Raw genomic sequence first — 103,383 nt, 5'->3', positions numbered from 1 at the left:
TGCCATCAGCAGCCCGAATGCGACCCAGCCCAGGCTTCGGAAAGGCACGCCCAGGGCTGGCGGCAAGCGTCCAAGCGCACCCCGGTAGTCCTCCGCCACGCACGCCATATCGGCAGGAATCGGCACACGCTGTAACGCCGGCTCGCGCACCGTTCCTCGGCAGGCCGGGGCGACCCCGAACGGCGGGCTATCGACCGTTTCGCTGATCTTCGGCATTGCCTGGTTTCACGATCGCGTCCTCTGGGAGATCGGCTCCCACGAACGGAAGGGGACGTGTCATGACATCGACCGTAACAGCGGAGCTGGTGCCAGCCTGGGCGGATGTCCGGCGGTTGGCGGTCGCCGGGTTCCTGGCCCGCTACCGGGAACCGACGCTGACCGCTTACCGGCTGGACATGCGGGTCTTCGTGAGCTGGTGCGACGAAGTCGGCCTCGAGCCGCTTCAGGCGGGCCGCCCGCACGTGGAGCTGTACCTGCGCCACCTGGAAACCCAAGGCTACGCGGCAGCCACGATCGCCCGGCGCTTCGGCACGGTGGCCAGCTTCTACCGGTATGCGGTCATCGACGGGCACCTGCCGGCCAACCCGGCCGACGCGGTCACCCGACCGAAGGTGACCTGGGAGGGCCAGCGGCGCACCGTGCTGCACCCGCTGGAGTTCGCCGCCGTGCTGTCCGCCTCCCGGACGGCCGGCCCGGTCGAGCACGCCCTGGTCGCGCTACTCGGGATGCTCGGCCTGCGGGTGTCCGAAGCCTGCGCCGCCGACATTTCCGACATCCGGTACGAGGCCGGCTACGAGATCCTGCACGTGCTCGGGAAAGGCGCCAAGCCGGCCGACATCCCGCTACCGATCTCAGTGCTGCGCGCGGTGCACGCCGCAGTCGCCGGTCGCAGCCACGGACCGATCCTCACCTCTCGCTCCGGGCGGCGGATGGACCGAGCCGCCGCCACCCGGGCGCTGCAGCGGGTCGCGAAGGCAGCCGGCGTGCACCGACCGATCAGCCCGCACGGGCTACGCCGCACCTTCTGCACCACCGGCCTGGTCGCCGGCGTCGCGCTGCGCGACATGCAGTACGCGATGCGCCACGCCGACCCCCGCACCACGCTTCGCTACGACATGGCCAAGGCCAACCTCGACCGGCACGCCAGCCACGCCGTCGCCGCCTACCTCGCCGGGATGAGCACCGGCTGACCCGCGCAGACCGACGCCGGTGACCGGATGCTGCTGCCCGGTCACCGGCGCTCAGAGCCGCAGGTCCGTTCGGGTCTTTCGGACACGTCGACGGAGGCCAACGGTTCGTCGATGCGAACGGAGCCGTCACTACCGAGCGCAGCTCAGTCGTACTCTTCTGGCCGCAGAGCGGATACTGGGAACCGGGGCCGTCGCCGTCCAGAAGCGCCGATCCTGTCGACTGTCAATGGAGTGGCTGGGGCCCGGGGTTGGACCGTCGGCTGCCCCTGCCGTGAGAGGCTGCGTCGGTGCTCACGGTTGGAGACGCGCTGGCTGCCGGCAGTCGGGCCCTCGGTCTGCGTCTTACCTCTGCGGAGGAGTTGAAGGGCAGCGACCGCACCCTCGTGGTGCGAGCGACGGCCCCTGAACGCACCGTGGTTGTCAAGCTCCACCGTGACCCAACGGCCGAGTCGGCTGTGCGGGAGCCCGCAGGTCTCGAAGTGGCCGACGGACAGGGGACGCCGCGGCTGCTCGCAGTCACCGACCCGGCGGGTGTCGTGCTCGAGGATGTTGGATCCGGGGGTGATCTCGCGGAGCTGCTGTTGGGCACGGACTCGGCCGCCGCCGCTGCGGGCCTGCGACAATGGGCGGCCGCGCTGGGTACCCTCCATGCCCGAACCGCAGCTTGCGGAGTGCGGCTGCAGGACGCGCTGGACCGCAGCGCGGCGCGCTTGAACGTGCCGGCGCCGCCGGCCGCCGGCATGCCGGCGATGCTGGCCCGAGCCACCGAGGCTCTTGCAGCTGACCTCTCGCTGGTCGGAGTGAGCCCGTCGGGAACAGGCGCTGGCCGAGTTGCGCGGCCTCGATGACCTGCTGGGCGGCCCCACGCAGGCATGGGCATTGACGCCGGCCGATGCGTGCCCTGACAACAACCGACTCACGACCAACGGTTTGGTGCTGCTGGACCTCGAGGGTGCGCAGCTGCGGCATGTGGCCTGGGACGCCGCGTACCTGCTCGTCCCGTGGCCCTCGTGCTGGTGCAGCTGGCGTCCCTCACAGGACGCCGCTTACGCCGCCCTCGAGTCCTGGCGCGCCGCAATCGCCCTGCCGTACGTCCACGACCAGGCCTTCGACCGCGACCTCCGCACCGTGTCCCTGGGCTGGGCGATGACGTCTGCCGGATGGTTCGTGCGGCGCGCTGTGCTGGACGACCACCCGCACCCGGCGACACCCACCCGCAAGGCCATTGTGCAGCACCGCCTGGCTGCGATCGTCGGGCAGTCACACCCGCAGTTGCCGGCGCTGACCGCCCTCGCGGAGGAGCTGCTGCAGGCGACGTACAACGCCTGGGGCGAGGTGCTGCTGGAACTGGCCCCGGCATTTCGCTGACCGGCTCGCGCTACCCGCCCGCTCGGCGGTGCCGGTTGACGCTCTGCCGTGCCGACCAGGTGCCGTCCAGAAGCGCCGCTACGCGATGCTCGGAACGCACTCATCTAATGCCGCTGAGCGGGTCGATGAGAGAAACGCCGCGGGAGGCGCAGCGAGTGACCGGTAGGGGCCGCTTATGGCCGCCGCGTTGACGATTACTGGACGCCGGCCAGCCGCCATCAGTGTCCCTGTGTGAGCGTGAAACGAACGGGCGCGTCGGTGACCCCGGAGGCTCTGAGGCGAGGCTTGCGAAATCCGGCCGATTGCTGGCCGTGCCCGACACTGCGGCCATCCTTCGGCTGGCAAACCTCCTAGTCAGGGGCTCGTGCGGCGATTCCGGCACCTAACAGGAGGACGCTCGGACCCGCGCCGAAATCGAAACCCGCCAAGGCTGGACGTCAATGAGGCTCACCTCGCCCTCGCGGCGCCGTGGTTGCTGCTCGGACTGTTCTCGCTGCGCCCCCACGCGGTCGCCGCTCAGCGTGCTGGAAGCGCACTTCGGCTTGGGTCGGGCTGCCCGCCGTCACCGCTCCCTACGGTGAGATTGACGACGATCTCGAGAACACGGGTTGCCGTCGCGAGGAGCGCTGCCGCGAGCTGGTCAGGCCGAAGTGCGGCGTACGGTCCCTGTCCGAACCGGCCGCAGGCTCGTCAACTGTCTCAATAAGAGTGAGTCAGGCGCCGAGGTCTAGCCGCAAGGGCCGAAGCCGCTAGGTACAGCACTTGCTCTTCCGCCATGGATGTGCCCGGAACTACGATCGGCGAGTGACGCCAAGGTTGTGTCTTGCGCAGAACCCGGACGCGGACGCCCTGCTGTCGAAGGACCCGCTTGCCCTGCTGGTGGGCATGCTGCTCGATCAGCAGGTGCCGATGGAATGGGCCTTCGCGTCCCCGCAGCAGCTCGTCGAGCGGTTGGGCCGCGACCTCGACGCGTCCGAGCTGGCGGATCACGACCCGGACAAGCTGGCCGAGCTGTTCGCCACGCCGCCGGCGTTGCATCGGTACCCGGCCGCGATGGCCGGACGGGTGCAGGCCCTCGGCCGCCACCTGGTCGAGACCTATAACGGTCACGCCGCGCAGGTGTGGTCCGGAGCGGCGACCGGGGACGAGCTGCGCCGCCGCCTCGAGGGGCTGCCCGGCTTCGGACCGGCCAAGGCGCAGATCTTCCTCGCCCTGCTCGGCAAGCAGTTGCGCGTCCGGCCGCCCGGTTGGCGGGAGGCTGCCGGAAGCTACGGCGCGGACGGCGTCTACCGCTCGGTCGCGGACGTCACCGACGCGGACTCGCTGTCCCGGGTACGTGCCTACAAGCAGCAGATGAAGGCGGCCAAGCGGACCGCTACCTGAGCGGGAGCGCTCACGACGACTCCGGGAGCCCCCGGCCCGCCGGCCGGGCCCGGGCGACGTCGATCTGGACCCAGCCGGCTCGGATCGCTGATCACATCTTCGAGCATGGAGCGGATCTGCCGGCTGCGTTCGAGCTCGCCGGTGAGACCCATGGTGTTCGCCTCGGCAGGTCGGGGCAGACCCCTGAGCCCCTGGCGGGCAGGATGTCCGGTCGTGACCCCTGAAGCCGGGCTGGCGATCGCGGGCGCCGGACTGGCGGCCGGCACGATCAACACGATCGTCGGGTCGGGCTCGCTGGTCACCTTCCCTACCCTGCTGGCCCTCGGCTACCCTCCGGTCCTGGCGAACGTCTCGAACACGATCGGTCTGTTCCCCGGTTCGGTGTCCGGCGCGGTGGGGTACCGCCGTGAGCTCGCCGGGCAGCGGACCCGGATCCTCTGGCTCTGCGTCGCCGGCGGCCTCGGTGGTCTCAGCGGCGGGTTCCTGCTGCTGGCCCTGCCCGGCTCGGTGTTCCGCGGCGTCGTGCCGTTCCTCATCCTGCTGGCCTGCGGGTTGATCGCCGCGCAGCCCCGGCTCACTCGCCTCGTTGCCGATCGGCGGGGCGACCACCGCAACCGCGTCGTTGTGGGGACCAGCGTGTTCCTCACCGGCGTCTACGGCGGCTACTTCGGGGCGGCGCAGGGCGTGATCCTCATCGCACTGCTCGCGATCTTCGTCCATGACGACCTTCAACGACTCAATGCCGCGAAGAATGTCGTCGCCGCGGTGGTCAACGGCGTGGCGGCGATGCTGTTCGCGTCGGCCACTCACGTCGCCTGGGGCGCGGCGGGGGTGCTGGCGCTCGGCGCGATCGCCGGCGGTCAGCTCGGCGCGATGCTCGGCCGCCGGTTGCCGGCCGGTGCCCTTCGGGCTGCCATCGTCATCGTGGGCGTGGCCGTCGCGGGGGGGCTGCTCGCCGGTGGTTTGTGACCGGTCTCAGTCGAGGTAGTCGCGCAGCTTCTGCGATCGGGACGGGTGTCGCAGCTTGGAGAGCGTCTTGGCCTCGATCTGGCGGATCCGCTCCCGGGTCAGCCCGAACTCCTTCCCGATCTCGTCGAGGGTGCGCGGCTGGCCGTCGGTAAGTCCGAAGCGCAGTGCCACGACGGCGGCCTCGCGGGCCGGCAGCGTGCCGAGAACCTCCTGGAGCTGCTCCTGGAGCAGCCCGAAGGAGACCACCTCCGAGGCGACCGGCGCATCGGCGTCCTCGATGAAGTCGCCGAGCTGGGAGTCACCTTCGTCACCCACCTGGAGCTCGAGGCTTACCGGGTCACGCGCGTATCCCTGGATCTCCAGCACCTTGTCCGGGGTCATGTCGAGCTCGGCGGCGAGCTCGTCCGGGGTCGGCTCCCGACCGAGGTCCTGGAGCATCTGGCGCTGGATCCGGGTCAGCTTGTTGATCTGTTCGACCATGTGCACGGGGATCCGGATCGTGCGAGCCTGGTCGGCCATGGCCCGCGTGATCGCCTGGCGGATCCACCAGGTGGCGTAGGTGGAGAACTTGTAGCCCTTGGTGTAGTCGAACTTCTCCACGGCGCGGATCAGGCCGAGGTTGCCTTCCTGGATCAGGTCGAGGAAAGCCATCCCGCGGCCCGTGTACCGCTTGGCGACCGAGACGACGAGGCGCAAGTTCGCTTCCAGTAGATGATCCTTGGCCCGCTGGCCGTCAGCGGTGAGCCACTCGAGGTCCCGGTACATCGTCTTCGAGGGCTTGCGACCTTTGCCGGCGGCGGCCTGTCGCAGCTTTTCCGCGGCAAACAGCCCGGCCTCGATCCGCTTGGCGAGCTCGACTTCCTGCTCGGCGTTGAGCAGGGCTACCTTGCCGATCTCCTTGAGGTATGCGCGGACCAGGTCGGTGGATATGCCCGCGTCGGCCTCGGCGAAGGCCTCCGGGGCCTCCTCCTCGTCCTCTTCCTCGTCGACCAGCTCGTTTTCGCTGGGCTCTTCGGCTTCGACCGCGGGCTCAGCTCCGGGTACGACCGCGAGGGCACCGCGGTCACGGTTGCTGCGCTTGGTCCCGGCCGGCTGGCTCTCCGCCGGCGTGGCCTTGTCCACGGCGGTCTCCTCTGCCGGGGTAGCGGGGGCGGGGGTCACGGACAACCTTTCCTCGAGGTGTTCATTCTGGCTGCATTATTTCCCGGGCCGGGTCCGGGGCCACCCGGCGGATGCCGGCGGGAGCGCGGTGCGGTTCTCGGTTGATGCAACGACGGTAGCCGACCCGATGTTCCATCCGTTCATTCGTGCCCTGTTTACCGCAGACGACCCGGCTTGTCGCCCCGCGATCCGCGCAGGATTGCGCTCAGCCACCTGAAATTCGACGTCGGGGACCGTCTTCCTGTGTCCCATCGGCCGGGGATCGTCGCCGGTCCGGTGGTTCGGCGGGGCCGGTCAGTCGCCGACGGCGGCGTATTTGAGCGTCAGATACTCCTCGATGCCCTCTGCGCCGCCCTCCCGACCGATCCCCGAGTGCTTGATCCCGCCGAACGGCGCCGCCGGGTTGGAGAGCAACCCGCGGTTGAGGCCGACCATGCCGGTCTGCAGCCGGTCCACCGCCCGCAAGCCGCGGGAAAGGTCCCTGGTGAAGGCGTAGGAGACCAGGCCGAACTCGGTGTCGTTGGCGAGGGCGATGCCCTCGGCCTCGGTGTCGAAACCGTAGATCGGCGCCACCGGACCGAAGATCTCGGTGCGGAACATGTCGGCTTGGGTCGGGACCCCGACCAGGACCGTCGGCGGGTAGAACCAGCCCGGCCCGCTCGGGACCGCGCCGCCGGTGAGGATCTTCGCTCCCCGTGCCACCGCGTCCTCGACCAGTGCGGTGACCTTGGTGCGGGCCTTCTCCTCCACCAGCGGACCGACGTCGGATCCGGGGGCAGTCCCCGGGCCCAGTCGCAGCCGGCCCATCCGGTCGGCCAGCCCATGGGCGAAGGTGTCGACGAGGGGCCGTGCGACGAGGAACCGGTTGGCCGCGACGCACGACTGGCCGATGTTCCGCATCTTGGCAATCACCGCCTGCTCGACCGCATGATCGACGTCCGCGTCCTCGAAAACGACGAACGGTGCGTTGCCGCCAAGCTCCATCGAGGTCCGCAGCAGGTTGCCGGCGGCGCGCCGGAGCAGGTCACGTCCCACTTCGGTCGACCCGGTGAAGGAGAGCTTGCGGAGCCGGGGATCGTCGAGCAGCGGTCCGGTCACCGCCGCTGCCGAGGTCGTCGGGACGACGTTTAACACGCCGGGCGGCAGTCCAGCGTCCTCGAGGAGTTGCGCCACCGCGAGCATGGTGAGCGGGGTCAGCGCGGCGGGCTTCATGATCATGGTGCAGCCGGCGGCGATCGCTGGGGCGATCTTGCGGGTTCCCATCGCGGCCGGGAAGTTCCACGGGGTGATCAGCAGGCACGATCCGACCGGCCCCCGGGTGGTGAGGATCCGGTAGCCGCCCGCGGGTTCCCGGCCGTACCTGCCGGCGACGCGCACCGCCTCCTCGGCGAACCAGCGGAAGAATTCGGCGGCGTAGCTGATCTCTCCTTCGGACTCGGTGATCGACTTGCCCATCTCCAGCGTCATCAGCCGCCCGAGATCGGCGGTGCGGTCGACCATCAGCTGATACGCGCGGCGCAGGATCTCGCCACGCTCGCGCGGAGCGGTGGCAGCCCACGATTCGGCTGCGGCGCACGCCGCGTCCAGCGCGGCGCGACCATCCTCGGGGGCGGCATCGGCAACCTCGCACAGCGTGCGACCGGTCGCCGGGTCCTCGACCGGGAAGCTCGCCGCCGCCTCCCGCCACCGGCCAGCGATGTAGAGCCCCTTGGGGGTCGCGTCGAGCAACCGGCGTTCGCCGCCGTGGATATCCACGGCCCTTACGCTACCCAGGTAGCTCCGGGACGGTCCCTCGTCGGTTACGGTTTCCGGGACGTCGCGGACGTCGGGGAGGAAGGCCTTGGACGGCGATCCGGTCGAGATCGATCTGCTGATCATCGGTGCCGGGCCGGCTGGGCTGTTCGCCGCCTACTACGCCGGGTTCCGCTCCTTCTCGGTCGGGCTGATGGACTCGCTGGCCGAACCGGGTGGCCAGGTCACGGCGCTGTACCCGGAAAAGATGATCTTTGACGTGGCCGGCTTTCCGGCGGTCAAGGGGCAGGTTCTCGTGGACGCCCTTGTCGAGCAGGCCGCGCAGTGGAATCCGACCTACCTGCTCGGCCACCGGGCGGAAGAGCTGGCGGTGGGGCCGGATCGGGTCGTTGTCACGACCCACCGGGGAACGGCCGTCGCCGCCAAGGCGGTGCTCATCACCGGAGGGATCGGCACCTTCACCCCCCGGCCGCTGCCGGATGGGGACGGCTTCGAGGGGCGCGGGCTGCGCTACTTCGTCCCCAAGCTCGACGAGCTGGCCGGCCTCGACGTGCTCATCGTCGGCGGCGGCGATTCCGCCTTCGACTGGGCGCAGAGCCTCGAGCCGCTGGCCCGCTCGGTGACCCTGATCCATCGCCGGGACAAGTTCCGGGCCCACGAGAGCACGGTCGCGAAGGTGCTCGCGTCCCGCTGCACCGTGCTTACCAACCACGAGGTCGCGCGGATCCACGGGACCGACTCGATCACCGCGGTGGAGATCCTGAGCAATCTGACCGACGAGCACCGGACGCTCGACGTGCAGTCGGTCGTCGCTGCGCTCGGCTTCACCGCGGACCTGGGGCCGATGACCCGCTGGGGGCTGAACCAGGAGAAGCGCCACATCGTGGTCGACACGGCGATGCGGACCAACTTGCCTCGGGTGTTCGCGGCCGGGGACATCGCGGTCTACCCCGGCAAGGTCAAGCTGATCGCGGTCGGTTTCGGCGAGGCCGCCACCGCGGTGAACAACGCCGCGCCGGACATCGACCCGTCGCTGCACGTCTTCCCCGGCCACTCCTCGGACGTGGGATGAGTAGACCACCGAGGGGAGCAGGGAGTTGACCATGCAGTTCGAGCACGTGTTCACGCTGCCCGTACCGGTGGAAGCCGCACGCCGCGCGCTGCTCGACGCCGATGTGGCCGGGCGGTGCGTCCCCGGGGCGACCGTGGATTCCGTGGCCGCCGACACTGTCAGGGGCAAGTTCCGGGTCAAGGTCGGCCCGGTGCAGGTCACCTACCGGGGAGAGGCACGCTACGCCGAGGTCGACCCGGAAGGGCAGCGCATCCTCGTCGAAGCCACTGGCAAGGAGACCCGCGGCGGCGGGGTGGCGTCGGCCACGGTCCGGCTGACCCTGAATCCGGAGGCCTCCGGCACTCGGGTCGAAGTGCTGACCGACCTCGCGGTGACCGGCCGGTCGGAGCAGTTCGGTCAGGGGGTGTTCGACAAGGTCGGGCGCAGGCTGGTCGGCCAGTTCGCACAGGAGCTGTCCGCGCGGTTGACCGGCGCTCCGGCCGGGCCGTCGCAGCCTCCGGCGGCACAGGGACCGCCGGCCCCGGCCCCGGCCCCGGCCCCGGCCCCGGCCCCGGCCCCGGCCCCGGCCCCACCGATCCAGGACTTCGGGCCGCTGGCCGAACGCGACGCCGGCCCCGCGCTCACCGCGCGGCTGGCTCCGGTCGGCGTCGCCCTGCTCGCCCTGCTCCTCCTGCTCCGCCGGCGCCGCCGCCGCCGGTGACCTACGCCGACCGGGCGGACGCCGGCCACGCCCTCGCGGCCGCGCTGCACGGCTACGCCGGCCGAGACGACGTCGTAGTCCTCGGGCTGCCCCGGGGCGGCGTCCCGGTGGCGGCCGTCGTGGCCGAAGTGCTCGGCGCCCGGCTCGACGCCTTCGTCGTCCGCAAGGTCGGCCACCCGGATCAGCCCGAACTGGCGCTCGGCGCCGTCGCCAGCGCGGGGGTGATCGTCGTCAACGAGCGGGTGGTCCGGGCTGCCGGGCTCAGCCCCGCCGACGTCGACCGGCTGGTCGCGGCGGCTCAGATCGAGCTCGCCGCCCAGGAGCAGGCCTACCGCGGGGACCGCCCACCGCTGGATCTTGCCCGCCAGGTCGCAATCCTGGTGGACGACGGCGTGGCCACCGGCGCGTCGATGCGCGCGGCCGCAGTGGCGGCCCGCCGGCTGCGGCCCGCGCGGCTGGTCGCCGCCTTCCCGGTCGCTCCCGCCGGGGCAGCAGTCGATCTCGCCAGATTCGTGGACGAGGTGGTTTGCCCCCTGACGCCCGCGGACTTCCATAGCGTCGGCAGCTACTACCTCGACTTCCACCCGACGCCGGAAAGTTCTCTCCCGGCGATGCTCGCTGCGGCCCGGCGTGTTCCCCCGGGGTCCGGCTCCGGCTGGCCTAACCTCGAAGGATGAGCAGCTTGGCCGTCGATGCCCCGGCCGACCCGCTGCTGTCTCTCGCGGCGGTGCGTGTCGAGCGAGGCGATGCGACGCTGCTGCGAGACGTCGACTGGACGGTCCGGGCCGGCCAACGCTGGGTTGTTCTGGGCCCGAACGGGGCTGGCAAGACCACGCTGCTCGAGGTAGCTGCGGCTGCGACCTCGGCCACCAGCGGCCGGGTCAGCCTGTTCGGCGAGGCGGTCGCCGACGCGGATCTGGACCTGCTGCTGCCCAAGGTCGGCTGGTGCAGCCCAGCCTTGGGCAGCCGGCTGCCGGGCGCGGAGCTCGTGGTCGACACGGTGATGTCCGCGGCCTACGCCGGGGTGGCCCGGGGCGACGAGCCTTACGACGCCGTCGACGACGGCAGGGCTCGCGCGCTGCTCGCCCTCCTCGGCTGCCGGGGTTTCGCCGAGCGGCGGTACGGCAGCCTGTCCGCGGGCGAGCAGCAACGGGTGCAGATCGCCAGGGCGCTGATGCCCGACCCGGAACTTATGTTGCTGGACGAGCCGGCCGCGGGGCTCGATCTGGCGGGTCGCGAGGCCCTGCTGCGATGGCTCACCCGGCTCGCCCTCGATCCAGCGGCGCCGGCCCTGGTGCTGGTCACCCACCACGTCGAGGACATCCCAGTCGGGATGAGCCATGCGTTGCTGCTTCGGGCGGGTTCGGTGGTTGCCGCCGGGCCGATCGAGCACGTGCTCACGGGCCCGGCGCTGTCCGCCTGCTTCGGGCTACCCCTCGACGTCGAGCACAGCGCGGGCCGGTACGCCGCGCGCGCCTCGCTGGCGCCAGTCGGCGGGTCGGAGGCCTTGCGGTAGGTGCCAGTCGGTCAGTTGGCGGACGGTGCCTCGGTCAGGGCCCCGGTCTCGTCCTGGAGCGTGAGCGCGACCTCGCGGAGCCGGTCGGCGAACCGCCGACCGTGGTGGGCACAGAACAGGAGCTCGCCACCGCCCGGGAGCACGGCCCGCACGTAGGCGCGGGCTCCGCACCGGTCACAGCGATCGGCCGGGCTGAGGGCCGTCGGGTCGGGGTGCAAGGTCGAGGGTGTCATCACAACTATCCAACACCCTCCGAGGGCTCGAAGTTCCGCAGGCGCCCCGCGTGTCGGGTGCGTTGCCTCACACTGACGGCATTCCCCGTTGCCCGGGGGTCATTCCTCCTCGCCCGGCTCATTCACCCGGAGGGCCCGCATCGGACCCTCACCGATACGCTCGGCATCCAGTACCCCTACCTGTAGGCGCCGCCGCCCCGGTGGTCGCCGCGTCGCGACGAAGGGACGGCTAGCTGTCGATGGCAACGCAGACGCTTCCCGGCCGGCGGGCCGCGATCGACGCCCGCACCCTGCGCCGGGACCGCTGGTGGGGGGCGCCGCTCGTGACCGTCGTGGTACTCGGCGCATTCGTCGGGTACTCGACCTACGCGGCCTTCGCGGGCCGGGACTACTTCTACAACGACCACGGGCGGGGCGCCCCGCTGCTCTCGCCGTTCTACTCGCCGTGCCTGTCCTCGCGCAGCTGCACGGCCAGCGGCGGCCTGCATTGGTTCGCGTTCCCGTGGTCGCCGGCGCTGCTAATCCTGCTGTTCCCGCTCGGCTTCCGGCTGACCTGCTACTACTACCGCAAGGCCTACTATCGGTCGTTCTGGCAGTCGCCACCGGCCTGCGCGGTGGCGGAGCCGCATGCGCGGTACACCGGTGAGCGCCGATTCCCGCTGATCCTGCAGAACAGCCACCGGTATTGGTTCTACATCGCCCTGCTCTTCGCCGGAATCTTGACCTGGGATGCGGTCGACGCGTTCCACGGGCCGGGGGGTTGGGGCTACCTGAGCGTCGGCACCCTGGTCCTCGTCGTCAACGCGATCTGCATCTGGGTCTACACGCTGAGCTGTCATTCCTGCCGACACATCCTCGGTGGTCGGCTCAACCATTTTTCCCGCCACCCATTGCGCTACCGGTACTGGATGCTCGCCTCGAGGCTCAATGCCCGCCACATGCAGTTCGCCTGGCTCAGCCTGGTCTGGGTTGCGGTCTCCGACCTGTATATCCGGCTGCTCGCCAGTGGGCTGCTCTCGCACGACCCGAGGCTGTTCTGATGTCCGACCACGAGAGCCACGACTACGACGTCGTGGTCGTCGGAGCTGGTGGGTCGGGCCTGCGGGCGGCGATCGCGGCGCACGAGGCGGGTGCCCGCACCGCGGTCGTCTGCAAGTCTCTGCTCGGCAAGGCGCATACGGTCATGGCCGAAGGCGGGATCGCCGCAGCCATGGGCAACGTCTGGTCGGAGGACAACTGGCAGGTCCACTTCCGGGACACCATGCGCGGCGGCAAGATGCTCAACAACTGGCGGATGGCCCAGCTGCACGCTCAGGAGGCGCCGGCCCGGGTCTGGGAGCTGGAGGAGTGGGGGGCGCTGTTCGACCGGACCCCGGAAGGCCTGATCAGCCAGCGCGACTTCGGCGGCCATCGCTACGCCCGGCTCGCCCACGTCGGTGACCGCACCGGTCTCGAAATGATCCGCACCCTACAGAACCGCGTGCTCGCACTCGGGATCGACGTATTCATGGAGTGCACGGTCACCCAGCTGCTCAAAGACGGCGACCGGATCTCGGGCGCCTTCGGTTACTGGCGGGAGAGCGGTCGGTTCATCGTCTTCCGGGCCCCGGCCGTCATCTTGGCTACCGGCGGGATCGGGAAGTCCTTCCAGATCACCTCGAACTCCTGGGAGTACACCGGCGACGGTCACTCGCTCGCCCTCTGGGCGGGGGGTTCGCTGATCAACATGGAGTTCGTGCAGTTCCATCCCACCGGGATGGTCTGGCCACCGTCGGTGAAGGGAATCCTGATCACCGAGTCCGTCCGCGGTGAGGGCGGCGTCCTGCGCAACTCCGAAGGCCAGCGCTTCATGTTCGACTACATCCCGGAGTTCTTCAAAGAGGAGACCGCGGACAACGAGGCCGAGGCGGACCGTTGGTACGCCGACCACATCAACAATCGCCGCCCGCCGGAGCTCCTGCCTCGGGACGAGGTCGCCCGCGCCATCAACTCCGAGATCAAGGCCGGCCGGGGATCGCCGCACGGCGGCGTGTTCCTCGATATCGCCACCCGGCGCAGCGCCCCGGACATCCTGCGCCGGCTGCCGTCGATGTACCACCAGTTCAAAGAGCTCGCCGACGTCGACATCACGAAGGAGCCGATGGAGGTCGGGCCGACCTGCCACTACGTAATGGGCGGCGTAGAGGTCGACGCCGATACCCAGGCCGCGATCGTGCCCGGCCTCTTCGCGGTGGGCGAGGTCTCCGGCGGCATGCATGGCTCGAACCGGCTCGGCGGCAACTCACTGAGCGACCTGCTCGTGTTCGGCCGGCGGTCCGGGGAACATGCCGCGGAATACGCGCGGGAGCTGCCCGACCGGCCGAGGGTGTCCGAAGACGTCGTGGACGAGGCCGCCGTCGACGCCGTGGCGCCGTTCTCCCAGACCGGCGGTGAGAACCCCTACTCAGTCCACAAGGACCTTCAGCAGACGATGCAGGCCCTCGTCGGCATCGTCCGCCGCGGCGACGAGCTCGAGCAGGCCCTCGAGGAGATCCAGCGGCTCAAGGAGCGCGCCCGGCAGGTCTGTGTCGAGGGTCACCGCCAGTACAACCCGGGCTGGCATCTGGCGCTGGACCTCCGCTCGATGCTCACCGTGTCCGAGTGCATCGCGCGGGCGGCACTCGAGCGGCAGGAGAGCCGCGGTGGCCACACCCGCGATGACCACCCGCGGACCGACCCCGACTGGGGAAAGATCAACCTGGTGGTCACCGCTGCCAACGGCACGGTCCAGCTGAGCCGGCAGCCGCTGCCGACGATGCCTGCCGAGCTGCGGGAACTGTTCGAGGAGAACGCCTGATGGCCGCCTACGACCTGTCCCTGCGGGTCTGGCGCGGCGACGGTGCCGGTGGCGACTTCGTGGATTTCACCGTCCCGGTCGAGGAGGGCGAGGTCGTTCTCGATGCGATCCACCGGTTGCAGGCCACCCAGGCCGGCGACCTCGCGGTCCGGTGGAACTGCAAGGCGGGCAAGTGCGGATCCTGCAGCGCCGAGGTCAACGGGATCCCGCGCCTCATGTGCATGACCCGGCTCAACACGTTCGCGGCGGGGGAGACGCTGACCATCACCCCGTTGCGCACCTTCCCGATCATCCGGGACCTCGTCACGGACGTGTCGTTCAACTACGAGATGGCTCGCCGGGTGCCGGCCTTCGCACCGCGACCGCGGGATGCGGACGGGAACTACCGGATGGCGCAGGTCGACGTCGAGCGCGGCCAGGAGTTCCATAAGTGCATCGAATGTTTCCTGTGCCAGGACACGTGCCACGTCATCCGGGACCACGAGGAGAACAAACCGGCGTTCGCCGGGCCACGGATGTTCATCAAATACGCCGAACTCGAGATGCACCCCCTGGACACGAGCGACCGGCGCGCTCTATTGCAGGACCAGATGGGCCTCGGGATGTGCAACATCACGAAATGCTGCACCGAGGTCTGCCCCGAACACATCAAGATCACTGACAACGCGATCATCCCGCTGAAGGAGCGCGTGGTCGACCGCAAGTACGACCCGCTGGTGTTCCTCGGTACCAAGATCTCCCGGCGGGACCGGCGCGCTCCGGTCACGGCAGCCGGTGGTGACGGCCCCAGCCCGATCAAACGGCCGGGGGGCACGCCGGCCGGGCCGGTTGCGCCGCCACCCGAGCCCGATCACCCGCTGCCCGAGCCGGATCACCCGCTGCCCGTTCCGGCTCCAGGTCCGGTCCAGGCGGTCGAGCTGCCGGAGCCGGCCGCGACGACCCCGCCGGCTGGGCCGTTCACCCGCTGGCTGCGCTGGGGGGCGTTACCCGCCGTCGGACTGGGTATGGTTACGGCGCTCGTCATGCGCCGACGCCACCGCAACGGCTGACCCCGGTGGTCGGGCCGGACCCTGCGGACCTGCTCGAGCTGGCGGGCAACGTCGCTCGCGCCGCCGGTGCGCTGCTCCGCGACCGGCCGGTCGATCTGGCGGTCGGAACGAAGTCATCACCAACCGATGTCGTGACCGTGATGGATACGGCGGCCGAGCGGCTCATCCTGGACCGGATCCGGGCCGACCGGCCGGACGACGCCGTGCTCGCGGAGGAGAGCGGTGCCGCCGCGGGGGACAGCCCGGTGCGCTGGCTGGTCGACCCGCTGGACGGGACCGTGAACTATCTCTACCGGATCCCGCAATATGCGGTTTCGATCGCCGCGGAAATCGATGGGCGGGTGGTGGCCGGCGTCGTCTACGCCCCCGAGTCGGACGAGCTGTTCGCGGCATGCCTCGGCGGCGGGGCCAGCTGTAACGGCCGGCCGCTGCGCTGCTCGGCACAGGACGACCTGGCCCAGGCCCTGGTCGCGACCGGCTTCGGCTACGCATCGGCCCGCCGGGCGCGGCAGGCCGCCGTGCTCGGCGTGGTCCTTCCCAAGGTCCGCGACATCCGCCGGTTCGGTGCCGCCGCGCTCGACCTGGTCGCGGTCGGCGCCGGCCGGGTCGACGCCTTCTACGAGCGCGGCCTGCGGCCCTGGGATCTGGCCGCCGGGGGGCTGATCGCCACCGAGGCCGGCGCCGTGGTCGGCGGGCTTGCCGGCGAGTCGGCCGGCGAGGATCTCGTCATCGCCGCCCCGCCGGCGCTGTTCGACGAACTCGCCCGGTTGCTGGCCCCGCTCGGCGCCGACCGGGACGACTAACCCGGAGGGCGGCGGCGACCGTAGCGCAACTCGTCGACCCGCTGCACGGCCCGCGGCAGCCAGGCCGGCCGGTCGAAGGCCAGCAGCTCCGCCGGCAGCTTGAACCGCTGTACGGCGGTGGCCTTGGGTCGGGTGAACTCGCGTAACCCGTCGGCGCCGTGGATCCGACCGAAGCCGGAGTCCCCAACCCCGCCGAACGGCAAGGACGGCAACCCGGCGAACGCCTGCATCGAGTTGACGCTGACCATGCCGGTCTGGAGCCGACGGGCGATGTCGACGCCGCGTCGCTTGGCGAAGACCGCCGCCCCGAGACCGAACGGCGAGGCGTTGGCCCGAGCCACCGCCTCGTCCGCGTCCTGCACCTTGATGATCGGGAGCACCGGGCCGAAGGTCTCCTCCTGCATGAGCCGGGCGTCCTCCGGTACGTCGACCAGGACGATCGGTTCCACGTAGGGCGCATGGATGGACTCCAGGCCGCCCACGACGGTCCGGGCCCCGCGGTCCAGAGCGTCCCGGACGTGCGCCTCGATCAGCTCGACCTGCTTCGGCATCGTGATCGGTCCGAGCGCCGCGTCCGACCCGGCCCCGGCGCGCAGCGGGCCGGCGAGCTCACGGACCTTGTCCACGAGCGAGTCGTAGACCGCCGCCGTCGCGTAGACCCGCTCGATGCCGATGCAGGTCTGGCCCGCATTCGCGCAGCCCCCCCAAAGCGCGGCCCGCGCCGCCGCGGCCACGTCGGCGTCGTCGTCCACGATCATGGCATCGTTGCCGCCTAGCTCCAGTAGCACCGGGGTGAGCGTCTCGGCGCAGGTGGCCATGATCTTGCGACCCGTGGGGGCCGATCCGGTGAAAGCGATCTTGTTGACGCCGGACCGGCACAAGGCCGCCCCCGTCTCGCCGAAGCCGGTCACCACCTGGAACACGGGGCGTTGGTCGACGACGTCGGCGAAGGCGTCAGCCAGCCAGCGGCCCACCGCCGGGGTGTATTCGCTTGGCTTGAACACGACGGTGTTGCCGGCGGCGAGCGCGTAGGCGATCGATCCCATCGGCGTGAACAGCGGGTAGTTCCACGGCCCGATGACGCCCACCACGCCGAGCGGCTGGTATTCGAGCCGGGCGGAGATGTTGGCCAGCATGAGCGACCCCCCCGGCCGCTGCCGCCCGAGCACCTTGCCCGCATGCCGCGCCGCCCAGCCGATGTGCTCCAGGGCGAGGGTGTGCTCGATCCACGCATCGACGATCGGCTTGCCGTTCTCCCGATGGATCAGGTCGAGCAGCTCGTCCCGGCCACGGAGCAGGACACCTTGGAAGGTGCGCAGCCGGCGGCGCCGGCCCGCGAAGCCGAGCTCCCGCCACCAGCCAGCGGCTTCCCGGGCCCGGACGACGGCGGCGGCCACCTGCTCGGGTCCGTCGACCGGGAGGGTTGCGACGACCTCGCCGGTTGCGGGGGACAGCGAGTTGAAGGTGGCGGAATCGGCGCGGGCCTCGGCGGTGACGGACATGGCGCTCCTCGGACGGCTGGTGCGTGCCGGTACAGGGTCGCACGTCCGCGCGGGGGCTCCTCTGGTCAGCGGGTGGGTGCCACCGGGGGCGCAGCGATTCCGAGCCGAGCCAGGTTCTGCCGGGCCGGATGCACCGCGCCGGCCGGCCCAGCGGCGAAGGCCTCGAGCAGCCGGGTGGTCACCGCGGTGACCACCCGCTGGGCGGCCGGATCGCCATGGCCCTTCTCGCAGAGGAAGACGGCGATGGCGCAGACCCAGGAGCTCGTTCCGGAGTCGAAGACCCCCGCGCCGCTCGGCGTCGTGTAGTACGCCGCGTCGGCGAACGGTCGCCCGCTGCCGCAGGTGAGCGGGGAGTGGAAAAGCACCTCGATCGGCTGCGGGGTCGGTACCGACGGGTCGACGGCGTCGTATTCCGAGCCGACGAGGCGGTGCAGGTGCTCACCGGGGGTGACGATGCCGGCGAGCAACCAGCTGCCCGGGTCGGCGACCACCATGTCCGCGTCGACCGGGTTGCACTGGTAGTAGGTGCCGGTGAGCACGCTCTCCGGGCGCGGGTCGGGCGGGCTGCGCCAGGCCGGGCCGGTGGCGCCCGCCGGGTCGCTGGTGTGCAGCGGGTCGTCGAGGAAGCTCTTGTAGTCGATCTCCAGCCGGTCCGGTACGGCCCCGGCGGGGGCGAACCGGATGTGACGGTAGACGGCGTTGGCGCCGAGGAAGGCCAGGTTCACGCCGCGGTCCCGGGCCCGGGTCAGCGCGTCGCGCATCGCCTGCGAGTAGTACTCGTCGTGGCCCATGGAGATCACCGCCCGGGCGCCGTCGAGCAAACCGGGGTCGTCGTCGAGTTCGACGTCCGTCGCGTAGGCCACCGGCAGGCGCAGGCTCTCGGCCAGGATCACCGCCGGGAGCTCGTTGCCGACGAAGTCGGCTGCGCCTTCCCCGTAGGCGTACGGCCGGTCGAACGACACCACCCGGGCCCGGTCGGCGAACCCGTTCGGTCCCCGGTAGAGGCTGTAGCCACCCCAACTGTTGTAAGCCTGCCAGGTCGTCACCGCCGCGAGCAGAACGATCCGGCCGGCCGTGCTCGGACTGCGCAGGGTGAGCGGGACGAATCGCTGGTCGCCGTTCGCGGCGTCCAGCCGAAACAGGTAGTCCCCGGCCGGCCAGCCGGTGGTCGCGACGGTGACCGACACCCGCCAACGGGCGACGGCGGTGAAGGTGCCGCCGGTGAGGTCCGCGCCGGCCTGGCGTCGCCCGGGCTCCGTCGGGCTGGTCCAGACACGGGCCGCCCACGCCCCCGCGTAGAAGCCCATCCGGAACGCCTCGATCCGGTAGCTCGTCGCCGTCGTCGAGATGTAGAGGCGCACCGGGGTGCCCGGGAGCACGCTCACCCGGTCGGTGAACCCCTCGATGGCGTCCTGCGGCCCGGCGGTGTGCACCGACCAGTCCCCGGTCGGCATCAGCGGCACCGATGGGGGACTGGTGGCGGCCGGTGAGCTGGGCGCGGGGTCCGGGCTCGGCGGCGTCGGGGGGGGCGCGGTACCCGAACAGCCGACCGCGAGGGCGAGCAGGGCCGCAGCGGCCAGGCGTCGGGGCATTCCGACCAGTATCGCCGACCGGGTCGGCGGGGCGGTCAGCCGAGCAGGGCGGTCGCGATCGCAGCCCGGTGCCGCTGCCCGGGACCCTCGTAGGCCTGGATCCACTGCGCCCGCTTGTAGAAGCGGTGCAACGGGTGCTCCCAGGTGAACCCGACCCCACCGTGCACCTGGATCGCATTCTCACAGGCCGCCACTGCCGCCGCCGCCGCGTCGGAGGCTGCCGCGGCCACGGCGAGCGGCGCCTGGTCGTCGCCCTCCGCCACGCACCAGGCGGCCCAGTAGGCGAGCGAACGGGCGAGCTGGACCTGTACGAACATGTCGGCGATCTTGTGCGAGACGGCCTGGTAGGTACCGATGACCCGGCCGAACTGCTCGCGGGTCTTGGCGTGTTCGGTCGCGAAGTCCAGGGCCCGCTGGCCGACACCGACGGCCTCGCAAGCGAGCGCGGCCAGGGCGTTGAGGCGCAGCAGGGGGAGGCTCGTGGCCTCCGGCAGTGGCCGGGCCGGGGTGGCGTCGAGGACGAGCTCACCGAGCCTTCGGGTCCGGTCGATGGTCTCCCGGGCCGTGACCGCGCCGGGGGCCTCGACGTGGAAGAGGCCGACCCCCTGCGGCCCGCGGGCGACGACGAGCACGTCGGTGACCGAGGTGAGGTCGGGGACGAGGATCTTGTGGCCGGTGAGCCGGCCGGCGGCATCCGCGGTGGTGGCCACCCGGTCGGCGTCTGCCAGCGAGGCCGGGCCGCCCGGCTCCGCAACCGCCACGGTGGCCGAGCGTTCGCCGCGGGCGACCGCGGCGGCGAGGTCCTCGGGGAGCGCCGGGCCGGCCAGGCCGATGGTGGAGAAGAACGGACCCGGATACAGGGCGGCGCCGGTCTCCTCGAACAGGACGGCGTGCTCCAGGACGCCGAGATCGGGCTCCAGCCAGCCGAGGTTCGCGAGGGCCTGCCAGGAGGCCGGATCCCACCCGTCCGGCGAGTCGGCGAGCTCGATCACCCGCTCGGGGGTGTAGCGGTCGGCGAGGTAGGCGCGAGCGGCCGCGCGGAGCATCTCTTGCTCGTCGGAGAAGGCGAAGTCCATCGGTGCGGTCCTTGGGGTTGGGGGGTCAGCGGCTGCGCGGGAGGCCGACGACGCGCTCGGCGATGATGTTGCGGAGGATCTCGGAGGTGCCGGCCTCGATCGTGTTCCCCCGGCTGCGCAGCTGATGGTAGGTCCAGTAGCCGTCGAGGACGGCCCCGTCGCCGGTCAGCTGGCCGGTCAACCCGTTGATCGACTGGGCGAGCTTGGTGAGCCGCTGGTTGGTCTCGCTCATGTGCAGCTTGGAGATCGAGCCTTCCGGGCCCGGCACGCCGGTCTTGAGCAGTGCGGTCAGCGAGCGGTAGTTCGTGTAGCGCAGGGCCTGTAGGTCGACCCAATGCTGCGCGATCTGGTCCCGGACCAGCGGGTCGTCGGCCGCCGTCCGCCCGTCCGGACCGGGTTCGCGGGCGAGCCGGACCAGGCGGTTGACCTGTCGCTCGAGCTGACCGGTCAGCGCGAAGCCGAGGGTGCCCCGTTCGTGGAGCAGGGTCGTCATCGCGACGTTCCACCCCTCGCCCGGAGCGCCGAGCATCGAGTCCCGCGGAACCCGAACGTCGGTGAAGAAGATCTCGTTGAACTCGGGGTCCCCGGTTATCTGCCGCAGCGGCCGGACCTCCACGCCGGGACTGCTCATGTCAACGAGCAGGTAGGACAGCCCGCGGTGGCGCGGCGCCTCGGGGTCGGTGCGGACGACGAGGATGCACCAGTCGGCCAGATGGGCGTAGCTCGACCAAACCTTCTGCCCGGTCACCACCCATTCGTCACCGTCGAGGACGGCCCGGGTCTTGGCGCCGGCGAGGTCCGATCCGCTGCCCGGCTCGGAGAAGCCCTGGCACCAGACCTCCTCGGCGGACAGCAGCTTGGGCAGGAACCGGCGTTTCTGCTCGTCGCTACCCCAGGCGATGATCGTCGGACCTGCCATGCCGAGGCCGATCACCCCGAGGTGACCGGGCGAGTCGATCCGGGCGCTCTCCTCGAGGTAGATGCCCTCGTAGATCGGCGGCAGCCCGCGGCCCCCGTATTCGGCCGGCCAGGTGATCCCGACGTATCCGGCCTCGTAGAGCCGCCGGCTCCAGTCCCGGGCGAATTCGACGTCCCAGCGGCCGACGTGTGGCGGCCGGCTCGACCAGTCGGCCGGCAGGGCCGCGGTCAGCCAGTCGCGGAGCTCCTTGCGGAACGCCGCCTCCTCGGTGGTGTCACGGAAGTCCACGGACCCTCCAGCAAGGCGCGAAACCAGAACAGAATGCCGTTCGGTATGACCCAGAGTAGGGGTTAGCGCCGGGCGGCGCCAGCGCGGGTCCTCCGGTCAGAGCCGGCGCAGTTCCCGGCGGTAGCGCTCGGCGTTCTCGACGTAGCGGCGGACCGCTTCGTCGAAGATCCCGGCCGGGACGGCATCCGGGCGGATCCGGGCGGGCACGCCGAGGGCCATGGCCCCCGTCGGCACCTCGGTGTCATTGGGGACGACCGCGCCGGCTCCGACAAGCGCGCCGGAGCGCACGACGGCACGGTGCAGCACGACCGAACCGGACCCGATCAGGCTGCCGTCCTCGACGGTGCAGCCCTCGAGGTGCGCGAGGTGCCCGACGACGCAGTCCGCCCCGATGCGGGTGGGCAGATCGTCGGTGGCGTGGACGACCGTCCCGTCCTGGATCGAGGTTCGGGCACCGACCTCGATCCGCCCGTAGTCCCCCCGGAGCACCGATCCGGGCCAGATACTCGCCTGCGCGGCGATGGTCACTGCCCCGATAACGACGGCATCCGGATGGACGAAGGCGGTGGGGTCGATTGTCGGCGAGCGATCGCCGAGCGCATAGATCGGCATCCGGGTCCTCTCCTTCTGCACCGGTGGGCGGCGGTGCCCGGATTCTGCCCGACGTCCCCGGGGTAGGTGAGGACAGCCGGCCCCGGGTCGGGCAGAATGCCCGCGGTCCCCGAGGCGGCCGGGAGATTGGTTCGCCGAATCGGGCACAGACCCGGTCCGTCGGGCGTTATAGGCGCGCGAGAAGGTGAGGACACTCATGGCAACCGATTACGACACCCCACGCGCGACCGATGACGATCTTGGCGAGGACAGCCTCGAGGAGCTCAAGGCGCGCCGCGACGCCCAGGCCGGCAGCGTCGACGTCGACGAGGCCGAACTGGCGGAGTCGCTCGAGCTGCCGGGCGCCGACCTGTCCGGAGAAGAGCTCACGGTCCGGGTCATGCCGCGCCAGGCGGACGAGTTCACCTGTTCCCGGTGTTTCCTCGTGCACCACCGCAGCCAACTGGCGAGCGAGAAGAACGGCAAGATGATCTGCCGGGAGTGCGGCGCCTGAGCCGGCCGGCGGAGATCGCCGGGCTCGTCGAGGAGCTGACGGCCGCGGAGCCGGCCGCCGATCGGGTCCGGGTCCTCGCCGCCCTCGGCAGGGCGATCGCGGCCAGCGCTCGTCAGGCGGGGATCACGGCGGTCGGTAGTGGGCGGTGGCTCGCCGGACTCGTGGCCGATCTCGCGCCGCGGGTCCCGGTGCGGGATCTCCCGACGCTGCGTGCCCAGCACGAGGGGCTGGCCGCGGATGCGCTGGCCGCCGCGCTGATCGAGACCGCCAGCCGGGCGACCGCCGCGGTCGGAGCCGCCGGCGGTGCCCTTGCCGGGGTGGAGTTCGCCGCCCCGCCGACGTTGCTGTCCGCGCCCGTGCAGCTGGCTGCCGAAACGGTGGCGGTGGTCGCGATCGAGCTCAAGCTGGTGGCGGAACTGCACGAGGTCTACGCCCGGCCGGCCACCGGCACCCCGGCGCAGCGCGGGCTCAGCTACCTCGGAGCCTGGGCCCGCCGCCGGGGCCTCGACCAGTCGGCCGAGGACGGCATCGTGGGGGTGCTCTCCTCGGCCACCCGTCGCGAGCTCCGGCAACGGGTGGCCCGAAGGCTCGGTCGCAACGTAACCACGCTGGCGCCTTTCCTCGTCGGAGCGGTCGCCGGCGGCGCGCTCAACCGGCGCGAGACGCGCCGACTCGGCGAGCGGATCGCCGCCGACCTGCGCCCCTGACCGCGCCGTCGGAAGCGTCGAGGAACTCCCGGACCAGCGCGCCGGTCTCGTCCGGGAACTCGTACTGGGGGACGTGCCCACAATCGGGCAGGACGACGCTGCGCGCGGCGGGTACCGCGGCGCTGACGAAACGGGCGAAGCCAGCCGGGACCAGCCGGTCGCGTTCGCCCCAGACGAACAGCGCCGGCACGTCGAGGGCGGTCAGCCGGTCCCAGAACCCGTCGCCGCCGTAGGCCTGCTCGATGTAGATCTGGCGGAGGCACGCGACGAACGCCCGCCGGTGGGCCGGGCGGCTCATCACGTGGCGGAATTCGTCGGCTGCCGCGTCGTACCACTCGCGGGGCAGTCGATCCGGCCGGCTGAACATCATCCGGGTGAACTCCACGACGAGCCGGTGCGACAGCCAGATCGGTAACCACCCGATGTCCGGGTTGATCAGTCGCACGGCCGGCACCAGTTGGCGGAGCCGCCGGAAGGCCGGGGACGGGCAGAGCAGGACCAGCCGGTCGAGCGCGTCCGGGGCGGTCAGCCCGGCCTCGATTGCGATCCGGCCGCCGAGCGAATTTCCGACCAGTGCCGGTCGAGTGGCGCCGATCGCGGCACTGAACTCGGTGAGCCAACCGGCCAGTTCGCGCATGGTGTAACGCCAACGTGGGGCGTCGCTCGAGCCGAAACCCGGGGTGTCCGGGACGATGACCCGGTAGGCGTCGGCCAGGGCCGGCAGCAGCGGCAGCATGGACGCGTTCGTCGCTCCCAGGCCGTGCAGCAGGAGCACCGGAGGGGCGTCCCGTGGCCCGGCCTCCAGGTAGCCGGTGCGTACCCCGTTCAGGCGGACCGTCCGGGCCCGCGGATAGCTCGCGGGCCGCTCCCCGACGTCGAAGGCGCCGTCGACCTGAAGCGCCAGCGCGATGTCCCCGCGGGTGGTCAGCCGCCCGTCGAGGAAGGCTTGGGCGCCGGAGGTCTCGCCGTCGAGGATGGCGGCCATCGTCTGCGGATCGGTACGGATCGTGGCGCTCGGCCGGCGCACCGGCCCGCGGCGCAACCCGACCCGGCCCTCGTCGATGTGCAATGTCCAGGTACCGCCGACGGCGATGTCGAACACCACCGTGCCGCGCAGTTCACCGAGGGCGGCACCGACGCCGAAGCGCACGCGGGCCGCGAACAACCCGTCCAGGCCGGAAGCGGCGACTAGGGCAGCGGGTCGGGCCACACCTCACAGATAACCAGCCGGCGACCGATCCAACCCCTTCGACACGCTCGGTTTACCTCCGCGACCGGGTGGCCACCCCAGTTAGGGCGCGCTGACCGCCATCGGCGGGTACCGGCCGGACCAGCCGAGGTGCGTCTCCAACTCGGCGGCCAGCGTGAGCAGGAGCCGGTCCTCCCCGCGCCGCCCGACCAGCTGGATCCCGATCGGCAGTCCGGCGCGGCTCACGGCCGCGGGCAGGCTGGCCGCCGGCTGGCCGGTGATGTTCCACAGCTGGGTGAACGGCACCGACCGACCAAAGCCACCGAGGGTCAGCAGCGCCCCGCGGCCGGTGAAGGCGTCCGCCCGGATCGGGAGCTGCGCGGTGCTCGGCTGAATCAGCACGTCGACCTCGGAGAAGGTCGTCGCCGCGAGTCGCTCGCCGATCCGGTCGCCGGACCGGCGAGCCCCGCGGAGCAGCCGGGCGGGCACCCGCCGGCCGGCCCGCGCCATCGCCCGGGTCCGCGCCTGCGTGCGCGCCGGGTCGACCAGCAGAGCCAGGTCGTCGGCGGCCCCACGCAGATAGCGGGGCAGCAGCACGTGCAGGATCTCTGCGCGCGGCAGTCGCACCGGCCGGACATCGTGGCCGCATTCGACGAGAGCCCGGACGGTGGCGCTTAGCGCCTCCCGGATCTCCGGGTGGACCCCGACCCCCGGCGTCGGCGGCCGGTCGGTCCAGCCGACCCGCAGCCGGGGTCCGCTGCTCAGGCCGGCGACGAAGCCGGGTCCGGAGCCGGTGGCGTCGAGCAGCAGCGCCGTGTCGAGAACCGTCCTGGTGAGGAAACCGCTGTGCGAGAGCCCGTGCCAGTGGTCGGGTTCGTCGTGGGCGACCACACCGCGGCTCGGTTTGAGCCCGAACAGCCCGCTCCACGCGGCGGGGATCCGGATCGAGCCGAGGCCGTCGGTGGCGTGCGCCGCAGCCACCAGGCCGGCGGCCACCGCAGCCGCTGAGCCCCCGCTCGAGCCGCCCGGCGTCCGGTCCGTGCGCCACGGGTTGCGGGTCACCGGCTGCCAGGGGGACGCGGTCACCGCCCAGAGCGCGAGCTCGGGCAGGTTGGTCTTTCCGACGATGACCAGACCGGCGTCGCGCAGCCGCCGGACTGTCGGGCCGTCGGTGGCCGCCGGGCGCTGCGGGGAGCCGGTGCCGTGGCGGGTGGGCACCCCGGCGAGGTCGACGTTGTCCTTGACCGCCACCGCCACGCCGAGCAGTGGCCGTGGGTCCCCGGCCGCCCGGGCCGTGTCCGCCGCCGCCGCGGCGGCCCGGGCTTCGTCGGGGAGCAGCACCCGAAAGGCCCCGAGCTCCGGATCGAGGCGCTCGATGCGTCCGAGCAGGGTGTCGAGCAGTCCGACCGAGGTGACCGAGCCGTCCGCGAGCCGGGCTGCCTGGCCGGCGACCCCGGCGAAGGCCAGCTCCTCCTCCCGGTTCACCGGCGGGGTCCGAGTCCGGGTGGCGGCGACCCCGCGGCCTGCTGCCAGGAGGCGGCCGCCCGGCGCGTCGCCGCCAGCCGAGCCAGCGCGACCGCCGCCGCGGACCCGCCGGCCCAGGCGGCCGCCTCGCCCCAGCGGACGGCTGGACTCCCCGGCTCCTCGGGCGGAGGATGACCGGCCAGCGCCCGCCAGGCGACCCGCAGCACGCGTTCGGCGGCGAGCCCGGCGAGCGCTCCGGACAGACCGCCGTACACCTTCCAGCCGACCTTCGAGGATGCGGCCATGGGGTCACCCTTCCACGTCTCCGTCGCGGCATCGTGGCATGGCGGCGTGGCGTGGCGGGGCGACGGGTATCAGCCCTTACCGTTTCCCCATGATCTCCAACACCGGCTCGCTGGTGGCCGCCGGCATCGCCGTGGCGGCCCTCCTCCCGCTCCTGTTCGGTCTGATCTTCGTCATCCTCATCGTGGCGAACCGCGCGGAGCCGGATCCGAGCGGACGCCGTCCCACGCTCGTCTACCTGTTCGCCACCTCGTTCGTCACGTTGTTCGCCGGGCTATTCGCGAGCGTCGCGTTCGTGGCCGGGCTGTGCCAGCTGATCGGCGCGACCCCGGGGCAAGGTCCCGGGTCACACCCGGTGGGTGACGCGGTGGCCCGGCAGTCGGTGCTCAGCCTGCTGGTGCTCGCCGTGGCCGGCGGCCTCTACCTCGTGCACCAGCGGGCCGGTGCCCGCGCCAGCGCCGAGGATCTGGTCCCGCTCGGTCCGCTCGGCCGGGTCCGGCGCAGCTACGGTTCGGCGGTCATCTTCCTGTGTGTGCTGATCGTCGCCGTCACGGCGGTGATCGCCGTCTACCAGCTGTTCCGGATCGCCGGTCCCGGCGTCTTCCACGGCGGTAACCGGGTGGCCAGCCTGCGCGGCCTGATCCCGACCGCCTACTTCGCGGTGGCCGCCGCCGCCCTGGCTCGCTGGCACCTGCGCGACGTCCCAGCCGAGGTAAGGCCGCAGTTCGGCCGCCCGCGCCCGCTGCCATCCCCGCCAGCCCCGGTGGACATCACCCCAGAAGTGGACGTCGTCGCGACCCCGGCGCGGACCCGACGCGCCCCCCGCAAGCCACCGGCGCGGTAGCGGTCAACGTACGGCCCGAGCCAGCCATTCGCGCTGGGTGGACAGTTTGGCTTCGGCCTCGGCCGCCTCGTCGTCCCGGCCGGCTGCCCGGGCCCGTTCGGCGCGTCGCTCGAGCTTGGCGACCGACTCGCGTAGCCGTTCGACGAGCGGGGAGGTCTGCGGGTTCGGCCGGTCCCACCGCTCCTCCGATGCCGACCGGACCCGGTCCTCGACCGCGGCGAAGCGTCGATCCCATGCCGCCTGCTCTTCCCGCGGCACCGGTCCGGCCGCGGCCCAGCGTTCCTGGATCTCGCGCAGCTGGCGCTTGGCGCCGGCCAGGTCGGTGTTCGGCTCCAGGGCTTCCGCCGCGGCAACCAGCTCCTCCCGCGCGTTGTGCTGGCCGCGCCGGACCGCATCGCGTTCGGCGAGTGCGGTCGCGCGCCGGCCGAAGAAGGTCTGCTGTGCGGCCCGGAACCTGTTCCACAGCGCGTCCTCGGTGGCTTTCGCCGCTCGGCCGGCGTCCTTCCATGCGGTCACGAGCTCACGAAACCGGCGGGCCGCACCGGTCCAGTCGCTGGACTCGGCCAGCCCTTCGGCCTCGACGACGAGCGCCGTCTTGCGTTCCTCCGTGGCATGCCGCTCGACAGCGAGGGCGGCGAAGTGCTGGCCGCGCCGACGGGTGAACTCCGCCCGGGCGGCGGCGAAACGCTGCCAGAGCTGGGTCGCGACCTTGCGGTCGACGCCGTGGGCGGCCGCCTTCCATTCCTCGCCGAGGGCGCGGAGCCGGTCCCCGCTCGCCTTCCACTGGGAGCTCGCCGCGAGCGTCTCCGCCTCCGCCGCGAGCCGGCCAAGCGCCTCCACAGCCTCCGCCTTGCGGGCGGCCCTGGTGGCTGCGGCGGTCGCCACCTGCTCGTCGGCTCGCGCGATGAACTCCTCGAGCCGGCCGTGCAACCCGGCGAAGTCGCCGACCGCGTTAGCGGTCGGCAGCGAGTCGCGCAGCCGGCGGGCCGTTGTCCGCAGCGCCGCCGGATCGGCGACGCCCGATTCCAGGCGCTGGCTCAGCAGCGCCGCCTGGGCCTCCAGCTCGGCGAACCGGCGCTCGAAATGGGCGAGCCCCTCGGCCGGCGGTCCGGCTTGCCACGAGCCCACTGCCCGTTCGCCGTCCGGTGACGTCACGTAGACGGTCCCGGACGCGTCGATGCGTCCCCAGCGGTTTTCCATCGGCCCTCGAGTGTGCGGTGGCGTGTCGACCGGCATTGTGCCCCGTCGCCCGGTGCAGGATTGCGCGTGGCCGGCGTGATCTCGTGCGCTGAGGCGGATCGGTAGGCGGGCGCGTCGTTGGAGCTGAAGAGTCGTGATGTGCGACGGCTTGCCCTCACCGCATCCGGGCTGCGTCGACCACGGCCGAAAGGGCCGGCCGGGCTAGGCGCGTTGCGCCGGGTCGCCGGCGAGCTCGGGGTGCTCCAGATCGACTCGGTGAACGTGTTCGCCCGCGCGCACTACCTGCCGCCCTGGTCCCGGCTCGGCGGCTACCCGCGGGAACGGCTGGATGCCCTCGCCTACCGCGATCACGAACTATTCGAGTACTGGGGCCACGAGGCGTCGCTGCTTCCCGTGGAGCTGCACCCGCTGTTCCGATGGCGGATGGCGCGGGCGGCGCAGGGACTCGGCACCTGGAGCGGGGTTGCCCGGCTCGCCCGGGAGCAGCCGGAATACATCTCGTCGGTTCTCGCGGAGGTGGCAGCCAGTGGCCCGCTCACCGTCGCGGACCTGGTGAGCGCCGGCGACCGGCCGTCCGGGCAATGGGGCTGGAACTGGCGGGCGGGAAAGGTGGCTCTCGAGTGGCTGTTCTGGACCGGTGCGGTGACCTGCTCCGGCCGGCGCAATTTCACCCGCCTCTACGACCTGCCGGAGCGCGTCCTGCCGAGGGCGGTGCTGGAGGCTCCGACGCCCAGCGAGGCCGCCGCGCAGCGCGCCCTGGTGCTGCGGGCCGCTCGCGCACTCGGGGTCGCGACCGCCGGCGATCTCGGCGACTACTACCGGATCAAAGCGCCCGAGGCGCACGCCCGGGTAGGGGAGCTTGTGACCTCCGGTCGGCTCGTCGAGGTCGCCGTGGCGGGCTGGCGGTCGCCTGGTTACCTCCTCCCGGACACGGTCGTGCCCGGGCCGGTCCGGGCATCGGCGCTGCTCTGCCCCTTCGACCCGCTGGTTTGGGAGCGGTCCCGGGTGCGGCGGATCTTCGGTTTCGACTACCGGGTTGAGATCTATGTCCCGGCGCCCCGGCGGGTGCACGGCTATTACGTACTGCCCTTCCTGCTCGGCGAGCAGCTAGCCGCGCGGGTCGACCTCAAGACCGACCGGGCGGCCGGGGTGCTGCGCGTGCGGGCGGCGTGGCTGGAACCGTCCGCCGCGGCGGAGCCGACCGCGACCGCGTTGGCGGCGGAGTTGCGCGGCGTCGCGGGTTGGTTGGGATGCGGGTCCGTGGACGTCGAACCATGCGGGGATCTGGCGACCGCGCTGGGTCAGGCGATCGGCTAGGCGGCGGGGGCATCTTGCGGCCGGCCAGCCGCTTCCCGCGCCTTCGCGGCTTCGACCGCGGCGGCGAGCTCCATCGGATGCCTTGTCGACACGATCCAGTACGGGGTGTCGTCGTCCGGGTCGAGCACGTCGAGCCGGACCGCCTGGCGCACCCACCAGCGCACCATCAGGTAGGCGGTCGGGTCGGCTTCGGGGCCGATCTGGTGGCGGAGGAGGTCGGGGTCGAGGACGAGTGGCGCGCCGAGCATCCGGACCGGGATCCGGGCCCGACCCGCGGTCAGCGTGACCCCGGACACCTCGATCCGAGTGCGCCCCAGCCCGGCCAGCAGGGCCACCGCGGCCACTCCCACGGCGGCGAACCCCGACAGGTCCCAGACCAGGTCGACCCCGGTGTACAGCTCGGCCCCCAGGACGGCGACGACGCCCACGACCGCGAGCCACCACCACCATGGGGTGGCCAGCCGTTCCCGGTAGTCCGACACGGTTTTGAGGGTGCCACAGGGCTGGGGCGGGCCGGCAACCGATGACGCTCGGTAGGCTCACGCTTCGTGCGGGCCCTGGGTTCTACCGACCAGCCATGACCCCGAAGATCACCGTGCCGATCCGCCGGTTGGACGCCGGGGTGCCGCTGCCGACATACGCCCATCCCGGGGACGCGGGCGCGGATCTCGTGACCACCGTCGACGTCGAGCTGGCCCCCGGGGAGCGTGCGGTCCTGCCGACCGGCGTGGCGATCGCGCTCCCGGAGGGTTACGCGGCGTTCGTCCACCCCCGCTCCGGCCTGGCTGCGCGCGCCGGGGTGGCGCTGGTCAACTCACCCGGCACGGTGGACGCCGGATACCGTGGGGAGATCAAGGTGATCGTCGTGAACCTTGACCCGGTGGCTCCGGTGCGCTTTGCCCGCGGCGACCGGATCGCGCAGCTCGTTGTGCAGCGGGTGGAACGGGTCACGTTCGCCGACGTGGAACAGCTGCCCGGATCCGCACGTGGCGACGGGGGCTTCGGGTCGACCGGCGGCAGCGCCGCCGGGAACGGGAGGTAGTCGTGTTCCGTCGCCGACGCGAGGTGGTTGACGACGACGGCCTCGACGATGCCGCCGCTGACGACGCCGCCGCTGACGATGGGGCGGCTGACGATGGGGCGGTCGGGCCGGGCGCGGCCGGGGAAGGTGCGGACCTCGACCCGGTACCCGGTCGACCCGCCGGTCCCTGGGACATCAACGACGAATTCGACGCGGCGCTCGCCCGGTTCGACTTCGGACCGATCAGGATCCCGACCCCGGATGGGATCGAGGTCCGGATGGAGTTGGACCCGGCGAGTCAGCAGGTCCTGGCCGTTACCTTCGTCGACGGTCGCAGCATGCTTCAGGTCAGCGTTTTCGCCGCGCCGAAGTCGGCCGGGATCTGGGCCGACGTCCGCGCCGAGATCGCCGAGTCGCTCCGCGGTTCAGGTGGTGCGGCGGAAGAGGTGACCGGGCCGTTCGGCGTGGAGTTGCGCGGCCGCGCGCCCGCCCCCGGCTCCGGGGGCCAGGCGGTGCGCTTCCTCGGTGTCGACGGTCCCCGCTGGTTCCTGCGCGGGCTGCTCACCGGCGTCGCGGCGACGGACCCCGGTCAGGCCCGTCGGCTGGAGGACGCCTTCCGCGGCATCGTCGTCGACCGGGGTGGGGAGGCGATGGCCCCCCGCGACCCGATCCCGCTGGTCCTGCCCCGGGACGCGAAGGCGGCCCTCGGCCTGGCCGAGGCACCCGAGGCGGCGCGCCCCGGCATAGATCCGTTTCGGCGCGGCCCGGAGATCACCGAGACCCGCTGAGGTCGCCCTCGGATCCGGTCGAGAGCAGGCGCTCGAGCTGGTCTTCCGCCTCCGGGGTCGCGACGAACATCAGCTCGTCGCCGGCCTCCAGCGGATCGTCGGGGGACGGCACGATCACCTGGCCTTCGCGCAGGATCGCCACCAATGCGGTGTCCCTCGGCCAGTCCACCGATCCGGCTCGCGCGCCGACCAGGTCCGCCTCGCCGGCGAGGGTGAGCTCGACGAGGCTCGCCTTACCTTCCCGGAAGGAGATGAGCCGGACCAGGTCGCCGACCGTGACCGCTTCCTCGACGAGGGCCGAGAGCAGCCGGGGCGAGCTGACGGCGACGTCGACCCCCCAGGATTCGTTGAACAGCCACTCGTTCTTGGGATGGTTGACCCGGGCAACGACTCGCGGGACGCCGTACTCGGTTTTCGCGAGCAGGGACACGACCAGGTTGACCTTGTCGTCGCCGGTGGAGGCGATGGCCACCTGGCAACGGTCGAGGTCCGCCTCGTCGAGCGAGGCGATCTCGCAGGCGTCCGCAAGGTACCAGCGGGCTCCCGCGAGCGACTCCTTGACGACGCTCGGATCCTTGTCGATGAGCAGGACCTCGTGGCCGTTCGCCAGAAGCTCGCCCGCGATCGAACGGCCGACCTTCCCGGCGCCCGCGATGGCTACCCGCATCAGTTCTGCTCGATCCGCTTGCTGCAGCGCGTTCCGGCGGCGACCAGCCGTTCCTTGGTGGTCAAGACGTGGACCCGGTCGCCTTCCTGGATGATCGTCTGCCGGTCTGGGATCAGCGCGTCCCCGAGCCTGGTCACGAACGCCACCCGTTCGCCGGTCTCGCGTTCCAGCTCGGAGATCGGGCGCCCGATCCAGGTCTCATTGAAGGGCAGGGCGGCCAGCATCACGTGCCCGGACGGGTCGACCCAGTCGCTGTGGACGTCCTCCGGCAACAGGGTGCGCAGGATCTGGTCGGCGGTCCAGCGCACGGTTGCCACCGTGGGGATCCCGAGCCGCTGGTAGATCTCGGCCCGCCGCGGATCGTAGATGCGAGCGACCACCCGCGTTACGCCGAAGTTCTCCCGGGCGACCCGCGCCGAGATGATGTTCGAGTTGTCCCCGCTGCTCACCGCGATGAAGGCACCTGCGGTCTCGATCCCGGCCTCGATGAGCTTGTCACGGTCGAACCCGACCCCGGTGATGGTCTTGCCGCCGAAGTCCGGGCCGAGCCGCCGGAACGCCTCCGCGTTCTGGTCGATGATGGCCACCGAGTGTTCGAGCTTCTCGAGGCTGTGCGCCAGGCTGGAGCCCACCCGACCACAGCCCATGATCACGACGTGGATCTCCGGCCTCCGTGCGCTCGGCCCCGAGGCCGGCGACCGGAACCAGCCGCGGGTGCGTGAGGTGTTCCCCGGTCCGCAGTGCGCGTCGAGCATACGTCCGGGCGTCGCTGGTCAGCGGGTTGACGCCGACGCCGACACCGGGGACGGCATGATTTGGTCCGTGCCCCCCGACGATGACGACCCTGCCCCACCCTCACCCGCGCCGATCCCGTTGCTCACGACCGAGCTTCCGGAGACCCTGGGCTACCAGATCAAACGCAGGTTGCTCGGGGCGCCGCTGACCACTGCCCAGCTGCGTGAAGAGCGGCTGGCAAATCCGGTCGCGCTCGGTGTGCTCGCCCCGGACATGATCTCTTCCTCGGCGTACGGGACCGAGGAGATGTTGCTCATCCTGCTGCCCTGGTTCGGGGCGGCCGCATTCACGCTGCTGTTGCCGATGACGCTCGCGGTCATCTTCGTCCTCGTGGTGACGATGCTGTCCTACCGCGAAGTAGTCATGATCTACACCCGCGCCGGCGGCTCCTACGTTGTCGCCCGGGAGAACTTCGGGCCCGGGGTCGCCCAGGTCGCGGCCGTGGCGCTGCTCATCGACTACACCGTGACGGTTGCGGTCCAGACGGCGGCCGGGACGGCCGCGGTCGTTTCCTACCCGGCGCTGTCCCGGCTCGCCCCGTCCGAGACGTGGATAACGGTTGGGGTCGTCGCCCTGCTGGCCTACGGCAACCTGCGCGGAATCCGCGAAGCCGGGCGGGCCTTCGCCTTTCCCACCTTCTTCTTCTCGGTCTCCCTCGGCCTCGTGGTGGTCATCGGACTCGTCGAGCTCGCCACCGGTCACCTGCACCCGCACCCGATCCCGCTGCACGGTCCGATCGGTGTCATCAACAAGAGCCACGGCATCCTCACCGGACTCGGCATCTTCTACCTGCTGCGGAGCTTCGCGAACGGTGGGTCCTCGCTCACCGGGCTCGAGGCGGTCTCCAACGGCGTGAGCGCGTTCCGCCCGCCCGAGGGGAGGAATGCCCGGCGGACGTTGGTGGTCATGTGCGCGATCCTCGGCTCGCTCGTCACCGGGGTCTCGGTTCTCACCCACTACACCCACGCGGTGCCCTACCGGAGCGGGACTCCGACGGTCATCTCGCAGGTGGCGCACGACGTGCTCGGAACGAGCCTGGCTGGCAAGACCCTGTTCTTCCTCGTCCAGCTCTCCACGATGCTCATCCTCTACACCGGAGCGAACACCAGCTTCAACGGCTTCCCGTTCCTCGCCAGTTTCGTCGCCGAAGACGCGTTCCTGCCTCGCCAGCTCACCCATCGGGGGCACCGGCTGGCCTTCTCCAACGGGATCGTGGTGCTCGCCGTCGTGTCGGTCGCGCTGCTCATCGCGACCCGAGCCAAGGTGGACTCCCTGATCGCCTTCTACGCGATCGGGGTATTCACCGGGTTCGCGATGGCCGGGGCCGGGTTGTCCCGCTACCACCTGCGCACGAGGGAGGCCGGCTGGCGGCGCAAGCTCTCGATCAACCTGACGTCCGCGGCGCTGTCCGGGTTCATCGTGCTCATCTTCGCGGTGACGAAGTTCACCCAGGGCGCGTGGCTCGTGGTGGTGATCTTCCCGATCATGGTCTACGTGTTGATCCGGCTGAACCGCCAGTACCGCGACGAGGCCGAGGCATATCGGACGTTCGCCCCGCGACTCGATGTCGAACCGAACTTCCGCCGCCATGTGGTGCTCGTCTTCGTCGACAGCCTCGATCTTGCGACCCTGCGGGCGGTCCGCTATGCCCGCGGCTTGCGGCCGAGCGAGATTCGAGCGGTGCACATCGTCCTCGACTCGGCTCGGGCCGAGACCCTCGCCGACCGGTGGGGCCGGCTCGAGCACGGTGGGATAAATCTCGAGCTGCACGACTGCCCCGACCGCCGGATCCGCCGGACCGCCCTCGAACTGGTAGTGGGGGAGGTCGACGACGGCGTGACCGAGGCGACCGTGCTGCTGCCCCGGCGGTCGTACTCGCCACTGATCGGCCGGCTCCTGCACGACCGCACGGCCGACCGGATCGCGGCCACGGTGAGCCGGGTCCCCCACGCGGCGGCCACCATCGTGCCGTTCGACCCGCGGCTGCCTCCGGTGCACACCGCGTCGCATAAGCGGCTGACCATGGAGCAGGAGTTCGCGGCCGCCGAGGACTCCGGGCGGCGCCGGGCCGCCCGGGTGGAATCGGGTGAGGCGGCCAGGACGCCGGCCCGGCCGGACGGGGTGGTCGCCATCAACCAGCTTCGCTATCGGGAACGGGCCCGCATCGAGGGGCGCATCCGGTCGGTCGAGGTGCGACCGAAAGACGAGGCCCCGGTGCTCGAGGCGGTCGTCGCGGACGACACCGGAGGGGTGTCGCTCGTCTTCCTCGGCCGGCGCGAGATCCGTGGCGTGGCGCCGGGGCGGCGGGTCAGGGTGGAAGGCATGGTCGCCACCTACGAGGGTCGGCTTGCGATGCGCAACCCGAGGCTCATCCTGCTGCCCGACGCGTGACCGGCGGGCAGCCCGAACTCGATCTCGAGGTGGGGCCGGTCGCATCCGGGGGGATGTGTGTGGCGCGAGACGGTGACCGGGTGGTCTTCGTCCGCCACGCGCTACCCGGTGAGCTGGTCCGCGCCCGGATCACCGAGCAACGGGCGCGGTACGCGAGGGCCGACGCCGTCGAGGTGCTCCGGGCCTCGCCGGACCGGGTTTCACCGCCGTGCCAGCACGCCGGACCAGGGCGGTGCGGGGGCTGCGACTGGCAGCACGCTGCGCTGCCGGCACAACGCGCCGGGAAAGCGGCCGTCATCCGTGAGCAACTGCGTCGGCTCGCCGGCCTGGACGTCGAGGTCGAGGTCGAGGCCCTGGCCGGCTGCCCAGACGGTCTCGGCTGGCGCACCAGGGTGCAGTTCGCCGTCGGAGCGGACGCGGTGGTCGGTCTGCGCCGGCACCGCTCGCACGAGATCGAGCCCCTGACCGCATGCCCGCTGGCCCATCCACTCGTCGAAGACCTCGGGGTGGAGCGTCGTCGCTGGCCCGGGGCCGCCCTCGTCGAGGTCGCCGTCGCGGCGGCCACGCGGGACCGTGCCGTCGTCGTCACCGCGGCCTCCGGCGGGGTCGAGCCGTTCACTCCGCCGCTCGACGCCGCGCATGCCCTGCTCACCGTCGGCCGCGACGGGCCGCTCGCGCGCCATGGCCGACCCGGGGTCCGCGAGCGTGCCTTCGGGCGGCAGTTCCGAGTCAGCGGCCGCGGCTTCTGGCAGGTTCACCCGGCGGCCGCGGAGACGTTCAGCGCCGCCGTCTGTGCGTTCCTCGCGCCGCGACCCGGGGAGCGGGCGGTGGATCTCTACAGCGGGGTCGGCCTCTTCGCGGCAGCGCTCGCCGAACGGGTCGGGGCCGAGGGGCGGGTCACCGCCGTCGAGTCCGACCGTGACGCGGCCGCCGACGCGGCCGTCAACCTCGCCGACCTGCCACAGGTCCAGGTCCTCAACGCGCGGGTCGACCCGCGGCGGCTCGGCTCCCTCGGACGCAGCGACGTGGTCGTGCTCGACCCGCCGCGAGCCGGCGCCGGCGCGGCGGTCGTCGCGGCGATAGTCGGACTGCGGCCGCGGGCCGTCGCCTACGTGGCATGCGACCCTTCCGCCTTGGCGCGCGACGTCGCGTCGTTTGCCGCGCAGGGTTACCGGCTGACCGGGTTGCGCGCGTTCGACGCCTTTCCGATGACGGGACACGTCGAGTGCATCGGGCTGCTGGTCCCGGAGCCCCGGTGACCCAACTGCCGCCGGGCTGGCCGCCCGGCGTCCGAACGCCGGGCAGTCCGGACTGGGAAGGTACGGCGGTCGGCTGGCTGTTCGACCAGTGTCCGGCGGATTACCGGGGATACGAGGTGCTTCGCCGGCACCCGATCGTGCTCGCCCGGTTCGCCGCCGGCCATCTCGCCGCCGCGGTCGAGGCTTCCCGGCGGGGGCTGGCCGGGGCGCGAGCCGCCCTGGCGCCGGTGGTCGCACCGGAGGTGGTCGACGCGGCGGTGTCGGTGTACGAGCGGGAGGTCGGCCGGCTGGCGACGGCGGCGCATGCGGTCGACCTGATCGAGTCGGCATTGCGCGGCCGGCGGTACGTGCCCCGGCTGTGACGCGGGCCGGGCGGGTCGGGGCGAAGCTTAGACTCGTCCGGTGACGCTGCTCGAGTCGATCCAGGGTCCGGCCGACCTCAAGCGGCTGGGGGCCGCCGACCTCCCGCGGCTGGCGACCGAGATCCGCGACTTCCTCATCACGTCGGTGTCCCGGACCGGCGGACATCTCGGGCCGAACCTCGGGGCGGTGGAGCTGACCATCGCCCTGCACCGGGTGTTCGACTCGCCCCGGGACCGGATCCTGTGGGACACCGGACACCAGGCGTACGTGCACAAGATCCTGACCGGGCGCCAGGCCGGCTTCGTCGCGTTGCGCCAGGCCGGCGGGATGTCCGGTTATCCGAGCCGTGCCGAGTCCGAGCACGACGTCATCGAGAACTCGCACGCCTCGACGGCGCTGTCCTACGCCGACGGGCTGGCCAAGGCATACGCGCTGCGCGGCGAACCGGATCGTGCCGTGGTCGCCGTGGTCGGGGACGGCGCGCTGACCGGCGGGATGTGCTGGGAGGCGATGAACAACATCGCCGCCGCCCCGCATCGCCCGGTGATCATCGTCGTCAACGACAACGGCCGCTCCTACGCCCCGACCGTCGGAGGCGTCGCCGACCACCTGGCGGCGCTGCGGCTGACCCAGGGATACGAGCAGGCGCTCGACCTGGTCAAGTCGGTGCTCAGCCGGACCCGGGTGGTCGGCCCGCCGCTCTACGAGGCCTTGCATGGACTGAAGAAGGGCATCAAGGACGTCCTCGCCCCGCAGGGCCTGTTCGAGGACCTGGGGTTGAAATACGTCGGCCCGATCGACGGGCACGACATCGAGGCGGTGGAGAGTGCGCTGCGTCGGGCTCGGGACTTCGGCGGCCCGGTCATCGTGCACTGCGTGACTCGCAAGGGTTTCGGCTACGCGCCGGCCGAGGCGGACGACGCGGACCGGCTGCACAGTCCGGGAGGCGCGTTCGACCCGCAGACCGGGTTGGTCCATCCGAAGGGGGGCGGCCCCACCGGAACGCAGGTCTTCTCGGACGAGATGGTCGGCATCGGGCGGGACCGGCCGGATGTCGTGGCGCTCACCGCGGCGATGCTTGCGCCGGTTGGGCTGGAGAAGTTCCAACAGCTGTTTCCGGACCGGGTGTTCGACGTCGGGATCGCCGAGCAGCACGCGGTGACCTCGGCGGCCGGGCTCGCCGAGGGGGGGCTGCATCCGGTCGTCTGCATCTACGCCACCTTCCTCAACCGGGCCTTCGACCAGCTCCTGCTGGACGTCGCCCTGCATCGGTCGGCGGTCACCTTCGTGCTCGACCGGGCGGGGGTCACCGGGGACGACGGGCCGAGCCACAACGGGATGTGGGACCTGTCGATCCTCCAGGTCGTGCCCGGATTGCGGGTGGCGGCGCCGCGGGACGCCGCGACCCTGCGCGCGGCCCTCCGCGAGGCCGTCGAGATCGCCGACGGCCCCACCGTGGTGCGGTTCGCCAAGGGACCGGTCGGCGCCGACATCCCGGCCGTGGACCGCGTGGGCGCGGTCGACGTCCTGGCCGGGACCGGAAACGGCGACGTGCTGGTCATCGCGATCGGCGCGATGGCCCGGGTCGGGCTCGAGGTCGCCGAGCGGCTCGGTGCCCAGGGGATCAGCTCCACCGTCGTCGACCCGCGCTGGGTGAAGCCCGTCGACGCGGCACTGGAGCGGCTGGCCGGCGGGCATCGGCTGGTGGTCACGGTCGAGGACAACGGCCGGGTCGGCGGGGTCGGCGCCGCAATCGCGCAGGAACTCGGGGATGCGGGGGTGGACGTCCCGATCCGCCAGTTCGGACTCCCGCAACGGTTCTTCGCGCACGGCACCCGGGCCCAGGTCCTCGCTGCCGCCGGGCTCACCGCGCAGGACATCGCCCGCGCCGTCGTCGAGATGGTGGCCCGGTCGGCCCCGGTCGAGTCCGCGCCGGTCGACATCCGCGAGGCCGATCAGCGCTAGCCGGGCCGCGTGGCCAGCTCCCTCCGTCGCCCCTGCCGCATGCCGAGTGGGCGGTTTGCCCGGGGTGAACCGCCCAGTCGCCGCGTGCTGATGTTGACGAATCGCCCACTCGCCGCGTGCTGAACTCGATGGACCGGCGGCGCGTTCGCGGCCGGTCAGGCGTGACCAGGGTCACATACCTGCCTTGACGGGACATCCCGCCGCTCGCATGATTCAGCCGATCCAGCCGATTCAGCCGGTTCACCCAGCGCCCGGAGGACTGATGGGTTCGAGTCCGCTGCTCAGCAAGTTCGGTCCGCTGGGTTTGCTCGTCGCCATGCAACTGGTTCTGGTGCTCGTGCTGCCCTCAACCGCGCCCGGGGCCAACGGCTCTTCGGCGCTCGGCACCGGTTACTCCTCCGGAACCGGCGCCGGGGGCACCACCACCACCAGTGGCGCGCCGGGCACCCCCGGCTCGACCTCGGGGCTGCCCGGGGCCGCGGCCACGGGCGCGGCCGGCACCGGCGCCGCGGGAACAGGTTCCGGTCAGGGGCCCGGCCCCGGGGTAACCGGAAGCCAGCCCACGACCACCAGTGTGTCCACGGGCGGCGTCGGCGGGGACACCACGCACTGCGTGAGTGGCCGCCAGTACAGCCCGTCGATCGACTTCTTCGCACCGCCATGCACCCCGGGCACGGTCGGCGCGGCCGACCCGAGCAACGGGGGCGCGACCTGGCAGGGCGTGACCGGGCAGCAGATCGAAGTCGTCAACTACGTGGCGGACTACGGCGCGGAAGTGGACGCGATCCTGAAGGCACAGGGCCTGTACTATACCGCGGCGCAGGCCCAGGTCTGGGACGGGGCCGACGCGGCGTTCATCGACAGCCACTACCAGCTCTACGGGCGCAAGATCCATATCGATAGCTACCAGGGAACCTGCACCACGGTGCCGCCGGACTACACCTGCCTGATCGGCGAGATGGACAAGATCGTGACCCAGTACCACCCATACGCGGTGTTCTGGAACACCACCGTCTGCTCCGCCTGCTACGCCGAGCTGTCCCGTCTGCACGTGGTGAACTTCGGCGGCGCCGGCTTCTCGGACGCCTTCCACAACGCCAACGCCCCGTACTCCTTCGACGCGGCGGAAAGCTCGAGCCGGGTGGAGCTCCAGTTCGCCAAGTGGTGGTGCTCGCAGATGACGAGCCAGCGCGGCAGCGGGCGCACCGCGATCTTCGCCGGGACGGAGAACCCGGCGCAGAACTTCCGGCACTCCAAGCGCGTCCTCGGCGTGATCAGCACGAACGACCCGGACAACGAGGCCACCGTCAAGCAGGTGTTGTTCCCGGCCCTTCAGTCCGACTGCGGCGAGTCGGTCACCCACACCTACTTCTACGCGCAGAACATCAACACCGCCACCCAGCAGTCCCAGGAGGGGACCGCGCGGATGGACACCACCAGCAACCCGGCGACGAGCGTGCTCTGCCTGTGCGACCCGGTGGCACCCCAGTTCGCCTACAACGCCTCGGCCTCCGACAACTACTGGCCGGAGTCTCTGATCGCGAGTGACCAGACGATGGACTGGGACTCGAGCGCGCAGACCTATGACGGCAGCCTCGCCTGCCCCAACCCCAATCAGGGCTGCCCGTTCGACAACGCGATCGGGCTGGGCGCCGACGACCCGCAGACCGCGCCCGCGCAGTCATCGGCCGTCAAGGTCTGGAACCTGGAGACCGGCGGCAAGGCGCTGCCGGTCTCGTCGGCGGTGCTCCAGATCTTCTGGGACAACTACAACATGCTGGGCAGCATGATCGAGAACACCGGCCCGCAGCTCACGCCGCCGCGGATGCAGGCGCTGGCCCCGCAGATGGGTGCCCGCGGTGGCGGCACCACCGGGTACGTGCTGCGCCAGTTCCTGCCGAACGACTGGTGCTGGAACCAGGACGTCGCGGTCATGTACTGGGATCACAAGGCGATCAGTCCCTACAACGGTGTGGCCGGGCACTGGATCCCGGTCGAGGGATCCCGGTTCAACTTCAACTTCCCGGCGTTCGCCGAGCCTCCGGCACCGGAGCCGGAGAACCGTAAGTGACCATCCTGGGCGCCTCGCCACCGTCCGTCGCCGGGCTACGAGACCTGCTCGGCTCGCTCGCCAGCAGCTCCGGCCGGACCGCGACGCTGGTCCGCCGCACCGTCATCGCGGCCGCGGCCTTCTTCGGGATCCGGGCGTGGTTCGGGATGTCGTCGGTCGACATCGTCAACGGGCTGTCCCTGGGCGCCCTGTACGGAATCATCGGTGTCGCGCTGGTCCTGTCCTACCGGACCAGCCGGGTGATCAACTTCGCTGCGGCCGCGGTCGGCGCGGTGCCGGCCATCTTCGCGGTGTCGCTCACCATCGCCGACCATGTCAGCTACCTGCTGACCCTGCCGATCGCGGTCGTCGGCGGGCTGGCGTTTGGTGCCCTCACCGAGGTCGTCGTCCTGCGCCGGTTCAACCATGCCTCGCGGCTCATCGTGACCGTCGTCACCATCGGGGTAGCGCAAAGCTATGCCGCGCTCGGCTTCTTCATCCCGGTGTGGTTCGGTCAGAAGGCGGCGCAGGCCCCCAAGGTCACCACGCCATGGCAGAGCCTCGCCTACCACAGCTCCCGCGGCGAACCCGTCCTGACCGGCAACGACGTCTTCGCGATCGTCTCGGTGCTGATCGTCACCGGCGCGCTGGCCCTGTTCCTGAAGCGCAGCCGCTTCGGCATCGCGCTGCGCGCGTCGAGCGAGAACGCCGAACGGGCGGCCCTGCTCGGCATCCCGGTCGCCCGGGTCGCCACCATCGCCTGGGCGCTCGCCGGGCTGCTCTCCGGGATCGCGATCTTCGGCCAGTCCCCGCTGATCGGGGTACCGAGCGACGCAACCCTGGGTTTCGACACGCTGCTCTACGGGCTGGCCGCGGCCGTCGTCGCCCGCATGCAGAGCGTCGGCCTGGCGCTGCTGACCGGCCTCGGCATCGGACTGCTCATCGCCGGCTCGGTGGCCACGGCCGGGAACAACGACTACGCGTCCGGGCTGATGATCGTCGTGATCCTGCTCGGCTTGCTGGCCCAGCGGCGGACCCGGTCCCGAGCCGTGGAAGCCGGCGCCTCGAGCTGGCAGGCGATCGCCGTCTTCCGCCCGATCCCGATCGAGCTGCGCCGGCTGCCGGAGGTCCTTCGGCTGCGCGCGATCGGCATCGCCGCGGCGATCGGGCTCGCGATCGGGCTTCCGTTCCTCGCGGGAGCCGCCTACGTGCCGGAGCTCACCGTGCTGCCGGTCTACGGCATCATCGGCGTCTCCCTGGTCGTCCTCACCGGGTGGGCCGGCCAGATCAGTCTCGGCCAGTTCGGTCTGGTCGGAATGTCCGCGGCCGTTTCCGGCGGGCTCGCCGCCAACCACAACATCGACTTCTTCGCGGCGTTGGCGATCGGGATCGCAACCGGGGTGGTCACCGCGGTGATCATCGGGTTGCCGGCCGTCCGGATCCACGGCATCTACCTCGCGGTGACGACCCTGGCGTTCGGCTACGCCGTCGAAAACTACATGTTGAACACGAACTACTTCATCGGCGCGCACATCCTGCCGTCCGGCTACACGGCACACCTGCTGCGCCCGCTGCTCTACGGCCGGTTCGACATGAACGACCCGAAGAGCTTCTACTTCCTGTGCGTGGCGTTCTTCGGCCTGTGCATCGCCGGGGCCCTGTCGTTCCGCCGCCACCACAGCGGGCGGATCCTCATCGCGCTGCGCGACAACCAGCGGGCCGCCACGTCCTACGGGATCGCGCCGGTGCGCAGCCGGCTGGCCGCCTTCGCCGTCGCCGGCGTCTTCGCCGGCGTCGCCGGCGTGCTGTTCGCCTACCTGCAGTTCAGCGTCAACGCCGGAACGTACAGCGTGACGGCGAGCATCGGGGTGTTCCTCGCCGCCGCGGTCGGCGGCCTCGGCTCGCTCGCCGGCGGCGTGCTCGGGGTGATCGCATTCGAGGCGCTGGTGCTGTTCGGGCCGCTGATCTGGCACCACCTCGGCACCACGTGGGACTCGGTGATGCCGCTGTTGTTGACCGGCCCCCTGCTGATCCTCAACCTGTGGTTCAACCCGGGCGGTCTCGCCGGCTGGGTGTTCCAGCTCCGCGACGACTGGCTGCGCCGCCTGGCCTCGCGTCACCAGCTGCACGTGCCCTCGCTCGTCGCGGACCGGCGGGTCGACGAGCACGAACCGGAACACCAGGAGCAGGCTTTCGGCGCCGCGCTCACCGCCCGCGAGCCGGAGCCGGTCCGATGAGGCTCGGCCTCGACCGCCGGGGTAGGCACCGTGCGGCGGCGGATCTGGACACCACCCAGCTCCTGCCGGTCACCTCCGGGGCGCTGCTCTCCTGCCGCGGCGTGGACGTCGCCTACGACAAGGTGCAGGTGCTCTTCGACGTCGACCTGGAGGTCCCCGAAGGTTCGATCGTGGCCCTGCTCGGGACCAACGGAGCCGGCAAGTCCACCTTGCTCAAGGCGATCTCCGGGCTGATCCACCCGACAGCGGGGCAGATCACGTTCGCCGGTCGCGACATAACCCGCGCCACACCCGGTGAGACGACCGCCCTCGGCATCGTGCACGTCCCGGGCGGCCGCGCCGTGTTCCCGACCCTCACCGTCGCGGAGCACTTCACGGTCGGCTGCTGGATGTACGCCAGCCAGTCCGCGGACGCGGTCGCGGAGCGTACCCAGCAGGTGCTCGCCATGTTCCCCCGCCTGACCGAGCGGTGGGGTCAGCTCGCCGGGGATCTCTCCGGCGGGGAGCAGCAGCAGTTGGCCCTCGGCATGGCGTTCATCGCGCGGCCCCGGCTGCTGGTCATCGACGAGCTGTCGCTGGGGCTCGCCCCCGCGATCGTCGACCGGCTGCTCGATGCGGTGCGCGCGATCCACGCCGAGGGCGCCACGATCGTGCTCGTCGAGCAGTCGGTGAACGTGGCCCTGATCATCGCCCAGACGGCGTGCTTCATGGAGAAGGGGGAGATCCGTTTCACCGGCGCCACCGAGGACCTGCTCGACCGCGACGATGTGCTGCGCTCGGTCTTCCTGGACCAGGCCGGTCGATCCCTCGGCGCCGGCAAGCCCAAGCCCAAGCCCGGCGTCTCCGCCAACGGCCGGTCGGGTGGCCCGGAGACTGCCGAGGAGAAGGTCCTCGAGGTGAGCGGGCTCAGCCGTTCGTTCGGCGGCATCGTCGCGGTGCAGGACGTCTCGTTCACGTTGCACAGCAGGGAGATCCTGGGTTTCATCGGCCCCAACGGCGCCGGCAAGACCACCGTTTTCGACCTGATCTCCGGGCACATCCCGGCCGAGCGCGGGCGGATCACCCTCGAGGGCGTGGATATCGGTCGTTGGCCGCCGGAGCGGCGGGCCACGGCCGGCCTCGGGCGCTCCTTCCAGGACGCGCGGATCTTCCCTTCCCTCACCGTCGCCGAGAACATCGCCCTCGGCATGGAACGCCACATCGAGGTGCGCGACCACCTCTCGGCCCTAATCGGCACCCCGGCCATCCGCGACTCCGAGCTGGATGTGGCGTTCACCGTCGACGACCTGATCGAGCTGATGGGCCTGGGGGCGTTCCGGGACAAGTTCGTGGCCGAGCTGTCCACCGGCTCGCGGCGGATCGTGGATCTGGCCATGGCGCTCGCCCACGACCCGAAGGTGCTGCTGCTCGACGAGCCGTCCAGCGGGATCGCGCAACGCGAGACCGAAGCCCTCGGCCCGTTGCTGCTGCGCATTCGCGAGGAGACCGGCGCCGCCATGATGGTCATCGAGCACGACATGCCGTTGATCTGCTCGGTCTCGGACTCGATCGTTGCCCTGGACCTGGGCCGGGTACTCACCGAGGGGCCGCCGGCGCAGGTCCTCGCCGACGACCGGGTGATCTCGGCGTACCTGGGGAGCGACCCGGCGACGATCGGCCGGTCGGGGCGGAACCGGCCGCCGGCGCGACAGAAGGTGGCGGCGAAATGAACTCGAGGACGCGTCTGGCGTTGCGCCTGGCCGGAACCAGCTGCGTGGCCACCGTGGCGGCCACGTTCGCTCTGGCCGGCCCGGCGTTCGCCGAAGCCCCGCTCCGCGCCGGCTGGTGGAACCTCGTGTCGGCGAACGGATCCGCGGCGCCGGCCACGACCCCGGCGGGCGAGCTGCACGTGGCGGTGGCCCCGGGTCAGGTGCTCGCCTATTCCGCGCTCGCCTACCAGGTCGGCTCCGCGGGATCGGCGACGCTCACCGTGGCGGTGGATACCAGCACGGAGCAGGGCACGCCGTCGCTGCTGGCCTGCCCGACGCTGAACACCAGCTGGCGAAACGGGGACGACCAGCCGTCCAGCGCCGCGCCGGGCTACAACTGCGCCGCCCATTCCTACGCCGGGGTGCTGTCCTCCAGCGGCAAATCGGTGACTTTCCTACTCGACTCCGGTGCCCAGGTAGCGGCTGGCCTGTACAGCGTCGCGATCGTGCCGGCCACGACCAACAACGTGCCGGTTCTCGACATCGGCGCCCCCACCGACGCCACCCCGCCCTTCTCGGTGGACCTGGCGACGCCCGGGGGCGAGTCGTTCAGCGGGGCCGGCTCGCAGTCTCCGCCGATCGGTGGTCCGGGCGCTGGCGGCTCGGGTGGGTCCGGCTCGTCCGGAAGCACGCCCGGCTCGACCGGGGCGAGCACGACGAGCGCGCCGCCGAGCCGCACCACACCGGCCGTCGCGAGCGGCGCGGGCACAACCGGCCCGGTGGTGACCGGGGGATCGCTCCCGGCAGGCGCAGCCACGACGACCACGTCGACCGGCGCCGCTCCGGCGGTGGCCGGGACCGGGGCGAACAACGCGCCGGTCGCGCAGCGCGCCGTCGCCGCCAGCACACCCACAACCGGGCGGACCAGAAACGTCGCGGTTGGGCTTCTCGCCGCGATGGGCCTGGTGCTGTTGGCGACGAACACCGGATTCGGCCGAAGGCGTTCCGCGTTCACCGGCGCGGTCGGCCCGGTGGGGGTGGAGCGCGGCCTGGGCCGGTTCGCCAAGCCCAGGCAGCGCCCGCCGCATCCGCTGATCTGACGGGCTCCTCGCCCGGCTACCGGTAGAGGACGTCGCGCAGCCACGGCTCGTGAACGGCCGGGTCGCGCAGGACGAGTTGTTCCGGCTGGCCGCCGGGTCGAGCCAGCGCGAGCTCGTCGGCGGTGACGAGAAGGGGCCGGGGGAAACCGCGATGCGGCGCCTCGGTGAGCGCGGCCGCGGCTAGAACGTAGGCGGGGTCGATCCTGGTCAGGTCGAGCCAACCCCGCACCCGCATCGGGACCGCCGCCGAGCGCATGCCTTCGCTGGCGGCTACGAGCACCACCCGCAGGCTGCGCGACCCCAGGAGCGTGACGACGTCGCAGTCGCCCATCGGACGCAGCGGAGCGGCCGGCTGGCGCAGGTACCGTTCGGCGGCCATCCGACCCATCTGCTCCAGATAGACCAGCTGCGCGGGCCACCACGGATCGGCGTCGAAACCGGCGGCCTCGAGCAGCCGCTGCGGTGGGACGACGATGTCGTCGGGGTGGGTCGGGTCGAGGCCGACGAAACCCAGTCCGATGTCCAGCGCGTCGCCGAGGACCCGCAGCCGCACCCAGTCGAGCCCAGGGTGCAACTCGCTTTCGACCGGGACGCCGTAAGGGCGAGCCATCTCGGCGAGCTCCCGGGCGGTGCGGGAGGCGAGCCAGCGCCGGACCGCGAGCCATCGGGCCAGCCGGGTGCGTGCCAGATCGCTCTCCGGGTCGGCGCCGGCGACGGCCCGGCGGATCTCCGCCCAAGTGACCTTGATCCGGGGGACCTGGGTCAGCACGATGCCGGTGAGCGACGGGCGCAGGTCCACGTCGTGCAGGACCGATACCGCGAGCGCGCACCGGCGCAGCGCGATGTCCAGCGGCGGTTTGGGCGGCACTTCCCTACGCTACCCAGCCGCGATCGCAACCAGGCGCGTCAATCGGGTGAATCTGGGCAATCCATGCGCGGCAGGCTGGCCACGCCGGCGGGCAGAAATCGCCGGCCGGCGACCCGTTCGGAGACCCCCGCGCGGTCCAGGTACGGGGTGATTCCGCCGAGGTGGAAGGGCCAACCGGCGCCGAGGAGCAGGCACAGGTCGATGTCCGCTGCCTCGGCGACGACCCCGTCGTCGAGCATCAGCCGGATCTCCTCGGCGAGCGCGTCGAGGGCCCGGCCGCGCACCTCCTCCGCGGAGGACGCGCGCGGGTCGGCTGGTCGGAGAAACAGGTCGGCTACCTCGGGGTCCACCTGCGCCGCCCCGGACGCCCAGCTGTACACACCGGTCTTGCCCGCCTCCACCATCCGGCGGAGGTTCTCCGACACGTAGAAGCGCTCGGGGAACGCGGCATGCAACGTTTCCGCGACGTGCAGCGCAACCGTCGGCCCGACCAGGGCCAGCAACTCGAACGGCGACATCGGCAGTCCCAGCGGCCGCAGGGCAGCGTCGGCGTCCTCGAAAGCCGTGCCCTCGTCGACCGCGCGGGTCACCTCGCCGAGGAATCGGGTCAACACCCGATTCACGACGAACGCCGGAGCATCTTTAACGAGCACCGCCGACTTCTTCAGCGCCCGGGCGATAGTGAACGCGGTGGCCAATGTGGGGTCGTCGGTCCGCGCGGTCCGCGCGATCTCCAGCAGCGGCAGCACGGCGACCGGGTTGAAGAAGTGGAAGCCGACGACCCGCTCCGGGTGGCTGAGCCCCGCGGCCATCGCCGTGACCGACAGCGAGGATGTGTTGGTAGCGAGCACGCACGTGTCGGAGACGACCGCCTCGCATTCGGCGAACACCTGCTGCTTGACCGTCAACTCCTCGAACACCGCCTCGATGACGAAGTCAGCGTCCGCGAATCCGGCTTTCGACAGCGACCCGGTGACCAGAGCCTTGAGTCGGTTCGCCCGGTCGGGCGTGATCCGGCCCCGGCCGAGGAGACGGTCGACCTCGCCGTGGACGTATCCGACGCCGGTGTCCAGCCGGGACTGGTCGACGTCGGTCAGCACGACCGGGACCTCGAGCCGCTGGACGAACAGGGTGGCGAGCTGGCTGGCCATCAGCCCCGCGCCGACGATGCCCACCTTGGTGACGGGCCGGGCGAGGGACCGGTCGAGGGCGCCGACCGGGCGGCGCGCCCGCTTTTGGACGAGGTCGAACGCGTACAGCCCGGAGCGCAGTTCCTCGCCGAGGATCAGGTCGGCGAGCGCCTCGTCCTCCGCGGCGAACCCGGTGGCCCGATCCGCGCTTTTCGCAAGAGCGATCAGCTCCAGAGCCCGGTAGGGCGCCGGGGCGGCACCGTGCACCGAGGCGTCGACCAGGTCCCGGCCGCGGGCCACGGCCTCGTCCCAGGCGGGGCCGCGGTCCGGTTCCGGCCGGGCGGGGCGGACCCGGCCGGCGAGCACGTCGGCGGCCCAGTGCAGCGAGCGCTCGAGGAAGTCGGCCGGCTCGAACAGGGCGTCCGCCAGCCCGAGCTCGAAAGCCTGCGCGCCGCGGAGCGTCCGGTTCTGGCTGAGCGGGTTCTCCAGGATCACTTTGATGGCGGCGTCCGGGCCGATCAGGTTCGGCAACAGCTGGGTTCCTCCCCAGCCGGGGACCAGCCCGAGGAAACACTCGGGCAGGGCGACCGCGGGAACCCCGGAGGAGATCGTCCGGTAGGTGCAGTGCAGCGCGATCTCGACCCCGCCGCCCATCGCCGCTCCGTTGACGAAGGCGAAGGTCGGCTTGCCGGCGCCGAGCCGGCCGAAGACCCGGTGTCCGAGCCGACCGATGTCGAGCGCCTGATCCCGGCGGGTGAGCCGGGAAACCCCGGACAGGTCTGCGCCGACCGCGAAAATGAACGGCTTCCCGGTGATCGCGATCGCATCCACGTCGCTCGCCGCGGCGGCGTCGAGCGCGGCGTCGAGTGCGAGCAGGCCGGCCGGCCCGAACGTGTTCGGCCGGGTGTGGTCGTGCCCGTTGTCCAGGGTGATCAGCGCGAAGGCGGGGCCGTCGGGAAGTTCGACCCGGCGGGTCAGCGCCCGGGTGACGACCTCCTCGGGGAACTCGGTGGTCACGCGCCCTCCCAGTGTGGGTTCTCCCAGATGACCGTTGCGCCCATTCCGATCCCGACGCACATGGCGGTGATCCCGTAGCGGACCCGCGGCTGCTCGGTGAACTGGCGAGCCAACTGGATCATCAGCCGCACCCCGGAACAGGCGAGGGGGTGACCGAGCGCGATCGCGCCGCCGTAGGGGTTGACCCGGGGGTCGTCGTCCGCGAGCCCGAAATGGTCGAGGAAGGCGAGGACCTGGACGGCGAAGGCTTCGTTGATCTCGAACAGCCCGATGTCCTCGATCGCCAGGCCGCTGCGGGCCAGGGCCTTCTCGGTGGACGGGATCGGCCCGACCCCCATGACCTCGGGCTCCACCCCCGCGAAGGCGTAGCCGACCAGGCGCATCTTCACCGGCAGCCCGAGCAGCCGGGCTGCGTCCTCCGCGGCGAGCAGGCAACCGGTCGCGCCGTCGGTGAGTCCGGCCGCGTTGCCGGCGGTCACCCGGCCGTGCGGGCGGAACGGGGTCTTGAGCCGCGCGAGATCCTCGAGCGTCGTGCCCGGGCGGGGCGGCTCGTCGGCGGTAGCGAGCCCGTAGCCGGACTCCGCGGACCGCACGGCGACCGGGACGAGGTCCGCAGCGATCCGGCCGGCGGCGAGCGCTTCGGCGTAACGCCGCTGGCTGGCGAGCGCGAAAGCGTCGGCGCGCTCCCTGGTCAGCTCGGGAAAGCGGTCGTGCAGGTTCTCTGCGGTCTGGCCCATGACCAGCGCCGAAGGGTCGACCAGTCGCTCGGTGAGAAACCGGGGGTTCGGGTCGACGCCCTCGCCCATCGGGTGGTGGCCCATGTGCTCGACGCCACCGGCGATGGCCACGTCGTACGCGCCGAAGCCGATGCCGGAGCCCATCGTCGTCACGGCGGTCATCGCCCCGGCGCACATCCGGTCGAGAGCGAAGCCGGGGACCGTCTTGGGCAGGCCGGCGAGGATCGCGGCGGTCCGGCCGAGGGTGAGGCCCTGGTCGCCGATCTGCGTGGTGGCGGCGATCGCCACGTCGTCGACCCGTTCCGGCGGGAGCTCCGGGTGCCGGCGCAGCAACTCGCGCAGCACGTGCACGACGAGGTCGTCGGCCCGGGTCTGGGCGTAGAGGCCGTTCGGTCCGGCCTTGCCGAAGGGGGTGCGGACCCCGTCGACGAAGACCACGGAGGGCGCGGCGGGGCTGGCGTGCGGCACGGCGGACTCCCGGAGCGAGGAGGATGGCGGCTGATATTACCCGTGGGTAACGGCGGCCGCCGGGCCGGTCAGCGGGGCAACGGCAGCCGGTAGTGAGCGAAGCCGTCCCGCTCCTCGTCGAGGGTGAACCCGAGCCCCTCGACCAGCCGGCGGGACGCCGTGTTCGTCAGCTTGACCTCGGCGAGCACCGCGGTCGCCTGCCGGTCCTCGGCCAGCCACCCCAGCAGCGCGGCCACCGCCTCCCGGGCGTAGCCGTGGCCCCGGGCCGGGCCGGCCAGGCCGTATCCGATCTCGACCGGGCCGCCGGGCTCGGGGGCGCCCTTGAGCCCGCATTCACCGATCACCGCTCCATCCGCGGGCCCGCACCGGATCAGCCAGGTCGGCCAGCCCAGCGAAAGCGCCGCCGACACCACGACCGCGGTGTCCGGATGCGGCCAGCCCGGGCCGCCGGGCACGGCGTCCCAGCGCCCGGCCGCGAGTGCGCGCGCGGTGGGGATGTCGAGCGGCTCGAGAACGCAGCGCTCGGTGTGGATGGCCGGCTGGTTCACCCGAGCGGATCGTCCATCTCCGGGGGCGGATCGAGAACCGCCGCCAGCGCGGCCGCGGTCAGCCGCACCTGCCAGTCCCGCGCCCGGCCGGCCCGGAGCACGGCCCCCACCGCATCCTCGGTGTGCAGGCCGGGCGGTTCCCACGCGAGCCGACGGACCAGGTCGGGGGCGAGCAGGTTCTCGGCGGGCATCCGGTGTTCCGCCGCCAGGGCGGCGACCGCGGCGCGGGCCCGGGTGAGCCGGGCGGCCGCGGCCGGGTCCTTCTCCGCCCACCGGCTGGTCGGGGGCGGCCCGTCCACCGCGAGGTTGACCGTCGGCAGGCTCGGCTCCGGGAGCTCACCGGCCGAACGGAGCGCCGCGAAGAACTGTCCAGCCAGCCGGCGGGTCGCCCGGCCACCCCACACCGGAAGCGCGGTGAGCGCATCCACCGACGCCGGCGCCTGGAGCACGGCCGCGATCAGGGCGGTGTCGGAGAGCAGCCGGCCGGGCGCGAGGTCGCGATCCCGGGCCATGTTCTCCCGCAGTTCCCACACCCCCCGCAGGGCGGCCAGCTGCCGGCGGGTTCGGAGCCGGTGGATGCCCGATGTGCGCCGCCAGGGGTCGACCCGCGACGGCGCGGGCGGCGCGGCGACGATCGCCGCGAACTCCTCGCGGGCCCAGCCGAGCTTCCCCTGCCGTTCGAGCTCCGCCGCGAGTGCGTCCCGAAGCTCGACGAGTACCTCTACGTCGAGGGCGGCGTAGACAAGCCACGCAGCCGGCAACGGCCGCTGTGACCAGTCGGAGGCCGAGTGGCCCTTCTCCAGGGTGAAACCGAGCAGCTCCTCGACGATGGCGCCCAGCCCGACGCGTTCGTATCCGGCCAACCGACCGGCCAGCTCGGTGTCGAAAATCAGCCGCGGGACCAGGCCCACGCCGGCCAGGCAGGGCAGGTCCTGGTTCGCTGCGTGGAGGATCCACTCCTCGTTAGAGATGATGGAACCGAGCGTGGAGAGGTCGGGACATCCGACCGGATCGATGAGTGCCGTACCGGCCCCGGCCCGGCGGATCTGGACGAGGTAGGCCTGCTGGCCGTAGCGATAGCCGGAGGCCCGCTCGGCGTCGACGGCGACCGGGCCGGTGCCGGCAGCGAAGGCCGCTACGGTCCGGGCCAAGGCGTCGGGTGACGCCACCACCGGGGGCACGCCGTCGCGCGGCTCGAGCAGGGGGAGTGCGCACACCCGACTACCGTAAGCGGCCGGGCGGGGAGTTGCGGGTCTAGCGGATGACGCCGGCCCGCATGGCGAGGGCGACCATCTCCGCCCGGTCACCGGTTCCAAGCTTGCGCGCGATCCGGGCCAGGTGGCTTTTCACAGTCAGCGCGGACAGGCCGAGGTCTTCGCCGATTTCCTTGTTCGAGCGTCCATCGGCGACCAGACGGAGCACCTCGACCTCGCGGCCGGACAGCTCGCTGACGCCTTCGGTGCTCGGGCCGCCCCGCAGGCCGGCGGCGAGCAGCGACGCGACGGAGGGGTCCGCGTACACGCCACCGTCGAGGACCCGGCGCACCCCGTCAGCCACGACGAGTGGTGACGCCGACTTGAGCAGGTAGCCCTGGGCGCCGGCGACGAACGCGGCACGCACCGAGTAGGGGTCGTCCGCGGCGGACAGGACGACGAGCCGGGCCCAGCCGTTGGCTCGAAGGTCCGCCAGCAGGTCGAGACCGGAGCCGTCCGGGAGGCCCACGTCGAGGATGCACAGGTCGCGGGGACCACCGGCGTGGGCACGCGCGCGGGCCTCGGCGACGCTCGCCGCTTCGACGACCTCGCGGGCGCCCATGGCCATCAGCCGGGCCACCATCGACTCGCGGACGAGCGGATGGTCGTCCACGACCATGGCGGAAAAGCCCAGTGACGCGCCCTGCTGCGGCGTGATCGGCCGCTCGGCGAGCATCGACACGGATCCTCCTCGGGCGCGGTCCGGCCCTTGCCGGGTCTCGGCCCTTACCGGGCCTCAGCCTGTGCATCGGCTGCGGCGCCGGCCGGCTGTAGCCCGTTTCCGTGCCGAACTGGGCCGCCTGGGCTAACCAGTCCGCGTGCGGTCGGCACTGCTCCGTGCGGATGAACCCGGTGCGCCGGCCGAAAGTCCAGCGCCGCTGCTGCCGAGGTATGCGAACAGAACGGAACACCCGCCTGGGCGGGCCCTGCGACGAAGGGATGACGGGTGCCCGACTCCCGACGCTCGGCAGCACTAGTGGCGGCGGTCGCCGCCGGCGCCCTCGCGCTGTCGGTGACGCCTGCCCTTGCCGTGGCACCAACCGGGCGCCCGGTCACCGCGGTCGTGGCGCTCGCCTCGACGCACCCGGTGACGGTGCCCGGCGTGCGGCTCCTGGCGAACTTGGTGCACGTCCAAAGCGAGGTCGTCAGCGGCACGCCCGACGCCCTCGCCCGGTTGGCCCACGCCCCCGGCGTGCTCGGCATCGCCGGGGACTCCCGCTTCGCGGTGCAGGGCCGCGGCCAGGACGGGTCGGGCGACGGTTCGGTGTTCGCGTCCGCCGGGCTCGGCGGCAGAGCCGGATCGCCGGAGGCGGGCACCGGTGTCAACGTCGCGGTCCTCGACACCGGCCTCACCGACACCCCCGCCCTGAACCGGGCCTCGGGTCAGGTGACCGACGGGGTCGACGTCTCGCAGCTGTTCAACGGGGGACAGGCGCAGACCAGCGGAACGTTCACCGATGGCTACGGGCACGGCACCTTCCTGTCCTCGCTGATCGCCGGGGGCCCCGCACCGGGAAGTCACGGTCAGGCCCTGGGCGTCGCGCCGGGAGCCCGGATCGTCGTGGTCAAGGTTGCCGACGACACCGGCACCACCTCGCTGTCCGAGGTGCTCGCCGGCCTGGACTGGGTGGCCGCCCACGCGCGGGCGATCCAAGTCGTCAACATCGCGCTCGCCCAGGTCCGGCCGATGGCACCGGACTACGGGGCCGATCCGTTGACCGCCGGGATCGAGCACGTGTTCGCCGCGGGGGTCCTGCCGGTCGTCGCCGTGGGCAACACGCCCGGTCAGGTCGGTGACCCGGGGGATGACGTCGCGGCGCTCACGGTCGGCGCCGCGGACACGACCGGCGAGGCGCCGCGGGTCGCCGACTTCTCCGGCTCGGGCCTGGTGGCCGGTGTGGCCAAACCAGACCTGGTCGCCTCCGGTGTCCACGTGCTCGGTGAGATGCCGGCGAACTCGGTGATCGCCGAGCAGAACCCGCAGGGCTGGCAACCGAGCGGCCTGTTCCGTGGGTCAGGCTCGAGCATGGCGACCGCGATCGCCAGCGGGGTCGCCGCCATCTTCTTCAGTGAGCACCGCGGCGCCAGCCCGCTCGAGGCCAAGGCGTCGCTGCGCCGCTCGGCCGACGCCATCTCCGGTCCTACCGCGGGGATCGCGGCTGGCGCCGGGTTGCTCGAGATCGCCGACCGGATGCTTAGCGCGGACGCCACCGACCAGTGGTCCGGCATGGCCGGCTTCGACTCCCAGCAGTGGCAGGGAAACGCCTGGCTGAATGGTTCGTGGGAGCAGTGGCTGGCCAGCGGGTGGTCGGGGCCGGCCTGGACGGCCTCGACCTGGTCCGCCTCCACCTGGTCGGCCTCCACCTGGTCGGCCTCCACCTGGTCCGCCTCCACCTGGTCCGCGTCGACCTGGTCGGCCTCGACCTGGTCGGCCTCCACCTGGTCCGCCTCGACCTGGTCGGCGTCGACCTGGTCCGACGAGTCGTGGGGAGGCTGAGGTGACCCCGACCCGCCGGGTCCGCACCGTCGGCACCCTCGCGTCCGTGGCGGCGGTGATCGTCGGCTTCCGGCTGGGCTATGGCCAGGTCGCCTGGTGGGGGCTGCCCCTGCTCGCCGGCGCCGTCGCCGGTTGCGAGATCGCCGTCGTGCACCTTGCCTTCGGCCGGCAACGCTGGACGTTCTCGCTCACCGAGGCGGCGCTGGCGGCCGCGTTCGTGCTCGACCCGGGCGGGTGGGTCATCGTCGCGGCCGCGCTCGGCATCGTCGTCGCACTCGCCGTGCGGCGCCAGCCCCGGCTCAAGTTCGAGTACAACGTCGCCCAGTTCTGCGCCGGCACTGCCCTGGCGGCCGCCACCTCCCATCTGGTGGGTGGCGGGGTCCCCGGCGGCATCGCCGGCATGGGGGTGTTCTGGCTCGTCAACAACCTGCTGATCGCCCACGCGGTCGCCGTGATGTCCAACCAGCGGTTGCTCCGGCTGCTCTGGGAATCCGCCCCGCTTTCCGCGGTGCACTCCTCCGGCACGTCCAGCCTCGGGGTGCTGGGCGCCTGGCTGCTCCTCCACGCCCCATTCGGGGTCGCCGGGCTGATCGTCCCGCTCCTGCTGCTCTGGCTCTCCTACGACGAGCAGACCTCCAGGGCCGCCGAAGCGCGGCTGTTCGCCGAGCTCGCCCGCCTCCAGGAGCAGGCCGCCGGGCGCTCGACGGACAGCTCGGCCCTGGTCGTCCTCACCGCCGCCGCGCGACTGTTCGGGGGCGCTGACGTCGAGATGGTGCTGGTGGGGGCGGACGGCCCGATCCGCTTCACCGGTGACGAGCACGGGATCGCCCGCCGGCGGGTCGACCCGGAGGCGTTCGACTCGCCATGGGTCCTCCAGGCGCTCGGCGCCGGCGGGGTGCGGACCGGCCACGTCGAGGGGCGCCCGTACTGCTCGGCGGTGCTCGGCGACAGCGGCTCACCGCTGGCCGTTCTGATCGCCCGCCGGCCGGCCGGCGCGGCCGGCTTCGGGCGGCGCGAGATCATGCTCGCCCAGGTCCTCGTGCGGCAAGCCGAATCCTGGCTGTCGCTGGCCGAACTGACCGCCTCCCGGGCCGAGGCGCTGGAGAAGGCGGAGGCGGCGGAAGGCGCGGCCCGGGCCCTCGGTGACATCGGGGCGCACACCGCACCGAGCCTCGCGGTGCTCCGCGAGACCACGTCCCGGCTGGCCCGGCTGGCCGCCACCGAACCCGATCAGGTCACCGACATCGTGGATGAGCTGCACGCCGTGGAACGGGCCGTCGCCTCGCTCCTCGGGGCGATCGCGATCGCCGCGGACCCGGAGCTGGCGCGGCTCACCGGGACCGCCGCCGACGACGGACCGCTCGATCTGCGGACCCCGGAGCACTGGACCACGACGGGCATCCTCGCGGAGGCGAACCTCTCGCTGTGATGCCCTGGCGCCGATCCACCTCGGGCCTCCCACTGCCGTTGCTGGCGGGTGGTGGGGCGTTCTTCGGTTGCGCGGCCGCCGTCGGCGTGGCGATGGCCGTCAGCGGGGCGCCGTCGCGTCCGGCGGCTTTCCTGGCCGGCTTCGCGGTGGCCGCGGTGGCTGGCGCGCTTGCCGCGTTCGCCGCGACCCGCTACACCCGGGGCCTGCGCGTGCTGCGCGCGCAGGCGATCCGCCGGTTGCACGACCCGAGCGGCTCGACCTCGACCGGTTCGCTGTCCGTCCGCTCCAGCTCCGAGGTCAACGAACTGGCCCGCACCCTCGAGGCGCTGCATCTTCGGGTCCGCGTCGCCGACGAGGTCGCGGAGCGCCACCGTCGATCCGCACAAACGGCAAGCATCGGCATGTTCGAGCTTCTCTCGGGGCTCGTCGCGGCCGAAGAAGGCGCTCGCGGGCAACTCGCCGCCGAGCTGCACGACACCGTCGCGCAGACCTTGTCGCTGGCCCGATCGCATCTTTCCGGCGCCGAAACCCCGCAGGAGATCGCTGCTGCCGGGGACTTCGTCGCGGAGGCCGAGGATCAGGTCCGGGCGGTGATGGCCCGGACCCGCCCACCGGCGCTGCGTGACGACGACCTGGCGCAGGCCGTCGGCGCGCTGCGCGACGATCTGCTCACCAGGTACGGGCTCACGGTTCGGATCGCCTGGCCCGCGGAGGCGCACCCCCTGCCGCTGGTCACCGCGGTCACCGTCTACCGGTTCTTCCAGGAGGCGCTCCTGAACGTCGTGAAACACGCCGATGTCGACGAGGCGCAGGCTGCGCTGTTCGTCGATCGCGAGGGGGTCACCGCGGCGGTGTCCGACGCCGGGCCGGGATTCGATCCCGACCAGGTACGGCCCGTCCGCGGCCGGCACGTGGGGCTCGGGTTGCTCCGCGAACGGGCCCGACTGGCCGGTGGCTCACTCGACGTGACGTCCTGGCCGCACGACGGAACCACCTTGACCCTCCGGCTGCCCCTCGGTCCGGCGGGCCACGGAACCGACCTGCCGCAGGCTACCCCCGGGCGCGAGCTCGCGGATGGCGGGCACGTCGGGTGGGCGGGATCGCCACCACACCAGGCGTCGTCGGTGGAAGCCCGGCCGCAGAGCACAGCAGCTCCGCAAAGGCTCTGAGGTGTGGGGCCAAGTCCTCGCCGACCGGCGACCATGAGGCCCGGATCTCGACCTCGGCCGCCTCGGGTTGGCTGACCAGCGTTCCGAACCGCTCCGACGCGACCCGGGTGACCGTGCCGCCGGCGGCCGCGTGCTCCGCCCCGGCCCCGGTCAACGCGTCGAGTAGCCAGCTCCAACCGACGGCAGGCAGCAGCGGGTCGGCGCCCATGTGCGGGTCCAGCGGCGCGTGCGCGAACGCGACGATCCGAGTCTCACCCTCCCAGGCATCCTGGCCCTCGGGGTCGTGCAGGACGACCAGGCGCCCGGTGGCCAGCTCCGTCCCGTCGAGCGCGACCTCCGCGGAGAGCGCCACCGCGAACGGCGCCAGCCGTTGCGGGGCCGGCGCCTCGCCGACCGTCACCTCGGGCCGCAGGTCGGCCGCCCGCAGGCCGGCCACCGCGCGGGCGAAGCCCGGGGGCAGCGCTGGGGGTCGGGGCGGGGGCACAACCGAAGGGTAAGCGCGGGCGGCGTCCGCCGGAGCGGGATGACACGCCCTCGGGCTCTTCCGGCCGTATCCGGTCGTAGGCGGTCGTAGGCGGTCGTAGGGTCACGCCGATGACCGCCCTGCTCGCCCTGCTCTCGAGTGGGCTGTGGGGGTTGTCGGACTTCCTCGGCGGCACCGTGTCGCGGCGGATGCCCCCGCTGGTAGTCGTCGGCGTTTCGCAACTGGTTGCGCTCGTCCTGCTCCTGCCGATCGCGGCCGGCACCGGCGGGTTCCACGCCCGCGGGTACGCGCTCGACGCGGCGCTCGCCGGGCTGGCCGGCCTGGTGGGGCTGGCCGCGTTCTACCGGGCGCTCGCGACCGGGACGATGGGGGTGGTGGCGCCGATCGCGGCCCTCTCGGTCGCCGTGCCGGTGCTCGTCGGCGTGCTCGGCGGCCACGCGCCGGGAGAAGTCCAGGCGGCGGGGTTGGCCACTGCCGTGGCCGGCGTGGTGTTGGCCAGCGGGCCAAGCGCCGCCAGGCCGGGGGGGCTGCGGCCGCTCGGCCTGGCCCTGCTGGCGGCGCTGGGCTTCGGGGTCACGATCGTGTTCATCGCGCGCGGCAGTCGGGGGAGCGTCGTGATGACACTGCTCGTGATGCGCGCGACCGGGGTTTCGCTGCTTACCCTCGCCGCGCTCGCCTTGCGCCACTCGCCACGGGTCGGCCGGTCGGATGTCCCGGTGCTGGCGGCGACCGGCATAGCCGACGTGTGCGCCAACGCCTGCTACGCCGTCGCCTCGACGCGGGGGCTGCTGGCCGTCGTCGCCGTGCTGGCCTCCCTGTATCCCGCGGTGACCGTGCTGCTGGCCCGCCGTTTCCACCACGAGGCGCTGCGGCCGGTGCAAGGGGCCGGCGTGGCGGCCGCGCTGGTCGGGATCGCCCTGATCGCGGCGGGTGGCGGGACCCGCTGATCGGGCTCCGCTACAGCAACCCGTACACGACGGTGACGGTGATGCTCAGGTTCTGGCTGCCCGGCTGGATCGGCACCGCCGACGACGCCGCCGCCCCTGCGTTGTACTGGCCCAAGCCGACCGATTGCGGGTAGGGCGTCGCCACCACCTCGGAGATGCTCTCCACCGGGCCCAACGTCCGGCCGGCGAGCTGCGCGTACTGGGCCGCCTTCCCGTGCGCGTCCTGGAACGCCGCCTCGCGGGCGACGGCGAGCAGGCCGCTGTCCTGCTCGATGTCGAGGGAGAGGTTGTCGACCCTCACCGCAGGACCACCGGCGGCCACGGCATCCCCGATCGTGCGTCCGGCGTTGCGCAGCGAACGCAGCTGGGCGGTGATCGACTCGGTCACCTCGTAGCCGATGACGTTCCCGTGACTGTCGTAGCTCGGGTTGAGCGACAGCCCGGAGGTGGCGAGATCCCGGCTGGACACGCCGTCATGCGCCAGCGCCGCCTGGACCGCGCCGGCCGCCCCGTTCGCCGTGTCCAGCGCCTCCCCGACGCTGCTCCGGGTCACGTCGACGTGCATCTGAAGGTTCGCCGTGTCCGGCGTGCCGGACGCCAGCCCCACGCCGGTCACGGTGATCCCGGCGGGGATCGTGGTGCCAGAGCCGGCTCCGGTGAAACCGGCCGGCGCGATGGCCGGCTGGTTGGTGCCCAGCGGTTTGGTCCGGGCGGGGGCGCCGCCCCCGCCGCCGCAGCCGGCAGCCAAGGTGATCAATGCGGCCCCGGCAACGACCGGAGCCAGCAGGCGAGACGACATCGAACCTCCCGGATTTGCGCGCGGCCCGCGGCCGTGTCATGGGTTGGACGCGCGCGCCCGCCGATCGGTTCTCCGCCCCGGTCGGGCGGTAGCCTCGGCCCCTTCCGCGTGCATCCGGGATCCGAGGTCGTCGTGGGCAGATCGAGGTCCTACCGTCGCCGGCTGCTGGCGGTCGCCGTGGCCGGGCTGATCGCAGCGGCCGGCCCGGCGGCGGAGGCCGGTGCCCTGGCCGGGGTCGCCCCGCCGGCCCGGCTGCCCGCACTGTCGGTCCTGGGTCACCAAGGCCGCTGGGTCACCGACGCGCAGGGCCGTGTGGTGATCGTCCACGGTTTCAACGTCGTGGTGAAACGGGCGCCGTACGAGCCGGCCGGGACCGGCTTCGGCGCGGACGACGCGGCCTTCCTGGCCGCGCACGGCTTCACCGCGGTCCGCCTGGGGGTGCTCCTCGAAGGGCTGGAACCGCAGCCGGGGGTGTATGACGCGAGCTATCTGGCGAGCATCGCCAGCACGGTTCGCCTGCTGGCCGGGTACGGCATTCGCAGCCTGCTCGACTTCCACCAGGACCTGTACAACCAGCGGTTCCAGGGCGAAGGGCTGCCGGCGTGGATGGTGCTGGACGACGGGCTGCCGGCCGAGCCGCAGGCCGGGTTCCCGGGCGACTATTTCGTCATGCCCGGGCTCAACCGGGCTTTCGACAATTTCTGGGCGAACGCGGCCGGTCCCGGTGGGGTCGGCCTGCAGGACCGGTACGCGGCGGCATGGGCCCACCTGGCGACCGCGTTCCGCGGCGACCCAGCCGTACTCGGCTACGACCTTTTCAACGAACCCTGGCCCGGTTCGGTCTGGCCCGGTTGTTTCCCGCCGGCCGGCTGCCCGGTGTTCGACCGCACCGTGCTGGCTCCCTTCTCCGCGAAGGTGATCGCGGCGATCCACAAGGTCGACCCCACCCATCTGGCCTTCTACGAGCCGGCGTTGCCGTTCGACTACAGCGCCCCCACATACCTCGGGAAGGTCGGCGACGCCCGGAGCGGCTTCGGCTTCCATGCCTACTGCCTCGCCGCGGTCGGCGCGCCGGAGACCCCGCCGACCCGATCGTTGTGCAACCAGGTGGAATCCAGCACCGTCGGCAACGCGCTGTCACAGGCGGGCACCAGCGGGGACGCCCTCCTCCTCACCGAGTTCGGGGCGACGACCGATGTCGCCGAGCTCGACGAGGTGGTCGGCCTCGCCGACGCGCACAGCGTCCCGTGGCTCGAATGGGCGTACTGCGCCTGCGGTGACCCGACCGGCGCCGGGTCCGCCGAGGCGCTGGTCTACGACCCGCAAAAGCCACCGATCGGCGCCAACGTCGACCAGACGACTCTCCGAGCCCTCGACGAGCCCTACCCGCAGGCCGTCGCCGGGACGCCGCTCGGGTACCACTTCGATCCGGTCAGCGCGACTTTCACCCTCCGCTACGTGGCTGGCCGCCCTGGCGGCGGCAGGTATCCGCCCGGTACCACCACAACCGTCTACGTCCCCGCGTTGCAGTACCCGCACGGGTACCGGACCCGGGTGAGCGGCGCCCGCGTCGTGTCGGCGCCCGGGGCGAGCTCACTGGCCCTGACCATCGAACCGGGCGCGGCCGTCGTGACGTTGACCATCACCCCTGGCGGGACCCGGGCCGCGACCGGATCGGGGTCGGGCGCCCACGCACCCGGCTCGGACGCCGGTGCGGTCGCGGGCGGGGCGACGCTGGCCGCCACCGGAGCGCCGTCCGGCCTGGCGTGGGCCGGGTTGGTGGTCGGGGTGGCCGGCCTGTTGCTTCGGCGACGACGTCGCCGGGTCGGCTCCCGCTAACGGCTGCCCTTGCCGTTGCCGTTGCCCTCGCCGTTGCCGTTGCCCTCGCCTCGCCCGCGGGCCCTCGCCGGCGCCGAGTGGGCGGTTGTGTTGATCGCCCACTCGTCGAGTGGGCGCTTTGCCTCGGGCAGATCGCCCACTCGGCGCTCGATCCAGCCGCCGGCGACGGGACGGCCCCACTCGATGCGCTCGATCAGCCGCCGGCGACGGGACGGCCCGGCCCGCCGGGCCCGTCAGCCGCGCCGGGCGGTGATGTTGAGCCGCAGGTAGTCGATGACCGGCTCCGGCATCGCCGCGGCGACCGCCCGGACGAATGGTTGTCGGTCCGCCGGCGGGAGCCCGGCGAGGTGCTCGCGCAGGCAGACCGTCTCGAGGAAGCCCTCCAGTGCCTCGCCCGGGTCGAACCGGGTTGGCTCCGGATGGGTCCACACCTCCAGGTCCACGAAGCCGGCAGCGGCAAGCCGGCGGCGGGTTGTCGCCACCGAGGCGTACTCCCAGGTCCCCACGCGCTCGACGCCTATCGACCGGATCGCCGCCAACAACCCGTCGATGTTGCCTTCCGCTCCGCATTGGGCAATCAGTGACCCGCCGGGGCGGAGTACTGATGCGAGGTTGGCGAACAGCCGGTCATGGTCGGTCACCCAATGGAACGTCGCGGTCGAGAACACTGCGTCCACCGGAGCATCCGGCTCCAATGTGGCCGGCGTGAGGTCAAGCAGGTCCGCCTCGACGAGGCGCAGCCGATCGCCAGCCGGGGCCAGCCGCCGGCCGGCTTCGGCGAGCATCTCCGCGGAGGCGTCGAGGGCCACCACCCGCCCGCGGGGGAGCCGGGCAAGGAGGCGTTCGGTCACCCGGCCGGTGCCGCATCCGGCGTCGAGCACGGTCTCGTCGCCGGCGAGAGGCAGCCGGTCGAGAACCGCGGCCCCCCACCTGGTCTGCGGGCCCGCCACCCGGTCATATCCGGGCGCGTCCCATTCCCGCGTCACTGGCTCGTGCTCCCGGCGGACCGGCCGGTCGGATCAGGCGGCGGCAGAGCGCCGGGCTGGTGCCTGATCGGCGAACCAACCCACGAACACGGCATGCCCGCACTCGACGCAGGACCACTCGGGGCAGTCCGAGTGCCCGTCAAGACACGGCGGCTGCTCGAACTCGCGCTCGTCGCGGCAGGCCGGGCAGTAGCGGTTTCGCGTCATGCCCTGACGGTGACACGCGGCCCCGACAATTCCGGGGAACCGGGCCCCGGCGTGTCGAGGGCCGACCTGGGGGAGCGGCGCGCCGGGGATGGACCGGCCCGGGCACCCGTCACGGTCAGCGGAACATCGGGCGCGGTCCTGACGTGGGAACATCGATGTCGTGCCCAGTTCGTTTCTCGCTGCCGCGCGCCGTGAACCGGTCGACCACACCCCGGTGTGGTTCATGCGGCAGGCCGGCCGTTCGCTGCCGGAGTACCGGGCCCTGCGTGAGGGCGTGCCGATGCTCCAGGCCTGCCTGCGCGCGGACTTGATCATGGAGATCACCCTTCAGCCGGTTCGCCGCTACCCGGTGGACGCCGCGATCCTTTTCAGCGACATCGTGTTACCGCTGCGGGCCGCCGGAGTCGACCTCGACATCGCCCCCGGCGTCGGCCCGGTCGTCGCCGACCCCGTCCGCGACGCGACCGACGTGGCCGCGCTGCCCGAACTGGACCCGGCAGCGCTGGCCCCGGTGTCCACCGCGGTGGGGGGGCTGGTCGGCGAGCTGTCCGGCACACCGTTGATCGGGTTCGCCGGCGGCCCGTTCACCCTGGCGAGCTACCTGGTCGAGGGGGGCCCATCGCGCACCCACGACCGGACAAAGGCGCTGATGTATGGAGACGAGGCCACCTGGCATGAGCTTTGCCGGCGGCTGGTGACCCTGACCTCGACGTTCCTGCGGGTCCAGATCGACGCCGGCGCATCGGCGATCCAGCTGTTCGACTCGTGGGTCGGTGCGCTGGCCGCGGAAGATTACGAACGCTACGTGCTCCCGCACAGCGCGGCGATCCTCGCCGCCGTCGCGGACGTCCCGCGGATCCATTTCGGTGTCGGCACCGGGGAGCTGCTCGGCTTGCTCGGCCGGGCGGGGGCCGACGTCGTCGGGGTCGACTGGCGGGTCCCGCTCGACGAGGCGGCGAAGCGGATCGGTCCGGGCCGGGCGGTGCAGGGCAATCTCGACCCGGCGGTGCTGTTCGCGCCGTGGCCGGTGATCGAGGCCCGGGTGCGAGACACGCTGGCGGTCGGCCGGAGGGCCGAGGGTCACATCTTCAATCTCGGACACGGGGTCCACCCCGACACCGACCCGGACCGGCTGGCCCGGGTCGTCGAACTGGTTCACCGGGAGTCCGCCCGGTGAGCGTCGGCGTTCTCGCCATGGCCTACGGAACCCCGCGCGACCGGGCCGACATCGCCGCCTATTACACCGACATCCGCCGCGGAGCCCCGCCGCCGGGCGACCTGCTCGCGGCCCTGGTCGCCCGCTACGACGCGATCGGCGGCACATTCCCGCTGCGGGCGGCGACCGAGGCCCAGTGCGCGGCATTGCAGGCCGAGCTCGACCGCCGTCGCCCGGCGGGATTCCGGGTAAGTCTCGGCTGCAAGCATTCCGATCCGCGCGTGGAGGACGGGGTCGCGGGGCTGGCCGCGGCCGGGGTCGACCGGATGGTCGGTGTGGTGCTCGCCCCCCACTACTCGGCGTACTCGGTCGGCCAGTATGCCGACCGGGCGGCCGCGGCCGCGCGCATGCACGGGCTCGACGTGACGACCATTCCGTCGTGGCACCTGCTGCCGGCCTACCTCGATTTTCTCGCGGCCGCGGTCCGGGAGGCGCTGGCCGGGCTCCCGCCGGGTGCGGAGGTCGTGTTCACGGCGCACTCCCTGCCGGCCCGGATCGCCGACAGCGGCGACCTCTACCCGGGGCAGCTGGCGGAGACGGCCGCCGCAGTCGCCGAGCGGGCCGGCTTGGCGAGCTGGTCGGTGGGGTGGCAGTCGGCTGGTCGCACCGCTGAAGCCTGGCTGGGGCCGGACATCCTAGCGGTCGTCCGGGACCGGGCCGTCCAGGGCGCCCCCGGCCTCCTCACCTGCCCATGCGGATTCGTCAGCGATCATCTGGAGGTCGCCTACGACCTGGACATAGAGGCCGCGGGGCTGGCCGCAGAGCTCGGGCTGCCCTTCGCCCGGACCCACACGGTGGGTACCGACCCAGGAGTCATCGCCGGGTTGGCCGACCTCGTGCTCGCCCGCTGACGTGCCACGACCGCACGTCGTCGTCGTGGGCGGCGGGATCAGCGGGCTGGCCGCGGCCTGGGAGCTGCGGGCCGATGCGGCGGTCACGGTCGTCGAAGCCAGCGGGCGGCTCGGCGGGAAGCTTGCGACGTCCGAGGTCGCCGGCCGGGCGGTCGACGAGGGGGCAGAGTCGTTCCTTGCCCGGGTGCCGGACGCGGTGGGGCTGGTCCGCGAACTCGGGCTGGGCGACCGACTCGCCTACCCGGCAACCGCGTCGGCGTGGGTGTGGACCCGCGGCCGGCTTCGGGCGTTGCCGGCCCGCACCCTGCTCGGTGTCCCCGCCGATCTGCGCACCCTGGGCCGCAGCCGCGTTCTGTCGTGGCCCGGTCTGTTGCGCGCCATGGCCGATCTAGGTCGAACCGGTGGGCGGTTCGGGGCGGATCAGGCGGTGGGGGCGTTCGTCGGGCGCAGGCTGGGCCGCGAGGTGGTCGAGCGGCTGGTTGACCCGCTGCTCGGCGGCGTCTACGCCGGTCGGGCCGACGAGCTGTCGGTCGCGGCGACGATGCCCGCGCTCGCCGCGGCGGCCGCTCGGGGCGGATCGCTGGTCCGGGCGGCTCGCCGCGGCCTGGCCGCCGCCCCGTCCGCCGGTCCCGTGTTCGCAACCCTCGCCGGCGGGCTGGGTGCCCTGCCGACGGTGCTGGGCGCCCGGCTCGCGGCCGAGGGGGTCGTCGTGCGCACCGGGCACCCGGTCCGGGAGCTGGCCCGCACGAGCGACGGTGGCTGGCGACTTGTGCTCGGTGACGGCACGGCCGGGGGGGAGCGACTGGACGCCGACGCCGTGATCCTCGCGCTTCCGGCGGCTCCGGCGGCACGCCTGTTACGCCCCCTCTTCCCCTCGGTGGCGGCGGGCGTGGCAGGCATCGACTACGCCAGCGTCGCGATCGTCACCCTCGCCTATCCCAAGGGGGCCGCCGCGCGGGCCACCGGAAGCGGCTTCCTGGTGCCGGCAGTCGACCACCGCCTGATCAAGGCGGCGACGTTCGCCTCGGCGAAATGGGCGCATCTAGCGGGCGAGCTGGCCGTGATCCGATGCTCGGTGGGCCGCTACGGCGACGTCGGCGATCTTCAGCGCGACGACGCCGATCTCGTCGCCGGGGCCGCGGACGATCTGGCCGCTGCGATCGGGGCATCCCGGCCGGTCGAGAGCCGGGTCAGCCGCTGGGGCGGGGCTCTCCCGCAGTACACCGTGGGTCACCTGGACCGGGTGACGCGGATCCGAGCCGGTTTAGCGGGGCTATCCGGTATCGCTGTGTGCGGGGCGGCCTATGACGGGGTCGGGATCGCGGCCTGCATCCGTTCCGGCCGGTCCGCCGGACGGGCCGTCATGCCCCGCTGACCGCTGACCGCTGGCCGCCGGGGACCGGCGCCCGACGCCTCCGTGCACGCACGCGACAATGTCCCCATGGCAGCTACCCGACAAGCGAAAACCGCCCGGGAGCTCAACGACGAGTTGCGCTACACCATGTATGCGGTGTTCCGGGCGCGCACTGATACTGGCCGCCTCGGCGACGCGGCTCGCGATGGCGTGAGCGACGAGGTGGCGCAGCTGCTCGAACAGTGCGCGACCAAGGACATCGTGACCCGCGGCAGCTACGACGTAGCCGGCTACCGGGCGGACGCAGACTACCTGTTCTGGTGGACCGCCCCGGGACCGGACGAACTCCAGGAGGTGTACGGCCGGTTCCGGCAGACCGCACTCGGCCGGGCCAGCGAGGCGGTGTGGTCGGTGATGGCGTTGCACCGGCCCGCCGAGTTCAACAAGGGCCACATCCCGGCGTTCCTCCGCGATGAGGAGCCACGGCGCTACCTGTGCGTGTATCCGTTCGTCCGCTCCTACGACTGGTACCTGCTCGACCCCGCGGAGCGTCAGGAAATGCTTGCGGAGCACGGGAAGATGGCCCGCGAGTACCCGGACGTCCGGGCGAACACCGTGGCCTGTTTCGCGCTCAACGACTACGAGTGGATGCTCGCTTTCGAAGCGGACGAGCTGCACCGGATCGTCGACCTCATGCGCCACCTGCGGGGGGCCCGGGCCCGGATCCACACCAGGATCGAGGTTCCCTTCTACACCGGGGTGCGCAAGCCGCTACGCGATCTCGTCGCCGCCTTGCCATAGCTTCAACGGCGCCGCCGGCGCCCCAGCAGGCGCCGGCGGGAATCGGTCCGTCTGCTCGGCTGTAGTCCCCGCACTAGCGGGTGGTCGTGGGTGCCATCTCCGGTTCAGCGACGGTCGGGTCCGGTGCGTCGGCCGCTCCGCGGCCGAGCCGGTGCCGGCGCCGTCCGGTGGCAGTCGACGGCGGCGCGTAGTCACCGACCGGATGGGCGAGAACGAGCAGGCGACCGAGTACCCAGGCGCCGATCGCGACGATCAACAGACCCAGTCCGTAGTGGTAACCGAGCGGCGCCAGGGTCTGCGAGAGCCGGCCCGATGCCACCCGGGTCTGGGCGTTCGCGAGCCATGTGGAGGCGAACAGCGGGCCGACAACGAACCAGGCGCCACTGCCGATCGCGAGCAGCCCACCGAGGCCGCTCGACGAGCGGGCCGTGACGATGAGGATCAGCCCGGCCAGCGCAGCCCCGATCCCGGGGAGCAGGTTTAGCTCCCAGTGTGCCGTCGTGAAGGTCGGTGTGCCGTCCATCCGGTAGCCGAACAGCGGCCCGACGTAGGGAAGGGCGGCGCCCCAGGCGCCGAGCACCAGCAGCATCAACCCAGCAAACCGTCTTGACAGCGCGAGCACCGAACTCACCTCCACACAGGAACGTTTCCGTCAGGGTGCTCTTACCCAGCCGGAGGGGTGAATCACCCGGGCGGCGGGGTATTTCATTCAGGCCGTGACCGGGCCGGCGCAAGGTAGCGTCCGCGTCATGCCGGTGCCCGCGGTCGAGGTCGAGGCGGCGGGGCACGCGGTGCGAGTGAGCAACCCGGACAAGGTGCTCTTCCCGGTTCGCGGGGAAACCAAGATCGATCTGGTGAATTACTACCTCGCCGTCGGCGACGGCGTGGTCCGGGGCCTGTTCGAGCGACCGACGTATCTCAAGCGGCACCCAGACGGCGCCGGGACCGAGCCGATCTACCAGAAACGGGTGCCCGAGCACCGGCCGGAATGGATCGAGACCGCCCGGGTGAGCTTCCCCTCGGGCCGGCACGCGGATGCCCTGTGCGTCACCGATGTCGCGGCGGTCTGCTGGGCCGCCAACCTGGCGACCCTCGACTTCCACCCGTGGCCGGCCCGCCGGCGCGACACCGAGCATCCCGACGAGCTGCGGCTAGACCTCGACCCTCAGCCTGGCACGTCTTTTGCGGAGGCTCGCACCGTGGCCGCAGAGGTCCGGGCCGTGCTTTCCGATCTGGGCTACACCGGCTGGCCGAAGACTTCCGGCAATCGCGGGATACACGTCTACGTGCGGATCGAGCCGCGTTGGGAGTTTCCGGTGGTGCGGAGGGCCGCGCTGGCTTTCGGCCGCGAACTCGAGCGCCGCCTTCCGGACGCGGTGACCACGTCGTGGTGGAAGGAGGAACGAGGCGAGAAGGTGTTCCTCGACTTCAACCAGAACGCCCGTGACCGGACCATCGCCAGCGCCTACAGCGTCCGCGCTCGACCCGACGCGACCGTGTCAGCGCCCGTCACCTGGGACGAGCTGGCGGACTGTGAGACGACCGACTTCACGATGGCGACGATGCCGGCGCGCTTCGCGGAGCTGGGTGATCTGCACGCCGGGATCGACGACGTGGCGTTCTCGCTGGAGCCGTTGCTCGAGTGGGCGGAGCGAGACGAGCGGGACCGCGGCTTGGGGGAGGCGCCGTACCCGCCGAACTTCCCGAAGATGCCCGGGGAGCCGGCCCGCGTCCAGCCGAGCCGGGCTCGAAAGAGGTCGCCGAGCTGACGAGGGACCTGGACCTTGTCTCGCGGATCCGTTTCGGGCATACTTTGGGTGTGCCAGCTATCCAGATTCTGTCCATTAGCGAGCCACTATCCGTAGATCCGGCCGTCGGCAGCGCGGCCGCTCGATTGATCTCGCGCATCCATTACTTCGGACTCCTCCCGGGCCTTGAGGGGCCGCTCGAGCTCGACCGAGCACTCTTGCTTCTCGCGTTCACGAAGCTCTCCGAGGCTGGAGTCGGCCAAAAGTCCAGGCTGTTGCTCCAACGGGCCAGCGGCCCTGATGACTACCTCACCCTGCTGGACGCGGCGCTCGAGCAGACCGAGCAGTCCCCGCTGCCCACGAGTGAATGGGCCCCGCTCATTGAAACGTTGGGAGAGGGGCTCCTCGCAGATCTCGTCGGGATATCACCGAGTTCACTTCGCCGCTATGCCACTGGCACGCGCACGACACCCGACCAGGTCGCTACGCAGCTTCACTATCTCGCACTCCTCATCGCGGACCTGTCTGGCGCCTACAACGACTACGGCATCCGCCGTTGGTTCGATCGACCGAGAGCGAGACTGGACGGGCGGTCTCCACGCGACCTACTCGGCACCAGCTTTGACGCTGACAGTGGTGACACACAACGGTTGCGGGATCTCGCTGCGGGGCTGGTTGGCGCCGGCGCCACCTGATGGCGATCGGCTTCCGGCACAGTGACGCGCGCTTCCCCTTTTTCTGGGAGTCCACTGGTCAGCCATCGGCGCGATGGCACGCGGCAGGCGACGGTCCTGTTCAATATCTCGCTGATACCCCAGACGGCGCATGGGCCGAATTTCTTCGCCACGAGGAGATCACGGAGCCGGCCGACCTTGCAGGCATCATTCGCCGGATCTGGGCGGTGCAACTGCCCGTAGAAATCGGCGACGCTGTCGAGCCGCAACTTCCGGAACACATCCTCCTTGGCGGGACTGACACGTACGCAAGCTGCCAAGATGAGGCGAGACGGCTACGCGCTGCCGGAGCAGACGCCATCGAGGCCCCCTCAGCGGCTCTCCGTCCAGGAGGCGCCCGCGGGCAATTCACGCGAGGTGGCCTTGTCGAAGCGCCCGACGTCGACGGGGTCGTCTGGGCGATCTTTGGTGCCCCCCCTGACAGCCGCGGGTGGGCAGCAGTCGACGTTGGCGCTCCTACGGCGCGCCTCTTGCCCCTCGTCCGGCATTTCGGCGACGGACCCCCGGCTGCCGGTCGCCCTTCCCGGTCGGACCGACGCTCTGGGAGAGAGCGGCGAACGACCATCGACATCACCCAAGAACGACTCGCTAAGCCGGAGCGTCGAACGAACGCCCGGCGCGGCAGAGGAGGGAGCCGTCCGAGTTAGCCACATGGGCCGGGGCACTCGCCGGGCGCTGAAGGTTGCCATACAGGACTTCCGTGACCGGACCATCGCCAGCGCCTACAGCGTCCGCGCTCGACCCGACGCGACCGTGTCGGCGCCCGTCACCTGGGACGAGCTGGCGGACTGTGAGACGACCGACTTCACGATGGCGACGATGCCGGCGCGCTTCGCGGAGCTGGGTGATCTGCACGCCGGGATCGACGACGTCGCGTTCTCGCTGGAGCCGCTGCTGGAATGGGATGGGCGGGACGAGAAGGACCGGGGGCTCGGGGAGGCGGGGTACCCGCCGAACTTCCCGAAGATGCCCGGCGAGCCGGCCCGCGTCCCGCCGAGCCGCGCGAAGCCTCGGCCGGACCCCGGGAAGTGATCAGTGTCTGGGCGAGTGCTGGCACCTCGCAGTGGGACGCTGCAAATCGAAGGACCGCAGCGCTCATCACCTGCGAGAAGGACTTCGAGAGCACGAAGGCTGCGACGGACGTGGAGCCTCGAGGGCTTCGTGACGAGGCTGAAGTGCGAAGAGGTCTTCATGCTCTCCACGTGCAACTCGTCGGTGTCGGGATCCCAAAAGGTGATCACGCGGGCGCCAATCTTCCGCAACGCCGATCCGAGCCGACGCAGATTGAGATGCCCGGCTTGCGGGACGACATCGAGGTCGTAGGTCACCCGGGCGTCGACTGAGCACGTATCGAACGCGGTGTCCGTCGAGCGCACGGAGGATCGCTTCCGGATCGAGCTCAATCGCCGGAAGGTCCGGTGGATCGCTCGAGCTCAGCGCGCCCGGCGCCGGTCACGGCGGGACCGCCCGATACGACGCATCTCACGAACGAAGGCTTCCTGCCGGCCCAGCGACCGCTCGCGATCTGCGTCTGGCTGATCGTCGATCACGCGCCGCACGGCGTCGTCGACTCCCCGCATGACGACTTCGCCGGGATGCCGATCGGAGTGCACCCGAATTTTCGCCATCGGCCCCCTTCCCGTCCTCACTGTCCCACGGGACGGTTGGGCCGCACTCTCACCGAGCCGCGGTCGGGTCGGGCGCGGTCGGGTCGGGTCGCACCCCGTCGGACCTCCTGGCGACACCGCCCTGGCGAGGGGTAGATTTGCCCGTCCGCCGCCGAGTGCAGGATGAGGAACAAGTGTCGCGAACCGCCGCGCTGAGACTCGCCCGACCTACCCTGCTCGCCGTCGTGCTGGCGACCGCGGCGGCCACGATGTCCGCGGCCTCGGCCACATCCGCACCACGCGTCCTGCGGGTCGGCAGCTGGCACGGCCAAGCCGGCCAGTACCGCAGCATCCAGGCCGCCGTCGACGCCGCGAAGCCCGGCGATTGGATCCTCGTCGGTCCCGGCGACTATCACGAGAACGGCGACTACACGACGCACAAGCCGTATCCCGCGGGCCGGGAGGCGGGTGCCGGCGTCTGGATCGCCACCCCGGGCATCCACCTGCGCGGCATGAACCGCAACACGGTCATCGTCGACGGCACGAAGCCCGGTGCGCCTGCCTGCTCGTCGGCACCGGGGGACCAGCTCTACGGGCCCCGGGGGAGTTCCGGCCGGGCGTTCGGCCGCAACGGGGTGGAGATCTGGAAGGCCGACGGGGTGTCGGTCGACAATCTGACGGCGTGCAACTTCCTGTCCGGTAGCGGTGCTTCGGGAAACGAGATCTGGTGGAACGGCGGGGACGGCAGCGGCCAGGTCGGCGGCTGGGACTTCTCCGGCACGTATCTGACCGCGACCACCACTTTCTACGGCACCCAGGCGACCGCCGCCGCGTATGGGATCTTCTCGAGCAACTGGAGCGGTGGCACCTGGGATCAGACCTATGCGAGCAACTTCGACGACTCCGACTATTACGTCGGGGCCTGCCAGCAGGTGTGCGACCAGACGGTGAACCACGCCTGGGCCGAGTACTCGGCCCTCGGGTACTCCGGGTCGAACTCGGGCGGGACCATGCTCGTCGAGAACTCGCAGTTCGACAACAACGAGGACGGATTCGACACCAACAGCCAGAACGGCGACAACCCGCCCCCGCAGAATGGTGCCTGCCTGAACAACGGGATCAGCCCCATCACGCACACTCATTCCTGCTGGGTGTTCATGCACAACTACGTGCACGACAACAACAACCCGAACGTCCCGTCGGCCGGCTCCGCGGCCGCCGGCCCGGTCGGGACCGGTATGTCGCTCTCCGGTGGCCGCAATGACACCGTGATGGCCAACCGCTTCGAGAACAACGGTGCGTGGGGCACCGTTTTCGTCCCCTACCCGGACAACGGGCCGCCCTGCACCGGCGGGACCCTCACCCCGGCCGCGTGCCTGTACGACGACTCGGGTAACTCCTTGTTGGACAACGGCTACCGGCACAACGGCTTCTTCGGCAACCCGTCGAACGCCGATTTCGCGGAGACCACGCTCGAGCCGGGGCCGGCGAACTGTTACGTCGGGAACTACGAGGAAGGTGGCGGAACCACCACGAGTTCGCCGTCGACATTGCAGCAGACCAACACCACCTGCGGCGGCGGCACCACGGCCCCCGACCCGAATCCGGTGTTCACCGACCAGATCGCCTGCGATTCACAAGCGATCTCGATCGGCCCGGTTCTCGGTGGGACCGTCTGCCTTCCCGGGACGACGTACCCGCGACGTACCCGGGTCATCATGCATCCGTTGCCGGCCGGTTTGGCTACGATGCCCAACCCGTGTGCCGGCGTGCCGGCCAACCCCTGGTGCCCAGGCACGCAACCCGTGTCATCGGTGAGTCCCGCGAGCCACGCGGATGCACCGGGCCTGCCCGCCACCGGCTTGCCCGCGGAGGTGCCCGCCGTCGGCCTTCTGCTACTGCTCTCGGCCGGCCTCGGCCGACGGCTGCACCGGCGCAGCTAGCCGCAGGATCATCCGCTCGGTTCCGGCCCGGTACGATCGCTGCGCGTTCACGGCTGTGGGGCCAGCCGATAACCGCCACGTGCCGACGGTCCCTACCGGCTTTGCTGCTGGAGGTGTCGTGACGCAGGCCGCCGACGACCGGCCGTTCGGCGCGGCTCGCGCACGCCACCGGCCGGGCCCGCGTCCCGGCGTCCTGGTGGCCGTGCTCATCGGGGGGGTTGCCGGCGGAGCGGCGCGCTATGCCGTGACCGCGGCCTGGCCGACCCCCGATCGCGGCTTCCCGTGGTCGACGCTGGTCGTGAACGGTTCGGGGGCGTTTCTCCTGCCATTGCTCCTCGTGCTGTCCATCGACCTGGGCCGTGGCGACCGGTTCCTGCGCCCGATGCTCGGCACCGGCTTCTGCGGGGCCTACACCACCTTCTCCTCGATCGTGGTCGGGACCGACCAGTTGATGGCCCACCGCCATCCCGGTACGGCCGTGGCCTATCTGCTCGCGAGCCTGGCCGCCGGCTTGGCCGCCGCGGGGCTCGGTTTCATCGCCGGCCGCTGGATCGCCGGCCGGCGACCGCACGTCCGCGAGATGGGAGCAGCATGATGCGACGGCAGGGTCCGGCCCTTCGGCTCAGCATCTTCCTGGGCGAATCGGACCAGTACCACCACAAGCCGCTGTACCACGAGATCGTCGCCCGGGCGCACCGCGCCGGCCTCGCCGGCTGCTCGGTTCTGCGCGGCATCGAAGGATTCGGCGCGTCCAACCACATCCACACCACCCGAATCCTCAGCCTGTCCGACGACCTGCCGCTGGTGATCGTCGTCGTGGATGACGAGGCAAGCATCCGGGCCTTCCTCCCCGAGCTGGACGAGCTGATCAGCGAGGGGCTGGTCATTCTCGACGACGTCGAGGTGGTCCGCTACGTCGGCCGGGTGGCCCAGCCCGGGGACGAGCCGGACCGGTGATCCTGGGCGTCGAAGTGGCGGTCACCGCGGGGATCGGGGCGGTCGCGCGGTACGTCGTGGACCTGCTCGTGTATCACCGGACGACGGGGCAGTTCCCCCTCGGCACGTTCGTCATCAACACCGTGGGCTCGTTGCTCGCCGGGCTCTTCGCCGGTCTGGCGCTCCACCACGGACTCCCGGGGACGGCGACCGTGGATCTCACGGCAGGGTTCTGTGCCGGCTTCACGACCCTGTCCACCTGGGCGTACGAGTCGCTCGCCCTGGTGGAGGCAGGTGCGTCATGGGAGGCCGGCCTGAACATCGTCGGTAGCTTTGCCGCCGGGCTGGCGGCGGCCGCGACCGGTTTCGGCCTCGCGCTGATCTGAGTCCGGTCGCGCGGGGCCGGTTCGGCCGGTCGGCCCGCTGCCATCGGGCCGGGCGTGGTCCTTTCGAGTCATTTGGCCTGCGCGAAGGCCATGGGGGGCCGAAGCGGTGCGACACTGTGTGCAGTCAAAACAATTCGGTCCGTAGTCGACATGGGCGGGTGCGGAGGCGAGGTCCCGAGTGGTGTCCGATCGGCTGGGCCAGCCCGAATGGGCGGCCGGCGCGGTCCGGTTCGCCGGCCGCTACGGGTTGGGCCCGATTCTCAAGAGCGGCAGCGGGGTCGACACCGTGCTGGCGGTCGACACCCACACCGGACGCCAGGTGGTCCTCAAGTCGATCGATCCGAGCTTCGTCCACGCCGCTGCCCGGCTGCGCTTCGAGCACGAGACCCGGGTGCTCCGGGAACTGACCGGCGTCGGGCTCACCGGGCTCCTCGACTCCGGGTACGCCGAGGGCCGCCTCTTCCTCGTCCAGCCGTTCGTGCCCGGCACGACCCTCGAGGCCGCCTTGCGGCGGGGCCGGCTCGGCGTCGAGGCCGCTCTCCGCGTCGGCGTCGACGTGGCGACCGCGCTGGATATCGCGCACGGCGCCGGGATCTGCCATCGCGACATCAAGCCGGCCAACGTCGTCGTCGACGGTACCGACCCGGTCTCGTCGGTCACGCTGATCGACTTCGGGTTCGCCCGGAGCCCGTCGCTGGACGAGTCGATCCGCGACGACCTGGTCGGAACCGTGCGCTACCTGGCCCCAGAAGCGGCCGGCCTGGTCGGGGCCCCCGCCGACGAACGTTCCGACCTCTATGCGCTGGGTGTGCTGCTCTTCGAGTGCCTGGCCGGTCGGCCGCCCTTCCTCGGCCCCGGGGTGGGGGAGATGCTCCGCCAACACCTGAGCATGCCGGTACCCGACCTGCCCGGGCTCGGGATAGCCGTTCCCGGAGCGGTCGACGCGGTGATTCAGCGGCTGTTGCGCAAGGAGCCGGGGGAGCGCTACCAGTCGGCTTCGGCGCTGGCTGCCGATCTGTCCGAGCTGCTGGCGGCGGTGCAGGGCGGCGAGGCCGATCCGCGGATCGTCATCGGCCGGCTCGACCAGCGGCGCAACCTGGCGGACCCCGCGTTCGTCGGCCGAGCTGCCGAAATCGAGTCGCTGACCTTGCTGGTCGACGCCGTTGCCGCGGGAAGCGGTGGACTGGTCCTGCTCGAGGCGGATTCCGGTGGGGGCAAGAGCCGCCTGCTCGCGGAGATCACCCGAATGGCCAGCCAGGCCGGCTGCACCGTGCTACAGGGGCAGGGGGTGGCACGTGGGGCCCAGCGTCCCTTCACCCTGCTCGACGGCATCGCGCAGGGGTTGGCCGTCGCCCTGGAGGCGGACGTCGAGGCACGTGCGGAGCTGATCTCGGAACTTGGGAACGCCGCGCCGGCGGTCGCCCGGGCGCTCCCGTCGCTGAGCGGGCTGCTCGGGGTGGCACCCGACGAGGACGCCGGTCCGGAACAGTTCGGCGAGCAGCGCAGCGTGGGCGCGATCCAGCAGATGCTGGTCACGGTCGCGTCGGCCCGACGACCGGTGCTGCTGGTACTCGACGACTGCCAGTGGGCCGACGGCCTGACGGTTCGGCTGCTCCGGGGCCTCTCGGCGAACCGCGGCCAGCCCACCGCGTATCTCGGCGTGATCGCCGCATTTCGTTCCGAGGAGGTGCCGGCGGATCATCCGCTCCGGTCGATCGCCCGCCCGCTCCGGCTCGGACCGCTGCCGCCCGAATCGATGGTGATGCTCGCCGAGTCGATGGCTGGGCCGGTTCCGCGGGAGGCGCTGGACACGCTGGTCCGGCTGGCCGATGGCAACCCGTTCATGGGCGCGGCCGTGCTCCGCGGACTAGTCGAGTGCGGCGCGCTCACCGGCACGCCCGAGGGTTGGGTCGTCGATGAACCGGCGCTGAAGGACGTGCAGACCGCGCGGCGCTCGGCCGCGTTCCTGGTCAGCCGGCTGGAGTTGCTCTCCGCCGAGGCGCTCGGGCTGCTCTCGGCCGGGGCGGTGCTCGGCAAGGAGTTCGATATCGCCGCCGCCGTCGCCTTGGCTGGTGACCCGGACGACGCGGCGGCCATCATCGAGGATGCCCGGAGCCGGCGGCTGCTCTGGGTCGACGATCGCAGCGGTCACTGCAGCTTCTCCCACGACAAGATCCGTGAGGCGCTGCTCGACCGCTTGAGCGAGGACGCCCGGCGCGAGCTGCACGGTCGGGCCGCGGACGCGCTCGCGAACGGCAACGACGGCGAGCCAGTCCCGGTGTTCGATCTCGCCTACCACCTCAGTGCGGCCGGCCGGGACGCCGACGCGCTGCCGTACGCCCTGGCCGGCGCCTCGCTGGCCCGCGCCCAGTACGCGCTCGACGCGGCGGTCGTCCACTACCGGATGGCCGCGCGCGGCCTCGACCCGGCCGACGAGGTGACCCGGATCCAGGTCTGCGAGGGGCTCGGCGACGTGCTCACGCTGCAAGGGGCCTACGCCGAGGCGCAAACCCAGCTGGGCGCCGCCCGCTCGCTGGTGGACGACCCCACCCGCGCGGCCGCGCTCGACGGGAAGCTGGGGGATCTCGCGTTCAAGCAGGGCGACGTGCCGGTCGCGAAGCGGCATCTGGAGGCGGCGCTGGCCCGGCTCGGGCGGCCGATCCCGCGGCATCCCGTCCTCACGCTGGTCCGGTTGTCCTGGGAGCTGGCGGTGCAGACGGTGCACTCGATCCTGCCCCGGCTCACCGTTGGCCGGCGCTGCGCCGACGGGCGGGACGAGGACTTCCTCGCGATGCGCCTCTACAGCCGGTTGGCCTACGTGTACTGGTTCCACTCCGGGAAGGTGCCCTGCGCCTGGGCCCACCTGCGCGGGATGAACCTGGCCGAACGCTACCCGCCGTCCGCGGAGCTCGGGCAGGCCTACTCCGAACACGCGCCGGTGATGACCATGCTGCCGTGGTACGGCCGCGGGGTGAAGTACGCGGAACGTTCGCTCGAGATCCGGCGGCAGCTCGACGACGTCTGGGGTCAGGGCCAGAGCCTCGGCTTCGCCGGCGTCGTGCTGTACGCCGCCTCCCGATACACCGAAGCCATGGCGGCCTGCCGCGAGGCGGTGCGCCTGCTCGAGCGCACCGGCGACCGTTGGGAGGTGAACACCGCAGGCTGGCACATCGCGTTCTGCCTGTACCGGACCGGCGAGCTTGCCGAGGCAGCGGATGTGGCGCGCGAGGTGCTGGGGGCCGCACAGGCGATCGGAGACCAGGCTGCCGCCGGGATCGCGCTCAGCGTCTGGGCCCGGGCCCGAGGTGGCCGGATCGACGGTCGTCTGATCGACGAGCAACTCGCCGGCGGCAGTGAAGACGCGCACACCACCTGCGAGCTCCAGCTCGCGTCCGGGCTACGGCTGTTGGACCAGGGGGATCTCGACGCGGCGGCTGCGGCACTGGAAGCCGCCATGACGACCGCCGGGCGGGCCGGGCTCCGCCAGGAGTACGTGGCGCCCATCTACCCGTGGTACGCGACCGTCCAGCGCCGGCTCGCGGAGGCGGCCCCGGCGCACAATCCGGCCCTGCGCTCGGCACGGATCCGAAGGGCCGCGTCCGCGTCCCGCCGCAGCCGCCGGTGGGCTTTCACCTACCGGAACAACGCGCCGCATGCGCTGCGTGAAGCCGGCCTCGTCGCGTCGCTGCGCGGCCGCCGCCGGCGGGCCGAACGTTTGCTCGGCCGCAGTCTTCGCACGGCGGAGGAGCAAGGTGCCCAGTTCGAGCTGGCACTGACCCGGCTGGCCCTGGCCGAGCTCGCCATGGCCGGCGGGGGTTCGCAGCAGCCGCACGCCGACGCGCTCGCGGCGATCCGCCGGTTCGAGCCGCCCGACGAGCCGATCTCGGAGACGGATGGCGGCAGCGGTGCCTCGGTGTCGTTGTTCGACCGCTTCACCACGCTGCTGAAGGTCGGGCGGATGATCACCGCGGCAACCTCGCGCGGTGCGGTGGAGGCGGCAATCCGCGAAGCGGCGCTCACCCTGCTCCGCGGCGAGCGGTGCCATCTCGTCCCCGTGGCGGCGCTGCACGACGAGCAGCTCATCACGCAATCGGGGGAGGCGGTCGACGAGATCAGCCGCACCCTGCTCCGTCGGGCGGTCGAGCTGGGCGCCCCGGTCGTCGCCGGTGAGCCCGGCACGGACGACTGCGAGAGCCTGCTGCTATCCGGGATCCGCTCCGTGCTGGCGGCGCCGATCGCCGTCGACGGCGAGCCGGTGTCCTGTTTCTACGTCACACACGGGAAGATCGGCCAGCTGTTCGGGGACGAGGAGGTCCAGCTGGCCGCGTTCATCGCCACCCTGGCCGGAGCGGCTTTCGAGCATCTGGCCGGTAGCGAGACCCGGTTCCGCTCGCTTGCCCAGAACTCGAGCGACGTCATCACATTGGTAGATCGGGACGGGGTCGTCAGCTACCAGAGCGCGGCAGCGACGCGGGTGTTCGCCCTGCCCGCCCCGGGACTTCTCGGTCAGCCGATCACGGACTGGGTGCACCCCGACGATCTGACCCGGTTCACCGAGGCCCTGGCGACGGCGGCGGACTCGGAGGGCGCCCGGATCGAGTGCCGGTTCCGGCACTCCGACGGTTCGTATCGGTCGGCCGAGACTGCGGTCACGAACCTGCTCGACGAGCCGACCGTGGCCGCGCTGGTGCTGAACACCCGGGACGTCACCGACCGACGCCGGCTCGAGGACGAGCTGCGTGAACGGGCCCTGCACGACACCCTGACCGGGCTGCCGAACCGGGCGTTGTTCCTCGACCGGGCCCGCCAGGCCCTCGACCGCGGCCGGCGGCAGCCGATGCCTATCGTCGTCGCGTTCCTCGACCTCGACGACTTCAAGGCGGTCAACGACACGTTCGGGCACGGGGTCGGCGACGAACTGCTGCGGGCGATGGCCGACCGGCTGGTCAGATGTGTCCGTCCCGCCGACACGGTGGCCCGCTTCGGCGGCGACGAGTTCGCCATCCTCCTGGAGAACACCGAGCTAGCGACCGCGGTCGCGATCATCGAGCGCATCCTCGATGTGACGGCGGTGCCGGTGGCGCTGGCGAACACCCAGGTGGTCGTCCATACCAGCATCGGGATTGCGCATGCCGAGGATCCGACGGCGAATCCCGACCAGTTGCTGGCCCACGCGGATGCGGCGATGTATGCGGCGAAGGCGCGCGGTAAGCACTGCTTCGACCTGTTCGTGCCGGCGATGCAGGCGGCGACCGAGACGCGCTCCCGGCTGCGAACCGAGCTCGACCGGGCGTTGATCGGCGACGAGTTCCGGCTGCACTACCAGCCGATCCTCGACCTGCGCAGCGGGGGGCGGGTGGGAGTCGAGGCCCTGATCCGTTGGGAGCACGGGGAGCGCGGGCTTCTCGTGCCGGGTGACTTCATGGACTACGTCGAGGACAGCGGCCAGATCGTCGGGATCGGGGCCTGGGTCCTGGCCACGGCCTGCCGGGAGGCAGCCCGGTTCGGTCCCACGGCGCAGATGAGTGTCAACGTGTCGGCCCGCCAGCTCCGACACCCCCTGGTCGTCGGGGACGTCGCCGATGCGCTGGCCCGTTCCGGGCTCCTGCCGCAGCGGCTGATCCTGGAGATCACCGAGACCGCGGCCATGAGCGAGGCCGAGACCGAGACAACCATCGCGAAGCTCACCGAGTTGAAACGACTAGGGGTGAACGTCGCCCTGGACGACTTCGGGACCGGATACTCGCCATTGAGCTATCTGCGCCGGTTCCCGGTCGACTTCCTCAAGATCGATCGCTCGTTCGTGCGGGACATCAGGAACAGCCGGGAGGACGAGTCCGTCGTCCGCGGCGTCATCGACATGGCGCATGCGCTCGGGGTTCAGGTGGTGGCCGAAGGCATCGAGGACCCCGCTCAGCTCGAGGTCCTCGACGGCCTCGGCTGCGATCTGGGGCAGGGCTATTTCTGGATGCGGCCGGCGCCGCTCGACGCCGCGGTCGCCTGGTGCGCGTTGCCCAGGCCGCGGTCGGCGGGTGGCGTGCAGACCCTGGCCTTCGAGTAGGCCGGGGTCAGCACACCGCCGGCAGTTGCTGGCCGCTGCGCGCGTTCACCCCGGAACACTGCTCGGTGACATAGATCTGGGCGCCCGTCGAAGTCGCATCGTCCGCCCAGGCGATGACGGCCCGGCCGTCCGGGGTGATCGCATCGGTGAAGAAGTCGAGCAGGTTGCGGTTGCCGGTCACCCCGCAGGTGACCCCGGTGGTACAGATCTCCCCGTAATGGATCACATGGTCGCTTGCCACCGTCTGGTCCACCGCGAGGCCCTGGTTGGTGGCGTGCAACTGGGCGAAGCGAACAACCCACTGGTTGGTCGGGTCGGAGTTACTTACCCCGGTGCCCGCGTACCAGACCAGGTCGGCACGGCCGTTGCCGCCCCCGGCGATCCAGGGGTAGAGGTTGGCCGTCGCTCCCGTCTGGTCGATTTGGATCGGTGTGGACCAGGCGAGCGTCCCGGCCGGCTGGGTACTCAGGTCGATCGTGGGGTCGGGCAGAAGTTGCACCGACAGGTCGGTGCTCGTCGGGTCGTCGAGGTCGCCGCCTCGAGTGGGGGCATGCGACACGTATATGTGCTCGGCGCTGGCCCAGGCTGCCCACAGGTTGCCGCTGGCATCGATCGCGAGCGCCGGGAAGATGTGGTCGTAGGTCTCGGTCGTCGGGCCGACCCAGATCGGGGTGTCCGTCCAGGTGTACCCGCCGTCGGTCGAGGACGCCAGGTACACAGCGTTGTTGTTGTCCGCGGTCTCCCCGGCCGCGGAGTTCAGGTTCTCGAGGGCCGTGGCGGGCGCGGTGAAGATCGTGTACAGCGGCTGCGGGGACGCCGTGCTCACGGTGTCAACGACCAGTGGCCCGAGCTCGTTGTTGTACGCGGCCTGCGCGATGTGCGCCGCATCGATCGCGAACCCGCGGAAGGCGTACGTCAGCCCGCCGTCGGTGGATGCGGAGACCCCGATGTTGTCGGTCGCCAACAGGTGGCTGTCCAGGTACACCGTGTTGGCGTCGCCCCAGGCCATCCACTGGCGGTCATCGCCGGGGACCTGGGAGGCCGCGAGATTGGGCGTCGAGAAGCTGGCCCCGCCGTCCGTCGTGTTCCCGACGGTGATGTTCGGCAGGCTCAGGCTGGAGTACGCCATCGTCGGATTGCTCTGGCCGGCCGCCGTGGTGGGGCTGATCGCGACGTCGCAGTCCCCGCCGCCGGCACCGTCGTCGGGCGCTCCGCGGAAGGCGTCGGACTGCGCACCCGGCGGCAAGGTCCACAGCTCGCAGCCGATCGGGGTGCTGCCCGGTGCCATCACGTACATCAGACCGGTGTTGTCCACCCTGATGGTCGGTTCGCCCTGCGCGAGCCCGTAGGGGAACGGCGCGCTGAGCTGGAGGCCCTTCTGGAAGGCCAGCGCCGAAGTTGTGTCCGCGGTGGCCGCGGAGGGCGCCAGGCCGACGCTGGCCAGCAGGAGGACGGACGGAATGGCGATTCGTCTGGGATGCACGACGGCCTCCAGGTTCAGCTCTCGGTGGGCACGCGTCGACCGACCCGCCGGGCCGACGGACGGTCGGCGTAGGGGAGGGTGAGGAAGGCGCTACTGGCCTCCCGCTCGAACAGCCGGGCGTTCTGGATGGCTGCGGCGACGATCGGGGTGAAGGCCAGCACGGTGAACCGGTCGTCCTCGCTGAACGCCTCGCATCGGGTCGAGTCGATCTGGAGCACGCCGATCACCGCGCCCTCGGCGATCAGTGGCACGCCGTAGTAGCTGCGCACGCCGCCTGACGCGCTGTTGCGCAGAACGTTGGGCGAGACGTCGGGGTCGGCCAGGACGTCCGGGATGTAGCGCGGCTCGCCGCTGGCCGCGATCTTCCCGCCGACGCCGGAGCCGAGCGGGATGCGGGCCGCCCAGGCCCTGGCGTCCGGCTCCGGGTCGCCGGCGGAAAGTTGAATGTGGCCGTCCCGCACCAGCTGGATCGAGCCCCCGGTGAAGGCCACGAGCTGGCGCAGGGCCACGAAGGTGGAGGTCAGGACCTCGTTGAGATCGAGCCGGGCGGTGACGTCGCGAGCGAGGTCCAGAAGCAGGCGGTAGCGGCGGGCCGGCTCGATGTCCGGGACCGGGTAGCCACGGTCGGGACCGCTCCGACGATCGGCCAGGGCGACCGGCCAGGGCACCGAGTTGGCCAGGGCCTCCGCGCAGGCCGCGCGGGGCAGCGGGCGGGCGAACAGGAAGCCTTGAGCCGTGTCGCACCCGGCGTCGAGCAGGATCTCGAGCTGGGTCAGCGTCTCGACGCCCTCGGCGACCACGCTCATCTTGAGCGCATGCGCCATGGCCACGACACTGCGCACGATGACCTCGCTGGCCGGGTCGTTGCCGAGCCCGGCGACGAAGGAACGGTCCACTTTGACCGCGTCCACCGGGAACCGGGCCAGGTAGGTCAACGACGCGTGGCCCGTGCCGAAGTCGTCGATCGCGAGCCGGAACCCGTGCCCGCGCAGTTCCTCGAGCACTGCGACGACCGGTTCGACGTTCTCGACGAGCGCCGTCTCGGTGACTTCCAGGCACACCTGGGCCGGGTAGGTGTCGGTGGCTTCGAGCAGCGACAGCACCGATTCGATGAAGCCCGGTCGGACCAGCTGCCGGGTGGACACGTTGATCGCGAGTTGCGCCGCTGCGGGGGCTCCGGCCGGGGCCCGCCACCGGGGGCCACCGGCGAGTGCCGTCGCCAGAACCCATTCGCCGACCTGGACGATGAGGTCGCTCTCCTCTGCGACGCTGATCGCGTCACCAACGTCGATGTCGGCGTCGCCCGGCCACCGCAGCAGCGCCTCCACCCCGCTGAAGGAACCGGTGCGAAGGTCCACCATCGGCTGGTAGTGCAGTTCGAGGCGCTCGGCCACCAGGTCCTGTCGCAACTTGGTCTCCAGCGCGTGGTGGCGGCGCACCGCTTGCCGCATCGGCAGGCTGAACACCTCGACCCGGTTCCCGCCGGCCTGCTTGGCCCGGTACATCGCGGTGTCCGCATCTGCTAGCAACGAGTCGGCGGACGTGTCGCCACCGTCTGAAAGCGCGACCCCGATGCTGGCGTAGGAGATCACCTCACCACGGCTGACCGATACCGGTTCGCGTAGCGCCTCCACGATTCTGCGGGCGACGAAGACGGCCTCATCCGGCGCGGTCAGGGCACGGCAGAGGACGACGAACTCGTCACCGCCGATCCGGGTGACGACATCCGCCGGTCGCACGAGTCGCCGGATCCGGTCGGCGACGGCGATGAGCAGCTCGTCCCCGCTGGCATGCCCGAGTGCGTCGTTGACTTGCTTGAACCGGTCGAGATCGACGAAAAGCAGCCCGGAGGGCAGCCCGGACCCGCCGCGCAGGTCATGGTCGACGACGTCCATCAGCAGCAAACGGTTGCCCAACCCGGTGAGGGCGTCGCACCGCGCCTGGGCGGACAGGCGATGCTCGATGATCTCGCGTTCGGTTATGTCCTCGAGTTGAACCAGCAGCCGCGAGCGGCCGTCCGCCGGCCCGAGCCGGGCGACCGAGAGGAATGCCCACCGGTCGCCGTCCGACCCGGCCAGCCGGATCTTCAGCCGGGCTCCCGGCGCACGCTCGGACAGGACGTGGCCGATGGCGTCCGCCACCACCGTCCGGGTGGGCTCCGGGGCCAACTCGGTGAAGCGGGTTCCGGGCGGTAGGCCGTCGGGACGGCCGAGCAGACGCAGCAGGGCCGGGTTGACCTCGGTCACGACCCCGTCGCCGTCGAGGACCGCGATCCCTGCGGTGGTGTGCTGAAACGCGACCTCGAACCGCTCCTGCGCGTCCCGCACGGCCGCGCTGTTGCGGCGCACCATCCGGTGGGCCAGCGTCGACAGGACCGTGATGCCGAGCACGATGAGGATCGCCGTCGTCGAACCCAACCGGTGGCGGGTCGTGTCGAGCTGAGGCCAGATCACCGTGATCAGGCAGACCGGCACAGCGGTGGCGAGCGACCCGATCAACCCGTAACGGACCGGACCCTCGATGAGAATCACCAGAACGACGGCCGTCCCGATGCCGGGTATCCCGTGGAAGGCCGCTTGGAAGCCGGCGTAGAACGCGATATCGGCGAGGGTCGCCAGCGCGCCGAGGACGCGAACCTGGCGGTCCCGGCGCAGCCGGAGAGCCAGCGCCAGCGTGACCGGCACCGTCGCCAGGAGGAGCAGGTGCGCGACCACCGGCCGGCTCAGCTCGAAGTGCTCCGACCCCGCCCGGCCGACGGTCCGGGTGGCGAGCAGGGACACGATCACCGCCCCGGCGCGGAGCAACGACATCGCCACATCGGTCCGCGCAGCGGGCGACAGGGCTGCCCGCGGCCCCTGCGTGTCGCGCCTGGGAGCGGACGACCTGAACACTGAGTGACCCCGCAACCGCCGGAACCGATCGATAACTGTACGCACCGTAACGGCTGCTCTGCGTGACTGTCCCTAGTCAGATCGGATCAGTCACCCAGCGTGATCGGGGCAGCGGAGCGGCCCGGAGACCGCGGGCCGGGCAGGCCGGAAGCCAGCGACGGCAGCGGGTAACCTCGACCGCGTGGGCCGGGTGCTGAAGTCGCCGAAGTGGTGGGGTTTGACGCTGCTCGTGATCGCCGGCATCTCGGCCTGCGCGCTGCTCGGCCGGTGGCAGTGGGACAAGGCCCTCTACGGCTCGGGCGACCTGGTGAACCTGGGTTACGGCCTGCAGTGGTGGACCTTCGCCGCGGTCGTCCTCTACGGCTGGGGGCGGGCGGTCCGCGAAGTCGCCCGACCGCGGGCGCGGCCCGGGCCGGACGGGAAGGTCGGCGAGCCGTCGCTGCCGCGCACCCTCGTCGTGGCGAACCGGCGGCCGGTACCGCCGGCCGATGCCGAGGAGGACGCCGAGCTCGCGGCGTACAACCGTTACCTCGCCCGGTTGCACGCGAGCACCCGGGCATAGCGTTGTCCGCCGCGCTCACCCGATATCGCGTGCTCGCCTACGTAGTCGGCACCGGCCTGGTGATCCTGGTCTGCGTCGGCGTGCCGCTGAGGTACGCCGGTGGCAACAAGATCGTGGTCGAGATCGTCGGACCGCTGCACGGGTTCCTGTTCATCGCCTACCTGCTCGCCGCCATCGACCTGGCCATCAGGTGTCGTTGGCACCCGGTCCGGGCCCTGCTCGTCATGGCCGCCGGCACCGTGCCGTTCTGCTCGTTTCTCGCCGAGCGGGTCGTTACCCGCGATGTCCGGGCTCGTCTCGCCGCCGGCGTCAGCTCCCCCCGAGCACCTCGGACAGGTTGAAGCGCGTCGGCCGTTCCAATTGGGCGTAGGTGCACGACGCGGGTTGGCGATCGGGCCGCCAGCGCAGGAACCGGGTAGCGTGCCGGAATCGCTCGCCCTGCATGTGGTCGTAGGCCACCTCGCAGACCAGATCGGCGCGCACCGGCTCCCACGACAAGTCCTTGCCGGCATTCCAGCGGGACTGGGCGCCGGGTAGCCGAGCCGACCCCTCCGCTTCGGCCCAGGACTGCCACGGGTGCCCGTCCAGGGCCTCCACCCGGTAGGGCTCCAGCTCGTCGAGCAACTCGCGCCGGCGGGTCATCGGGAATGAGGCCGCCACGCCCACGTGGTGAAGTCGACCGGCGTCGTCATACAAGCCGAGCAGCAGCGAGCCGACCACGGGCCCGGACTTGTGCCACCGGAACCCGCCGACCACGCAATCCGCTGTGCGGGCATGCTTGATCTTGAACATCGCCCGCTCGTTCTGGCGGTAACGGACGTCCAGCGGCTTCGCGACGACGCCGTCCAGGCCGGCCCCTTCGAACATCTCGAACCATTCGCTGGCGATCGCGAGGTCGTCTGTGGCCGGGGTCACGTGTACCGGCGGCCCCGCCCCGGCGAGCTCCCCGACGAGGCGGGTCCGGCGCTCCCCGAACCGGGCGCCCGTGAGGTCCTCATCGCCCACCGCGAGGAGGTCGAAGGCGACGAATGATGCGGGGGTCCGTGCCGCGAGCAGCCGGACCCGCGAGTCGGCCGGATGGATCCGCTGGAGCAGGGCCTCGAAATCCAGACCGCTCCCGGTCGCGATGACGATCTCACCGTCGACGACGCACCGCGGCGGCAGTTCCCGTCGGGCCGCGTCGACCACCTCGGGGAAGTATCGGGTCAGCGGGCGCTCGTTGCGGCTGCCGATTACGACCTCGTCGCCGTCCCGGAACACGATCGACCGGAAGCCGTCCCATTTCGGCTCGTAGAGGACCCCGCCGGTGAACTCTCCCGGCCCGGGGATGGTCGGGACGGACTTGGCCAGCATCGGAGCGACCGGCGGCATGACGGGGAGGTCCACCCGACCATCTTGGCGGACCAGTGGGACACGGCGCGCGGGTCACGCGGGTGGCGCGCCTCGACGGGGCTCGGTGGCTGTCGAATTTTCATCTGCACTTCCACCAACGTCAACGGTCGGACCGGTGCGGTGTTGATCAGGTTGGGCAGGAAGGTGTTGGACACTCCCCAGGGCCGCCGGATATCCTCATGGCAACCAGGAGATATATGGAGTGGTGATGGCTAAGACACTCGTGGATGTCGATGACGAGTTACTCGCGCAAGTGGCGACGGAGTTGGGTACCAGGACCAAGAAGGACACCATCAACTCGGCCCTGCGCGACGTTTTGCGTCGTAGGGCGGCTGCGCGCCATGTCGACTTCATCCGCGGTGGCGCACTGTCGGACCTGCTCGATCCCGAGGTGATGGGCGAAGCGTGGCGATAGCGACCTACCTGCTCGACAAGAGCGCCCTCGCCCGCGCTCACCTGCCCCGCGTTAGCAACGTGCTCACTCCACTGCTCGATGCTGGGCTGCTCGCGCTCTGCGGGGTCAGTCACCTCGAATTGCTTTACAGCGCGCGCAACGTCGCCGATTACCTCCGCACCCGTGCCGACCTAGACGGGCTCTACGAGTGGCTGAACACTGAGGACACTGACTTCCGCCGTGCCATCGATGTGCAAGAGTCGCTGGCGCGCTCAGGTCAGCATCGCGGGGTGACCCTGCCCGACCTGCTGATCGCTGCCGTCGCAGAGCGTCACCGGGTCAGCGTGTTGCACTACGACGCTGACTTCGACCTGATCGGCGAACACACTGGTCAACCAACGCAATGGGTGCTGCCCTCCGGCTCGATCCACGCTGGTCCTGATTGATCGGCCATGTCACGTGCCGAAGCTGTCGGTGACGGAGGATTCGTTGGCTACGACGAGGAAGCACCTCTCCGGGGCCCTGTCATCCCCCGGGGGGTAGACCGCTGGACGACGCCGTACAAGTACCGTACATTTCCGCCAGGGAGGTGAACGACGATGGCGAAGTCTGCCCGCGTCGAGCTACGCGCCGACCAGGCCAGCCGGGAGCGCATGGCTGCCGCCGCCGCGCTGGGGCAGGAGTCACTGTCCGCGTTCGTGTTGCGCAGCGCCTTGGCTGAGGCCGATCGGGTCTTGGCCCGTTCTGACAGCACGGTGATGCCCGCCGAGCAGTTCGACGCGCTGATCGACTCCCTGGAGCAGGCCGATCCCGCTCCCGTGCTGGCTAAGGCCGCCGCCCGCCGCCGTGGCTACTCTCGGAGGTGAGCCAATGGCGTTCGGCGCTACTGGCCGAGGAGCACGATCTGGCTTCCTTCGACTCCGGCGTCGCCGAGCTCACCACCTGGTTGAACGACAGCGCGCTGCGCGCCCAGCGTGCGGGCACGGCCCGCACCTATGTCTGGGCTGAACCGGCTGGTGTGCGCGTCGTCGCCTACTACTCAGTCACCCCGGCTCAGGTGTCGCGGGCTGACGTGCCGCGGTCGTTCTCCGCTGGGTTCAGCGTGCTTCCGACCTATCTGCTGGCCCGCCTCGCGTTGGACCGAAGCCTGCACGGTCGAGGTCAGGGAACTCAACTCCTGCTTGACGCCCTAGAGGTCATCGTGGCCGCGGCCGGCGCCGCTGGCGGACGGCTGATCCTTGTCGATGCCATCGACGATGCGGCCCACGGGTTCTATCGCCACCACGGTTTCCAACCCGTGACGGGTACTGGGCGCTTGGTCATGAAGGTCGAAACTGCCCGCACGGCGCTGCATGGCTGACCAGCCGAACAGGTAAGAGGATCGGTCGACGACAGCGTTGATCATTCGGAGCGACCGGCGGCATGACGGGCAGCTGCGCGGTCGAAGCGCAGACGCCGCCGCGGGGGGGAGCTAGCCCGAAGCTAGCCCAGAGCTAGCCCGAAGCTAGCCCGGTGACCCGAGGGCGTACCGGGCGAACAGCTCGCCGTCGGCTTCGAGGAGATGGATCAGCCGGGCCGGGCGCGGGCCCACCGGTCCGCCTTTCAGGATCCGAGGCGCGTCGCCGCCGACCAGCAGCGGGCTGATGGTGAGGCAGAGCTCGTCGAGGACGCCGGCGGCGACCAGCTGTGCCAGCAGCGTCGGACCGCCCTCGCAGAGCACCCGGCCCAACCCCCGGTCGGCCAGCTCCGCCAGCGCGCCCGGCAGATCGACCGAGTCGTCGCCGACGACGACGACGTCGGCCAGTTCCGCGGCGGCCGACCGCCGCCCCGCCGGGGCGCGCGCCGTGGTGAGGACCAGCGGTCGGACGACGGCCTCGGTGAAAAAGCGCAGCCCGAGGTCGAGGGAGAGCCGGGACGTGACCACGGCCACCGGGGGGACCTCGGCCAGCCCGCGGGCCCGGCGCTGCTCCCGGATCGCGGCCGTGGGGCGGGCCGGTCCGTAGCTTTCCGCCGTCACCGTGCCGGCCCCGACCAGGATGACGTCGGCTAGGCCGCGGAGCAGGAGGAAGAGCTCGTGGTCGGCCGGCCCGGACACACCCCCCGACCGCCCGTCCACGGAGATCGCCCCGTCGACGGTGGCCACCATGTTCGCCCGCACGTGGCGCTCGCCGCTCACCGCGTACATCTCGGCGAGGTCCACCGGGTCCGCCGGCTCCGGGTACAGGCGACGCATGCCGCAGTGAATCACGGGCGGGCGGGGCGGCTAACTCGCCGGTGGGCTCTCGGCGTGCGGCCCGGCGACGGGCCGGTCCGCGACCGCGACGATCGCCACCGAGTCGGCGTCGATCTCGACCTCGCCGTCCCGGTAGACGAAGCCCCCGGCTGACGCGAGCAGCACGCCGGTGGGGGTGGCGCCGACCGGGATCGGCTGCCGAGCCGGGGCCAGGTTGACGACGACGGCGAGACCGCCGCGGCGCATGACGAACCAGCCGGCCGCCTCGTCGTAGCTGCACACGACCCGGTCGAGTCGGCCGTCCGCGAGGTCGGGCATCTCCCGGCGCAGCCGGATCAGCCGGCGGTGCCAGTCGAGGAGCTCGGCATGCTCGGCCGCCTCCCGCTCGGCCCAGTCGAGGATCGAGCGCTGGGCGGTCGCCGGATCGACCGGGTCCGGGACCTCGGTCGTATCCCAACCGTGGTCGGCGAATTCGGCGCGGCGACCTTCGGTGACCGCCCGGGACAGCTGGGGGTCCGCGAAGGAGGCGAAGTACTGCCAAGGGGTCGACGCGCCCCACTCCTCGCCCATGAAGATCATCGGCGTGAACGCGCTGGTGAGAACGAGCGCTGCGGCGATGTGCAGCCGCTCGACCGGGATCAGCGACGAGATCCGCTCGCCGGTCGCCCGATTCCCGACCTGGTCGTGGGTCTGGGCGTAGGCGACCAACCGGTGGCCGGGGACCCGGGACCGGTCGAACGGCCGGCCGTGCCCCCGTTCCCGGAAAGCGGAGTACGTCCCGTCATGGACGAATCCACCGCTCAGCGCCTTGCCGAGCGTGGCGAGGGATCCGAAGTCGCAGTAGTAGCCCTGCCGCTCGCCGGTGAGGGTCGCGTGAATGGCGTGGTGGACGTCGTCGCACCATTGCGCGTCGAGGCCGTAGCCACCGGCCTCCCGCGAGGTGATCAGCCGGGGGTCGTTGCGGTCGTACTCGGCGATCAGGAAGACCGCGCGACCGAGCCGCGCGCCGAGCGACTGCACCTCGATGGCCAGCTCCTCGAGCACATGGGTGGCCCGGTCGTCGGCGAGGGCGTGGACGGCGTCGAGCCGCAGCCCGTCGACGTGGTAGTCGCGCAGCCAGGCGAGCGCGTTGTCGATGAGGAACGCCCGAACCTCGTCCGACCCCGGCCCGTCCAGGTTGACCGCGGACCCCCAGGGCGTCTGGTGCTCCCCGGTGAAGTACGGGCCGTACCGGCCGAGCACGTTTCCCGACGGGCCCAGGTGGTTGTAGACGACGTCGAGTGCCACACCCAGGCCGAGCCGGTGGGCCGCGTCGACGAAGCGCTTGAGGCCTTCCGGGCCGCCGTAGGGTTCGTGCACGGCGTAGAGCGCGACCCCGTCGTACCCCCAGCCGCGGTCCCCGTCGAACGCCGCCACCGGCATGAGCTCGATGACGTCGATGCCGAACTCGACCAGATCGGGCAGGCGCAGCGCCGCCGCGTCGAATGTCCCTTCCGGGGTGAAGGTGCCGATGTGCAGCTCGTAGAGGACCCGGCCGGCTACCGGGACCCCCCGCCAGTTGTCGTCGTGCCAGGCGAAGCTGCCGTGGTCCACCAGGCGCGACGGGCCGAGAACGCCCTGTGGCTGCCAGGCCGAACGCGGATCCGGTAGCCCGTCCCCGCCGTCGATCGCGAAGGAGTAGTCGTCGCCGGCGCCGAGGTCGGGCGCCACCACCGACCACCAGCCGCCGCCCTCGAGGCGCATCTCCCGCCGGTCCGCGCCGAGCGCAGCGTCGACCCGGCCGGCGGCCGGCGCCCAAACCCGCAACGTTGCCACCCCGCTGGGCCTACCCTGCCCCGGGCACGAGCAAAGCGACCGGCCAGATCTCGAGCAGATCGGCCACCCGGCACCGGCCGCCGGGGTGCCGCCGCCCGGTCAACGCGTCGGTCGCGCCGCCGGGGGCCAGGTCCAACGCGGTGTCCCGCCAACCGCCGGCTCCGGCCAGCCCGACCGGGAGCCGGGTGAGCACCGTGACCGGCCCGCCGCGGCGGAAGCCGAGCAGGTGTCCGGCGGCCGGCCCCTCGGCGGTGACCGGGGTGTAGCCGGCTGCCGCGTCGAACCATTCCGGGTGCTCCCGGCGCAGCCGCAGGGTCCGGGTGGTCAGCCACAGCTTCGCCTCGGCCAGCTCGGACGGCGGTGGCGGCCCGGTGAGATCGGCCAGCCGGTCGAGCCTTCCGGTCAGGTCCTCGAGATCCATCGGCGCCCGGTTGTCCGGGTCGACGAGGGCCCGGCTGACCGTCTCAGCTCCCCGGTAGACGTCCGGGATCCCGGGCATCGTGAGCTGGGCGAGCTTGCTTCCGAGGCTGACCGCGGCGGCCGCCGAGTCGATGCGGGCGACGAAACCGGCGAGGTCGTCGAGCAGCGCGGCGTCGGCGAACACGGCATCGCAGAATCGCCGGAGGGCGTCCTCATGGAGCGGTTCCGGGTCGGTCCAGCTGGTGTGCTCCTTGGCTTCCCGGGCGGCCTTCTCGAGGTAGCCCGCCGCCCGCTCGGGCGACAGCGGCCACGCGCCGACCAGGGTCTGCCAGAACAGGTACTCGATGTTCGGGTCGGGTGCCGTTGCCCGCTGGTGCCAGCGTTCGACCGCGTCATCCCACTCGCCGGGGATCTCGGCGACGACGAGCTGCCGGGCCCGCACGTCCTCCGCCCGCTTGGTGTCGTGCGTGGACAGTGTGGTCATGGTGCACGGCCAGTCCCGGGCCAGCCGGCCGGCGAATGCGTGGAAGGCGGCGGTCGGGGCGCCCACCCGGCCCGGGTTCCCGCCCACCTCGCACAGCGCGGAAAGCCGGTGGTAGCGGTAGAAGGCGGTGTCCTCCACGCCCTTGGCCGTGACCATTCCGGTCGTCTGCTGGAAGCGGCGGCTCAGCTCACCGTCCCCGGCGAGGATCCGGTGAGTCCACTCGGCGAACAGCGGGATGTCAGCCGGCCGGTTCGCCCCGGCGACGGCGGCCGCCTCGGCGACCACCCGGGCATCGGAGTCGTCCGCCGGGCCGCCGGCCGGCACGTACGTCCGGTACACCGGCCATGCGGCGAGCAGTTCGGCCATCGGCTCGATCGCCAGCGGCCGGCCGGCGGCGCGTGCCAGCCGGTTCGTTTCGGCCCGGAGCAGGCGCAACGCGGTAGCCCGCTTCGTATCCACCGCCAGCGCCGCGAAGTGTTGTCGGATCCCGGTCCGCCGCCGGTAGATCTCGGTCAGCCGGGGGGCGGCCGAGGGGTCGACGAAGGCGTTGCTGACCGCGTCCAGCGCGTCGTAGCCGGTCGTGCCGGCGACCGGCCACGCGGCGCGCAGCGGCTCGCCGGGTTCGAGGATCTTCTCGACCACGATCCACGCCTCAGGGGCGCGCGCGCGGAGCCGGGACAGGTAGCCGTCCGGGTCGGCCAGCCCGTCCGGATGGTCGACCCGCAGTCCCGTGACGTCGCCGCTGGCCAGCTTGTCGAGAAGCAGGCGGTGCGTCGAGTCGAAGACCGCCGGCTCCTCCACCCGGATCGCGATCAGCGAGTTGACGTTGAAGAAGCGACGGTAGTTGGGGTCCTCGCGCCAGTGCGCGAGCCGGTAGTGCTGAGCGTCGAGCTGGGCCTGCGGCCCGAGCCGCTCGGTGCCCGGGGCCAGCGGGAAGGCGTGTTCGCGGTAGCGCAGCACCGGGGTGTCGCCCGGGCCGCCGCGGGGATCCAGCACCGGGGTGTCCGCGGGGTCGGCGAGCAGCGGCAACACCAGCCGGTCATGTCCGGCCGACCAGTCCACGTCCAGCCAGCCGGCGTGGGTGGCGCCGCGGCCGTCGCGGAGCACGTCCCAGATGACCGGGTTGAGCCACTCGGGGGCGGGGATCGCCATGTGGTTGGGGACCAGGTCGACGACGATGCCGAGCCCGGCGCTTCGGGTTGCGTCGACCAGCCGCCGCCAGCCCGGCTCCCCGCCGAGCTCGGCGGAGAGCCGGCCGTGGTCGACGACGTCGTAGCCGTGGGTGGAACCCGGTACGGCCTGCAGGATGGGGGAGAGGTAGAGATGGCTGACGCCGAGCCGAGCCAGGTACGGCACGGCGGCAGCGGCGGCGGCGAAACCGAATCCGGGCTGGAGCTGGATCCGGTAGGTGGCCGTCGGCGTCCGGTCAGAAGGCACGCTGGAAGACGAGCATGGATCGGGCGTCGACGGTCCGGACGGCCCCCGGTTTGGCGCCTCCGTCGGGGTCGAGCTCCACGTCGACCAGCGGCGCCGCGGTGTCGATCACGAGTTCCCAGGTCGCGCCGTAGCTCTCGTCGGGGATGGTGAACTCGAGTGACTCGTGGTGGGCGTTCAAGAGCAGGAGGAACGAGTCGTCCACGACCTGCTCGCCGCGGGCATCCATCTCGTGGATCCCGCCACCATTGAGGAAGATCTGGATGGACTTGGCGAAGCCGGTCGCCCAGTCGTCGTCGGACATGGGGGTCCCCGACGGGGTGAGCCACGCGATGTCGTCGAGGCCCGCGGAGCCGCGGAAGGGCAGGCCGTCGAAGTAGCGCCGGCGCCGGAACACCGGGTGATCCCGGCGCAGGTGGATGAGCTTCGCTGTGAACTCGGTGAGCAGGTCGTTCTCCCGCGCGGCAGACCAGTCCACCCACGCGATCTCGTTGTCCTGGCAGTAGGTGTTGTTGTTCCCGCGCTGGGTCCGCCCGAGCTCGTCACCGTGCAGCAACATCGGCACGCCCTGAGAAAGCATCAGCGTGGTGAGGAAGTTGCGTTTCTGCTGCTCCCGCCGGGCCACGATCTCGAGGTCGTCGGTGGGCCCTTCCGCCCCGCAGTTCCAGGACCGGTTGTGGCTCTCGCCGTCCCGGTTGTCCTCGCCGTTGTCGCCGTTGTGCTTGTCGTTGTAGGAGACCAGGTCGTGCAGCGTGAAGCCGTCGTGCGCCGTGACGAAGTTCACCGACGCGTAGGGGCGGCGGCTACTCGACGCGTACAGGTCACTGGAGCCGGTGAAACGGGAGGCGAACTCGGCGAGGGTCGCCGGCTCGCCCCGCCAGAAGTCGCGGACGCAATCGCGGTACTTCCCGTTCCACTCCGACCAGAGCGGCGGGAAGCCGCCGACCTGATAGCCGCCCTCGCCGACGTCCCAGGGCTCCGCGATCAGCTTGACCTGGCTCACCACCGGGTCTTGCTGGACGAGGTCGAAGAACGTCGAGAGCCGGTCGACGTCGTAGAACTCGCGGGCCAGGGCGGACGCAAGGTCGAACCGGAAACCGTCGACGTGCATGTCGATCACCCAGTACCGCAGCGAGTCCATGATGACCTGTAGGGCGTGGGGGTGCCGAACGTTGAGCGAGTTTCCGGTCCCGGTGTAGTCCATGTAGTAGCGCGGCTCGTCCTCGACGAGCCGGTAGTACGCCGGGTTGTCGATCCCGCGGAACGACAGGGTCGGCCCCAGGTGGTTCCCCTCGGCCGTGTGGTTGTAGACCACGTCGAGGATGACCTCGATCCCCGCCTCGTGCAGGGACTTCACCATCCCCTTGAACTCCTGGACGCTGCGCTCGAGGCCGACCGAGGAGTAGCCGGAGTAAGGGGCGAAGAACCCGATCGTGTTGTAACCCCAATAGTTGGACAGCCCGCGCTCGACCAGCCGGGAGTCGTGCACGAACTGGTGCACGGGCATCAACTCGACGGCCGTGATCCCGAGCCGGGTGAAGTACTCGATCATCGCCGGGTGCGCCAACCCGGCGTAGGTGCCGCGCAGTTCGGTCGGGATCCCGGGATGGTTGATGGTGAGCCCGCGGACGTGCGCCTCGTAGATGACCGTTTCGTTGTAGGCGCGGCGCGGCGGCCGGTCGTTGTCCCAGTCGAAGTACGGGCTGACCACCACGCATTTCATCGTGTGTGCGGCGGAGTCCTCGGTGTTGAGGCTGTCCTCGTCGCCGAAGTCGTAGGAGAAGACCGGCGGCTTCCAGTCGACCTGCCCGTCGATCGCCTTCGCGTAGGGGTCGAGCAGCAGCTTCGCCGGGTTGCAGCGCATGCCGGTCGCGGGTTCGTACGGGCCGTGCACCCGGAAGCCGTACCGCTGCCCCGGCCCGACGTCCGGGAGGTACGCGTGCCAGACCAGCGCGTCGCGCTCCGGCATCGTGACCCGGGTCTCGGTGCCGTCGGGCTCGAACAGGCACAGGTCCACGCGCTGCGCGGCTTCGGAGAACAGGGCGAAGTTCGTTCCGGTGCCGTCGAACGTTGCGCCGAGCGGGTACGGCGCCCCTGGCCAGATCCTCATCCGCCTCCGTTCGGCCCGTGGCCCCCGACGTTCACCATCCGAAGGCAGGCTACCGGGGGGCCGGCGCTCAGCCCGGCTTCGGAGTGGCGCGCTCGACGATGGACGCCGTGTCGGTTCCCCGCGGCAGGGTGCCGAACGCGTGTCCCCAGTCGCCGCCCAACCGGCTGGCGCAGAAGGCGTCGGCCACCGCCGGCGGGGCGAACCGCACGAGCAACGTCCCCTGAAGGACAAGGGCGATGCGCTCGACGAGCCGCCGGGCGGTGCGTTGTGCTCCGACCGGATCGGCCGCGGCTTCGGCCAGGTCCCCGCGCAGCGCATCCGCCTCGGCGTCGAGGCGCCGATCACCGCCGCGGGCGTGGGCGAGCTCGGCCTCGAACGCCACGACGCTCTCCGGTTCCTTGCCGAGCGCCCGGAGCACGTCGAGCGCGTTGACGTTGCCGGAGCCCTCCCAGATCGAGTTGAGCGGGGCCTCCCGGTAGAGCCGGGGCATCCCGCTCTCCTCGACGAAACCGTTGCCCCCGAGGCACTCCAGGGCCTCCGCGGTGACCGCTGCGCCGCGCTTGCACACCCAGTATTTCCCGGCCGCCAGGGCGAGCCGGGCGAACGCGGCCTCGACAGGGTCATCCGCGGCGTCGACCGCGGCGGCGAGGCGCAGCATGAGCGTTGTCGCAGCCTCCGATTCGACCGCAAGGTCGGCCAGGACCGCGTTCATCAGTGGCTTGTCGACGAGGTAGTCACCGAAGGCTCGCCGGTGCCGGGCATGGTGGCAGGCCTGGGCGACCGACTGGCGGATCAACGCCGCCGAGCCCGTGACGCAGTCGAGTCGGGTGAGGGTCACCATCTCGATGATCGTGGGGACACCCCGCCCCTCGGGGCCGATCCGGACCGACCAGGTGTCCTCGAACTCCACCTCGCTCGACGCGTTGGACCGGTTGCCCAGCTTGTCCTTGAGCCGCTGTAGCCGGAACGGGTTGCGGGTGCCGTCCTCGAGCACCCGCGGCACCAGGAAGCAGGTGAGGCCACCGGGAGCCTGCGCGAGCACGAGGAACATGTCGCACATCGGCGCCGAGCAGAACCACTTGTGCCCGGTGAGCAGATACTCGCCGTCGGCGCCGGTGGGCACCGCCCGGGTGGTGTTGGCCCGGACGTCGGAGCCGCCCTGCTTCTCGGTCATCCCCATGCCGGCCAGGCAGCCGAGCTTCGCGCCGGGGGAACGCAGCCCGAAGTCGTAGGTGGGCGCGGTCAGCCGGGGCACCCAGGTCGCCGCGACCGCCGGTTCCATCTTTAACGCCGGTACCGCCGCATACGTCATCGAGATGGGGCACCCGTGTCCGCCCTCCACCTGGGACCAGGTGTAGAAGCGCGCCGCCCGGTCGACGTGCGCGCCCGGGGTCGGGTGCTGCCAGGGTGCGGCGTGCAACCCGGCGCCGACCGCCACCTCCATCAGCCGGTGCCAGGACGGGTGGAACTCCACCTCGTCGATCCGGTTGCCGTACCGGTCGTGGGTCAGCAACCGGGGCGGGAACTCGTTGGCCTCGCGGCCCCAGCGCTGGGCTGGTTCGGAGCCGGCCAGTCGGCCAAGTTCCGCGAGCCCTTCGACGGCCCAGTCGGCGTGCCGCTCGACGCCCTCGACCAGGGCGTGGTCGGCGCCGGCGACGTCGTAGTCGACGAGTGGCGGGACCTGGTTGGTGACTTCGTGGGTGCGACTCATGCGGGCAGCCTCGATTCTCGGTGCGGACCGGACCCGCCGGCGCCGCGCAGGCAGAAGCCGATCAGCTCGGCGATCAGCCGGTCGGCCGAGCCGGCGGGGACCCGCGGGGGGGCGGCGAGGGGCACGATCAGGGCTTCGCCGATCGCGCCGACCAGGGCGGCCGCGCTGACCGCGGGATCTTGGGGCGGGAGCTCGCCGGCGTCGACCGCCTCGGCGATCAGCCCGGCGAACAGCTCGGCGTAGGCCCGGCGGAAGGCCAGCCGGGCGACGTCGATGGCGGGATCGGCGGGTTCGGCGAGCAAGGCGAACGCGACCCGTGGCGCCGCGAGCGCGCGCGCGGCGAAGGTGGCGACCGCGGCCGCGAGCCGGTCGGGGGCCGGCCGGGGACCGGCGGCGGCCCGCCGCACCGCCGCGAGCTCGGTGGCCGCCAGCTCCCGGAACAGCTCGGTGACGAGCGCCGGCTTGCCGCTGAAGTGCCGGTAGACGGTGCCGGTGGCGACCCCGGCCGCCCGGGCCAGCGCATCGACGGTCAGCCCGTTGTACCCGTCCTGCGCGAGCAGATCGACGCCCGCGTCGAGCAGCCGGCGTCGGGTTCCGGCGAGCCGGGCTTCGACGGAGGCGGTGCGCCGGTAGGCCATCTAAAGAGTGAACCATGGTTCAGTCCGGTGTGGAGTGCCCCACCCCTACCGTGGTTGAGTGGCATCCGCCGTCGAGACGCAGCCTGGCGAGGGCGGGGCCCTGCCCGTACCGGCCCGGCCGCACGGGCTGCCGGCCGCCTGGACGCTGGTCCGGGGCACCGTCGTCGAGCTGTTCCGGGACCGGGTCACCGGCCTCGCCGCGGAGGCGGCCTTCTGGGCGCTGCTGTCCCTGCCGCCGCTCGCGCTCGGGGTGCTCGGCACCCTCGGATACCTGCATGGGGTCCTCGGCGCCGACACGATCAACGACATCCGGCTGGAGGTGCTCAAGGCCGCGCAGGCCGTGCTCGCCCCGCACACCGTGACCACGGTCGTGCAACCGATCCTGAACAACGTCCTCACCTCCGGGCGGGCCGGGGTGGTGTCGATCGGCTTCCTGATCTCCCTGTACTCGGGCTCGCGGGCGATGAACGTCTACGTGGATGCGATCACGATCGCCTACGAGCTGCACGGCATCCGCGGGATCATCCGCAGCCGTCTGGTGAGCTTCGCCATCTACCTCGCGGGGGTCGTCGTCGGGATCGCCGTGCTTCCGCTGCTCGTCGCCGGGCCGAAGCTGGTCTCCCGGGCACTGTCCTCGACGGTGGTCGGGATCCTGTACTGGCCGGTCGTCGCGGTGGTGAGCACCGCGCTGCTGGCGACGCTCTACCACGTCGCCGTGCCGGTCCGGGTGCCGTGGCGACGGACCCTGCCGGGCGCGGCCGTGGCGCTCGCGCTGTGGCTGCTCGGCAGCTACCTGCTCCGGCTGTACCTGTCCACCCAGGTGACCGGCACGTCGGCCTACGGCCAGCTCGGTGCCGTCGTCGCCGTGCTGATCTGGCTCTACATCACTGCGCTGGCGGTGCTCGTCGGTGCCGAGCTCAACGCCGAGATCGACAAGCTATGGCCCACCCCGGTGACCGCCGCCGCCCGTTCCGCTGGCCGCGCGAACGCCGACATCGGGGCGCGGCAGAGCTGGCTCCAGCGCGGCTCAAACGGTGATGTCGGCTGAGCCGAACCTGGCCCAGGCGACCGCGCCGGCGACGACCGTGTACGACACCTGCACCCATATCCCGGCGAGCAGCGGCCCGGCCCGGGGGGCGGCCCGGAGCAGTTCCCCGAAGTCGAGCCAATGCTCGTCGAGCAGGTAGGGGTGCAACCAGGCGACCTGCGGCACCGTGTCGAGCACGGCGGCGACGATGACGAAGCCGAGCGTCAGGGCCATCGCCGCGACGGGCACCTCGGTCAGGGTCGAGAAGGCCAGTCCGATGGTGACCAGTCCGACCAGCGAGATCGCGACGTACCCGGCGATGCCGGCCGAGCGGAGCAGCCCGTCGGCCAGGCTGACCGTGCTCCCGGACAGCAGGGTGACCCGGCCGAACGGGAAGAGAACGGCGCCGGTGATCAGGGCGACGATGGCGATGGTGAACACGGCGCTGGTCGCGAACAGCAGTGCGGCCAGCCATTTCATGACGAGCAGCCTGGTCCGCCCCACCGGCACCGTGAGCAGGTAGCGCAGCGTTCCGCTGCTCGCCTCGCCGGACAGGCTGTCACCGGCGACGACGGCTACCACCAGCGGGAGGAAGACCGGAAGCATGACCACGAGGGCGCCGAAGACGAGGAACATGCCGTTGCCGGCGACCCGGTCGAGGAACTGGGGCCCCTGCCCGGTGTGCGGGCTGGACGCCTTCACCGCGATCCCGAGCAGCATCGCGCCGGCCCCCAGGACGACGAGCAGAACCTGGTTGCGCCGGCGTCCGTAGACGAGCCGCAGCTCGCTGCCCAGTGCCCGCCGAAACGCCCCGGGGTGGGCCGGCGGCTCAGCGGGCGACATCGAAACCCTCACCGGTCAACGCGACGAAGACGTCTTCGAGCGTGGCCCGTTCCACCGTGAAACCCCGGATCCGCACGCCAGCTCGAACCAGCGCGGCGACCACGTCTTCCGCCGCGGCGGAGCCCAGCGCGACGCTCAGCAGCGCGCCCTCGGGGCCGTCGGCGGTGGTCGCCACGTCGACGGTCGGCAGGCCGGCCAGGATGTCCCGGGCCAGGCCCGGGTCGGGGGTGGTGACCTGGGCCCGCCGGACGCCCTGGGCGTGCAGGTCCCGGAGCGAACCCTGGTATGCGAGCCGCCCGGCGCCCATGATCCCCACATGGCTACAGGTCTGCTCGACCTCGGCCAGCAGGTGCGAGGAGACGAAGACGGTGAGCCCGTCGGCGGCGACGTCGCGGATCAGCGTCCGCACCTCGCGGGTGCCCTGCGGGTCCAGGCCATTGGTCGGCTCGTCGAGCACCAACAGGTCACGCGGTCGGAGCAGCGCCGCCGCCAGCCCGAGCCGCTGCCGCATGCCCAGCGAGTACACCCGGTAGCGCTTTTCGGCCGCGGCGAGCAGGCCGACCCGGTCGAGTGCCGAGTCGACCCGGGCCGGCGAGGTCCCGGGGTCCACGGTCGCGTCCACCGCGTCCAGCCGGCGCAGGTTCGCCCGGCCGGACAGGTAAGGATGAAAGGCGGGCCCCTCGACCAGCGCACCGACCCGGGGGAGGAGTCGGGCCGACGCGCCGGGGATCGGCTGGCCGAACAGCTCGACCGACCCCTCGGTTGGGGAGATCAGGCCGAGCAGCATCCGGATCGTGGTGGTTTTGCCCGAGCCGTTCGGACCGAGGAACCCGTAGACCGCGCCGACCGGCACGTCGAGCGCCAGGTGGTCGACCGCCGCACTGGGTGCCCCCCGGAAGTGTTTGGTGAGCCCGTCGGTCGCGATCGCCGCGGTCATGGACTGCCGGCAACGTTGGCGAGTCGGTCGGGCGGGACCGGCCCGGCGATCAGCCGTCCCGACCGGGTGAGCAGCACGGAGAGCAGGCTGGTGGTGAGCAGCACACCCGTCTGGGTTCTACTGCCGAGTTCGGTGATGAGGGCGGCGGAGCCGCCGTTGAGGGGAAAATGGTCCAGGACGGCGACCGCGTCCCATCCATCCCCGAGCCTGATCTGCGTGCTCGTCGGCGTTCCGGAGCGGGCGGTGGTGAGCAGCTGGCCGGTCCCGACACCCGGTGGTGGGGTGAAGCTCAGCAGGGCAACCGGTGGCGCCGCGACCCGGATCGAGGTGAAGGTCAGTTCGACCGCGGGTGTGCTCGACCTGCCGAACAACTGGAGGCGCAGCGGGAGGTCGCTCTGCGGGTCGATCGCCAGCCGGAGCGAGCGCAGCAGGGTGTCCGGGCTGCGTGGCGCGAGGACCAGCTGGTAGCAAGGGCGGCCGGCGATCCGGACCGGTGGCCCGACGCCGCTCGCCGTGTCTGCGGCGGCTGCGGCCAGTAGCACGCCGATGCCGATGCCGGGCCGACCCGAACGGTTTGCCCGCGCCGGCGATCTCGCCGCGAACAGCGGGATCCGGATCACCGAGTTGTCGACCGAGTTGTAGATCCACACCAGGTGGCCGTCGTCGACGATGTCCTGCTCCTGGAGGCGGCCCAGGACGGCCAAGCGGAAACGACCGTCCGCGGCGATCCAGACCTGGACCGGATGGCTCCCGAGCAGCCCCAGCAACGGAGAGCTGCCCAGGGCGCCGTCCGGGAGGTCGGGTAGCCCGAGGTTGACGGTCAGCTCCGCCTCCCCGACCACGCCGGGGAAGTCGACGTGACCGAGCGCACCGAGCAGCTGCAACGGGGTCACGCCCGGCAGTCGTGGCGCCGGGCTGCCCGCGGCGAGGTCCGGGATTGCCGTGGCGAGTGCCACTAGTGCGGCCGCCAGGATCGGCACGAGCCAGCGGGCGCGCCGGCGGGGGACGGTCCTCACCAGGCCATCCTCGCCTACGGGGTTGGCCGATCCGCCGCCCTGCGCCTAATCCGCTGCGGCGTCGGCCGCCGCGCGCCGACCCCGGCTGCGGCCCCGCGCGGCTGCGGACAGCGTGACCTTGCGCAGCCGGACCATCGCCGGCGCCACCTCGATGCACTCGTCTTCCCGGCAGAACTCGAGGGCCTGTTCGAGGCCGAGCGGCCTCGGTGGCACCAGCCGCTCGAGCTCCTCGGCCGTTGACGAGCGCATGTTGGTGAGCTTGCGTTCCTTGGTGGGATTGACATCCATGTCGTCGGCGCGGGCGTTCTCGCCGATGATCATGCCTTCGTAGACCTCGGTGCCCGGGCCGAGGAAAAGCTGCCCGCGATCCTGTAGCGCGAACAGCGCATAGGCCGTCGTCACCCCCGACCGGTCGGCCACCAGCGAGCCGGTGGGCCGGGTCCGCAGCTCACCGTGCCAGGGCTCGTACCGTTCGAAGACATGGTGGATCAGCCCGGTGCCGCGGGTCTCGGTCAGGAACTCGGTGCGGAAACCGATCAGCCCGCGGGCGGGCACCAGGTACTCCATCCGGACCCACCCGGTGCCGTGGTTGACCATCTGCTCGAGCCGGCCCCGGCGCATGCCGAGCAGCTGGGTCACGACGCCGACGAACTGCTCGGGAACGTCCACGGTGAGCCGCTCTACCGGTTCGTGCAGCTTGCCGTCGACGTGGCGGGTGACCACCTGGGGCTTGCCGACGGTGAGCTCGAAGCCCTCCCGGCGCATCAACTCCACCAGGACGGCGAGCTGGAGCTCCCCGCGGCCCTGGATCTCCCAGGTGTCCGGTCGTTCGGTGGTCGCGATCCGCAGCGAGACGTTCCCGACCAGCTCGGTGGCCAGCCGGTTCTGGATCAGCCGGGCGGTGAGCTTGGTCCCGCTGCCGCCCGCGAGCGGGGCGGTGTTGACGCCGATGGTCATCGAGATGCTCGGCTCGTCCACCCGAAGCGCCGGCAGCGGCCGGGGATCGTCGGGATCGGCGACCGTCTCGCCCACCGTGATCTCCGGGATCCCAGCGAGGGCGACGATGTCGCCGGGGCCGGCCTGCTCGGCCGGGCGGCGCTCCAGCGCGTCGGTGATCAGGAGCTCGGAGAGCCGCACCTTCTCGATCCCGCCGTCGAGTCGGCACCACGCGACCAGCTGGCCGCGGCGGATCACCCCGTTGTGGATCCGGCAGATCGCCAGCCGGCCGAGGTAGGGCGACGCGTCGAGGTTGGTCACCATCGCTTGCAGCGGCACGGCCTCGTCGTAGCTGGGCGCGGGGACCGTGGTCAGCAGGACGTCGAACAGCGGGCGCAGGTCCGGACTGTCGGGTTGGTCGCCGTCCTTCGGGCGCTCGATCGAAGCCCGGCCGGAACGGGCCGAGCAGTACAGGATCGGGAAATCGATCTGCTGCTCGTCGGCGTCGAGGTCGAGGAACAGTTCGTACACCTCGTCGACGACCTCCGCGATCCGGGCGTCCGGGCGGTCGACCTTGTTGACGACCAGCACGACCGGCAACCGGCTCTCCAGGGCCTTGCGCAATACGAAGCGGGTCTGCGGGAGCGGTCCCTCGCTGGCGTCTACCAGGAGCAGGACGCCGTCGACCATGGCCAGCCCGCGCTCCACCTCGCCGCCGAAATCGGCGTGCCCGGGCGTGTCGACGATGTTGATGGTGACGTCGCCGCAACGGACCGCGGTGTTCTTCGCGAGAATGGTGATGCCCTTCTCGCGCTCGAGATCCATCGAGTCCATTACCCGGTCACGGACCGAGTCGTTCTCCGCCTGATGCGCGGAGAAGGCACCGGACTGCCAGAGCATGGCATCCACGAGGGTGGTCTTGCCGTGATCGACGTGCGCGATGATTGCGACGTTGCGGAGGTCGGCGCGGGTGGGCACGACTCCCGAGTCTACGGGTTGCGCCGAGCGCTTCGGCTCGGGGCCGGTTGGCTTCGGGTGGAGTACTCCCGAGATGTCCGAGCTGGACGGGTAGCGTCCTTCGTTGGGTCCGTGGTCCGGAGGGGAGTCGGCGATGTCGATTGGCTTGGAAGGCGCGCTCGGGGCCGCGCAGGCGCGGGCGGAGGCTACGTTGAAGGTGGCC

At 71.6% G+C, this 103,383-nt stretch carries 91 protein-coding genes and 2 pseudogenes (1 of these 93 cut by a window edge); 52 read left to right on the top strand and 41 right to left on the bottom strand.

Annotated features, from left to right (window positions below; all coding sequences use genetic code 11):
* Window positions 1-216: hypothetical protein (locus VNG13_08165; protein HVA60498.1), on the bottom strand; the 216-nt coding region annotated here is incomplete at its 3' end.
* A 62-nt stretch (window positions 217-278) separates the two neighbouring features.
* On the opposite strand from VNG13_08165, the gene VNG13_08160 reads away from it, so the two are divergent.
* From VNG13_08160 to VNG13_08140, 5 genes are all read left to right on the top strand, one after another.
* Entirely contained in the window at window positions 279-1,190 is a 912-nt protein-coding gene (locus tag VNG13_08160; protein ID HVA60497.1) for a tyrosine-type recombinase/integrase, read from the top strand.
* A 287-nt stretch (window positions 1,191-1,477) separates the two neighbouring features.
* A complete protein-coding gene (locus tag VNG13_08155) occupies window positions 1,478-2,038 on the top strand; it encodes a hypothetical protein (protein ID HVA60496.1) in 561 nt (186 codons plus the stop codon).
* Window positions 2,022-2,558 (top strand): hypothetical protein, encoded by a 537-nt coding sequence (locus VNG13_08150; protein ID HVA60495.1) that lies wholly within the window; start codon window positions 2,022-2,024, stop codon window positions 2,556-2,558. Before VNG13_08155 ends, VNG13_08150 begins: the two co-directional genes overlap by 17 nt.
* Window positions 2,559-3,362: 804 nt before the next feature.
* A complete protein-coding gene (locus VNG13_08145) occupies window positions 3,363-3,941 on the top strand; it encodes an HhH-GPD-type base excision DNA repair protein (GenBank protein HVA60494.1) in 579 nt (192 codons plus the stop codon).
* Window positions 3,942-4,154: 213 nt separating this feature from the next.
* Window positions 4,155-4,910, top strand: a complete 756-nt coding sequence (locus tag VNG13_08140; protein ID HVA60493.1) for a sulfite exporter TauE/SafE family protein — start codon at window positions 4,155-4,157, stop codon at window positions 4,908-4,910.
* 6 nt (window positions 4,911-4,916) lie between these two features.
* On the opposite strand, the gene VNG13_08135 is transcribed toward VNG13_08140, so the two are convergent.
* Window positions 4,917-6,071 (bottom strand): RNA polymerase sigma factor, encoded by a 1,155-nt coding sequence (locus tag VNG13_08135; protein HVA60492.1) that lies wholly within the window; start codon window positions 6,069-6,071, stop codon window positions 4,917-4,919.
* Window positions 6,072-6,365: 294 nt separating this feature from the next.
* Window positions 6,366-7,826, bottom strand: a complete 1,461-nt coding sequence (locus VNG13_08130) for an NAD-dependent succinate-semialdehyde dehydrogenase (GenBank protein ID HVA60491.1) — start codon at window positions 7,824-7,826, stop codon at window positions 6,366-6,368.
* An 85-nt stretch (window positions 7,827-7,911) separates the two neighbouring features.
* Between VNG13_08130 and VNG13_08125 the strand changes: the two genes are divergently transcribed.
* From VNG13_08125 to VNG13_08110, 4 genes are read left to right on the top strand one after another with little or no spacing between them, the layout of a single operon-like run.
* On the top strand, window positions 7,912-8,895 hold the full coding sequence (locus tag VNG13_08125) for an NAD(P)/FAD-dependent oxidoreductase (GenBank protein HVA60490.1): 984 nt from the start codon (window positions 7,912-7,914) through the stop codon (window positions 8,893-8,895).
* Between the two features lie 31 nt (window positions 8,896-8,926).
* Complete coding sequence (locus tag VNG13_08120) at window positions 8,927-9,595, top strand: SRPBCC family protein (GenBank protein ID HVA60489.1); 669 nt, start codon at window positions 8,927-8,929, stop codon at window positions 9,593-9,595.
* Window positions 9,592-10,272, top strand: a complete 681-nt coding sequence (locus tag VNG13_08115; protein HVA60488.1) for a phosphoribosyltransferase family protein — start codon at window positions 9,592-9,594, stop codon at window positions 10,270-10,272. The genes VNG13_08120 and VNG13_08115 overlap by 4 nt, the downstream gene beginning before the upstream one ends.
* On the top strand, window positions 10,269-11,111 hold the full coding sequence (locus VNG13_08110) for an ATP-binding cassette domain-containing protein (GenBank protein ID HVA60487.1): 843 nt from the start codon (window positions 10,269-10,271) through the stop codon (window positions 11,109-11,111). The genes VNG13_08115 and VNG13_08110 overlap by 4 nt, the downstream gene beginning before the upstream one ends.
* Before the next feature lie 11 nt (window positions 11,112-11,122).
* Here the strand turns inward: VNG13_08110 and VNG13_08105 are convergent, their stop codons facing one another.
* A complete protein-coding gene (locus VNG13_08105; GenBank protein ID HVA60486.1) occupies window positions 11,123-11,344 on the bottom strand; it encodes a hypothetical protein in 222 nt (73 codons plus the stop codon).
* Window positions 11,345-11,583: 239 nt separating this feature from the next.
* On the opposite strand from VNG13_08105, the gene VNG13_08100 reads away from it, so the two are divergent.
* The 4 genes and pseudogenes from VNG13_08100 to VNG13_08085 all read left to right on the top strand — a co-directional run bounded on the left by VNG13_08100 (window position 11,584) and on the right by VNG13_08085 (window position 16,032).
* On the top strand, window positions 11,584-12,384 hold the full coding sequence (locus tag VNG13_08100) for a hypothetical protein (protein ID HVA60485.1): 801 nt from the start codon (window positions 11,584-11,586) through the stop codon (window positions 12,382-12,384).
* Entirely contained in the window at window positions 12,384-14,180 is a 1,797-nt protein-coding gene (locus VNG13_08095) for a fumarate reductase/succinate dehydrogenase flavoprotein subunit (protein HVA60484.1), read from the top strand. The genes VNG13_08100 and VNG13_08095 overlap by 1 nt, the downstream gene beginning before the upstream one ends.
* Window positions 14,180-14,926, top strand: a pseudogene (locus tag VNG13_08090) (succinate dehydrogenase/fumarate reductase iron-sulfur subunit). Before VNG13_08095 ends, VNG13_08090 begins: the two are co-directional and overlap by 1 nt.
* 308 nt (window positions 14,927-15,234) lie before the next feature.
* Entirely contained in the window at window positions 15,235-16,032 is a 798-nt protein-coding gene (locus VNG13_08085) for an inositol monophosphatase family protein (GenBank protein HVA60483.1), read from the top strand.
* Here the strand turns inward: VNG13_08085 and VNG13_08080 are convergent.
* The 5 genes from VNG13_08080 to VNG13_08060 form a co-directional block, all read right to left on the bottom strand.
* Window positions 16,029-17,534 (bottom strand): aldehyde dehydrogenase family protein, encoded by a 1,506-nt coding sequence (locus VNG13_08080; protein HVA60482.1) that lies wholly within the window; start codon window positions 17,532-17,534, stop codon window positions 16,029-16,031. The genes VNG13_08085 and VNG13_08080 overlap by 4 nt on opposite strands.
* Window positions 17,535-17,599: 65 nt before the next feature.
* The gene (locus VNG13_08075) at window positions 17,600-19,126 is read right to left on the bottom strand and encodes a N,N-dimethylformamidase beta subunit family domain-containing protein (GenBank protein ID HVA60481.1); all 1,527 of its coding nucleotides are present in this window, start codon (window positions 19,124-19,126) and stop codon (window positions 17,600-17,602) included.
* A gap of 35 nt (window positions 19,127-19,161) precedes the next feature.
* Window positions 19,162-20,202, bottom strand: coding sequence for an acyl-CoA dehydrogenase (locus VNG13_08070; protein ID HVA60480.1), 1,041 nt, complete (start codon window positions 20,200-20,202; stop codon window positions 19,162-19,164).
* 25 nt (window positions 20,203-20,227) lie between these two features.
* Window positions 20,228-21,409, bottom strand: coding sequence for an acyl-CoA dehydrogenase family protein (locus tag VNG13_08065; protein HVA60479.1), 1,182 nt, complete (start codon window positions 21,407-21,409; stop codon window positions 20,228-20,230).
* Between the two features lie 96 nt (window positions 21,410-21,505).
* Window positions 21,506-22,021: a gamma carbonic anhydrase family protein gene (locus VNG13_08060; GenBank protein ID HVA60478.1), complete on the bottom strand. Its 516-nt coding sequence runs from the start codon at window positions 22,019-22,021 to the stop codon at window positions 21,506-21,508.
* A 196-nt stretch (window positions 22,022-22,217) separates the two neighbouring features.
* Between VNG13_08060 and VNG13_08055 the strand changes: the two genes are divergently transcribed.
* On the top strand, window positions 22,218-22,514 hold the full coding sequence (locus VNG13_08055) for a DUF4193 domain-containing protein (protein HVA60477.1): 297 nt from the start codon (window positions 22,218-22,220) through the stop codon (window positions 22,512-22,514).
* Window positions 22,502-23,221, top strand: a complete 720-nt coding sequence (locus VNG13_08050) for a hypothetical protein (GenBank protein ID HVA60476.1) — start codon at window positions 22,502-22,504, stop codon at window positions 23,219-23,221. The genes VNG13_08055 and VNG13_08050 overlap by 13 nt, the downstream gene beginning before the upstream one ends.
* Here the strand turns inward: VNG13_08050 and VNG13_08045 are convergent.
* From VNG13_08045 to VNG13_08035, 3 genes are all read right to left on the bottom strand, one after another.
* Window positions 23,163-24,431: an alpha/beta fold hydrolase gene (locus tag VNG13_08045; GenBank protein ID HVA60475.1), complete on the bottom strand. Its 1,269-nt coding sequence runs from the start codon at window positions 24,429-24,431 to the stop codon at window positions 23,163-23,165. The two genes, VNG13_08050 and VNG13_08045, sit on opposite strands and share 59 nt — an antisense overlap.
* Window positions 24,432-24,512: 81 nt before the next feature.
* Window positions 24,513-25,895, bottom strand: coding sequence for an amidase family protein (locus VNG13_08040; protein ID HVA60474.1), 1,383 nt, complete (start codon window positions 25,893-25,895; stop codon window positions 24,513-24,515).
* Window positions 25,892-26,179 carry a DUF4235 domain-containing protein gene (locus VNG13_08035; GenBank protein ID HVA60473.1) on the bottom strand — a complete coding sequence of 96 codons (288 nt, stop codon included), beginning with the start codon at window positions 26,177-26,179 and terminating at the stop codon, window positions 25,892-25,894. Before VNG13_08035 ends, VNG13_08040 begins: the two co-directional genes overlap by 4 nt.
* Window positions 26,180-26,268: 89 nt before the next feature.
* Between VNG13_08035 and VNG13_08030 the strand changes: the two genes are divergently transcribed.
* Window positions 26,269-27,021, top strand: a complete 753-nt coding sequence (locus tag VNG13_08030; protein HVA60472.1) for a hypothetical protein — start codon at window positions 26,269-26,271, stop codon at window positions 27,019-27,021.
* A 3-nt stretch (window positions 27,022-27,024) separates the two neighbouring features.
* On the opposite strand, the gene VNG13_08025 is transcribed toward VNG13_08030, so the two are convergent.
* Window positions 27,025-28,221 carry a DUF349 domain-containing protein gene (locus VNG13_08025; protein HVA60471.1) on the bottom strand — a complete coding sequence of 399 codons (1,197 nt, stop codon included), beginning with the start codon at window positions 28,219-28,221 and terminating at the stop codon, window positions 27,025-27,027.
* Between the two features lie 138 nt (window positions 28,222-28,359).
* Here VNG13_08025 and VNG13_08020 point away from each other — a divergent pair, with 138 nt between their 5' ends.
* Window positions 28,360-29,538: a crosslink repair DNA glycosylase YcaQ family protein gene (locus VNG13_08020; protein ID HVA60470.1), complete on the top strand. Its 1,179-nt coding sequence runs from the start codon at window positions 28,360-28,362 to the stop codon at window positions 29,536-29,538.
* Here the strand turns inward: VNG13_08020 and VNG13_08015 are convergent.
* The gene (locus VNG13_08015; protein HVA60469.1) at window positions 29,535-30,020 is read right to left on the bottom strand and encodes a DUF3093 domain-containing protein; all 486 of its coding nucleotides are present in this window, start codon (window positions 30,018-30,020) and stop codon (window positions 29,535-29,537) included. The two genes, VNG13_08020 and VNG13_08015, sit on opposite strands and share 4 nt — an antisense overlap.
* Before the next feature lie 95 nt (window positions 30,021-30,115).
* Here VNG13_08015 and dut point away from each other — a divergent pair, with 95 nt between their 5' ends.
* Both dut and VNG13_08005 read left to right on the top strand, forming a co-directional pair.
* A complete protein-coding gene (gene dut, locus VNG13_08010; protein HVA60468.1) occupies window positions 30,116-30,580 on the top strand; it encodes a dUTP diphosphatase in 465 nt (154 codons plus the stop codon).
* 2 nt (window positions 30,581-30,582) lie between these two features.
* Window positions 30,583-31,347 (top strand): DUF3710 domain-containing protein, encoded by a 765-nt coding sequence (locus tag VNG13_08005; protein ID HVA60467.1) that lies wholly within the window; start codon window positions 30,583-30,585, stop codon window positions 31,345-31,347.
* Here VNG13_08005 and VNG13_08000 read toward each other — a convergent pair.
* On the bottom strand, window positions 31,331-32,014 hold the full coding sequence (locus tag VNG13_08000; GenBank protein HVA60466.1) for a TrkA family potassium uptake protein: 684 nt from the start codon (window positions 32,012-32,014) through the stop codon (window positions 31,331-31,333). The genes VNG13_08005 and VNG13_08000 overlap by 17 nt on opposite strands.
* Entirely contained in the window at window positions 32,014-32,676 is a 663-nt protein-coding gene (locus tag VNG13_07995) for a TrkA family potassium uptake protein (protein ID HVA60465.1), read from the bottom strand. Before VNG13_07995 ends, VNG13_08000 begins: the two co-directional genes overlap by 1 nt.
* Before the next feature lie 160 nt (window positions 32,677-32,836).
* Here VNG13_07995 and VNG13_07990 point away from each other — a divergent pair, with 160 nt between their 5' ends.
* The 8 genes from VNG13_07990 to VNG13_07955 all read left to right on the top strand — a co-directional run bounded on the left by VNG13_07990 (window position 32,837) and on the right by VNG13_07955 (window position 45,862).
* The gene (locus VNG13_07990; protein HVA60464.1) at window positions 32,837-35,200 is read left to right on the top strand and encodes an amino acid permease; all 2,364 of its coding nucleotides are present in this window, start codon (window positions 32,837-32,839) and stop codon (window positions 35,198-35,200) included.
* On the top strand, window positions 35,197-36,459 hold the full coding sequence (locus VNG13_07985) for a TRAM domain-containing protein (protein HVA60463.1): 1,263 nt from the start codon (window positions 35,197-35,199) through the stop codon (window positions 36,457-36,459). Before VNG13_07990 ends, VNG13_07985 begins: the two co-directional genes overlap by 4 nt.
* A complete protein-coding gene (locus VNG13_07980) occupies window positions 36,456-36,821 on the top strand; it encodes a hypothetical protein (GenBank protein HVA60462.1) in 366 nt (121 codons plus the stop codon). Before VNG13_07985 ends, VNG13_07980 begins: the two co-directional genes overlap by 4 nt.
* 46 nt (window positions 36,822-36,867) lie before the next feature.
* On the top strand, window positions 36,868-38,787 hold the full coding sequence (gene dxs / locus VNG13_07975) for a 1-deoxy-D-xylulose-5-phosphate synthase (protein ID HVA60461.1): 1,920 nt from the start codon (window positions 36,868-36,870) through the stop codon (window positions 38,785-38,787).
* Window positions 38,788-39,049: 262 nt separating this feature from the next.
* Window positions 39,050-40,858, top strand: a complete 1,809-nt coding sequence (locus VNG13_07970; GenBank protein HVA60460.1) for a hypothetical protein — start codon at window positions 39,050-39,052, stop codon at window positions 40,856-40,858.
* Window positions 40,855-43,074, top strand: a complete 2,220-nt coding sequence (locus VNG13_07965) for an ABC transporter permease (GenBank protein ID HVA60459.1) — start codon at window positions 40,855-40,857, stop codon at window positions 43,072-43,074. Before VNG13_07970 ends, VNG13_07965 begins: the two co-directional genes overlap by 4 nt.
* On the top strand, window positions 43,071-44,783 hold the full coding sequence (locus VNG13_07960; GenBank protein HVA60458.1) for an ATP-binding cassette domain-containing protein: 1,713 nt from the start codon (window positions 43,071-43,073) through the stop codon (window positions 44,781-44,783). Before VNG13_07965 ends, VNG13_07960 begins: the two co-directional genes overlap by 4 nt.
* On the top strand, window positions 44,780-45,862 hold the full coding sequence (locus VNG13_07955; GenBank protein HVA60457.1) for a hypothetical protein: 1,083 nt from the start codon (window positions 44,780-44,782) through the stop codon (window positions 45,860-45,862). Before VNG13_07960 ends, VNG13_07955 begins: the two co-directional genes overlap by 4 nt.
* Window positions 45,863-45,878: 16 nt before the next feature.
* Here the strand turns inward: VNG13_07955 and VNG13_07950 are convergent, their stop codons facing one another.
* The 6 genes from VNG13_07950 to VNG13_07925 all read right to left on the bottom strand — a co-directional run bounded on the left by VNG13_07950 (window position 45,879) and on the right by VNG13_07925 (window position 52,559).
* A complete protein-coding gene (locus VNG13_07950) occupies window positions 45,879-46,730 on the bottom strand; it encodes a hypothetical protein (GenBank protein ID HVA60456.1) in 852 nt (283 codons plus the stop codon).
* A 38-nt stretch (window positions 46,731-46,768) separates the two neighbouring features.
* Entirely contained in the window at window positions 46,769-48,877 is a 2,109-nt protein-coding gene (locus tag VNG13_07945) for a 3-hydroxyacyl-CoA dehydrogenase NAD-binding domain-containing protein (GenBank protein HVA60455.1), read from the bottom strand.
* Window positions 48,874-50,082 (bottom strand): thiolase family protein, encoded by a 1,209-nt coding sequence (locus VNG13_07940; GenBank protein HVA60454.1) that lies wholly within the window; start codon window positions 50,080-50,082, stop codon window positions 48,874-48,876. Before VNG13_07940 ends, VNG13_07945 begins: the two co-directional genes overlap by 4 nt.
* A gap of 68 nt (window positions 50,083-50,150) precedes the next feature.
* Entirely contained in the window at window positions 50,151-50,630 is a 480-nt protein-coding gene (locus VNG13_07935; GenBank protein HVA60453.1) for a GNAT family N-acetyltransferase, read from the bottom strand.
* A complete protein-coding gene (locus VNG13_07930; protein HVA60452.1) occupies window positions 50,627-51,847 on the bottom strand; it encodes an HRDC domain-containing protein in 1,221 nt (406 codons plus the stop codon). The genes VNG13_07935 and VNG13_07930 overlap by 4 nt, the downstream gene beginning before the upstream one ends.
* 37 nt (window positions 51,848-51,884) lie before the next feature.
* Entirely contained in the window at window positions 51,885-52,559 is a 675-nt protein-coding gene (locus VNG13_07925) for a response regulator transcription factor (GenBank protein ID HVA60451.1), read from the bottom strand.
* Between the two features lie 270 nt (window positions 52,560-52,829).
* On the opposite strand from VNG13_07925, the gene VNG13_07920 reads away from it, so the two are divergent.
* The 3 genes from VNG13_07920 to VNG13_07910 are packed head-to-tail and all read left to right on the top strand — an operon-like array spanning window position 52,830 to window position 56,978.
* Window positions 52,830-54,380: a S8 family serine peptidase gene (locus tag VNG13_07920; protein ID HVA60450.1), complete on the top strand. Its 1,551-nt coding sequence runs from the start codon at window positions 52,830-52,832 to the stop codon at window positions 54,378-54,380.
* 1 nt (window position 54,381) lies between these two features.
* Window positions 54,382-55,809 (top strand): hypothetical protein, encoded by a 1,428-nt coding sequence (locus tag VNG13_07915; GenBank protein ID HVA60449.1) that lies wholly within the window; start codon window positions 54,382-54,384, stop codon window positions 55,807-55,809.
* Window positions 55,809-56,978: an ATP-binding protein gene (locus VNG13_07910; protein ID HVA60448.1), complete on the top strand. Its 1,170-nt coding sequence runs from the start codon at window positions 55,809-55,811 to the stop codon at window positions 56,976-56,978. The genes VNG13_07915 and VNG13_07910 overlap by 1 nt, the downstream gene beginning before the upstream one ends.
* On the opposite strand, the gene VNG13_07905 is transcribed toward VNG13_07910, so the two are convergent.
* Window positions 56,860-57,462 carry a DUF3000 domain-containing protein gene (locus VNG13_07905; protein HVA60447.1) on the bottom strand — a complete coding sequence of 201 codons (603 nt, stop codon included), beginning with the start codon at window positions 57,460-57,462 and terminating at the stop codon, window positions 56,860-56,862. The two genes, VNG13_07910 and VNG13_07905, sit on opposite strands and share 119 nt — an antisense overlap.
* Window positions 57,463-57,572: 110 nt before the next feature.
* Between VNG13_07905 and VNG13_07900 the strand changes: the two genes are divergently transcribed.
* A complete protein-coding gene (locus VNG13_07900) occupies window positions 57,573-58,409 on the top strand; it encodes an EamA family transporter (protein ID HVA60446.1) in 837 nt (278 codons plus the stop codon).
* A gap of 10 nt (window positions 58,410-58,419) precedes the next feature.
* On the opposite strand, the gene VNG13_07895 is transcribed toward VNG13_07900, so the two are convergent.
* The gene (locus tag VNG13_07895; protein HVA60445.1) at window positions 58,420-59,208 is read right to left on the bottom strand and encodes an SIMPL domain-containing protein; all 789 of its coding nucleotides are present in this window, start codon (window positions 59,206-59,208) and stop codon (window positions 58,420-58,422) included.
* A gap of 132 nt (window positions 59,209-59,340) precedes the next feature.
* Between VNG13_07895 and VNG13_07890 the strand changes: the two genes are divergently transcribed.
* Window positions 59,341-61,047 carry a cellulase family glycosylhydrolase gene (locus tag VNG13_07890; protein ID HVA60444.1) on the top strand — a complete coding sequence of 569 codons (1,707 nt, stop codon included), beginning with the start codon at window positions 59,341-59,343 and terminating at the stop codon, window positions 61,045-61,047.
* Here the strand turns inward: VNG13_07890 and VNG13_07885 are convergent.
* From VNG13_07885 to VNG13_07875, 3 genes are all read right to left on the bottom strand, one after another.
* Entirely contained in the window at window positions 61,044-61,187 is a 144-nt protein-coding gene (locus VNG13_07885) for a hypothetical protein (GenBank protein HVA60443.1), read from the bottom strand. The genes VNG13_07890 and VNG13_07885 overlap by 4 nt on opposite strands.
* A 93-nt stretch (window positions 61,188-61,280) precedes the next feature.
* The gene (locus VNG13_07880; protein ID HVA60442.1) at window positions 61,281-62,033 is read right to left on the bottom strand and encodes a methyltransferase domain-containing protein; all 753 of its coding nucleotides are present in this window, start codon (window positions 62,031-62,033) and stop codon (window positions 61,281-61,283) included.
* A gap of 33 nt (window positions 62,034-62,066) precedes the next feature.
* The gene (locus VNG13_07875) at window positions 62,067-62,240 is read right to left on the bottom strand and encodes a hypothetical protein (protein ID HVA60441.1); all 174 of its coding nucleotides are present in this window, start codon (window positions 62,238-62,240) and stop codon (window positions 62,067-62,069) included.
* 151 nt (window positions 62,241-62,391) lie between these two features.
* On the opposite strand from VNG13_07875, the gene hemE reads away from it, so the two are divergent.
* The 4 genes from hemE (at window position 62,392) to hemQ (ending at window position 66,462) form a co-directional block, all read left to right on the top strand.
* Window positions 62,392-63,417 (top strand): uroporphyrinogen decarboxylase, encoded by a 1,026-nt coding sequence (gene hemE / locus VNG13_07870; protein ID HVA60440.1) that lies wholly within the window; start codon window positions 62,392-62,394, stop codon window positions 63,415-63,417.
* Complete coding sequence (hemH, locus tag VNG13_07865) at window positions 63,414-64,307, top strand: ferrochelatase (GenBank protein ID HVA60439.1); 894 nt, start codon at window positions 63,414-63,416, stop codon at window positions 64,305-64,307. Before hemE ends, hemH begins: the two co-directional genes overlap by 4 nt.
* A gap of 1 nt (window position 64,308) precedes the next feature.
* Entirely contained in the window at window positions 64,309-65,682 is a 1,374-nt protein-coding gene (gene hemG / locus VNG13_07860) for a protoporphyrinogen oxidase (GenBank protein HVA60438.1), read from the top strand.
* Between the two features lie 66 nt (window positions 65,683-65,748).
* Complete coding sequence (gene hemQ, locus VNG13_07855; GenBank protein HVA60437.1) at window positions 65,749-66,462, top strand: hydrogen peroxide-dependent heme synthase; 714 nt, start codon at window positions 65,749-65,751, stop codon at window positions 66,460-66,462.
* Between the two features lie 73 nt (window positions 66,463-66,535).
* Here the strand turns inward: hemQ and VNG13_07850 are convergent, their stop codons facing one another.
* Window positions 66,536-67,051 carry a hypothetical protein gene (locus VNG13_07850; GenBank protein HVA60436.1) on the bottom strand — a complete coding sequence of 172 codons (516 nt, stop codon included), beginning with the start codon at window positions 67,049-67,051 and terminating at the stop codon, window positions 66,536-66,538.
* 160 nt (window positions 67,052-67,211) lie between these two features.
* Between VNG13_07850 and ligD the strand changes: the two genes are divergently transcribed.
* From ligD to VNG13_07810, 8 genes and pseudogenes are all read left to right on the top strand, one after another.
* Window positions 67,212-68,231, top strand: a complete 1,020-nt coding sequence (gene ligD / locus VNG13_07845) for a non-homologous end-joining DNA ligase (protein HVA60435.1) — start codon at window positions 67,212-67,214, stop codon at window positions 68,229-68,231.
* 50 nt (window positions 68,232-68,281) lie between these two features.
* The gene (locus tag VNG13_07840; protein HVA60434.1) at window positions 68,282-68,905 is read left to right on the top strand and encodes a hypothetical protein; all 624 of its coding nucleotides are present in this window, start codon (window positions 68,282-68,284) and stop codon (window positions 68,903-68,905) included.
* Between the two features lie 729 nt (window positions 68,906-69,634).
* Window positions 69,635-69,976 (top strand): annotated as a pseudogene (locus VNG13_07835) (ATP-dependent DNA ligase).
* 769 nt (window positions 69,977-70,745) lie between these two features.
* A complete protein-coding gene (locus VNG13_07830) occupies window positions 70,746-72,494 on the top strand; it encodes a hypothetical protein (protein ID HVA60433.1) in 1,749 nt (582 codons plus the stop codon).
* Window positions 72,495-72,612: 118 nt separating this feature from the next.
* Window positions 72,613-73,089 carry a CrcB family protein gene (locus VNG13_07825; protein HVA60432.1) on the top strand — a complete coding sequence of 159 codons (477 nt, stop codon included), beginning with the start codon at window positions 72,613-72,615 and terminating at the stop codon, window positions 73,087-73,089.
* Entirely contained in the window at window positions 73,089-73,451 is a 363-nt protein-coding gene (locus VNG13_07820; protein ID HVA60431.1) for a DUF190 domain-containing protein, read from the top strand. The genes VNG13_07825 and VNG13_07820 overlap by 1 nt, the downstream gene beginning before the upstream one ends.
* Window positions 73,448-73,816, top strand: a complete 369-nt coding sequence (locus tag VNG13_07815) for a CrcB family protein (GenBank protein HVA60430.1) — start codon at window positions 73,448-73,450, stop codon at window positions 73,814-73,816. The genes VNG13_07820 and VNG13_07815 overlap by 4 nt, the downstream gene beginning before the upstream one ends.
* Window positions 73,817-73,997: 181 nt before the next feature.
* Entirely contained in the window at window positions 73,998-79,877 is a 5,880-nt protein-coding gene (locus VNG13_07810; GenBank protein HVA60429.1) for an EAL domain-containing protein, read from the top strand.
* Between the two features lie 7 nt (window positions 79,878-79,884).
* Here VNG13_07810 and VNG13_07805 read toward each other — a convergent pair whose 3' ends face one another.
* Together VNG13_07805 and VNG13_07800 are read right to left on the bottom strand one after the other, a co-directional pair.
* Window positions 79,885-81,360: a hypothetical protein gene (locus VNG13_07805; protein ID HVA60428.1), complete on the bottom strand. Its 1,476-nt coding sequence runs from the start codon at window positions 81,358-81,360 to the stop codon at window positions 79,885-79,887.
* A gap of 14 nt (window positions 81,361-81,374) precedes the next feature.
* The gene (locus VNG13_07800; GenBank protein ID HVA60427.1) at window positions 81,375-84,170 is read right to left on the bottom strand and encodes an EAL domain-containing protein; all 2,796 of its coding nucleotides are present in this window, start codon (window positions 84,168-84,170) and stop codon (window positions 81,375-81,377) included.
* Window positions 84,171-84,432: 262 nt separating this feature from the next.
* Here VNG13_07800 and VNG13_07795 point away from each other — a divergent pair, with 262 nt between their 5' ends.
* Together VNG13_07795 and VNG13_07790 are read left to right on the top strand one after the other, a co-directional pair.
* A complete protein-coding gene (locus VNG13_07795) occupies window positions 84,433-84,813 on the top strand; it encodes a transcriptional regulator (GenBank protein HVA60426.1) in 381 nt (126 codons plus the stop codon).
* Between the two features lie 2 nt (window positions 84,814-84,815).
* The gene (locus VNG13_07790) at window positions 84,816-85,154 is read left to right on the top strand and encodes a DUF3817 domain-containing protein (protein ID HVA60425.1); all 339 of its coding nucleotides are present in this window, start codon (window positions 84,816-84,818) and stop codon (window positions 85,152-85,154) included.
* On the opposite strand, the gene VNG13_07785 is transcribed toward VNG13_07790, so the two are convergent.
* Entirely contained in the window at window positions 85,123-86,199 is a 1,077-nt protein-coding gene (locus VNG13_07785; protein HVA60424.1) for an ATP-dependent DNA ligase, read from the bottom strand. The genes VNG13_07790 and VNG13_07785 overlap by 32 nt on opposite strands.
* A 214-nt stretch (window positions 86,200-86,413) precedes the next feature.
* Between VNG13_07785 and VNG13_07780 the strand changes: the two genes are divergently transcribed.
* The 4 genes from VNG13_07780 (at window position 86,414) to VNG13_07765 (ending at window position 87,959) form a co-directional block, all read left to right on the top strand.
* Window positions 86,414-86,620: a type II toxin-antitoxin system VapB family antitoxin gene (locus VNG13_07780; GenBank protein ID HVA60423.1), complete on the top strand. Its 207-nt coding sequence runs from the start codon at window positions 86,414-86,416 to the stop codon at window positions 86,618-86,620.
* A complete protein-coding gene (locus VNG13_07775) occupies window positions 86,611-87,045 on the top strand; it encodes a PIN domain nuclease (protein HVA60422.1) in 435 nt (144 codons plus the stop codon). The genes VNG13_07780 and VNG13_07775 overlap by 10 nt, the downstream gene beginning before the upstream one ends.
* Window positions 87,046-87,198: 153 nt before the next feature.
* Window positions 87,199-87,465: a DUF1778 domain-containing protein gene (locus tag VNG13_07770; protein HVA60421.1), complete on the top strand. Its 267-nt coding sequence runs from the start codon at window positions 87,199-87,201 to the stop codon at window positions 87,463-87,465.
* On the top strand, window positions 87,462-87,959 hold the full coding sequence (locus tag VNG13_07765) for a GNAT family N-acetyltransferase (GenBank protein ID HVA60420.1): 498 nt from the start codon (window positions 87,462-87,464) through the stop codon (window positions 87,957-87,959). The genes VNG13_07770 and VNG13_07765 overlap by 4 nt, the downstream gene beginning before the upstream one ends.
* Window positions 87,960-88,103: 144 nt before the next feature.
* On the opposite strand, the gene VNG13_07760 is transcribed toward VNG13_07765, so the two are convergent.
* From VNG13_07760 to VNG13_07735, 6 genes are all read right to left on the bottom strand, one after another.
* Window positions 88,104-88,832, bottom strand: a complete 729-nt coding sequence (locus VNG13_07760; protein HVA60419.1) for a pyrimidine reductase family protein — start codon at window positions 88,830-88,832, stop codon at window positions 88,104-88,106.
* 30 nt (window positions 88,833-88,862) lie between these two features.
* A complete protein-coding gene (gene treZ / locus VNG13_07755) occupies window positions 88,863-90,647 on the bottom strand; it encodes a malto-oligosyltrehalose trehalohydrolase (GenBank protein ID HVA60418.1) in 1,785 nt (594 codons plus the stop codon).
* A 10-nt stretch (window positions 90,648-90,657) separates the two neighbouring features.
* A complete protein-coding gene (gene treY / locus VNG13_07750) occupies window positions 90,658-92,988 on the bottom strand; it encodes a malto-oligosyltrehalose synthase (protein ID HVA60417.1) in 2,331 nt (776 codons plus the stop codon).
* Complete coding sequence (gene glgX / locus VNG13_07745; protein ID HVA60416.1) at window positions 92,978-95,095, bottom strand: glycogen debranching protein GlgX; 2,118 nt, start codon at window positions 95,093-95,095, stop codon at window positions 92,978-92,980. Before glgX ends, treY begins: the two co-directional genes overlap by 11 nt.
* 67 nt (window positions 95,096-95,162) lie before the next feature.
* Window positions 95,163-96,806, bottom strand: a complete 1,644-nt coding sequence (locus VNG13_07740; GenBank protein HVA60415.1) for an acyl-CoA dehydrogenase family protein — start codon at window positions 96,804-96,806, stop codon at window positions 95,163-95,165.
* Window positions 96,803-97,444 (bottom strand): TetR/AcrR family transcriptional regulator, encoded by a 642-nt coding sequence (locus tag VNG13_07735; GenBank protein ID HVA60414.1) that lies wholly within the window; start codon window positions 97,442-97,444, stop codon window positions 96,803-96,805. The genes VNG13_07740 and VNG13_07735 overlap by 4 nt, the downstream gene beginning before the upstream one ends.
* Before the next feature lie 58 nt (window positions 97,445-97,502).
* Between VNG13_07735 and VNG13_07730 the strand changes: the two genes are divergently transcribed.
* Window positions 97,503-98,492, top strand: a complete 990-nt coding sequence (locus VNG13_07730; protein ID HVA60413.1) for a YihY/virulence factor BrkB family protein — start codon at window positions 97,503-97,505, stop codon at window positions 98,490-98,492.
* Here the strand turns inward: VNG13_07730 and VNG13_07725 are convergent.
* From VNG13_07725 to typA, 4 genes are read right to left on the bottom strand one after another with little or no spacing between them, the layout of a single operon-like run.
* Window positions 98,472-99,314: an ABC transporter permease gene (locus tag VNG13_07725; GenBank protein ID HVA60412.1), complete on the bottom strand. Its 843-nt coding sequence runs from the start codon at window positions 99,312-99,314 to the stop codon at window positions 98,472-98,474. The genes VNG13_07730 and VNG13_07725 overlap by 21 nt on opposite strands.
* The gene (locus VNG13_07720; protein ID HVA60411.1) at window positions 99,301-100,251 is read right to left on the bottom strand and encodes an ABC transporter ATP-binding protein; all 951 of its coding nucleotides are present in this window, start codon (window positions 100,249-100,251) and stop codon (window positions 99,301-99,303) included. The genes VNG13_07725 and VNG13_07720 overlap by 14 nt, the downstream gene beginning before the upstream one ends.
* Window positions 100,248-101,267, bottom strand: a complete 1,020-nt coding sequence (locus VNG13_07715) for a sigma-E factor regulatory protein RseB domain-containing protein (protein HVA60410.1) — start codon at window positions 101,265-101,267, stop codon at window positions 100,248-100,250. Before VNG13_07715 ends, VNG13_07720 begins: the two co-directional genes overlap by 4 nt.
* Window positions 101,268-101,312: 45 nt before the next feature.
* Window positions 101,313-103,181, bottom strand: a complete 1,869-nt coding sequence (gene typA / locus VNG13_07710) for a translational GTPase TypA (GenBank protein ID HVA60409.1) — start codon at window positions 103,179-103,181, stop codon at window positions 101,313-101,315.
* Window positions 103,182-103,314: 133 nt separating this feature from the next.
* On the opposite strand from typA, the gene VNG13_07705 reads away from it, so the two are divergent.
* Window positions 103,315-103,383, top strand: partial view of a hypothetical protein gene (locus VNG13_07705; GenBank protein HVA60408.1) — the start only. The gene runs 714 nt beyond the window's last position; only the first 69 of its 783 coding nucleotides appear in the window; the start codon lies at window positions 103,315-103,317; its stop codon lies off the right edge, out of view.

The organism is Mycobacteriales bacterium (assembly GCA_035533475.1).
In the GTDB taxonomy this organism is placed as follows: domain Bacteria; phylum Actinomycetota; class Actinomycetes; order DATLTS01; family DATLTS01; genus DATLTS01.
Note: the sequence above shows the minus strand (reverse complement) of the source record. Positions and strands in the feature narration are given on the sequence as shown.

Coding starts and splice junctions, on each gene's coding strand:
- VNG13_07895 (HVA60445.1), bottom strand. CDS start 59,208: ATGTCGTCTCGCCTGCTGGCTCCGGTCGTTGCCGGGGCCGCATTGATC.
- VNG13_08080 (HVA60482.1), bottom strand. CDS start 17,534: ATGTCCGTCACCGCCGAGGCCCGCGCCGATTCCGCCACCTTCAACTCG.
- VNG13_08070 (HVA60480.1), bottom strand. CDS start 20,202: ATGGACTTCGCCTTCTCCGACGAGCAAGAGATGCTCCGCGCGGCCGCT.
- VNG13_07955 (HVA60457.1), top strand. CDS start 44,780: ATGAACTCGAGGACGCGTCTGGCGTTGCGCCTGGCCGGAACCAGCTGC.
- VNG13_07820 (HVA60431.1), top strand. CDS start 73,089: ATGCGACGGCAGGGTCCGGCCCTTCGGCTCAGCATCTTCCTGGGCGAA.
- ligD (HVA60435.1), top strand. CDS start 67,212: ATGCCGGTGCCCGCGGTCGAGGTCGAGGCGGCGGGGCACGCGGTGCGA.
- dut (HVA60468.1), top strand. CDS start 30,116: ATGACCCCGAAGATCACCGTGCCGATCCGCCGGTTGGACGCCGGGGTG.
- VNG13_08105 (HVA60486.1), bottom strand. CDS start 11,344: ATGACACCCTCGACCTTGCACCCCGACCCGACGGCCCTCAGCCCGGCC.
- VNG13_07725 (HVA60412.1), bottom strand. CDS start 99,314: ATGTCGCCCGCTGAGCCGCCGGCCCACCCCGGGGCGTTTCGGCGGGCA.
- VNG13_07970 (HVA60460.1), top strand. CDS start 39,050: ATGGGTTCGAGTCCGCTGCTCAGCAAGTTCGGTCCGCTGGGTTTGCTC.
- VNG13_07925 (HVA60451.1), bottom strand. CDS start 52,559: ATGCTCGCCGAGCGGCCGATCACGCCGCAGCAGGGCGCGTCACTGGGC.
- VNG13_08025 (HVA60471.1), bottom strand. CDS start 28,221: ATGGAAAACCGCTGGGGACGCATCGACGCGTCCGGGACCGTCTACGTG.
- VNG13_08055 (HVA60477.1), top strand. CDS start 22,218: ATGGCAACCGATTACGACACCCCACGCGCGACCGATGACGATCTTGGC.
- VNG13_08095 (HVA60484.1), top strand. CDS start 12,384: ATGTCCGACCACGAGAGCCACGACTACGACGTCGTGGTCGTCGGAGCT.
- VNG13_08000 (HVA60466.1), bottom strand. CDS start 32,014: ATGCGGGTAGCCATCGCGGGCGCCGGGAAGGTCGGCCGTTCGATCGCG.
- VNG13_08030 (HVA60472.1), top strand. CDS start 26,269: ATGATCTCCAACACCGGCTCGCTGGTGGCCGCCGGCATCGCCGTGGCG.
- VNG13_07800 (HVA60427.1), bottom strand. CDS start 84,170: ATGTCGTTGCTCCGCGCCGGGGCGGTGATCGTGTCCCTGCTCGCCACC.
- VNG13_07770 (HVA60421.1), top strand. CDS start 87,199: ATGGCGAAGTCTGCCCGCGTCGAGCTACGCGCCGACCAGGCCAGCCGG.
- VNG13_07960 (HVA60458.1), top strand. CDS start 43,071: ATGAGGCTCGGCCTCGACCGCCGGGGTAGGCACCGTGCGGCGGCGGAT.
- hemQ (HVA60437.1), top strand. CDS start 65,749: ATGGCAGCTACCCGACAAGCGAAAACCGCCCGGGAGCTCAACGACGAG.
- VNG13_07720 (HVA60411.1), bottom strand. CDS start 100,251: ATGACCGCGGCGATCGCGACCGACGGGCTCACCAAACACTTCCGGGGG.
- VNG13_08120 (HVA60489.1), top strand. CDS start 8,927: ATGCAGTTCGAGCACGTGTTCACGCTGCCCGTACCGGTGGAAGCCGCA.
- VNG13_08075 (HVA60481.1), bottom strand. CDS start 19,126: ATGCCCCGACGCCTGGCCGCTGCGGCCCTGCTCGCCCTCGCGGTCGGC.
- glgX (HVA60416.1), bottom strand. CDS start 95,095: ATGAGGATCTGGCCAGGGGCGCCGTACCCGCTCGGCGCAACGTTCGAC.
- VNG13_08160 (HVA60497.1), top strand. CDS start 279: ATGACATCGACCGTAACAGCGGAGCTGGTGCCAGCCTGGGCGGATGTC.
- VNG13_08060 (HVA60478.1), bottom strand. CDS start 22,021: ATGCCGATCTATGCGCTCGGCGATCGCTCGCCGACAATCGACCCCACC.
- VNG13_07850 (HVA60436.1), bottom strand. CDS start 67,051: ATGCTGCTGGTGCTCGGCGCCTGGGGCGCCGCCCTTCCCTACGTCGGG.
- VNG13_08100 (HVA60485.1), top strand. CDS start 11,584: ATGGCAACGCAGACGCTTCCCGGCCGGCGGGCCGCGATCGACGCCCGC.
- VNG13_07875 (HVA60441.1), bottom strand. CDS start 62,240: ATGACGCGAAACCGCTACTGCCCGGCCTGCCGCGACGAGCGCGAGTTC.
- VNG13_07900 (HVA60446.1), top strand. CDS start 57,573: ATGACCGCCCTGCTCGCCCTGCTCTCGAGTGGGCTGTGGGGGTTGTCG.
- VNG13_07760 (HVA60419.1), bottom strand. CDS start 88,832: ATGCGTCGCCTGTACCCGGAGCCGGCGGACCCGGTGGACCTCGCCGAG.
- VNG13_08110 (HVA60487.1), top strand. CDS start 10,269: ATGAGCAGCTTGGCCGTCGATGCCCCGGCCGACCCGCTGCTGTCTCTC.
- VNG13_07740 (HVA60415.1), bottom strand. CDS start 96,806: ATGAGTCGCACCCACGAAGTCACCAACCAGGTCCCGCCACTCGTCGAC.
- VNG13_07780 (HVA60423.1), top strand. CDS start 86,414: ATGGCTAAGACACTCGTGGATGTCGATGACGAGTTACTCGCGCAAGTG.
- VNG13_07735 (HVA60414.1), bottom strand. CDS start 97,444: ATGGCCTACCGGCGCACCGCCTCCGTCGAAGCCCGGCTCGCCGGAACC.
- VNG13_08035 (HVA60473.1), bottom strand. CDS start 26,179: ATGGCCGCATCCTCGAAGGTCGGCTGGAAGGTGTACGGCGGTCTGTCC.
- VNG13_07910 (HVA60448.1), top strand. CDS start 55,809: ATGCCCTGGCGCCGATCCACCTCGGGCCTCCCACTGCCGTTGCTGGCG.